This is a genomic window from Chelatococcus sp. KU-N122 (assembly GCF_055391085.1).
This window is the reverse complement of sequence record NZ_AP043981.1, coordinates 7831757-7944782: the sequence shown is the minus strand read 5'-3', so window position 1 is coordinate 7944782 and position 113026 is coordinate 7831757. Positions and strand designations below refer to the sequence as shown.

Sequence of the window (113026 nt, the reverse complement as noted above, 5' to 3'; positions counted from 1 at the left end):
GATGCCCGCAGCGGCAGCGGCAGCGGCAGCGGCGACCGGCGCAAGGCGTTTCGCGCCGCCGTGCTTGCCGCCATGGCCGATACGCTGGAGGCGGCCATTCCCACGCTCACGCGGACGAAGGCCGAGGCCATGGCGTTCGTGCTGCTGCACATCCTCAAGGGGCTGACGCGCATCGAGGAGGAGGAGCCGGCCGTGCGCCCGCGGCTCATGGGCGAACTCACGGAGCTGATCGGCGTCTACCTCGCGTCGGCCCAGCGCGTGGCTGCGGAATAGCTCTCGGGCGCAAACCGTGCAGGAGCCGGTGGAGCCGCATCGCGGGAAGCGATACCCCACTCTCTGACATGATGCGCTCAGACGAGGTGGCGGCGTGCGTTTCCTGACCCTGAGGTATTTCAATGAAGTGGCCAAGCTGGGCTCGATCCGCAAGGCGGCGGACCGGCTGCACGTGGCGCCGTCCGCCGTCAGCCGGCAGATCGCCCAGCTCGAGCACGAGCTCGACGTCGTCCTGTTCGAGCGCTCCAAGCTGGGGGTCCAGCCGACCGCGGCCGGCGTCGTCCTGGCTCGCCAGACGCATCGCATCTTTCGGGATCTCGACCGCGCCCGCACCTCCATCGACGATCTGCGCGGGCTGCGCCGCGGCGAGGTCAGCGTCTGGGTGATCGAGGGCTTCGTGTCGGGGCTGTTGCCGGAGATTATCGCGCAGTTCAACGCACGTTATCCCGGCGTGTCGTTCAAGATCGTCACGGCCTCGACGGACCGGATCGTCGAGGCCTTGCTGGAGGACGAGGCCGATATCGGTATCGCCTTCAACGCGCCGCCGCGGGCGGAAATCCAGGTGATCGCCGAATACGCAGAGCCGATCTACTGCCTGGTGTCGTCCGCGCATGCCTTCGCAGGGCGGTCGCACGTGACGTTCGCCGACATCTGCAGCCAGCCGCTGGCCATGTCGGACCACAGCTTCGTCCTGCGGCAGATCTTCGAGCGGGCCGTCGCCAAGCGGCGGCTGGCGCCCAACATCATCGTCACCACCAATTCGCTGGAGCTGACCCAGCGCATGGCGGCGACGGGGCGGGCGGTCGCCTTCATGCCGGCCTTGACGGTGATCAAGGAGCTGGGCTCGGGCGCCCTCGTCGCCATCCCGATCGCGGAGCCGGAATTCGAGGTGGCGCGGTCCAGCATCAGCGTCCACCGCGACCGGCCGCTGCCACACGCGGCCGGCGAATTCCTGAAGCAGCTCACCAAGGAGATCAAAGGCTTGTCGCCGCCGCCGCGCGCGACGAACGATCCCCGGACGGGTTCGACTTGAACCGGACGTGTTGCCTTTTCGGCATTCCGTCATGACCAATTCTGAACTTTTAACAACGCCTGCCCATCCGTAGCCTCCCTTCATCAAATGCAAGGAGAGGTGAATGGCGGACCGCCACGAGACGCAGTTTCCCAAGCCGGCCCTGGCTTCGGCCAGTCGACGGACCGTGCTGCTTGGCGCCGGCGCGGCGGGTGTGGCGATGGCCCTCGGCCGGATGGGCAGTGCCTCGGCCGAGGGCGCCAAGGTGGTGAAGATTTCCGAGGCCATCCACCTCGGCATCTACGCCTCGATCTACGCGGCCAAGCAGGGTGGCTTCTTCTCCAGGCATGGCCTCGACGTCACCATCGCCTCGGCCGGCGGCATCGCCGCGGCGGTGCCGGTCGTGCTCTCCGGCAACGCCTCGTTTGCGGTCACCGGCACCGGCATGTCGGTCAACGCCGCCAATGAAGGCGCCAAGGTCGTCAACGTCGCCAAGATCGTCGGCGGCATGGCCATGTGGGCGGTGGCCAAGCCCGGCACCAAGGTCGCCGGCGTCGAGGATTTCAAGGGCAAGACCATCGCGACCCTGAAGTTCCCGTCATCGACGATGCAGGTGCCGACCTATGTCCTCAAGAAGAACGGCCTGACCCCGGAGACGGCCGGCGTGAAGTTCCTGCAGCTGCCGCAGGGCGCGCAGGCCCAGGCGGTGCTCGATGGGCGCGCCGATTTCGCCTCGATGTTCGAATGGGACGTGAGCATCGCCAAGGCGCAGTTCGGCCTGGAGCCGGTGCTGTCGCTCGGCGATTTCATCGAGCCGGCGGCCTTCACCTCGACCATCGCCACCCGCGCTCTGGTGGACAAGGACCCGGGACTGATCCAGGCCTATTGCGACGCCTTGGCCGAGACCCAGGCGGCGTTGCACACCGACCGCGAGCTGTTCGTCTCGTCGGCGCTGAAGGAGTTCCCGCAGCTCACCGAGGCGGTCATCCGCTCGGCGGCGGAGAACCTGCTCGTGCGCTCCAAGGCGATCCCCAAGAGTCCGACCCTCTCCAAGCAGGAATGGGATGCGGACCTCGCCTTCGAGCTCGACGGCGGCTCCATCAAGCAGGCCCGGCCGTACGAGGAGATGGTCGACAACAGCTTCGCCGAGAAGGCGGTGGCCAAGCTCGGCAAATCGGGCTGAGCCCTGACCGTTCGCAGGCCGGCGCGTCGCGGTGCAGTCGTCGTGGCGCCTGATCGGCCTCAGCAGAAATGGGCGGACCCGAACGCGGTTGCTGTTCGCAAATGCCAGCCAAGACCTTTTGAATACTTGCAGGAGTTCCGAATCCGTCGACGGGCGAACTTGGACGTTCTGCTGAGGGAGCGCAACCCATGTCGTTGAACCTGCCTGCCCGCCCGGAGGCGGTCGGCTTCGAGCTCAGCCGATCCGCCTTGATCGTCGTCGACATGCAGAACGGCTATTGCTCGCCGGGCGGCTACTTTTCGCATCTGGGCGTCGATCTTGCGCCGACCGAACAAGTGATCCCGATCATCCGCCGGCTCGTCGACACCGTGCGCGGCGCCGGCGTGCAGGTGGTCTGGCTGCAGAACGGCTGGGATCCTGCGCTCAAGGAGGCCGGTGGGGCGGGCTCCGTCAACCAGCGCAAGGGCAATTCGCTCAAGCTCATGCGCAACCGGCCGGAGCTGGCCGGCAAGCTCCTGACCAAGGGCGGCTGGGACTATCAACTCGTCGACGGCCTTACGCCGGAGGATGCCGACATCGTCGTGCCCAAGCCGCGCTACAGCGGCTTTGCCGGAACGGCGCTGGACAGCATCCTGCGCAGCCGCGGTATCGACACGCTGCTCGTCTGCGGCGTCGCCACCAACGTCTGCGTGGAGTCGACCATCCGCGACGCCTTCTTCAAGGAGTTCTTCCCTGTCCTGGTCCGCGACGCCTGCTACCAGGCCGGGCCGGACTTCATCCAGCAGGCGACGATCTACAACGTCGAGCAGTTCTTCGGCTGGACCGCCACGGTCGACGATATCGCCGCCGCCTGCAGGCCGGACCTCGCCGCCTAAACCAGCCCAGTCCTTCCCGACAGGAGACGTTGCCTTGCCGTTCGAGACGATCATCCCGCCCGGATCGCCGCCGCCGCTCGCTCCCTACAGCCCCGGCACCAAGGCCGGCGGCTTCATCTACGTGTCCGGCACGCTCGCCATCGGCCCGGACGGCAACGCCGTCGGCCCGGGCGACGCGACGGCGCAGACCCGGTTCGTCCTCGATACCATCAAGTCGGTGGTCGAGGCCGGCGGCGGCACGCTGGCGGATGTGGTCTTCAACCAGATCTTTCTGAAAGATCTCGCCGACTACGCGGCGATGAACGCAGTCTACAAGGAGTACTTTCCGACCAATCCGCCGGCCCGCTACTGTATCAAGGCAGACATGGTCCGGCCCGAGTTCCTGGTCGAGATCGCCACCACGGCCTATGTCGGAGGCTGACATGTCCTCGACCGACGCGATGGCGCCGCCGGCGCCGCGGGCGGCGAAGGCCGCCGTGGCCAAGCCGAAGCGCAAGGCCTCCCTGCGCGGCCGCATCCTGGCCTACCAACTCGTCCTGCTGGTGGCCTTCCTCGGCCTGTGGGAGATCGCCATCCGGGCGGAGTGGATCCCGGTCTACCTCTATGGCCAGCCCTCCGGCATCTGGCGCGAACTGGTCAAGGGGCTGACCAGCGGATCGCTGCTGCGCGACAGCTGGGTCACCGCCCAGGAGACGGTGATCGGCTTCCTGATCGGCAGCATCCTGGGGTCGGCGGCGGGCCTGCTGCTGTGGCTGTCGCCGACCGCGGCCGGCGTGCTGCGGCCGGTGCTGGTGGCCCTCAACGGCCTTCCCAAGATCGCTCTGGCGCCGTTGATCATCGTCTGGTTCGGCATCGGCATCGAATCGAAGATCGCGGTCGCGGCGATCATCACCTTCATCGTTGCCATGATCACCAGTGCTGCCGGCGCCCGGGAAGTGGACACCGACTACGTGCGCATGCTGAAGGCGCTCGGCGCCAGCCGCCTGCAGATATTCCGCATGGTCATCCTGCCCGGCTCGCTGCCGTGGATCGCCTCGGCGTTCCGGCTGAACATCGGCTTCGCCATGATCGGCGCCGTCGTCGGCGAGTATATCTCCGCCGAATCGGGGCTTGGATACTACGTCTATTATTCCGGAACTCTGTACAACCTCAATGCGGTCTGGGGCGGCATCTTTGCGCTCATGATCCTCGCCCTGGTGCTCGACTTCATCGTCGGGCAGGTCGAGCGCCGCATGACATGGCGATAGGGAGGAGCGTCATGCCGCTGGCCAAGCTTCCGGACATCGACATCCACTACGACATCATGGGCGTGGGCGAGCCGGTGCTGCTGGTGGCGGGCCTCGGCGGCGCTGCCTCCTACTGGGCGCCCAACGTGCCCGCCTTCGCCGAGCGCCATCAGGTGGTGCTGCACGACCATCGTGGCACCGCCAAGAGCACGCGCTGGGAGGGCCGCTACTCGGTCGAGCTGATGGCCGACGACCTGCTGCGCCTGATGGACGCCATCGGCATCAACAAGGCGCATCTCGTCGGCCATTCGACCGGCGGCGCCATCGGCCAGGTGCTGGGGGCCATCGCCCCGGATCGCATCGCCAGCCTGGTGCTCTACGCCACCTGGGCCGTGCGCGATCCGCACATGGCGCGCTGCCTGGAGATGCGCCGCCGTGTCGGCCACGCCATGGGCACGGCCGAATACCACCGCACTACGCCGCTGTTCCTCTATCCGCCCTATTACATCCGGGACAACGAGGCCGCGCTCGATGCGGAGATTGCCGCGAGCATCGCCAATTCGACGACGCAGGCGATCATCGACGCCCGCATCACCGGCATCCTCGCCTTCGACGGCATGCCGTACTACGACCGCATCCGTTGCCCGACGATGGTGCTGGTGACCGAGGACGACCTGCTGACGCCGCCCTACGCGTCGGACACGATCGCCGAGCGGATCGACGGTTCGGAGCTGGTGAAGCTGCCGCGCGGCGGCCACGCGCTGTCCCGCTCGGAGCCTCCCCTGTTCAATCGTCTGGTGCTCGATTTCCTGGCGAGAAACGCCATGGCGAAGGAGGCTGTCCATGAGCGGGCCTGAAACCGAAATCGTCCTCCGCGCCCAGGGCGTGGGCATGACCTTCGAGGCCGAGTCCGACGCGCCGGTCAACGCCATCGCCGACATCGGCTTCGAGCTCGGCAAGGGCGAGGTCGTCGCCATCGTCGGCCCGTCCGGCTGCGGCAAGACCACGCTGTTCAATATCATCGCCGGCCTGCTCGAGCCGACGCGCGGCACCATCCACGTCAACGGCAAGCCGGTCACCAGCGCCACCGGCCACGTCGGCTACATGCTGCAGAAGGACCTTCTGCTGCCGTGGCGGACGGTGCTCGACAACGTCATCATCGGCCTCCAGATCCGCAAGGTGCCGCGCAAGCAGGCCGAGCGCGTCGCCCGCGAACTGATCGAGGCCTACGGCCTGAAGGGCTTCGAGGACAGCCGCCCGTCGGCGCTCTCCGGCGGCATGCGCCAGCGCGTCGCCTTCATGCGGACGCTGGCCTTCAGCCCGGATGTCATCCTGCTCGACGAGCCGTTCTCGGCGCTCGACAGCCAGACCCGTCTGATCCTGCAAGCCGACATGGCCCGCATCATCCGCGAGCGCCATTGCAGCGTGGTGCTGGTGACGCACGACGTGGGCGAGGCCATCACCATGGCCGACCGCATCGTCGTCATCACCAGCCGGCCGGGCCGCGTGAAGTCGATCCACCACGTCGGCATCCCGTCCGAGCTGCGCCACCCACTGAAGATCCGCCAGCAGCAGCGCTTCAACGCCCTGTACGAGACCATCTGGGCCGAGCTCGGCATCGAGCTGGCGGCCTGAGGGGGGAAGCCCTGCGCGCGACCGTCGCCGAAAACGTCGCCGTCGCGCTCAGCCCCTGGGAGCGGCCCCGGCCGGCGCACACATTCGCCCCCGTCCCGAAGCTCTGGCCCCACGTCGCGTAGCGCTCGTCGAGCAGATCCGGCACGTTGGGCACCCGGTTTCTCGGCGTGGCGCCGGTGCTCCGTCGCCATGGATTCCTGCCCGTTGATCGTCCGCCCGTGGAACACCGCGCGGCAAGCTGCGGCGTGCATGCAGAAGGCATGGCTCCCGCATGAACGGAAGCGGCGCGCGGTGGTGCGGCCCCTGCATCCGGATCGGCGGACGCGCGTATGGATGGCTGACGGTCGACTGGACGCTTGCAAGTATCTTACGTCTGCCCGGCCCAAGCGCAAGCGCATACTTTGCAGGTCAGTGTAGAGAAATATGGAGTGTATTTTACTCGGCGGATCGAGGAGATGAGGCGGATATGCAGGAGATTGAGCGTTGCAATCAGTACAGAACGTTATCACGCCGCGAGGCCTGCCGATCGCTGAGGATATGGCTCGGCCATTTGAATCATTAAAAATAGCTCGAGATCTACTCAGAACGGGGCCGACGGCGTCGTTGGCAACACTCGATCCAAGCGGCTATCCCTACAGTACGGTGACCAATATTGCTGTCGAACCGAGCGGCACGCCGTATTTTTTCGTCGCAGGCCTTGCGCTGCACGCCCGCAATATCGCGGTGGACAACAGGGTTTCACTGACGCTTTTCGCACCCGGCAAATCCGATGTGCTAACGAAGCCTCGCCTGACGCTCGTTGGCTGTGCTGTGCGAATTGCGGATCGTGAGCTCGATCGCGCCAAGGATCGGTATGCGGCTCGCTTTCCCAAGGCAAAGCTTTATCTCTCCTTGCCGGATGCGCTGCTTTACCGCCTGCTGATCGAAGATCTGCAATTCAATGGCGGGCCGGCCAGGAACGCGGTGACGGACGTCACGCCGGAAACGCTCCGCACGGATCTGTCGGGCGCGGAGGCGCTGGTCGACGCTGAAGACGCCCTGGTCGACCGCTTGAATTCGACGGCCGGCCTCCCGGCTCGGCTCGCGACCCGGGCAGGCGCCGGAGCCGGCAACTGGGCCGTCTGCGGCATCGATCCGGATGGTATCGACTTGACGTGCACGCATTCGAACGCGCGCTTCTGGTTCGAAGCGCGTCTGACGACCCCGCAGGACCTGCGCGATGTCGTCCATGCTGCCGCGACAGAATAGGGGCCCCTTCTCTCTTGGAACGGTACATCCGAGCCGCCCGTGAGCGCCTGAAGCCCACTCAAATCCGGCTGTCCGCAGCCGCTCGTCAGCGGCATCCTCCAGCCGGAGCGAACAGTGAAGGGAACGAGCGTGGATCGGAATTGGCGAGCGGACTTCGAAACGGCGATGGGCGAGGCGTTCGCGGAGGCGGTCTGCCCGCCCATACCGTTCGCCCTCGCCTCACCCCACGAATGCTGCGAGGTCATTTGGGAGGTCGTGGGCGCCGACGTCACGCCGAACGCCCTGGCCGCTCTTTCGGGCGCGGAACTCGCTGGCCTGGCCGCCCGGTTCGGCAGCTATTTTGAAGCGCAGCCGCCGTCGCTTGCACAGGTGAAGGAAGCGATTGCGCGGACTCTGGCCCGATGGCCTGCGGCATCTGGATGAGGAAGGCGTTGACCGGCGCAATGTCGGCAGTGCGCACGCCGGCGCGGCAGGCCCATCTGGGACCATGATTCTTTGAGCGCGACGGGTGGTCGGGGCAAGCGCGGCCAAGACGTGATGGAGGCGGAAAGCCTTTATCTTCAACGTCATGGCCGGGCTTGACGCGACCGTCCATCCACTCGAGTGACCGGATCAGCCCCGGGCCAGCAGGCGCTCGATGGCTTCCGCGGCCCAGGCCAGGTTCTGGTCGATGCGGCCGCGCAGGTGGTCGAGATCGACGCCCTCCGCGCTCTTCTTGCCCTCCCTGTAGCGGGCGTAGACGCCGTGAACGATCGCCGCGGTCTTCCACCGGTTGAAACCGGCATAATAGTCGAGCCGGGACAGGTCCCGCCCGGTGCGTTCGGCATAGCGCGCGGCCAGCTCGCGGCGCAGCGGGAAGCCGGGCACGGCGGTCGCGCTATCCGGGACGACCGGGAAGCCCTGCTCGGGATCGGGCCAGGTGTTGAGCGCGTAGGCGAGATCGGCCAGCGGATCGCCGAGCGTGGAGATCTCCCAGTCGACCACCGCGGCGATGGTGTGCTCCGGACCGGTCAGGCAGTTGTGCAGGCCGTAGTCGCCGTGCACGACGCGGGCCGGTCCCTGGTCGGGCAGGTTCTCGAGGAAGAACTTCTGCAGCGTATGCGCCCTTGGATCGTCGTACTTGGCAGGCGCGACGGAGGCCGTCCACGACTGGTACCAGGTCTTGAGCTGGCGACCGACATAGCTGTCGCGCTTGCCGAGGTCGCCGAGACCGACCGTGTCTGGATCGAGCGCGTGCAGATCGGCCAGCACGTCGATGAACGAATGGGCGAGCTTGACCCGCTGGCCCTCGGGCACGAGACGGTCGGTGTCCTCGGCGGTGTAGAGCGGCCGGCCGTCGACATGACTCATGACGTAGAAGTGGGCGCCGGTGACGCTCTTGTCGTCGCAGAAGGCGATCGCCCGGGGCACCGGCACCGGCGTCGGCCCGAGCGCGGTGATCAGCTTCCACTCGCGGCCCATGTCGTGCGCCTTGGGCAGCAGCTCGCCAAGCGGCGGCCGGCGGATCACCGCCTTGCGGCCGTTCCTGTCCTCGATCATGTAGCTGAGATTGGAATGGCCGCCGGGCAGGCGCGTCCACGCGAACGGCGGCTCGAGCTCGCTGGTTTGGCGCGTCAGCCACGCGGTGACCGCCTGCGTATCAAAGCCGGGCGTTGCCCCGCCCTCGGTCTGCTCGGCGCTCGTCATTGCGTCCTCCCGGCCGGTTTATCGTATTGCAGCGTTCCACATCGCAAATGGAGCGGGAGCCGTCGAGTCCCGGTCGTCCTTAGCCGCGGCGGTTGAACAACGGGTTGGGAACCCGCGGCTGGGCCGCCGCTCCGCCGGCCGTGCGCTGCGTCACCAGGTGGTCGATCGGCTGCAGGATCTTGCCGGCCGCGATCAGCACCGCGTCCGGCGAGTACGCCTGCGTGAATTCGTAGCCCGCGGCCTTGGCCTGGCGGATGAAGCCGTCGAGCTTGGCGATGGGCTGCTCGGCCACGCCGCCGGGGTTCATGGCGATGTCGTGCAGCACCATGGTGGTCCATTCGCGGGTCGCCATGTCGGCGAGCGCACGCTTGTCCCAGTCACCGCCCTCCCAGTCCCGCGGCACCGAGTTGTACAGCACGCAGGTGTAGCCGCCGGCGAGGAAGGCCTCGACGTCGACGGGCTTGAACACGCGGCTGTCGAGCACGCCGCCGTAGCAATAGGGCCGCACCAGCAGGGCCGGATCGGCGAGGTCGCCGAGCTGGGCGAAGGTCGGCGCCACCTCGAACTCCACCGCATCGTCCCGGTCCACGTCGCCGAACGAATAGGCGTGGTAGTAGGTGTGGTTGCCGATGCGGTGGCCCTCGCTCTTGGCCCGCCGCAAGGCGGCGTGCGCCTCGGGCTTCAGCCTCAGATTGCTGCCGATGGCGAAGAACGTGGCCTTGATGCCGTGGGCGGCGAGCACGTCCAGCACGTGATGGGTGAACGGCGGCTCCGGGCCATTGTCGAAGGTCAGCGTCAGGCGCTTCATCGGGCTCTCCTCCGTGAATGGGCGCCCCGGGTGGCCGTGATGGCTCCGGGGCGTCTCGTTGCTTCAGGCGGCGGCCGCAGCTGCCGGCTCAGTCGCCGGCGGTGATGACTTCGCCGGTGGGCTTCCAGGTGGTGCCTTCGAAACGCGACAGCTGCATGCTCTTGATCGGCGGCGAGCCGTTGTCCGGGCTGGTCGCCGCCTTGATTCCGGGCAGCAGCATGCCGGGCGTGAAGTTGAGGTTGCGCGCCTGCTTCATGATGTTCTCCCGGGAGAGGTCGTCGCCGCACTGCTCCAGCACTTTCACCAGCCCCTGGGCGGCGATATAGCCGTAGGCGGCCCAGGAGTCCTTGTCGTCGACGGTGGGCGCGTACTTCTTCAGCAAGGCGAGATAGGCCTGATAATCCGGATCGTTCTGCCAGCGGCTGTCGCTCGGATCCTTCAGGATGAAGGCCGAGATCAGCCCTTGCGACTTCTCCAGCCCGGCGGGTGCGAGCGTGCCGGCCACGGTGTTGGTGTTGGTGCTGATGACGTGCAGCGGCTTCCAGCCGATCTCGTAGACCTTGCGGATCGCCTGGGCACCGAACTTGGGCGTGGCGTGGGTGAACAGCACGTCGGCACCCGACGCCTGCAGCGTCAGGATCTGGGAATCGACGGTCGCGTCGCTCACCTGGTAGCTCGCCTCAGCCACGATCATGCGCTTGGCGTTGTCGGCGCCGAGCCCGGCCTTGAAGCCGCGCAGGTAGTCGCGACCGGAATCGTCGTTCTGGTAGAGAATGGCGATCTTGCCGTTCGGCCGCTCCTTGAGCACGTACTTGGCGTAGATCTTGGCCTCGGACTCGTAGTCGGGCAGCCAGCCGATGGTCCAGGGGTAGGTCTTGAACTCGGTCCAGATCGTCGCGCCGGTGGACACGAACAGCTGCGGCACCTTCTTGTTGTTCAGATATTTGTGGACGGCGAGATTAGTCGGCGTGCCGACGCTGCCGAACACGGCCAGGACCTCGTCCTGCTCCACGAGGCGACGGGTCTGCTCCACCGTCTTCGGCGGCGAGTAGGCGTCATCAAGGCTGATGAACTTGACCTTGCGCCCGTTGATGCCGCCCTTGTCGTTGATCATGTCGATATAGGCCGCCTCGACCCGGCCGATGACGCCGTAGGCGGAGGCAGGGCCGCTGTAGGGCATGGTCTGGCCGATCTTGATCTCGCTCGGCGTTCCCTGGGCGTTGGCTGCGGCGGGCAGGCCCAGCACGGCGGCCAGGCCGGCCGCGCAAATCATCTGTCTCATCGTTTCCTTCCTCTGCTTGACTGTCCGCCGGCCCGCGCTCGCACCCCGGCGCGGCCTGACGTCAGGACGTCCTCACCTTTGTTTTTTCGCGCTCGCGCAGCTCGCGGCGCAGGATCTTGCCGGTGGTGGTCATCGGCATAGCGTCGATGAACTCGATCTCGCGCGGATACTCGTGCTTTGCCAGACGGCTGCGCACGGTCTTGCGGATGTCGTCGGCAAGCTCCGCACTCGGGGCGTGGCCGGGCGCCAGGATGACGAAGGCCTTGATCGTCTCGGTGCGCACCGGATCCGGCACACCGATGGCCGCAGCCATCACCACGGCAGGATGGCGCACCAGTGCGTCCTCGATCTCGCCCGGCCCGATGCGGTAGCCGGAGCTGGTGATCACGTCGTCGCCGCGGCCCTGGTACCAGAAGTAGCCGTCGTCATCCATGGTCGCCATGTCGCCGGTGATCATCCAGTCGCCGGCGTATTTCTCCGCCGTCGCCTCCGGTCGTTTCCAGTATTCGAGGAACATGGCTGGGTGGCCGCGACGGAAGGCGAGGTTGCCCGTCGTGCCCGGCGGCAGCTCCTCGCCGGCGTCGTCGACGATGGCCGCTGCCTGGCCCGGCACGGCCTTGCCCAGCGACCCCAGCCTGGGCGGCAGCACCTGCCAGCAATTGCCCATGGCCATGTTGCACTCGGTCTGGCCGAAGCCCTCGTTGATGTTGATGCCGAGGGTGCCGTTGGCCCACTCGAGCAGGTCCTTGCCGACCGCCTCGGAGCCCGACACGACGGCGCGGAGCTTGACGTCGCGCAGGTGGGCGGAGCCCGACTGGCGCATCAGCTTGAGCATGGTCGGCGTCAGCATCGCCGTGCGGACCTGGTGCTTGGCGATCATCCGCAGCGCCTCGTCGGCATCGAAGCTCGATGCGCGCCACGTCAGCACCGGCACGCCCGCGTACCAGCCGGGCATGAGGATGTTCATGAGGCCCGCCAGCCATGACCAGTCGGCGGGCGACCAGGTGATGTCGCCGGGCTGGGGAAAGAAGTCGAGCATGAACTCCACGCCCGGCATATGGCCTATGAGCACCCGATGGCCGTGCAGCGTGCCCTTCGGCAGCCCGGTCGTGCCGGACGTGTAGCTGATGAAGGCGGGCGTGTCGGGCGTGAGGGAGAGCGTGTCGAACCGGTCCGACGCCCGCTCGGCGCTGCCCCAGAGCGACTGCGCCCCGACGTCGTCGCCGTCGATCAGGAACACCGCCGCGAGACCCGGCGCCTGATCGCGGATTTCGGCGATCTTGGCGTAGTTCTCGCGGTTGGTGATGACGACCTTGGCGCCTGCGTCGTTGAGCCGGTAGAGCAGCGCATCCGCTCCGAACAGGATCGAGGTCGGGATCGACACGATCCCGGACTTCCAGCAGGCGAGGTGGGCGATGGCGGTCGCCGGGTCCTGGCCGAGCAGGATCATGACGCGCTCGCCCTGGCCGACGCCGACGTGGCGCAGCAGGTTGGCGATGCGGTTGGCGGCGCGCTGCACGGCGAGGAAGGTGTAGGTCTCGACCGTGCCGTCCGCCTGCTCATGGATGAGGGCGACGCCGTCGGGTGTCGCCGCCACGTGGCGATCGCTCACGTCGTGGGCGATGTTGTAGGCGGCGGGAATGCGCCAGCGGAACGCCGCGCACATCTCCTCGTAGGTCTGCTTGCGTTCGATCAGCATGGGAGATCTCGTCCGATCTGGCCGCGTGTGCCGGTCCCGACGCCGGGGCGGGCAACGGCCGGCCGATACGCTGGCCACGTCAGGAAAGGGGCGCCGGCCCCGCGGTCGCGCCGCCGGCCGGCGGGTCCCTCAGGACAGGGTGAGCCCGCCATCCACCGTGATGGTCTGGCCGCAGACGTAGGCGGCATAGGGTGAGGCCAGGAACAGGGCGGCGCCCGCCATGTCCTCCGGCGTGCCCATGCGGGCCATGGGGATCGCCGCCAGCGTTGCCTCGAGCCGCTTGGGGTTCTCCGTGGTGACCTTGGTGAGCTTGGTGTCGACCAGTCCGGGGGCGATGCCGTTGACCCGGATCCGGTCCCCGGCCCACGCAGCCGCCAGGCTCTTGGTCAGGCTGATGGCGCCCGCCTTCGAGGCGGCGTAGGCGGGATTGCCCAGGTTGGCGCGAGTGCCCGAGATCGAGCTGATGACGATCAGGCTGCCGTGCGCCTCCTGCAACAGGGGCTTGAACTTGACGGCGCAGGCCATGACGCTGTCCAGGTTGACGCCGATCACCCGGTCCCACCCCGGCGGCTCGAACTCGCCGCGCCGGTAGACCACCGTGCCCTGGCTCAGCACCAGCACGTCCAGCCGCCGGAACGCCGGCTGGCACTTGGCAATCGCCTCGCGGTCGCCGACGTCCACCTGCTGATAGTGCAGTCCTTCGAGGTCGCTGCCGTCCTCGGGCCGGTAGTCAGCGGCCGAGGAGCGCGTGCCCCAGACGTGAACGTCCGCCCCATGCGCGCGGAACTGCTGGGCGATGCCGTTGCCGATGCCGCTGGAGCCGCCGACCACCAGCACCGTGCGCCCCTGAAAATCAAAACCGCTCAACGCGCCATTCCCTCCGTCACCCTGATCCGACTTGGATCCGACTTGGCGGTCCCGCCCCTTTGACCGGCGGAGCCGATCTGTTAAGGGCGCTGGGAGCCGCCTGTCTCTCTTATCCAGGTGGCCTAACAATGGGCCGGAGCGGCGTCAAGTTGGCAAAGATGAACGAGCGGGTGCCGAAAGGCGCACGGGAGCAGATCAAGCAGACGGCCTGCCGGCTGTTCGCGCGCCACGGCATCGACGGCGTCACCGTGCGCGAGATCGTTGCCGCCTCCGGGCAGAAGAATCACGGCTCGCTCACCTACTACTTCGGCTCGAAGGAGGCCCTGGTTCGCGAGATCGTCGCCGATGGGGCCCGCGTCATCGACGAGCGGCGCAACGCCCAGCTCGACGCGCTGGAGGCGGCGGGCGGGCCCCGCACGATCCGCGAGGTCGTCGAGGCGCTGGTCATTCCCTCCATCAACCTGCCGGAGGAGCTGGGTGGCGACGAGCAGAGCTACACACGCTTCATCGCCCTGCTGTCGCTCACCCACCGCGACATGTTCATCGCCGCCCTGGAGGGGCGGCTGAACTCGGGCTACCTCAGATGCCTGCAGCACCTGCGGCGACTGCTGGCGGACATGCCCGAGCGCACCCGGAACCGGCGCATGGTCTTCCTGGAGGCTTATCTCAACAGCGTGCTGTCGCTGCGCGAGTGGGCGCTCGCCGGGCCGGCGAAGCGCTACCACATGTGGCTCGACGAGACCGCCATCCCTGACGTGGTCGAAACCATCGTTGCCATGCTCACGGCGGAGCAGCCGTGACGGCGGTCGTCCTGCGCCGCGTCCCGTTCGGCCGTTCTTATCCGATCGGATAAGAGTGGGCAGAAAACTCGCACTAGGCCGACCTCAGATCGCCTCCGCGCCGAGCGCCGTGCGCCAATGGGCGAGCCGCTCCTTCAGGATGCGATCGCGCACGTAGGCGATGGCTTCGTCCTCGATCCGCTCGACGTCTTCCATGACGAAGCTGTCGGGACCGTGCCGATGCCATGCGGCCTGCAACGCGTGGTGGCGATGGCTGCCGTGGCGCAGCGTGAACCACAGGCGGTTCTGCGCCGTGCTCAGATCGGGCGTGCGCCCCACCCATCGCTCGCCTGTGGCCGTACAGCGCACGGCAAAAATGCCGGGCGCCGCCTTGCGCTCCTTGTAAGCCGCGATGGCGGCCTTCCTTGCTTCACCTTGCATGGCATGTGGTCCTGCCGCTGACGTCTCGGAGTGACGAGGGGCCATGAATATCAACCGGGTTAAATTTGGCAATAGTTGTACCCGGGTAAATCTAACCGTGCGGAGAATGCGCGCCCTATTCGTCGCGAGGCGCGCGGCGATTATGACGGCCTCTCTCTCCATGATTTTCAGCGATAACCCGCCGCCTGCAGCTCGAAGAGCTCCGAATAGCGGCCGGACTGGGCGATGAGCTCGTCGTGCGTGCCGGCTGCTTCGACGCGGCCGTTGGCAAGGACGAGGATGCGGTCGGCCATGCGGACGCTGGAGAAGCGGTGGGAGATGAGGATCGCCGTCTTGCCCTGGCTGAGCTCCTTGAAGCGCCGGAACACCTCGAACTCGGAGCGGGCATCGAGTGCCGCCGTCGGCTCGTCGAGGATCAGCACCGCCGCCTCGCGCATGTAGGCGCGGGCGATGGCGATCTTCTGCCACTCGCCGCCGGACAGCTCGACGCCGTTCTTGAAGCGCTTGCCGATCATCTGATCGTAGCCGCTTGGGAGCCTGGCGATCACCTCGTCGGCCTGGCTGCGCGCTGCGGCGCGGGCGACGCGGTCGCGGTCGGCGCGCGAGGCGATGCGGCCGACGGCGATGTTGTCGGCGGCGGTGAGGCTGTAGCGGACGAAATCCTGGAAGATGACGCCGATGTTGGCGCGCAGCGCCTCCAGGTCGTAGGCACGCAGGTCGTGGCCGTCGAGCAGGATGCGGCCTTCGTCGGGGTCGTAGAGGCGTGCGATCAGCTTCACCAGGGTGGTCTTGCCGGCGCCGTTCTCGCCGACGAGCGCAACAACCTCGCCGGCATCGAGCGCGAAGCTCATATGGCGCACCGCCCAGCGCTCGGCGCCCGGATAGCGGAAGCCGACGTCCTCGAACACGAAACCCTGGCGGATGGGCTGCGGGAACGGCTGCGGGTTTGGCGGCGACAGGATCTCGGGCCTGACCTCGTAGAACGAGAACAGGTCGTTGAGGTAGAGCGCCTGGCTCGCCGTGGCGGAGAAACTCGACAGCAGCCCTTCGAACAGGGTGCGCAGGCGCCGGAACGAGCCGGAGAGGAACGTCAGGTCGCCGACCGAGAACGTGCCGGTCAGCGTGCGCCAGGCAATGTAGGCGTAGGCGAGATAGTAGCCGACGCTGCCGAGCGCGGCGAACAGGCCGCCCCAGCCCGCCCGGCGCACCGCGAGCCGGCGGTTGGCGGCATAGAAATCGGCGGCGAGCTTCCGGTAGCGGTCGATGAGGAAGCCGCTGAGGCCGAAGATCTTGACTTCCTTGGCGGTTTCGACGCTGGCGGCGGTCTGGCGGACGTAGTCGAGCTCGCGCCGCTCCGGCGTGCGCCCATAGTCGAGCGAATAGCTCTGGGCGTTGAAGTGCGCCTCCGCCAGAAAGGCAGGCAGCAGCGCCACCAGCAGCAGCACGACGAGCCAGGGCGAATAGAGCAGCAGCCCGCCGGCAAAGCTCGCCACGCTCACCAGGTCCTGCGCCTGGCTGAACAGGAGCGTCATGAGCGACATGCGCCCGCTGGTCTGGCGCCGGGCGCGCTCGAGCTGGTCCTGGAAATCTGCGTCCTCGAAATCCTCCAGGTCGAGGGTTGCCGCGTGCTCCATCAGGCGCACGCTGGAGGCGTTGGTCACGCGCTCGGCGAGCAGGCTGTCGATGAGCGAGACCAGGCGCCCGAGAACGTCCGCCAGCACTGCGACCGCAAATTCGGCGGCCAGCAACAGCCCGAGCCGATCGAGGCGGCCGCTCGCCAGCCATTCGCCGAAGGTTGCCGGCCGGTCCGGCATCTGCACCAGCGCCACGATGCCGTCGATGATCAGCTTGCCGATGAACAGGGTCGCCACCGGCAAGAGCGCCCGCACCAGCCGCAGCCCGAGCGAGGCGGCCGTGAGCGCCGGGCTGGTGCGCCAGACCATCGCCAGAAAGGGGCCGAGGTTGCGGAGCGCGCCGACCCGCTCCTTGAAGGATCGGATGGCCGGCGGCGGCGTCCGAAACGATCCCTGGCGTGGTGCGGTCATGCTCAGCCGTCTTAGGCTCGCAAATGCGGCGCCAAGGTGGACGGCGGCGGCTTGGCCGCGCCGCAGCGCCGTGCCGGCGGCCTCAGCTGCGCAGGCCCGGCGCCTCCTGGCCGGTGCGGGCCACGTACTCCGTATAGCCGCCGCCATAGTGGCGGACGCCGTCGGATGTCAGCTCCAGCACCCGGTTCGACAGCGCCGCGAGGAAGTGGCGGTCGTGGGAGACGAACAGCATCGAGCCGTCGTACTGCGACAGCGCCGCGATGAGCATCTCCTTGGTCGCCATGTCCAGGTGGTTGGTGGGCTCGTCCAGCACGAGGAAGTTGGGCGGGTTGTAGAGCATCTTCGCCATCACCAGCCGGGCCTTCTCGCCGCCCGACAGCACCCGGCAGCGCTTTTCCACGTCGTCGCCGGAGAAGCCGAAGCAGCCGGCCAGCGCCCGCAGCGAGCCTTGCCCGGCCTGCGGAAAGGCGTCCTCCAGGGACTCGAAGACCGTATGCTCGCCGTCGAGCTGCTCCATGGCATGCTGCGCGAAGTAGCCCATCCTGACAGTGCTGCTCACGGCCACGGTGCCGTGGTCGGGCTCGGCTGAGCCGGTCACCAGCTTCAGCAGCGTGGACTTGCCGGCGCCGTTGATGCCCATGACGCACCAGCGCTCCTTGCGGCGCACCAGGAAGTCCAGCCCCTCGTAGATGCGCCGGCTGCCGTAGCTCTTGTGCACGTTCTTCAGGCTGACGACGTCCTCGCCGGAGCGTGGCGCCGGCGGGAACTCGAACAGGATCGTCTGACGGCGCTTGGGCGGCTCGACCCGGTCGATCTTGTCGAGCTTCTTGATGCGGCTTTGCACCTGCGCGGCATGGGAGGCACGCGCCTTGAAGCGCTCGATGAACTTGATCTCCTTGGCGAGCATCGCCTGCTGACGCTCGAACTGGGCCTGCTGCTGCTTTTCGTTGAGCGCGCGCTGCTGCTCATAGAATTCATAGTCGCCCGCGTACGCCGTCAACGCGCCGGCGTCGATCTCCACCACCTTGGTGACGATGCGGTTCATGAACTCGCGGTCGTGCGAGGTCATCAGCAGCGCGCCGTCATAGGTCTTGAGGAAGTCCTCCAGCCAGATCAGGCTCTCCAGATCCAGGTGGTTGCTCGGCTCGTCCAGCAGCATGGCGTCGGGACGCATGAGCAGGATGCGGGCCAGCGCCACGCGCATCTTCCACCCGCCCGACAGGGCCCCCGTGTCGCCGTCCATCATCTCTTGGCTGAAGCTCAGTCCGGCCAGGACCTCGCGGGCCCGCCCCTCCAGGGCGTAGCCGTCCAGCTCCTCGAAGCGCCCTTGCACCTCGCCGTAGCGTGCCACGATCTCGTCGATCTCGTCCGCCCGGTCGGGATCGGCCATGGCTGCTTCCAGCTCCTTCAGCTCGCTCGCCACGGCGCTGACCGGGCCGGCGCCATCCATCACCTCGGCCACGGCGCTGCGGCCCGCCATGTCGCCCACGTCCTGGCTGAAGTAGCCGATGGTCACGCCCCGATCGACGGACACCTGGCCCTCGTCCGGATGCTCCTGTCCCGTGATCATGCGGAACAGCGTGGTCTTGCCGCTGCCGTTGGGACCGACGAGGCCGATCTTCTCCCCTCTCTGAAGCGCCGCAGACGCTTCGATGAACAGGATCTGATGGCCGTTCTGCTTGCTGATGTTCTCGAGACGAATCATGGGCTCACGATGTCAGGGCGAGGTGCGGCGCCCTTATGGCACAGGGCTGCGATCGCCGCGCTAGTGTGGCGGATCCGAAATTCGCACCACCTCGGGGCAGCGCTGGGAGCGAATTTCGGATTCCCAAGCCACACTAGCAACTCTATGATTCTAGTGTGGTTTAATGGATCTGAAGGTCCTGAACGCTGATGCCACGTGGGGGCAGGAACTTCAGATCCACCACACTAACGTCGGTTTGATGCAGTGGCACAGATGTGGCTCGTGATCGACGTCGCCGCGCCCCTGACCGCTTCCACGAGCTCGGTCTCAGGCAAAGCCGGCGGGCTATCCTGCCTGAAAACGATGACGATGCTTCCGATCACTGAAGCGTCTTCGTCGAAAACCGGCGCCGCTACGCCGACGACGTCGTCGTCGAGCTCGCCACGGGAAATATAGTAGCCGTCTTTCCTGTTTTTCTGCAGCGCGGCATTGAACGATGGCCAATCCTTGCCGATCCGGTCGCGATGCGGATCGCCTTCGCCGAGTTCGAACACGCGCCGCCGGCCACGCCGATCCATGGCGGCGAGGACGACGCGGGCCTCGGAGCCGCGAAAGAGCGGCACGGTCCGGCCGGGAGGGTAGTTGAGCTCGGCGTGTTTCGACGTCAGGAGCGAGGCCACGTTGACGACCCTGACGTCGTAGAGGCGCCCGAGCAGGATGTCGCATCCGGTCTTCTCGGAGAGGCACCGCATCGGCGCCTTTGCTGCCACGAGGAGCGGATCATACCGGGCGATGATGAACTCGAGCTCGATCATCTTCGGCCCCGGCATGAACTTTCCTGCGACGCGGGACAGCAACCCGGCTTCGTGCATCTCACGCAGGTAGCGGTAGGCCGTGGCGCGGCTGAGGCCCAAGGCCTCCTCGGCGTCGCCGAGCTCGATCTGCGGGCGCTCGTCGCTGAACAGGTTGAGGATACCTGAAATGCGCCGCACGACCGAGGTTTCGCGCGCGGTCTTGCGCTTGGGCGCCATGGCTTGGTCCGACGTGGAGGGGAGGAACGCGCACAGGTGCCATCGTTCATCGTCGAATGCAACAGACCGCTGAAGACCGCTGATCGCCGCGCTCCGCGTTGCTTCGCGTCGCGGCGCCGATCGGCGAGATCGAAGCCGTGGGAACACCGGGGGCGCGGTTGACCTCGCTCGGCGCCCGACGATCAGGAGCCTGCGCCAGCGGGCGACAAATTCCTTGACGCGCGCTGTCGATCGATACTACATAATTTGCATTATTTGATAAAAATGTCGAATTGAGGCGAGGGGATGAGGCTCGGAAGACGCTCAGGACGGCCTGCCAAATCACGACGTCGTCCCCGTTGGCGCTGGCACGCCGCGGCTCACGAACAGCATCTGCTGGCCTTTGGTTGCATCTGCGCTGAGCGCCCGGCCGAGGCCACGCGGCGATGGCGCGAAGGGCGAACAGGAGGAGGCCATTAGATCGGCCCCTTCAAGGTCAAAGATCTTGATCGTTTCGCCATTCGATCATCCAATGGCGCAGAAATGATCCTAATATTCTTGAGACTGCGGCGCTTCTTTTGCGATCGGATGACCTCATAATCGCAAACCGTTCCAGCGTTGCATCGATCCATCGCTGCCTTTATTTGGAGCCAAAGCCATGAGCCATGCGTTCGTGGACTATCCCTTCAGGGCGAAGACTTATGAAGCGCAACTGCCGGCGCTCGACCATGGCAAAGAGCGCGAACGCAAGCAGGTGGTGATCGTCGGGGGCGGCCCCGTCGGCCTGTGCGCAGCGCTGGGATTGGCCAACCACGGCATCCCCTCGGTGCTGATCGAAGCCGACAATTCGGTGTGCTTCGGCAGCCGCGCCATCTGCATCTCGCGTCGGAGCCAGGAGATCATCGAGCGCCTGGGCGCCTTGAAGAGCTTTGCCGAGAAGGGGCTGCCCTGGACCGAGGGGCGCAGCTACTACCGCGATGCCGAGGTGCTGCATTTCAGGATGCAGCACGACCAGAACCAGAAGCTGCCGCCGATGCTGAACATCGAGCAGTTCTATATCGAGCAGTTTCTGCTGGACGAGGCCGAGCGGCGGGCCGATCTCATCGACATCCGCTGGGCCACGCGTCTGACGGCGGCCCAGCCGGGCCAAGACGGTGCCACGCTCGCGCTCAGCACTGAAAAGGGCGGCTATGTCATGGACACGGACTGGCTGGTGGCCGCCGACGGGGGGCGCAGCCTGGTGCGCGAACAGATGGGGCTCGAGCTCAAGGGGGCGAGCTACGAGGGGCGATATGTCATCGTCGACATCGCACTCGAGAGCGATTTGCCCACCGAGCGTCTCGCCTGGTTCGATCCGCCGTCCAACCCCGGCTCGTCGATCCTGATGCACCGTCAGCCCGACGGCGTTTGGCGCGTCGATTACCAGATCGGCGAGGATGAGGACGCGGAGGAGGCGGTCAAGCCGGAGAATGTGATCCCGCGCGTGCAGAGCCACCTGGACATGATCGGACAGAAGGGCAGGTGGGCGCCGATCTGGATCACCATGTACAAGGCCCATGCCTTGACGCTCGACGCGTATCGCCACGGGCGCGTGATGTTCATCGGCGACGCAGCGCATCTGGTGCCGATCTTCGGCGTGCGCGGCGCCAACTCCGGCATCGACGATGCCGACAACCTCGCCTGGAAGCTGGCCTGCGTGATCAGGGGCTGGGCGACGGACCGCCTACTCGACAGCTTCTCCGAGGAGCGTGTCTTCGCAACCCGGGAGAACCTGAGCTTCGGGACCAAGAGCACTGAGTTCATGGCGCCGCCCTCTTTCGCCTACGAGCTCATGAGGCGCGCCGTTCTCACGCTTGCGCGCGACCATGCGGACGTGCGCTCGCTCATCAATCCGCGGCAGTCGGCGACCATCACCTACGGTACCTCATCCCTCAACCACCCCGACGCGGACGAGGTCTCGTTCGTCGGCGGGCCCGTGCCCGGAGCGGTGCTGGCCGAATGCCCGCTGGACATCAGCAAGCCGGGCGGAGTGTCGAAGGGCTATCTGACCGATCTGATCGGGCCGACGTTCACGTTGCTGGTCTTCACCCAGGGCGCCGCCCCGCCCGCCGGCGTCGAACGCGTGAAGGCCGATATGGCGGCCCGCCGCATCCCGTACCGGACGGTCGTCGTGAGCGCCCGCGCGGCTGGCGATGGCGAGGCCGACGCCTGGGACGAGGCCGGGCGCCTGTTTGCCCTGTACGGAGCGGCCGAGGGGACCTGCTACCTCGTCCGTCCCGACGGGCATGTCGTGGGACGCTGGCACGGCATCGATCCCTCTCGCATCGCCCTGGCGGTCGCAAACGTCCTCGACGGCAAACCGGAGCGCGCGGCATGAAGGCCGAAGACCTCGATCTCGCCTATACCGAGCTCTGCCAGACGATGACCGAGCTCGGGAGGGAGCAGACGGAGCTGTTCCTGGCGCGCTTCGCGCTGTTGTCGATCGTCTCCATGGGGGATCTCGACAGGGCGCGGAAATTGATAGCGCAAGCAGCCGCGATCGACGCACCTGCCGCCGGCGGTGCCGATCAGCGCCGTTGACCTGCCGAAGGGCCCGGTGAGCCTGCCGCCATTCGGGCTTGGACCTATTTCGCCGAGGGCCCGGCCTTGGCCCCACGCCGCCGCGGCCCGTCGCCGCTGGACGGCCTGCGGGCCTGTTCGGCCGGATCGCCGGCGTCCACGCCTCGCGGGCGACGCTGGCGATTGCCGGCCGATCCTCCTGGAGGCGCGCCTCCTTCATTCGGCTTCTCGCCGGCCGAGCCGAGGATCCGATCAAGCGCGCCGTTGAGCGCCTCGAGGTGTTCTCCCAGGAGCGCTTCGAGGCTGCGTTGATACGCGATCGCAATCGGCACCAGACGGGCCATCAGGGCCTGGCCCTTCGGCGTCAGGGAGAGCGCGACGAGGCGGCCGTCGCCCGGGTGCGGCCCCTTCTGGACCAGTCCGACCTCTTCCAGGCGTACGGCCGCGCGGCTGACCTTGGACTTCTCCATCGACACGCGCCGCTCGATGTCGCGGACGGATACGGAGCCGGCAGAGGCGAGATGGGCCAGGACCCGCCACTGCGGCGTGCTGATGTCTGCATGCGTGTGGTAGCAACTCGCCAGACCGCGGCTGAGCACGTTGGCTGCCTCGGCGACCCGATAAGGCAGGAAGCCGCTCAGATCGAATTCCGGGACAGTGCCCGGACCTTGAGGGTCGGATGTCATGCTTCCCCGTCTTCGCCTCGGACGCCCCGCGCCGTCTTCGAGCATGCTTGAACGATGGTTTCATTGCAATCGCAACAAAAATCCTTGACATCGTTGCATATGCAATGAACCGTGGTTCGGACGCGACCCTTCCCAGGAGTGACACATGAACCAGGTTGCTCAGCCGCACGGTATGATCCGCGCTGTCGACACGCAGGGAACCCACGCCGGCTATATGCCGGGGTTCGGCAACGATTTCGAAACCGAGGCACTCCCCGGCGCCCTCCCTCAGGGGCAGAACAGCCCGCAGAAATGCAACTACGGGCTCTATGCGGAGCAGCTCTCGGGCACCGCGTTCACCGCGCCGCGTGGTCAGAACGAGCGGACCTGGTGCTATCGAATCCGTCCCTCGGTCAAGCACACCGGCCGCTTCCGAAAGATCGATCTTCCTTATTGGCAGACGGCACCGAATATCGACGACGACGTCATCTCTCTTGGTCAGTATCGGTGGGACCCTGTTGCCGTCGGGGACGCGCCGTTGACCTGGCTGACGGGCATGCGCACGATGACGACGGCCGGCGACGTCAACACGCAGACCGGCATGGCGTCGCACATCTATCTCGTCACGCAATCGATGCAGGACGAGTATTTCTATTCCGCGGACAGCGAGCTTCTGATCGTCCCGCAGGAAGGCCGGCTGCGCTTCTGCACGGAGCTCGGGATCATCGATATCGAGCCCAAGGAGATCGCCATCATTCCCCGCGGTCTCGTCTATCGCGTCGAGGTGCCGGAGGGGCCGGCGCGCGGCTTCGTCTGCGAGAACTACGGCCAGAAGTTCGATTTGCCGAACCGGGGTCCGATCGGCGCGAACTGCCTTGCCAACTCGCGCGACTTCAAATGTCCCGTGGCGGCGTTCGAGGACCGTGACGCCCGCTCGCGCGTGGTCATCAAGTGGTGTGGGCAGTTCCACGAGACGTGGATCGATCACTCTCCGCTCGATGTGGTCGCCTGGCACGGCAATTATTGTGCGTACAAGTATGACCTGAGAACGTATTCACCGGTCGGCGCCGTGCTTTTCGATCATCCCGATCCGTCGATCTTCACCGTATTGACGGCGCCGTCGGGTCAGGAAGGAACGGCCAATATAGACTTCGTGCTGTTCCGGGAGCGGTGGATGGTCGCCGAGCATACGTTCCGGCCGCCATGGTATCACAAGAACATCATGTCGGAGCTGATGGGCAATATCTATGGCGTCTACGATGCCAAGCCGCAGGGCTTCGTCCCGGGCGGGATGAGCCTGCACAACTGCATGCTGCCGCACGGGCCGGACCGCAAGGCCTTCGAGCACGCGTCCAACGAGGCGATGTCGCCGGCATTCCAGGACAACACCATGTCCTTCATGTTCGAGACACGCTTTCCTCAGCACCTGACCAGGTTCGCGGCCACCGAGGCTCCGCTGCAGGACGACTACATCGACTGCTGGGACAGCCTCGCCAAGACGTTCGACGGCCAACCGGGATGCAAGGCATGAGGTTGAAGAGCTGGTTGTCATCCGCCAACGGCGATACGGATTTTCCCATCCAGAATCTGCCGTACGGCGTGTTCGACGATGGTCGCGGCCCGCGGATGGGCGTGGCCATCGGCGACGCCATCCTGGATGTCCGCAACATCGAGCACGGGCTCGACGAGGCGCTGTTCGCCGAGCCGGCCTGGAACGCGGTGATGGCTGCCGGGCCGGGCGCCTGGGCAGGGCTGCGGGCGCGGCTGACGGAGCTGATGTCCGATGAGCGTCACCGCCCCGCCGTCGAGCCTCACCTGCTCCCGATGCGCGGCGCGGATCTGCTGATGCCGCTGCGTGTCAGCGAATACACCGACTTCTACGCCAGCAAGAACCATGCATTCAACGTCGGCAGCATGTTCCGCGGGCCGGAGAACGCCCTTCCTCCCAACTGGCTGTCGGTGCCCATCGGCTATAACGGACGGGCGTCCTCCGTCGTCGTCTCCGGCACGCCGGTCACGCGTCCCTGGGGCCAGCTGAAGGGGCCTCAGGAGGATCTCCCGCACTTCGCTCCGTCGGCGCGCTTCGACATCGAGCTGGAGCTCGGTGCCATTGTCGGGCTGCCGTCCGACGGCATGGTCTCCGTCGCCCAGGCCGATACGATGATCTTCGGCTACGTGCTGCTGAACGACTGGTCGGCGCGCGATATCCAGGCCTGGGAGTATGTGCCGCTCGGCCCGTTCCAGTCCAAGGCCACCGCCACGACGATCAGCCCGTGGATCGTGCCGAAGGCCGCGCTCGAGCGGTTCCGGGCGCACGGCCCTGACCGAGAGCGACCGCTTCTGCCCTATCTTCGCGAGCCCGGACCGATGCTCTACGACATCGCGCTCGAGATCGGGCTGCGTCCCGCGGGCGAGGAGGAGGCCGTGATCGCGCGCACCAATGCGCGCGAGCTCTACTATTCGGCCGCCCAGCAGCTGGCGCACCACACGACGTCCGGCTGCTCGATGCGCGTGGGTGATCTGCTCGGCTCCGGGACGATATCCGGCGCTGCGAAGGACAGCTGCGGCTCGCTGCTAGAGCTGACGTGGGGAGGCGCGGAGCCGCTGGTTCTGCCGTCGCAGACGACGCGCCGTTTCCTCGACGACGGCGATACCGTGACGCTGCGCGGCGCGGCCCTCGGCGACGGCTACAGGATCGGCTTCGGCGAATGCGTAGGCCAGCTGCGGGCGGCGAGCCCATTGCCCGAGTGGGCGCGCGAGTAGACGGCCCGGCCTAGTCGGCCCCCCACGCAGGTCCGCCAGGAGCCGTGGCGGCGAGAAGGGTTGGCCGTCTACCCGGGCCGTCGTGTCTCGGCGCCGACGGCCCCGGCGAGCGCCGGCATCGTGAGAGGTGCCTCGAAAGCCCTGGTCGAGAGCGAGCGCGCGATGCCGAGGCTCGTGACCTCGGCGATCTGCGCGCCGGTCCACTCGCCCTCCGGCCTATACCAGTGGGTGGTCCAGTAGAGGATCCCGACGATGTTGAGCGACATCAGCTTGGCGTCGCACGGCACGATGCTGCCGTCGGCCATGCCGTCGCGGATCTGTTGACGCAGGTCCCGCTGGAGCCAGCGGCGGCGCTTGAGGATCTCCGCCTCCTGAGCCGGCGGCAGCACGCCCTCCTCGAGGGCGATGATCGTCGCCGCTACCGACTCGGTCACGGCCCGCACGTAGTTGCGCGCGATGAGGCGCACCCGGTCGAGCCCGTCGCGCCCTTCGGCGACGGCCGCGCGATGTCCGGCTTCGGCCACCTCCAGTGAGCGCAGTTGCAGGCGATAGAGCAACTCGCTCTTGTCCTGCACGTAGTTGTAGAGATTGGCCTTGGTGATCCCCAGTTCCGAGGCGAGATCGGCCAGCGACGTGCCGTGGAAGCCGTGCAGGCGAAACCAGTGGGCGGCCGTCTCGAGCAGGACCTCCTCCTTCATGAGCCGCAGCTCGGCCCGGCTTTGTGGCCGGGCGCCCCAGGGCGCCTTCTTTGCGGACGTCGTGCGCCGCGGCGGACGCTCCCCGGCTCGCGGAGCGGCGGAAGAGGGGGCTCGTCGTCGAATCGCCATCTGATCTGATCCCGGGTTGACCGCTGGGCGCCCCGGCGGCTCGGAGCCGCCACGTTATATCCGATTGTACATGCGGCGCGCCAATCCGCGCCTGCGTCCGCCGCATCGTCCCACCGCGCCAGCTCGGCGCGGCGCACGATCGCATTTCGGAATGACCTTTCGGAGGCCTGCGATCGTCGTCCGATCACGCCGTGGGATCCGGGCATAATCGGGGTTTGAGAGCCGGCGTTCTCCGTCTTCGCCTTCTCCTTGCATGATAATAGCGATCGTTCGGTATTTATAATAAACGATCGGTCATCTAGACATCCGATCGATAATCATATACCCAGATGCGCAAGACGGCGCCGACGGCAGTGCGCCGCCAGAACGTCCGGCGCCCGCCGGCCTGTTCGAGATCTGCTGAGCGCTGGGGAGGCCGCCGCCCATGATGATCCGTACACCCGGCCTTTCGACGCTGGGCGACCTCTACGTGCGTTCTACGCAGTGGCGCGGACGGGAGGAGCTGTTCGTGGACGCGCGGGAGCGCATGAGCGGCGAGGCGGCGCTCGACGCCTCCCGCCGCGTGGCGGCCGCCTGCGCGCGCCTCGGAGCCGGACCGGGCGAGGTCGTCGCTTGCCTCTGTCTCTCCTCAGCGCGTCATGCAGCGGCCTGGTTCGGTGTGACGCTGTCGGGGCGGATCGCGTGCAACTTGCACGCACGCGAGACCGCGCCCGCGATCGGCCAGGTCCTCGCCTGGCTCGATGCGAAAGTGTTGATCTACGACGCCGAGCTGGCGCCTCTCGCAGAAGCGGCGATCGCGGCTTCGGGCCTCGCGCCGCGGCGCCTGTGCCTTGGCGCGGACGAGGCGGCGGACGCGAGCTACGATGCCGTGCGCGCGGCCGAGGAGCCGTGGGACGTCGCGCCGGAACCGGTGAGCCCGGACGCCGTCGCCGCCATCATCCTGTCCTCGGGCACGACGGCCAAGCCCAAGGGGATCACCCACACGCACCGCTCGTTGCTGGAGGGCGCCAAGGGCGGCCAGGTCGTCTTCGGGCCGGTGACGCCGCACACGACGGCGCTGCTCTACATGCAGCCTTCCTTCGCCGCCTGGGCCATCGTCAGCCTGCCCGTCGTGGCGGGCAAAGGGCGTATCGTGTTCGGCGGCCAGTTCCATCCGCGCGACCTTCTGGAGACGTGCCAGCGCGAGCGCGGCACCATCATTCCGCTCGTGCCCACCATGTGGCGGATGGTGTTCGCCGAGGATCACGAGGCCTACGATCTGTCCTCGCTGTCGCTCGTGACCATCTCCGGCGAAGCCCCGGCGCAGAGCGACGTGGAGCGCCTGCAGCATTCCTTCTGCCGCAACATCTCCTGCCAGTACCAGTCGAGCGAGGCGTTCGTCGGCTCGGCGGTGTTCGCAACGACGCCGGATCTCGTCGCGCGCGGCAAGCTCGGCTCCTCGGGGCGGCCCGGGGTGGGCGTCGACGTGAAGATCATCGATCCCGCCGGCTCCTTCGATGACAAGCTGGCGACGGGCGAGGTGGGCGAGATCGCCATCTCGGGCCCATCCCTCGCGGCCGGGTACTGGCGCGATCCCGAGCTGACGGGCCAGCGCTTCAGCGGCGGCTGGTGGCGCAGCGGCGATCTCGGGCGCATCGATGCGGACGGCTACCTCTGGGTCGTCGGCCGCACCGACAACGTCATCAATAGCGGCGGCATCAAGGTATCGGCCGAGGAGATCGAGGGCGCCCTCATGCGCCATCCGCGCATCCGCCAATGCGCCGTGGTGGGGCAGCCGGACGAGCGGTTCGGCCGCCGCGTGGAAGCCTTCTGTGTGGTGGATGGCGAGCCGGTTACGACGGAGGAGCTCGACGTCTTCCTGCGCACGGCCTGCGCGCTCGCCGGGTTCAAGGTGCCGAGGAGGTTCCATTTCCTCGACAAGCTACCCACCGGCCCCACCGGCAAGGTGCTGCGCCGGGCCTTGCGCGCCGACGAGCGCTGAACGTCCGCTCCCGCCTCGAAGAGACCACCCATGTCCGTTCTTCCACGATCCCTGTTCGGCGAAGAGCACGCGCGCTTCCGCGAGGTCGTGCGGCGCTTCTGCGAGGCCCGTGTCGCTCTGGAGCACGCCCGCTGGGAGGCGGATCATCGGGTCCCGCGTGAGGTGTGGGCCGAGGCCGGGGCGCTGGGCATGCTGTGCGCCTGGGTGCCGGAGGCCTACGGCGGGATCGGGACCGACATCCGCTTCGACGTCATCGTCAGCGAGGAGCTCGGCCGGCTCGGCGCCACCGGTCCCGGATTTCCGCTGCACTCGCTGATCGTGGCCCCCTACATCGTCGATTTCGGCACGGAGCAGATCAAGCGCCGCCTGCTGCCGGAAATGGTGGCGGGCACCAAGATCGGCGCGATTGCCATGACCGAGCCGTCGGCTGGCAGCGACCTCGCCGCGATCCGCACCAGGGCCGTGCGCGATGGTCAGGGCTGGCTCATCAACGGGCAAAAGACCTTCATCACCAACGGCGTGAATGCGGACGTGGCGGTCGTCGCATGCGTCACCGAACCCACCCGCGGGGCCAAGGGCATCTCCCTCTTCGTCGTCGAGACCTCGGCTCCCGGCTTCTCGCGCGGCGCGCCGCTGCGCAAGATCGGCCAGCAAGCGCAGGATACCGCCGAGCTGTTCTTCGACAATGTTCACGTTCCGGCTGAAAACCTTCTCGGCGGCGAGAACGAAGGCTTCTTCTACATGATGAAGGAACTCGCCCAGGAGCGGCTGCTCGTGTCGATCCAGTGCCAGAGCCGGGCGGAGGCGGCGTTCGAGCAGACACTCGCCTACGTGAGCGAGCGCCGGGCGTTCGGCCAGCGCATCCTCGACTTCCAGAACACGCGTTTCGTTCTTGCCGATCTCAAGGCCCAGCTCATGGCCAGCCGCGCCTTCTGCGACCGGCTGATCGAGCTGCGGCTCGGGGATGGGCTGGGGGCGGCGGACGCGGCGGCCGGCAAGCTCTGGCACGCCGAGCTGCTCGGCCGCGTCACCGACGCCTGCCTGCAGCTCCACGGCGGCTACGGCTACATGGCCGAGTATCCGATCGCCCGGGCCTACGTCGATGCCCGGATCGAGCGGATCTACGGCGGCACGTCCGAGATCATGAAAGAAGTGGTGAGTCGCGCGCTCATCGTAGAGTAGTTGTTTTAAAATACAGGAGGAAATGTTCGTGCGGTATCGAAAGATATTGATGCGCGCGGGAGCTGCCTGGTGCCTGCTGGCAGGACCGGGGCTCGCCGCCGACCAAGGCCCGGTGAAGATCGGGGTGCTCACCGACTTGTCGTCGGTCTATGCCGACGCCTCCGGACCCGGCTCGGTGGAGGCCGCCCGCCTCGCCATCGAGGATGCCGGCGTGGTGCTCGGGCGGAAGGTCGAGCTGGTCGCCGCCGACCACCAGCATAAGCCCGACGTCGGCTCCGCCATCGCGCGCCGCTGGTTCGACGTGGACGGTGTCGACATGATCACCGACGTGCCGAACTCGGCGGTGGGGTTCGCGGTGTCGGAGATCGCCAGCCAGGCGAAAAAGCCCGCCCTGCTCGTCGGCTCGCTCAGCGCCGAGCTCACCGGCGCCAAATGTACGCCGTTCACCGCGGCCTGGAGCATGGACACCTACTCCCAGGCGAAGGTGCTGGGGTCGGTCGTCGTGCAGCGGGGCGGCGACAGCTGGTACTTCCTCGGCGCCGACTACGCCTTCGGCCGCGCGCTCGCCCGCGATGCGACGGAGAGCATCAAGGCGAACGGCGGCACGGTGCTGGGCACGACCTTCGCGCCGCTCAACACCTCCGACTTCTCGTCCTTTCTGCTCAAGGCCCAGCAGTCGGGCGCCAAGGTGATCGGTCTTGCCAACGCCGCGGCCGACACCACCAACGCGCTGAAGCAGGCCGACGAGTTCGGCATCCGGCAGGGCGGCCAGAAGCTGGCGACATTCGTCATCTTTCCCACCGACGTGAAGAGCCTCGGTCTCAAGGCAGCGGGCGGGCTGCTGTTGGCATCCCCCTACTATTGGGATCTCGACGAGGAGAGCCGCGCCTTCGCCAAGCGGTTCGCCGCGCGCATGGGGCGTCCGCCGACAGAAGGGCAGGCGGCCGTCTACAGCGCCGTCGCCCACTACCTCAAGGCGGTGAAGGCTGCCGGCACGACGGACGGCCCGACCGTCATGGCCAAGATGCGCGAGCTGCCCGTGAACGATTTCATGACCAAAGACGGGCGTTTGCGTCCCGACGGGCGGCTGCTGCGGGAGATGCACTTGTTCGAGGTGAAGTCCCCGGCCCAGTCCAGCGGCGAATGGGACCTCTACCAACTGGTCAAGACGGTGCCCGGGGAGGCGGCTTTCCGACCCATGGCCGAGGGCGGTTGCCCGCTGGTCTCGGGATCGCCCGACAAGGGCTGACGGGACGCGTCGAGGTGGGCCGTCGCCGCCGGGCGTCCCGGAACGCGTGCCGGTCCACGCACACCCCGCCGAATGGTGTTGGGCGCAGCCCAACATCGCGGTCCAAGGAACATCCGCATGGGCTCCGAGCCGTTGCAGCAAAACCCAGATCAGCGCCTGATCGGCCTGTTTCGGGCGGGGGGAGGCAAGCCTGTCGCCGTGACCTCGAACCCTCTCGCCGCGGCCCTCGCAGCCCAGATCCGAGCCGCCGATCGCGGCTCCGGCGTGGTCCTGGAGTTCACCCCCGGCCCGGCCTTCCTGCAAGGCGGCAACGTGCTGCAGGGCGGCATCGTCTCCGCCATGCTGGACTTCGCCATGGCCTTCGCCGTGCTGGCCGACCTGCCGGACGGCGACGATTGCACCACGGCAAGCCTCACCGTATCGTTCCTGCGGGCCGCTCACCCGTGCACGTTCCGCGCCGCCGGGACGGTCGAACGTCGCGGACGCAGCCTCGCCTTCGCCCGCGCGGCGCTGCACGGACGCGACGACGAGCTGGTCGCGACCGCATCCTCGACCCTTGCGGTCCGGCGCAGCATCTGATCCTGCCGCGAGAGATGCAGCCGATCCACACGCGCCCGTCGCGGCTCTCTTCCAGTCCATCGTGAAGCGCTCTGGGCAGTAGGGCCGCATTCGGCTAAGCCAGCCCGCTCGGCGCGATCGCGCCACACCACCGCCGGCGGAAAAGGTTGCACCGTGATTCCCTGGGTCCAGCTCGACACCGCGACAATGCCCGGCGGCGGCGAGCTGCGACTGAAGCGGCGCGGCGGCGAGTTCTCCATCATGTCCGGGGCGATCGAGCTGATGAACAGTCGCGTCAGCGGTTCCGAGCAGGCGCTCGCCACCGTCGCCTGTGACCGCATCCGCGACCGCACCCGGCCGCAGCTGCTGATCGGCGGCCTCGGCATGGGCTTCACCCTGCGCGCTGCCCTCGGCGCCGGCCTGCCGGCTGCGAGCCGCATCACCGTCGCCGAGCTGGTGCCTGCCGTGGTCGATTGGGCGCGGGGGCCGCTGGCCGAGGTCTTCGGCGACAGCCTGAGCGATCCGCGCGTCGACATTCGCGTCGGCGATGTGGGTGACTTGATCCGCGGCGGTCGCGCGGCATGGGACGCCATCCTGCTCGATGTCGACAACGGCCCCGAGGGCCTCACCCGCCAAGCCAACGACGGGCTCTACGATGTGGCCGGGCTCGGGGCTGCCAAGCGGGCGCTCCGGCCGGGCGGCATCCTGGCCGTCTGGTCGTCGGGGCCCGACCGCGGTTTCACCCAGCGCCTGCGCAAGGTGGGCTTCGCCGTCGAGGAGTTGAGGGCGCGCGCCGTGCACGGGGGAGGGGGTGCGCGGCACGTCATCTGGGTGGCGACGGCCGGTAGCCCCCATCCACGGCCGCCGGCGCCAGCCCGGCGGCCCTGACGAAGCCGGAGCGCGGCGTCCTTCGCCAAGATGCGCCAGGGGGCTGACGGGCGCCGAATTGGCAAAGCCCGGTGCATATCGGGCGATCGGATGATTGCATCCGATTGGGAAATGCTCGCGCCGATCCCCATCTAAAGAGGAGCAACGGAGGGCGCCCGAGCGTGCTCCATCGGCCGGTGCATCGTCCTGTCCTGTCGCTGGCGGCCGTCCAGAGGGGCGCCCGCAGCGTAGCGCGGCTGAGCGCGCTGGTGCTTGTCGCCCTCGGGCTGTCTGTGAGCCCGCCGCGCGCGGCTCACGCCCAGGCGGGCGGCGCGCCAGCGGCGCGCGTGGCACTGGTCGTCGACCTGGAAGGGGCCATCGGCCCGGCCTCCACCGAATACCTGCGGCACGCCCTCGCCACCGCCGCTGCGCGTGGGGCAACGGTCGTGGTGCTGCGCCTGGATACGCCGGGCGGACTCGTCTCAAGCATGCGCGACATGGTGCGCGACATCATCGCCTCTCCGATCCCGGTCATCGGCTATGTCGCGCCCAGCGGGGCGAGGGCGGCGAGCGCCGGCACCTACATCCTCTATGCCTGCCACCTGGCGGCCATGGCGCCGGGCACCAATCTGGGCGCCGCCACGCCGATTCAGCTCGGCGGCGGCAAGGAGGATAAGGGCGGCGAGCCATCGGCGGATGCCGCGACGGCAAAGGCCGTGAACGATGCCGCAGCCTTCATCCGCGGCCTGGCGGAGCTGCGTGGCCGTAATGCGGACTGGGCCGAGGAGGCGGTGCGCCGTGCCTCCAGCCTGTCCGCCAGCGCGGCACTGGACCGCCACGTCATCGAGATCGTGGCCAACGACGTCGGCGACCTCCTGGCCAAGGCCCAGGGGCGGCGCGTGGATGTCAACGGCCAGACGGTCGCGCTCGATACCGCGGGCCTCGCCCAGGTGGTCGAGCGGCCGGGTTGGCGGGCGACGCTGCTCGGCATCATCACCGATCCGAACGTGGCCTACATCCTGCTGCTCGTCGGCGTCTACGGCATCATCGTCGAATTCATGAGCCCCGGCGTCGTCGCCCCGGGCGTGGTGGGCTCCATCGCCATCCTAGTGGCGCTCTTCGCCTTCAACCTCTTGCCGATCAACTATGCAGGGCTGGGCCTGCTCCTGCTCGGCATCGCCCTGATGGTGATGGAAGCCCTGGCACCTTCCTTCATTCTCGGTGCCGGCGGCATCGCCGCTTTCGCGCTGGGCTCGCTGCTGCTGTTCGACCAGACGTCCGGGGTCGCCCTGTCACTGCCGGTGGTCGTGGCCGCGACGGTGATGACCGTCGCGCTGTTCGCGGTGATGCTGGCGGCCGTGGTCCGCGCCCACCGGCGTCGGCCGGTGTCGGGCAGCGAGGCCATGATCGGCGAGCCCGGCACCGTGCTCAGCTGGGCAGGCCGGCGCGGCGAGGTGCGCGTCCACGGCGAGCGCTGGCAGGCCCGCGCCGTGGCGTCCGTACCCCTTGCCCCGGGCCTGCCCGTGCGCGTGACGGGCCGCGACCGCCTGGTCCTCCTCGTCGCGCCCGACGACCGCCTGAAGACCGACGGAGATCGATCATGAGCCTCGCTTTGCTGCCTCTCGTGCTTGTCATCTTCATTATCCTCGCCATCGTGCTGACGAGCATCCGCATCCTGCGGGAATACGAGCGGGGTGTCGTCTTCACCCTCGGCCGCTTCTCCGGCGTGAAGGGGCCCGGCCTCGTCGTCCTCGTGCCCTTCGTCCAGCAACTGGTGCGGGTGCAGCTGCGCATGATTGTCCTCGACGTGCCGCCGCAGGACGTGATCTCGCGCGACAACGTCTCGGTGAAGGTGAATGCCGTCCTCTATTTTCGCGTCATCGAGCCCGACAAGGCGGTGATCCAGGTGGAGGACTACATGGTGGCGACCAGCCAGCTCGCGCAGACCACGCTGCGTTCGGTGCTCGGCAAGCACGACCTCGATGACATGCTGTCCGAGCGCGACAAGCTCAACGCCGACCTCCAGGAGATCCTCGACAACCAGACCGACGCCTGGGGCATCAAAGTGGCGAACGTGGAGATCAAACGCGTCGATATCGACGAGAGCATGGTGCGCGCCATCGCCCGCCAGGCGGAGGCGGAGCGCAACCGGCGCGCTCGCATCATCAACGCCGAGGGCGAGCATCAGGCCGCCGAGCGCCTGGTGGACGCGGCGTCGACCCTGGCCAGGCTGCCACAGGCCATGCAGCTACGCTATCTCTCGACACTCTACGACATCGCTGGCGACAAGAACTCGACCATCGTCTTCCCCATGCCCGTGGAGTTCCTGCGGGGCTTTCTGAGCGCGCCCGAGCGTGACGGCGCCGCGTCGGCTCCGGCAGCGCAGAGGCCCAGCGCGAGCACCGGCAAGCCCGACGAGGCTGCGTAACCGATTGGCGCGCGGCGGGTCGGCATTGCGAGCGGGGGCGCCCCGTGTTTTCCTGATGCGGGGAGAACTGGGAGTTCGACATGACCAGTGACGCCGGCTTTGTCGGGAGCATTCCTCAATACTACGATCAAGGCCTTGGGCCGGTGCTGTTCGTCGACTACGCCGACGATATGGCGCAGTGCGTTGCGGCCTACCAGCCGGCGCGCGTGCTCGAGACCGCGGCCGGCACCGGCATCGTCACCCGCCGCCTGCGCGATGTCCTGCCGGCTGACGTTCACCTGACGGCAACCGATCTCAACGCGCCGATGCTCGATGTCGCGCGTACGAAGTTCCGGCCGGATGAGCAGATCGACCTTCAGCCAGCCGATGCGACGGCGCTGCCCTTCGCCGATGGCAGCTTCGACGTGGTCGTCTGCCAATTTGGCGTGATGTTCTTTCCCGACAAGGACAAGTCCTATCGAGAAGCCTACCGTGTCCTGGCCGCTGGCGGCCACTATCTGCTGAGCGTCTGGGACGCCCATCGCCACAACCCCTACGGCCGCATCGCGCACGAGGTCGTGGCTCGCGTCTTCCCGGAGGATCCGCCCCAGTTCTACCGGGTGCCCTTCTCCTGCCACCAGATCGATCCGATCAAGGAAGCCTTGATCGAGGCAGGCTTCTCCGAGATCAGCGTCGTCGTGCTCAGACGGGAGAAGGAGGTGCCCGACGTGGCGGCCTTTGCCCGCGCAGGCGTCTACGGCAACCCGCTCATCGACCAGATCCGGGCGCGCGGCAGCGTCGATCCCGAACGCGTCGTCGACGCCCTTGCACAGGAACTGCGCGGCGAATTGGGCAATCCCGCCCGCGTGCCGCTGCAGACGATCCTGTTCTCGGCAAGAAGGCCGCTGTGACGTCAGCGGTGGCTGAAGAAGAATTTGAGGCACATAAAGTATTCAGACGTGGGGTCTCAGCTAATCACAGCCACTTCTTCCAGCGAAAGAGGAAGTAGGGGGCGATGGCCGCGACCACCATCATGCAGAGCGCCAGGGGATAGCCGAAGTGCCAGTCCAGCTCCGGCATGACCTTGAAGTTCATGCCGTAGACCGAGGCGATCAGGGTCGGTGGCATGAACACCACCGCCATGACCGAGAACAGCTTGATGATGTTGTTCTGCTCGATGTTGACGAGGCCGAGCGTCGCATCGAGCAGGAATTGGATCTTGTTGGTCTGGAAGGAGGCGTGCTCCTCGAGCGACTGCAGGTCGCGCAGGGTGCTGCGCACCTGCTCGCGCAGCTCCTTCGACACGCGGTTGGCGCGATACGCCACCGAGAGCGATAGCAGCACCCGCTCGATCGACAGCAGGCTTTCCTTGCTCTTGGAGATCAGGTCGCCGTAGCGGCCGAGCTTCTGGAGCAGTTGCTCGTATTCGGCGTTGCGCTTGCCGGGATCGGCCTTGTGCTCGAAGACCGTCCTGGAGATGTGGTCGATATCCTCGGCCACCTGCTGCAGCACCTCGGCGGCCCGGTCGATGATGGTGTCCATCAGCCCGGCCATGACCTCCTCCGCCGTCAGGCCGCAGCCGTTGGGCTTGGAAGCGCGATTGGCGAACATCTCGAAGGCCTTGGGCTCGCCGTAACGGACCGTGACGGCGACGCTGTCCTTGAGGATGAAGGTGACGCTGGTGAGCACCGGGTCGCGGTCGACCTTGTAGAGCAGGCGCGTCGTCATGAAGCGCGCCCCGTCCTCGGCGTAGATGAGCTCGGACGGCTCGATGTAGTCGGTGTCCTCGCGCGTCGGCACCGAGATCTTGAGGTGCTGCTCCACCAGCCGGTCCTCGTCGCGCGTCGGCTCGAGCATGTCGATCCAGAGGACGTCCGCAGGGATCGCCTCACCCGGGCCGAGCGTGTGCTGTTCGAGGCACGGGGCCCCCTCGCGGGTCGTGCCCGGCCGGTGAATCACGATCATGGGAGGCCTCCTCGCGGCTGCTTATGCGACCCGGCGACGTCGCCCGCATGACAGCTTTTGTTGTTCGCCGTCAACGACATGAATGGTCGCGCCGGCAGCCCCCGGGTGCGGGCGCGATCGTCTCGGACGGGAGTTCTAGAGTGCTTCACGACCGGGTGGAACCACCCGGCCGGAGAGACGCGATCCAGATTCAAGGAGTTGGAGAATTCCGACCCGATCAGATGTGTCCATCTGATCGGGACATGCTCTGGAGCGCTTTGCGATTGGGTGAACCCACCCAATCGCGAAAAAGCGCTCCAGATTCAAAAGACTATGAGCATTTCTCTGCCATTGGATGATCCCATCCAATGGCGAAATGCTCTAGCCGGCCAGGGCGACCGGGGCGGCCTGCACGGACTGGGCGCCTCCGAGCACCGCCTGTTCCAGGCCGGAGGCGGCCGGGGCGAGGTTCTCGGCGAAGAAGCGCGTCAGCGCGATGCGCCCGGCATGGGCGGGGTTGGCGTCGCCGCCGGCCATCGCCTCGTGCGCCGCGAGCGCCGAGGCGGTCAGCGCGCTCAGGCCCTCGGCCAGGCCGAACAGGCGCAGGTAGGGCGCCGCCCCCGCCAGCGCGTCATCGGGCGCGTTGCCGGCGAGTGCCTTCAGCATGTAGGCCGTGGCCCGGTCGAGCGATTCCGCCGCTTCGCGCAGGCGCGCCGCGGTGGTGCCGAGGGCGTCGGCGCGCGCGTTCATGGCGCGGGCGGCGGTGATGCGCATATCGGCGATGGCGGCGCGCACGGTCTCGCCGCCGGCGACCGGCAGCTTGCGGGCGACCAGGTCGATGGCCTGGATGCCGTTTGTGCCCTCGTAGATCGGGGCGATGCGCGCGTCGCGCAGGTGCTGGGCGGCGCCTGTCTCCTCGATGAAGCCCATGCCGCCGTGGATCTGCACGCCGAGGGAGGCCACCTCGACGCCGATATCGGTGGAGAACGCCTTGGCCACCGGGGTCAGCAGCGAGGCATGGGCGTGGGCCGCCGCCCGCGTCGCCGGATCGGGGCCGAGATGGGCGCCGTCGAGCGCCGCGGCGGTGCGGTAGCAGATGGCGCGGGCCGCCGCGGTCAGCGCCTTCATGGTCATCAGCATGCGCTGCACGTCGGGGTGGGCGATGATCGGGCTCATGGCGTCGGCGGCGCCGGCGGCCCGTCCCTGGCGGCGCTCCTGCGCATAGGCCAGCGCCTGCTGGAAGGCCCGTTCGGCGATCGCCACACCCTGGATGCCGACGGAGAGACGCGCGTTGTTCATCATGGTGAACATGCAGGCGAGGCCGCGATTCTCCTCGCCGATCAGGAAGCCGACGGCGCCGCCGTCATCGCCGAAGGCCATGACGCAGGTGGGCGAGGCGTGCACGCCGAGCTTGTGCTCGATCGAGGCGCAGCGCACGTCGTTGCGGGCGCCGAGCGACCCGTCGGCGTTGACCAGGAACTTGGGCACCAGGAAGAGCGAGATGCCGCGCGTGCCGGGCGGTGCGTCGGGCAGCCGGGCGAGCACGAGATGGACGATGTTGTCCGTCATGTCGTGCTCGCCGTAGGTGATGAAGATCTTCTGGCCGGTGATGCGGTAGCTGCCGTCGCCGACGGGCACCGCCCGGCTCCTCAGGGCCGACAGGTCGGAGCCGGCCTGCGGCTCGGTGAGATTCATGGTGCCGGTCCAGGTGCCGGCGACCAGCTTCTCCAGATAGATCCGCTTGAGCTCGGGCGAGGCGTGGGCGGCGAGCGCCTCGATGGCGCCGCTGGTGAGCAGGGGCGCCAGCGAGAACGCCATGCAGGCGGAGTTCCACATCTCGGCGCAGGCCACCTGCACCAGCATGGGCAGCCCCTGGCCGCCCCATTCCGGCGGTCCGGCGACGGCGTTCCAGCCCGCGGCCGCCCAGTCGGTGTAGGCTTCCTTCCAGCCGGGGGCGGTGGTCACCTCGCCGGCGGTGAAGGTGGCGCCGTGGCTGTCGCCCACCCGGTTCAGCGGCGCCAGTCGCTCGCCGGCGAAGCGGCCCGCTTCGTCCAGCACCTGCTCGATCAGGTCGGCGCCGAGCTCGCCGTAGAGACCGTGCGCCTGGGCGGCATCGAAGCCGGCGGCGTGGCGGATGGTGTCGATCATGTCCCGGACGGGAGCGCGGTAGGTCATGGCGTGCCTCAGCTCGGCAAATCAGCGCGTGGTTTGACGGACGATGTCCGCCGATCTAGAGCCAACTCGGCGCCAAAGGAAACAACGTTGTCGTCGGGGCGGTCCCGACGCGGGTGGCGCGGGCCCATGGTGCGTTCGCAACGATTGCCAGCAACGGCGGAAGGGATCGAGCGTGCCGCCGGACTCATCCGCGGCGGCGGGCTCGTGGCTTTCCCGACCGAGACGGTCTACGGCCTGGGCGCCGATGCGGGCGACGCGCGCGCCGTCGCGGCGCTCTACGCGGCCAAGGGCCGGCCGTCTTTCAACCCCCTCATCGCCCATGTCCCGACCATCGCGGCGGCCGAGCGCCTCGGGCGCTTGGGTGGAGCCGCGCGGGCGCTGGCCGAACGCTTCTGGCCCGGTCCGCTGACGCTCGTCGTCCCACGGCGCACGACGGATGAGGTGTGCGATCTCGCCACCGCCGGCCTCGACACCGTGGCGCTGCGCGTGCCGGCGCATCCGCTGGCGCTGGCCTTGCTCGAGGCCGCCGGCCGGCCGGTGGTGGCGCCGTCGGCCAACCGGTCCGGCCACGTCAGCCCGACCACGGCGAGCCATGTGCTCGACGACCTCGGCGGCCGTATCGACGCGGTCCTGGACGGCGGCGCGACGCCGATCGGAGTCGAATCGAGCATCGTGCTGGTGGACGGCGACGATGCTGTGCTGCTGCGGCCGGGCGGCCTGGCCCGCGCCGAGCTCGAGGCGGCGTTGGGCCGCAGGCTGGGGGAACTGAGCGGGGCCGGCACCGACCGGCCGCAGAGCCCCGGCCTGCTCGCCTCCCACTATGCGCCCCAGGCGCGGGTGCGGCTTGCGGCGACCGAGGTGAGGGCGGGCGAGGCGGCGCTGCTGTTCGGTGGCTTTGAGCCGGCCGGCCTGGAGCGGGCAGCGGCGATCGTCAACCTGAGCCCGGCCGGCGACACCCATGAGGCCGCCGCCGCGCTGTTCGGCGCCCTGCGGCGCCTCGACGCTTCCGGTGTTGCGGGCATCGCCGTGGCGCCGGTGCCCGACGACGGCCTCGGCGAGGCCATCAACGACCGGCTGCGCCGCGCCGCCGCACCACGACCCTGAATCGACGGCGGACGCCTAGAGCAGTCTCCTTCGAGCTCGCTCGTCCTCTTCCTCGGCTTCGCCTGACGCGGACGTGGCCGAGCCGGGCCCGGCCACGTTCGCGCGGGCCAAATCGGACCTCAGCCGGCGAGCTTGGCGGCGATCTGCGCCACGTGCCGGCCCTGGAACCTGGCACCTTCCAGCTCCACCGCCGAGGGCTGGCGGCTGCCGTCGGCGCCGGCGATGGTGGTGGCGCCGTAGGGCGAGCCGCCCTTGATCTCGTCCAGGCCCATCTGGCCGGCAAAGGCATAAGGCAGGCCGACGACCACCATGCCCTGATGCAGCAGCACCGTATGGAACGACAGGGTGGTCGATTCCTGGCCGCCGTGCTGGGTGGCGCTGGAGGTGAAGACGGAACCCACCTTGCCGACCAGCTTGCCCTGGGCCCAGAGGCCGCCGGTCTGGTCGAGGAAGCTCTTCATCTGCGAGGCCATGTTGCCGAAGCGGGTCGGCGTGCCGAAGATGATGGCGTCGTAGCCGGGCAACTCGTCGACGGTGGCGACGGGGGCGGCCTGCTCGAGCTTGAAATGCGCGGCCTTGGCGGCCTCCTCGGGAACCGTTTCCGGCACGCGCTTGACGACGGCTTCGCCGCCGGCGGAGCGGACGCCTTCGGCGACGGCCTGGGCCATCGTCTCAATGTGGCCGTAGGACGAGTAGTAGAGAACGAGAACCTTTGCCATCGACGGAACCTTCCAGCTTGGGCGCGCCGGCGCGGAAGCGTGGGCGCAGGCGGCGACGGCGGGAGAATGGGCACCTCGCCGCCGCAAGGGAAGGTCGATGATCGCAACCGTTCGATTGCAAAATTGCAAGCTGTGGGCTTAGTGGACGGATGGGCGGGGCGAGCCTCGCACCTCCATCACCCTGTGACGGTTGGGTAACGATGACCGCGGAAACGATCCTCAGGCCGCCGCCCCGCCTCGGCGCGCACGGCCTGGCCCTCGACGATTTCCGGCTGGTGCGGGCGGTCGCCACGGCCAAGGGCCTGGCGGGTGCGGCGGCCGAGCTCGGCGTCAACCATTCCACCGCGTTCCGCCGCCTGGGCCAGCTCGAGCAGACGCTGGGCTGCACGCTGTTCGAGCGCCATCGCACCGGTTACGAGCTCACCCAGGCGGGCGAGGAGATGGTGCAGATCGCGGTGCGCATGGAGGAGGACGCGGCCGCCTTCGTCCGTAAGGTCGAAGGCAAGTCGCTGTCGCCCTCGGGCGAGCTGCGTGTCGCCACCAACGACGGGCTGATGATGATGCCCCTGACGCCGATCTTCGCGGCGTTCAGCAAACGCTATCCGCTGATCCGGCTCGACGTGGTGCTGGGCAACGCCCCGCTCAACCTGTCGCGTCGCGACGCCGACGTCGCCATCCGCGCCACCGAGCGACCGCCGGATACCCTGGTCGGGCGGCGCATCGCCTCCATCGCCTGGGCCGTCTATGGGCGGCGCGAGGACTTTGCCGGCGTCGCCCCTGACGACCCGGCACGCTTCGCGGGGCGCGCCTGGGTCGGCCTCGGCGAGGACCTCGCCGCCATCAAGCCGGCGCGCTTCGTGCGCGAGCAGGTCGCGGCCGATCAGGTCATCTATCGCGTCAATGCTGTCGCGGGCCTGGTCGACGCCGTCGTGCACGGCATCGGCATCGGCCCGCTGCCTTGCGTCGCCGGGGATAGCAATCCGGCGCTGCTGCGGCTGACCGAGCCGCAGCAGGATCTATCCGGCACGCTCTGGCTGCTCACCCACCCGGATCTGCGCCAGGCGGCCCGCGTGCGCGCGTTCATGGACTTCGCGGGCAATGAGCTGGTGCGGCTACGGCCGTTGCTGGAGGGCGCGATGCCGCAAATCGGCTGACTACGTCCGGCGCGCGGCGTCCGCGCTGAAGCCACCGGCGCCGAAATGCGCGATCTGGAGCAGGCCGCCGGCGATCGCCAGGTTCTTCAGGAAGTGGATCGTCTGGTTCTGGTCGCCGAATTTGGCGTGGAAGCCGAGAGCCGCAGCGATGCTGAACACGGCCAGCACTAGGGCCGCCCAGCGCGCCTGATAGCCGACAAGCAACAGCAGGCCGCCGCCGAGCTCGACGATGACGGCGACCCAGTAGGCCAGCGTCGGCAGCGGCAGGCCGGCGGCGCTGATGTAGGCCTGGGCGCCCGCCGGCCCCAGCAGCTTGTTGATGCCGCTCATGATGAAGATGATGGCGATCAGGAGCCGGCCGAGGGCTGGCAGGTAGCGTGTGGCGTCGGTCAAGATGCGTGTCCCCAAATGGCGATGGCGGTAGCGCTCGACGAGGCTCACGCCTCGGCCGCCGCAGCAAAAGGAAGCTGCGTCGATCATGATCTGAAGGCAATGTGCAAGTTCGCAAGCCCGATCATATCCGAATGCAAGCTGATAGCCATTTGATTCGGTGAATCGCAACTGAACAGAAAAACTGTCCTAGTCGCACTTGGACGAGCATCATCCAAGTGCGAAATGTTCCATTTTTAAAAATCTGAAGCGCTTCTCTTGCGGCTGGGTGAGTCAACCCAATCACGAAGCGATTCAGGCGCTGCAAATCTTGCCTGGATTTTTTCTTATTTGTCGTGCCGCGACCGCTTCGGACGCGATCGCGGCCAGGATACGCCCGGCCGCGATCGGTGAAACCTGTCAGCCGACCGTCACGACCAGGCGTCCGCGCACCTTGCCGGCGAGGATGTCGGCCGCCGCCTGCGGCACCTCGTCGAGGCTGATGGTGTGCGTCAACTGCGCCAGCTTGGCCTTGTCGAGCTCGGCTGCCAGCCGGGTCCAGGCCTCCTGCCGGATCGGCTTCGGGCACATGACGCTGTCGATGCCGAGCAGGGCCACGCCGCGCAGGATGAAGGGCGCCACCGAGGCGGGCAGGTCCATGCCCCCGGCCAGGCCGCAGGCTGCGACGGCGCCGCGGTACTTGGTCATGGCGAGGACGTTGGCCAGGGTCTGCGAGCCGACCGAATCGACGCCGGCAGCCCAGCGTTCCTTGCCGAGCGGGCGCCCGGGGGCGGCAAGCTCGGCCCGCTCGATGATCTCGGCGGCGCCGAGGCCCTTCAGATAGTCAGCCTCGGCGGGGCGGCCGGTCGAGGCGATGACGTGCCAGCCCGCCCTGGCGAGCAGCGTTACCGCCACGGAGCCGACGCCGCCGGCCGCGCCCGTTACCACCACCGGGCCGTCGGCGGGCTTGAGGCCGTGGCTCTCGAGCGCCATCACCGACAGCATGGCGGTGTAGCCGGCGGTGCCGATGGCCATGGCTTCGGCCGCCGTCAGCCCCTCCGGCAGCGCGATCAGCCAGTCGCCCTTGACGCGGGCGACCTCGGCATAGCCGCCCAGATGCGTTTCGCCCACGCCCCAGCCGTTGAGGACGACGCTTCGGCCGACCGGAAAGTCCGGGTTCGACGAGGCCTCCACGACGCCGGCGAAATCGATGCCGGGGATCATCGGAAAGCGGCGCACCACCGGCGACTTGCCGCTCAGCGCCAGCCCGTCCTTGTAGTTCACCGTCGAGTGCGTGACGCGGACGGTGACGTCGCCGTCCATCAACTCCGCCTCGTCGAACTGCTCGAAGCCCGAGCTCTGGCCGCTGTCGGTCTTGCGGACGACGAGTGCCTTGAACGTGCCCATGGGTGCCTCCTGTGATTGCCGATCGGTGTGGGCGAGAAAACTTGGAGCATAGCCGATCGCGCCATGCTCCAATGGGCGCGTCGTTGCAAAGCGGCCGCCTCAGCTCAGCTGGTGGGCAAGGGCGTTGCGGACCGGCGCCGGTGAAATCGACATGACGCCGGTGAACGGGTCGCTCATCTCGACGATCAGGAACATGGCGGTGGCGATGGACAGCGCGCACATGGCCAGGGCTGCGAGCGCGAGTGCGTTGCGCGGTGCGAACAGCCCGAAGCTGGCGAAGATCAGGCTGATCCAGACGGTCAGCGCGGCGACGAGCAGCGGCGTGACGCTGCTGCTGTTGCCGACGATGACCTTCCAGCGCATGGCCACCAGATTGCGGTAGAGCTGCACCACCTCGGCCTTGAGATCCCTGCCGTCCTGGGTCGCAGGCTGGATCTGGTAGATCTCGTCCTCGACCCGCTGCAGCAGGCCCGCCGATTTCGGGTCTTCCACCACGATCCGGTTGGGATCGTCGGGCCAGGTGTCCTCGAGGGCCTGGCGTGTGTAGGTGACGAGGTTATCGCGCGCCGCCTGGCCGAGCGGCCCGAAGTGGCGCAGTGAGGCGTCGAGCATGATGACGTAGGTGGAGAACTGGCGGATGCTCTGGTCGGTCTCGTCGAACGACGTCTTCACCGACGAGATCAACAGGCCCAGGATCAGTGACGTCATCGCCGCGACCACGCCGACGCCGAGCTTCACCACGTCGCGCGTCTCGGACGACAGGTGGCGCTCGGGGAGCCTGGGGCTGAACGCCATGGCGAGCAGGGCGCTGCCCAGCACGCAAACGAAGATGGCGGCCGCTACGGCATAGGCGTTCATCGCTGGCGGATGATCCCGGAAAGTGGACGCCGCGTTCCGACCCGCGAATCCGTGCTCAGGTCTGCCCCGGCCTCAGCTTGTAGAAGATGTGTCGGCCGATGACATCCATCTTCTTGAGCTTGTTGGCCCATCGCGGGCGCACGTAGTCGGCGTGGTAGTGCGTGGCGCCGCCCACGTCGGCCAGGTAGGTGGTGCCGTCCAGGACCGCCTGGGCGATGCGCACCGCCGTCTGCCACGATTCGCGATCGTTGGTGACCAGCCGCTTGCCTTCACAGGCGAAGGAGAATTGGCAGGCGTTGTGCCGGTGGCGGTTCTGGTAGACCACGCCGCAGACCGTGGTGGGATAGAGGCCGCTCTTGACCCGGTTCAGCACGACCTGGGCGACCGCCGCCTGACCCGTCTCCGGCTCGCTGCGCGCTTCGAAGTAGATCGCCTCGGCCAGGCAGCGCTGCTCGCGCGCGACGCGGTCCGGGCCGATCAGGCTGGCGTAGTTGGGCCGGTCGGCGTCCGTCCTGAGGGCGACCGAGACACCGCGGCCGGCCGACAGCGCGACGGGCGCGGCAGCGATCGCCATGGGCGTCTCCGCCGGCACCGGCGTCGCCGAAGACAAGGCCACGGCGCGCGGCACGGCGGGCGTGGCGCCGTCGAGCGCGCCGGGCGGGCGCCGCGGGTCGATGGTGCCGTCGCTGCCGACCGCGCCCGGCGAGGGGGCGGCGGGCAGCTCCTGCTCCATGGACTGGCCGGAATCGCTGGCCCACGGCTCGAAGGCGGTCATGGTTTCGAGCGGCGGCAGCTCCAGCGATCCCTGCATCAGCACGGTCGGCGGCAAGGTCCGCTCGTCGCGCATGAGCACCAGGCGTCCGGCGTCGTGCGGCGTGGCGGCGGCCAGGGCGGCGGTCTGGATGCCGCGGCGGCTCAGGCTGGGCCTCAGGGCGACGATCGGGTCGCCTTTGCCCGTGCGGATCACCTCGGGAAAGGTCGGGGTCCGCGCCTGGCGCGCGTCGCGCTTGAGATCGTCCCGCGGCGGCGTGCCCAAGGCTTCCGGGTCGGGCGGCAAGGGATCGTCGACGGCGAGACGCGCCAGCTGCAGGCGCGCGCCCTCGGGCAGGCCGAGCGTGGCCGCGGCCAGGCCGGGCGCGTCGGGGATCAGCGACCCCATGTCGAGGAGGGCAGCCTTGACCGGCGTGGGGCCGGCACTGAAGCCCGCGTCGAGCGCCGGGCCGGCGGACGCCGTGAACGAGACGACGAGGCCGGCCGCGAGCGCCCATGGCACCGTGGTGGCCAGCGCCCATCCCATCGCCGTACGACGCATACGCAACTTCACGACGCCGTCCATCCACCCCGACGGGTCGACGCTGCATTGCACTTCGGCAACGCTCAAGCGCCGTTCCCAAACTGCTGGAGTTATCGTCGGTCAGCGTTGAGAAAGCGTAAAATCGGTCGCGGACGGCTGTGCCGGACCGGAACGCGAAGGCTATGCCGGAACGTGTCCCGATCAGACGAAGTCATCTGATCGCAGAAAAATGCTCCCGCTCTTTGAGCAGGAGCGCTTCTTCTGCGATCGAGGCGATGCCGCCGCATCGCGCGCCGGGTGGGAGCGCCCGTGGCGTCGTGCCGGTTCGCGCCCGGCCACGACGGCGGCGGCGTGGCGCCTCAGCCGGACTTGCGGCTGAGGGCGGCCTGGGCCGCGGCAAGGCGCGCGATCGGCACCCGGTAGGGGGAGCAGGAGACGTAGTCGAGGCCGGCCTCCTCGCAGAACGCCACCGAGGCTGGATCGCCGCCATGCTCGCCGCAGATGCCGACCTTGAGGCCGGGGCGGGTGGCGCGCCCACGCTCCGTGCCGAGCTTGACCAGTTCGCCGACACCGTCGCGGTCGATGGTGACGAAGGGGTCGGTGGGGAGCAGCCCGCCGGCGGTGTAGATGCCGAGGAAGGAGGCCGCATCGTCGCGACTGATGCCGAGCGTCGTCTGCGTCAGGTCGTTGGTGCCGAACGAGAAGAATTCGGCGCTCTCGGCGATCTCGCCCGCCCGCAGCGCGGCGCGGGGCAGCTCGATCATCGTTCCCACCTGGTAGGCGATGGTCGCCTGGCGCTCGGCCCCGACGGCCTTGGCCATGGCGTCGATACGCTGCTTCACCAGATCGAGCTCCGCCTTGGTCATGACCAGGGGAACCATGATCTCCGGCGTGACCGGCACGCCGGTCGCCGCTGCGGCGTCGAGCGCCGCCTCGAAGATGGCGCGCGCCTGCATCTCGGCGATCTCGGGATAGGCGACCGCGAGGCGACAGCCGCGGAAGCCGAGCATGGGGTTGACCTCATGCAGCTCCTGGGCACGGCGCTTGAGCTTGTCGACCGAAGCGCCGATCGCCGCCGCCACCTCGGCGATCTCCTCGTCGGTCTGCGGCAGGAACTCGTGCAGCGGCGGGTCGAGCAGGCGGATGGTCACCGGCAGGCCGCCCATCAGGGTGAACAGCTCGACGAAGTCCGAGCGCTGCATGGGCAGCAGCTTGGCGAGGGCGGCACGGCGGCCGTCGGTGGAATCGGCCAGGATCATCTCGCGCACGGCGAGGATCCGGGTCGCATCGAAGAACATGTGCTCGGTGCGGCACAGCCCGATGCCTTCGGCGCCGAAGTTGCGTGCGGTCTTGGCGTCGCGCGGCGTATCGGCGTTGGTGCGCACCTTCATGCGCCGGGCGGCGTCCGCCCAGCCCATCAACGTCGCGAACTCGCCCGACAGCTCCGGCTCGACCATGGGCACGGCACCGAGCAGGACCTGTCCGTTGGAGCCGTCGAGGGTGATGACGTCGCCCTTGCCGAGCGTGGTTCCCGCAGCGCTCAGCGTCTGTGCCTTGTAATCGACGCGGATGCTGCCGGCCCCGGAGACGCAGGGTTTGCCCATGCCGCGGGCGACGACGGCTGCGTGCGAGGTCATCCCGCCGCGGGTGGTGAGGATGCCCTCGGCCGCATGCATGCCGTGGATGTCCTCCGGGCTCGTCTCGACGCGCACCAGGATGACCTTGCGGCCGGCCTTGCGCGCCTCCTCGGCGTCTTCCGAGGAGAACACGATCTGGCCGCAGGCCGCGCCGGGCGAGGCCGGCAGGCCCGAGGCGAGGATCTTGCGCTCGGCCTTCGGGTCGAGGGTCGGATGCAGCAGCTGATCGAGCGCCTGCGGCTCGACGCGCATCACCGCTTCCTCGTGGCTGAGCAGGCCTTCATTGGCGAGATCCACGGCGATGCGCAGGGCCGCCTTGGCGGTGCGCTTGCCGTTGCGGGTCTGCAGCATCCACAGCTTCCCGTCCTCGACGGTGAACTCCATGTCCTGCATGTCGCGGTAGTGCGTCTCCAGCACGCCGTAGATGCGCACCAACTCGGCGTAGACCACCGGCATCGCCGCCTCCATGGAGGGGCGGTCGGAGCCCGCGGCGATACGCGCCTTCTCGGTGATGTTCTGCGGCGTGCGGATGCCCGCCACCACGTCCTCGCCCTGGGCGTTGATGAGGAACTCGCCGTAGAGCTCCCTGGCGCCGGTGGACGGATCGCGGGTGAAGGCGACGCCCGTGGCCGAGGTGTCGCCGCGGTTGCCGAACACCATGGCCTGGACGTTGACGGCGGTGCCCCAGCTCGCCGGGATGCCGTGCAGCTCGCGGTATTTCTGTGCCCGGGCGTTCATCCACGAGCCGAAGACGGCGCCCATCGCGCCCCACAGCTGCTCGTGCGGATCCTGCGGGAACGGCTTGCCCAGGGCCTTCTCGACGATCTCCTTGTAGCGGGAGACCAAGTCCATCCAATCGCTGCCCGAGAGCTCGGTGTCCAGGGTGTAGCCCCGGCGATCCTTGTGCAGCTCGAGCGCTTCCTCGAATTCGTGGTGCTCCACGCCTAGCACCACATCGGAATACATGGTGATGAAGCGCCTGTAGCTGTCCCAGGCAAAGCGCTGATCGCCGGTGACGCGCGCCACGGTTTCGACCGTGACGTCGTTGAGGCCGAGGTTGAGCACCGTGTCCATCATGCCCGGCATGGACGCGCGGGCGCCCGAGCGCACCGACACGAGCAGGGGATTGTCCCGGTCACCGAAGGCCTTGCCGGTGATGCGTCCGACCTCGGCGAGCGCGGCGGCGACCTGCTGCTCGAGCTCCGGCGGATAGCTCCGGCCGTGGTCGTAGAAATAGGTGCAGACCTCGGTGGAGACGGTGAAGCCCGGTGGCACCGGGAGGCCCAGATTGGCCATCTCCGCGAGATTTGCGCCTTTGCCGCCGAGGAGGTTTTTCATGGCGGCTTCGCCTTCGGCGCGTCCGTCGCCGAAGGAATAGACCCACTTGGTCATGCTTGGCACCGTACTTGGCTCCCCATCAGGGGGAGCGGACAACAGCCGAGCCTTGACCGATCGCGCGCCAAAACGCAATGGCGCGCGCCGCCGCGCCCCCCACGGGGACGGGCGCATGGTCGAGGCCGGCATTCGGCACGGGCGCAAGCGCCCGCGAGTGATGGTCAGATCCGCAGCAGCGGCCCGATCCGGTCGCCGAACAGCCCGTAGAGGCCGATCAGGATCAGGTAGAGCGCCACGATGACGTTGAGCAGGCGTGGCATCAGCAGGATGAGGACGCCGGCGATCAGGGCGATCAACGGCTGCAAGGTCACGCGCAGGTTCATGGGAGGGTCTCCGGGAGTGAGCCGGGTCGGCGCCGCGGGAGCGCGCCTGCGGGCTCGATGAGCAGATCGCGGGGGGCGGCCATGCCGATCGCTCAGAAGCGCCGGCCGAGAAACAGGCCGATGATGACGGCCGCGAGCGTCGCGTTGGCCAGCGTCTTGCGTGAGACGAGGGGTGAGCTTCGGCTGCCGGTCGCGGCGCCGGCGACCTTCTCGCCGATGCCACGGGCCTGCTCGCCGACCGCACGAGCGGCCTGGAAAGCTTGGGCGGCGGCGCTGTTGGCCGTGGTTCCGACCCGATTGGGCTGCGGCCGGTCGCGGGCGAAGGCGACGGCGAGCGCGACGACGGTGACGATCAGGGCCACGCCAGCCACCGCCAGATGGCCGACCAGCGGTCCCTGCCCCCATTGATAGGCAACGGCGACGAACAGGGCGCTGAGCAGCGCGACGAGCAGGATGATGGTGCCGGTGAGCGCGATCGCCAGCCCCACCAGCGTGCGGATGGCGCGCCGGCGCAGTGAGGCCAATTCGCCCGCGACGGCCGCGAGCAGGGAGCCCAGCATCAACGGCCCCGGGACATCATGCCGACGATCAGTCCGACCCCCAGCGCGGCGAGCACCGTGCCGAGCGGGTTGCGGCGAACGGTCGCCTCGACGTCGCTGGCGAAGTCGCCCGCGTGCGCTTTGGCCGAGCCGGCGATGTCGGCGCCGGCCGAATAGGCGTCGTTCGCCGTCGCATAGACGCTGTCCTTGACCGAGCGGACACCCTCGGTGACGCGCGAGGCCGCCGCGGCGCCGCGTTCGCCGGCGATGCCGGCCACCGTCTCGCTCAGCCGGGAGAGATCGTCGCGCAGCCTCTGGAGATCGGCGGAAATGTCGCTGCTCGCCGCGTTGAGGCTGGCGCCGATCTCGTCGGCACCCTTGCGCAGATCGGCTTTGGCCTTGCTGGCCTCGTTCGCAATCGTCTCGCCGACGCTCGGTGTGCCGGGAGAGGTGGGATCGTTGGCGGCCATGAAGAGGGTCTCCTTCCCGCGGCGGGGATGCTGGGTGGGCAGGGCAAGGGCGGCTTCGGCTTGCCGGTTCGGCGGATCTCGCTTGACGCCTGGCTGGCGGCGATCGGCCGCGCCCGCGCTCGTTCATCAAACGCACCGACCTTAGTCTGGTTCCTCGCGCACGGCCAAGGCGACGTTTCGCGCCCGTTCAAAAGCGAAGCCGATTGCGACTCCGGCGAGCGAAGCTCGAGCTCGAACGATATATCTTGCGATATAGTCGGTCGTGGTATATCTTACGATACATCAGAAGGAGGATATCCGATGTTCGGATCACATGGATGCGGCCGCCGTGGCGGCCCTTGGAACGATGAGCCCCACCGCCAGGAGTTCGGCGGCTGGGGCGGTGGCCCCGGCCGCGGCAGCCGCGGTTTCGGCGGACGTGGCGGGCGTGGCTTCGGCGGCCCCGGCGGCGGCGATTTCATGCGGATCGGCCGCATGCTGGCCCACGGCGACCTGCGGGTGCTGGCGCTGGCGCTCATCGCCGAGCAGCCCCGTCACGGCTACGAGATCATCAAGCTGATCGAGGAGAAAACGGCCGGCTGGTACAGCCCGAGCCCCGGCACGGTCTATCCGACGCTCACCTATCTGGAGGACGCCGGCTACATCGAAGCCACCAGCGAGGGCAGCCGCAAGCTGTTCACCATCACCGCTGAAGGCCGTGCCTATCTCGAGCAGAATCGCGCCTTTGCCGACCAGATCCTGACCAAGCTCGATCAGCTCGGCGAAAAGATTGGCCGCATGCGCCGCATGTTCGGCTGGGGCGACGAGCGCGGCGAGCACGGACCGCCGCCCCTGGTCAAAGCCGCCTTCACCAATCTGCGGGAGGTGGTGGCCCAGCGGCTGGAGAACGATCCGAACGCCGAGGCCAAGGTCGTCGAGGTGCTGGCCCGCGCCGCGGGCGAGCTGAAGCAGGGCTGAGGCCGTTACCGGGCGGCGCGAGCCCGATGCCGAGATCCGGCTGCGGCAGATGTCGTGGCCGGGCCCGCCCGGGCGTCTTTACCGTATCTGCGCTCCGGGGCGGAGCGCTCAACTGGAGGATTGAGCATGCGCTATGTTGCCGTTCTCGCCGCCGGGCCGAACGCCGTTCCCGGCCGCCCGGTGCACGAGCAGGACCCGGCCATCATGCACGCGCATCTGAAGCACATGCGCCGGCACTACGAGGACGGTTCGGTCCTGTTCGGCGGCCCGTTCCGCTCGAGCTTCGGCGGCGTCGTGCTGATCGAGGCGGGCGACCTCGCCGGCGCCCGCGCCATCATCGAAGCCGATCCTGCGGTCGCCGGCGGCATCATCGCCTTCGATCTGCACGGTGTGCGGCCTTATTTCGACGCCATCGCCGGCGAGGCATGGGAGCCGCGGGGTCGCGACGCGGTCGAGGCCTCGTTACGGACGCCGGCTCCGCACGTGCGGCCCGCATAGCCTGCGCGGCCCTCGGTGAGCGCTCGCGTCCGGCACGGCGTCGTGCCGCGATGCAGGCCAAGGCCCGCTGCTGGCGGGCGGACGGCTGGCCGGATCTGGCTCGGTCCTGACGGCAGGGCAGAGGTTCCAGCACGCCTCTTGCATGCATCCTGACCCGTTTGCCGGAGCAGGGCGCCGCACGAGGCTCAGCCGTGGATTTTGATCTCATCTTCCGCAACGCCTGCCTGGGCGACGGCGGGCCTGCACGCGATCTCGGCATCCGCGGCGGACGGATCGTCGCCGTCGCCCCCGGTCTCCTGGGCGATGCTCCGGCGGAGGATCTCGGCGGCCGTCTGGTCGTTCCCGGCTTCGTCGAGACCCATATCCACCTCGACAAATCATGCCTCCTGGGCCGCTGCACCTGCGAGCAGGGCACGTTGGACGAGGCGGTGGCCGCGGTCGCCGCGGCCAAGCGCGGGTTCACCGAAGAGGACGTCTACGCGCGCGGCGCGACGACGCTGCGCAAGTCCATCGTCCAGGGCACCATGCGCATGCGCACGCACGTGGAGGTCGATCCGCGCATCGGGCTCACCAGCCTGCGGGCGATCAAGCGGCTGAAGCGGGATTTCGCCTGGGCGATCGGCATCGAGATCTGCGTGTTTCCGCAGGAAGGCCTGCTCGACGACCCCGGCTGCGACGCGGTGATGGTCGAGGCGCTCGAGAGCGGCGCCGATGTCGTCGGCGGCGCGCCCTACATGGACAGGGATTCGCACGGCCAGATCGCCCGGATCTTCGAGCTGTCCCAGCGCTTCGGGGTGGATATCGACCTCCATCTGGATTTCGGTCTCGATCCGGCGCACCTCGACGTCGAGGAGGTGTGCCGGCAGACCGACGCCGCCGGCTGGGGTGGCCGCGTCGCCGTCGGGCACGTGACCAAGTTCTCGTCGCTGCCGCCGGAGCGCTTCGAAGCCGTGGCGAGAATGCTGGCCAACTCCGGCGTGGCCGTGACCGTGCTGCCGTCCACCGACCTGTTCCTCACCGGGCGCGACCACGACCGCGACATTCCGCGCGGCGTGACGCCCGCTCACCGCTTCCTGGCTCACGGCGTGAACTGCTCGCTCGCCTCCAACAACGTCCTCAATCCGTTCACGCCGTTCGGCGATTGCTCGCTGCTGCGCATGGCCAATCTCTACGCCAACGTTGCCCACGTCGGGACGCCGGCCGGCATGGCGGCCTGTTTGGACATGGTGACGTCCCGACCGGCGCGCCTCCTCAATCTCGACGACTACGGCATCGCCCCGGGCCTGCCTGCGGATTTCGTCGTGCTCGATTGCGACACGCCCGCGAACGCAGTGGCGGAGATCGCCCAGCCGCTGCTCGGCGTGAAGGCCGGGCAGCGCACCTTCACGCGGCCGCGGGCCGAGATCCACGAGCCGCAATAAGGAGCGGACAGGGCTGCTCCGATGCCGTGAAGCTCGAGCGCTTCCGTCGTGACCGGTGAGGCCGCCTGGTTACGACGCCCCCTCGGCGCCGACGACTTTGTTCCGTCCGGCTCCCTTCGCCCGGTAGAGCGCATCATCCGCTGTCTTGAGCAGGCTCTCGATCGTGGTGCCGGACGGGCTTGCCAGATGGGCCAATCCGACACTCACCGTGAACCGAAGCATCTGGCCGTTCGGAAGAGGAGAGTGGAGATCCTCGATCCGTGATCGGAGGCGCTCGGCTACGTCCGCGGCTTCTTCGCCGCTTGTCTGCGGCAGGAGGATCGCGAACTCCTCGCCGCCGATGCGGCCGAACAGATCCTGCTTCCGCAGCGTACCGGCAACGACCGCCGCGAATCCGACGAGCGCCGTGTCGCCGGCCGCATGACCGTAGGTGTCGTTGATGCGCTTGAAGTGGTCGATGTCGAGCAGCACAACCGCCAGAGGATCGGCGGCCGTCGCGATGAGCGCTTCGGCGCGCGTCACGAAGGCCGCGCGGGCGAGGACTCCCGTGAGCGCGTCGTAGGTCGCGCGGTGCGCGAGCTTCCTCATGAGCTCCGCCCTCGCCGTATTGATGCTGGCGACCGTGAGCGGGCCGAGGGTGAGGAGCATGATGCCGAGGCGGTCCGACATGGTCGTCTCGTCAATCTGAGCGACGTGCTGCCCGGCAAGCCCCAGCGACACCGTGATCAGGTTCCAGATGCTGACCAGCATCGCCAGGAGGACGGCGGGAAACAGAGGATAGGCGAGCGCGCACCACAGGAGCGCCGGCGACGGCAGGGCGAGCGCGCCGACGCCGCCGACGAAGAAGCCGATGAACAGGGAAACTGTGAGAGCAGCCACCGGCGCGGCCTTGGCGATGGCGATGCGTTCATCCCCGGCCCGTTGCCGACGCAGCGACAGTGAGAAGCGGCCTTCGGGTGCGGCGAGGATGACCGGCAGGACGATGATGCCGTTGACGAGCTCGGTCGTGAACCAGAACGCGGCGCCGGAGAGGAGATCCCGACCGAAGAAGACGGGAGCCGCTCCCGCCCCGACCACCGCCGCGGCCCCGGAGGCACACGCGAGAATCCCGAGGAGATAGCCGACCGAGAGTGGCCGCCGCATCGCGCGGTCGTCGGCGCCGAGGCGGCCGAATAGGAGCACGCCGGTGACGACGCCGGCGAGATTGGCCGCGGTCAGCCACGCGGTCAGCGCGAGGGTCCCGCCCGTCGAGAGGTCGGCGGTGAAGTAGCCGACGGTGGCGGCGATCCAGCCGGCCGCCGACGCGAGCCGCGGAAAGCGGACGAAGAGGCCGAGGAGGATGGCATTCGCAGGCCAGAACGCGGCAAGAAATCCGAGAGGCCGCGTGAGAATTCCGATGAGACACGCCGTGAGAGCCACTGCGAAGACGATCGTCGCGACCATGAACTCGCGACGCCAGCCCTGAAGCCCTCCTCCCTTCATGCGGTCCGTCTCCCGCCGACGCGTGATGCGCGCTTTTCCGCGACAGTGCCGCTGTTGGACATCGAGGTCTAGAGCATCGGACCCAAAGGGGGCCGCCAGCTTTGGGAAAACCCGATACCAAAAATAAAGAAAGGAGCCAGGTCGGCAGCTCCGATTCCGTCGTAGCGCCCCCCGCACCGACGTACGATGCCCTGAGCATTCGGCGCTTGCGACGGCGCATGTCCAGCCTGACGGAGACAGGCGCTCGAGCAGCGCGCCGTGGCGCGCTGGCGTTCTTGGCCCTCAAGTCTATCGCCAAGATGATCGAAGCAAAGCCGATGGCGTTGCTGCTCGATGCCCTCGCTGCCGAAGCAAGACTGAACACGGCACGATGGCGGCATTTGCCTGGAACAGCACGCGCCCGCAGGCGCCGTGGCCGGCGCCGCGGGTGCTCAACTATCGTGGACGCGCCGTCAGGGGCAGCGTCCACGATGTCGTCGTTGCGGGTACGGGTGTCGACATCGTCCCGCGTCTTGTCTCGACCGAGCGCAAAGCAAGCTTCGCCTGTGGCATTCGCAGCGGCAATGCCGGCCCCGGGCCGCCGGCTATGTCCTCTGCTTGTAGTACGTGTCCTTCTTGATCACCTTGTCGCCTTGGAACTCCCAGAGATCGCAGCCGAGCGTGTCGATGGCCGTGCCGTCGGGGGCGGTGCCGCGCACGCGCCACTCGGTCAGCCCCTTGTCGCCCATGAGCCAGCTCCGGGCTTCGGTCCATTGCAGGTCGGGCGAGGCAGCGAACCGCTTTGTCAGCGCCGCCTTGATCGCCTCCGGCCCCTTCAGGGTCGAGCCCGCCGGCTCGGGGCCCGCGGCGGCGAGCATGACGCCGTCCTCGGCGAAGAACGAGGCGACGGCCTCGGGCTGATGGTCGTTGAAGGCGGCCAGCAACTGGTTCAGGCGCTCCAGGGTCATGGATTGGGACACGGTCGTTTCTCCTTGTTGGGGCTTACGCGAGGACGAGCGCGGCGCACTTGCCGAAGAACGGGCTGTCCGGCTGGGCCAGCACGTTGAGCTCGTCGAAATGGTCGCTGTCCGGCACCGCGTAGCGCTCGATGGCGCGGCTCGCCGACGCGAAGGCGGCGACGTAGATGTCCGACTGGCGATGGAACTCCGCCGTCTCCGCGCCGCCGCAGACGACGAGCTGCGGCGCGTCCGTGCGTGGCGGATGGTTCATCGGGCTTTCGCGCTCGGCCTCCGCCGCGTCCATCCCCACCGCATCGTTGATGGAGGTGAAGCGCAGCGGCTCGAGCGCGTTGAGCGGCGAGATCGGCACGCCCGCCTTGATCAGGTCGCCCGGGATGTCGCCGGCCCATGTGGTCCAGTCGGTGCCCATCAGCATGCTGGTGATGTGGCCGCCGGCGGAATGTCCCATGACCGTCAGACGATCACGCGACACGCCGACCGTCGCCGCGTTGCGCCAGATCCAGACGAGCGCCTGACGGGCCTGCGCGCTGATGGCGGTGATGCTGACGGCCGGACAGAGGTCGTAGCCGGCCATGATCACCGAGATGCCGTTGGCCACGAACGGCTCGGCCAGGAAGCTGTAGACGGACTTGTCGCCGCGCTGCCAGTAGCCGCCGTGGAAGTACACCAGGGTCGGCGCGGTCGGCCCGGCCGGGAAGACGTCGAGCTTCTGCTTCGGCCCCGGCCCGTAGGAGAGGTCCAGCCGGCTCTCCAGGCGCTCGCGGGCCTGGAGGCTGCGCGCCACCCAGTCGGGGACGACGGCGGTCTCGTAGTCCGGCCGGCCTGCTCTCAGATTGTACTGCAGCTCGATTTCATCTCGCGTATATTGACCGTAGACCTTCATCAACCAACTCTTGCCTTGTTCTGATATCGGCTGCGCGAGCGCGGGGCGCGAGCCCGGCCTTATTTCTTCAGCAGCGGGCAGCGGGACTGCGACAGGGGCGGGAAGGCCTCCTCGCCGGGGATCGTCCTGAGCACGTCGTAGTAATCCCACGGGCCCTTGGACTCGCCGGGGCTCTTGACGCGCACCAGATAGAGATCGTGCACCATGAGGCCGTCCTCGCGGATCTTGCCGTTGCGGGCGAAGAAATCGTTGATCGGCATCTCCTTCATCGTCTTCATCACCGTGGCGGTGTCGTCGCTGCCGGCGGCCTTGATCGCGTTGAGGTAATGCATGGTGCTGGAGTAGACGCCGGCCTGGGACATGTTCGGCATCTTGCCCATGCGCTCCTTGTAACGCTTGGCAAAAGCGCGGGTCTCGTCATTCAGGTCCCAGTAGAAGCCGGTGGTGAACTGCATGCCCTGCGCCGCTTCGAGCCCGAGCGCATCGATCTCGTTGATATAGACCAGGAGGCCGGCGAGCTTCTGCTGGCCTTGCCCCATGCCGAACTCCTTCGCCTGCTTGATGGCATTGGAGGTGTCGGCGCCTGCGGTGGCGAAGGCGATGACGTCCGCATTGGCGCCCTGGGCCTGGAGCAGGAACGACGAGTAGTCCATGGCGTTGATCGGCACCTTCACCGAGCCGACGACCTTGCCGCCGGCCGCCACGACGGTCTTGGCGGTCTCGCGTTCGAAATCATGGCCGAAGGCGTAGTCGACGGTGACGAAGTACCAGGACTTGCCGCCGCTCTTGACCAGCGCCGTGCCGGTCGAGCGGGCGAGGGCATCGGTATCGTAGACGTAGTGGATGGTGTTGGCGTTGCAGGCCTCGTTGGTGAAGCGCGGCGAGCCGGAGATGTTGATCACGACGATCTTGTTCTTGTCCTTGGCGATGTCGCTGACGGCGAGGCCGGCCGAGGACATGTTGATGTCCATGATCGCGTCGACGCCGTCCTTGTCGAACCATTGGCGCGCGATGGCGCTGGCGATGTCGACCTTGTTCTGCATGTCGGCGAAGACGACTTCGATCTTCTTGCCCAGGACCTGGCCGCCGAAGTCCTCGACGGCCATCTGCGCGGCGGTGACGCTGCCCTTGCCGGCGACGTCGGAATAGTTGCCGGACATGTCCATGAGCATGCCGATCTTGACCGTATCGCTCGGCTGCGCCGCGACCGGCGCCGCTGTCGCGAGCGCCAGGGCGGTACACAGCAATGGGATGGCTCTCGCTTTCATGGTCTGCCCGCTCCTCTCGTGTGGTCTCGTGCCGTCCGCACCCACCGGAATGTTCCGTTAATCGAAACTTGTCTCGATTTATGGAAATATCCTCTCGACGCCCGGCGCTCCTGTCAACCGGGGCGGCCGCGACAAACTGGCCTTCGATGCGCATTTGTGCGACGAGGCCGGTCATGGGGCAGCGCCTGCCGCGAAGTCGGTCAAACGCCGATGGCAGGTCGTCATTCGGGCGCCTCGCGGCCGGGCGGGAACACGCCGGCCGCGCCGCAGCGGCCCGGCTTCAAAGCGTTGCGGCATGTCGCAATCGGACGACCGCGTCCCCTCGCGGCATGCATCGGCGGCTGGACAATCCGGCCGCCAGGGGCGATTGGGAGCGATGAGCGCGCCGAAGACTCCCGACGGACCCGGGCTGGACGAGCAGGGCCGGCACGCGCCCCTGGAGCGCTACTTCCGCATTCTGGAGGTGCTGGCCCTGAGCGGCGACGGCCTGACGCTGATGGAGCTCGCCCGCATGCTCATGCTGCCCAAGGCGACGGTGCACCGGCTGCTGACGACGATGCAGAGGTCGGAGCTGGTGGCGCTGTCCAACGAGGGGCGGGGCCGCTACGTGCTGGCGCAGCGGGTCCGCCGCCTGGCCTACCTCGGTATCGACAGCAACGCCGTGGCGTCGCTGTCGGACGCGCTGCTGCGTGATTTCAGCGCCAGCATCGGCGAGACTTGCTACATCGGCCGCCTCGAGGACGTCACCGTGCGCTCGATCGCTATCGCCTCGCCGGAGACGCCGTGGCGCGGCTACGTGCTGCCGGGCAAGATCCTCCAGCCCTATGCCACCGCCAGCGGCAAGGCGATCATGGCCTTCCAGCCGGACGAGGTGATCGAGCGCGGGCTCGACGCCGGCATCGAGCCGCTGACGCCGTGGACCAAGACGGACCGCCGGCTGATCCGCGAGGAATACGCCGAGATCCGGCGGACGCGCTTTGCCACGTGCATCCGCGAGGTCGAAGCCGAGCTGGCCGCATTCGCGGTGCCGATCGAGATTCCGCCCAACGGTGTGCAGTACAGCGTCGGTGTTCTCGGGCCCTATACGCGTATCGCCAAGCTGATCGAAGCAAAGCCGCGCGAACGGCTCGATGCTCTGGGCCAGGCGATCGGCGCCATCATCACGCGCCTGGGATCGCAATAGGCCCTAAAGCGCTTCGCGATTGGGTGGACGCATCCAATCGCAAAAAAGCGCTCCAGATTCAAAAGACTATGAGTCTCTCTCCGCCATTGGATGGGGTCATCCAATGGCGAAATGCTCTAGTGTGGTGGCGTGATGCGCGCGTCATGCCCTCGTCAGTCGCACACCCGCTGGCGCACCAGCCGGCAGCCGCAGGCGTCGTAGACGGCGACTGTGCGCCAGTGGCAGCGGCCGTAGACCGGCTGCGCGTAGACGACTCGGCCGCGGTTGGCCTCGGCCGCCATGGCGCCGAGCATCATGCCGCCGACCACGCCCGCAGCGATCGCGCCGGCCGGGGCGCCGCCCCAGTAGCGATAGCCGGCGGAGGCCTGCGACAGCGGCGCCGCGGCAATGGCTCCGGCCAAGGCGGCCAGCGCCAGCGGACGGCGGATGAAGCGGGTGCGGGAAATCATGGTCGACATGGTCGTAGCGTCCCTGGTTGCCTCGGCGCCGCTGCATTTGTCTTGCGGCTGAAAGTAACCATGCGCGTTTACCTCGATAGCCGATGTGCAAACTCGCACGCGAGGTTTCAGGTCAGGCATTCGCCCTTCGCCGCGCCGGCAGGGATCCAGATGGCCGAATGCTCGTCACCGAAGGCGCGGGCGTCGCCGCGCAGGACGCAGATGGCGACCCAGGCGCAGACGATCGCATCGAGCCTGTCCTCATAGGCCTTGAAGTCGATGGCGCGGGCATCGGCGGCCAGGGGCGTCAGCGCGTCCGCGACCCCTGCTATCCGCTTGTCCAGGGCACGCACGATATCGAGCCACTGCTCGCGGAGAGCCTGCTTCCGCTCCGTCGGAGCCAACTCCGGCCAATACTTGGAAATCCTCGACAACTTGTAGGGCAACCGCATCCGGGAGCCCGCCAGCTCGACCAGCGCCGGATGCGGATAGACCTCGATCACCCCCCGTGTCGTGGGTGTCCCCGTGTGCAGTGGATAGCCGGACTGCTCGAAACCCAGCCGCAGATCGTCGCTCAGGCGGCCCGGCCGCAGGGCGCTGGGCGAGTGGGTTGCGCATCGGCGCGCGCCATAGGCGGCCGACACCGCATTGTCCGAGGCGCGGCGACCGACGATCGGGCCGCGTGCCAACGGCATGTCGACGGCGACGAGATCGACAGGTCGTCCGCACAGGATCGCGGCGGCGTCGAGCAGCTTGGCCGGATCCGGTCGCGATCCGACGGGGCGTGCCTCCGCCGATCGACCGTCCTGGGCCAAGGCCTCGAAATGTCGGTAGGAGCCAGCTACGGCAACGAGGCGCCAGCCCTGTGCGTCCTCCGCGACAACCGCCACGCCGCTTGGATTGGTGATGGTCCAAGCGGCGTCGATGCCCAAGACGGCCTGCATCTTCCGATCCGCGCTGTGAGAGGACGAACGTACGCTCGCGCACGCTACGGTGGTCGCAGCACCTCGATCAAGCGCGCCGTTGCCTTGGCCCCGAACCAGCATCGACGGGCGCAGCGAAGCGATCGCCGTGCACCTGCGGCTACAGGCGGGGTCCTTCGGGGGAGGGCGCCTCGTCGCGCGCCTCGGACCTGGCGCCGTTCCGGCTGGCCAGCAGGGCAGGCTGGAACAGAGTGGCGGCGGCCATGGTGGTCAGCAGCGCGAGCGCCATCAGCTTGCCCATGCTCGAGGTGCCGGGGTGGTGCGACAGCCACAGGCTGCCGAACGCCGTGGCCGTGGTGCAGGCGCTGAAGAAGACGGCGCGTGTCAGGCTCGACTGCAGGAAGTTCGTCTCACCGGCCCGCCACGCCATCACGTAATAGATCTTGAAGGCGACGCCGACGCCGAGCAGCAGCGGCAGGGCGATGATGTTGGCGAAGTTCAGCTGCAGGTCGATCGCCGCGCAGATCTCCAGGGTGACGATGAGCGCCACCAACAACGGTACCAGCGTCAGCGCCACATCCAGCCAGCGCCGCAAGGTGACATAGAGGATGAGCGCGATCGAGACGACGGAGAACACGCCGGCCTGGATGAAGGCCTTCACGATCGTCGCGGCGGCCTCGGTGACGAGCACCGGCATGCCGGTGGCGTTGGGCGCGACCGCCCGGACCGCGTCGGCGAAGTGGCGCAGCGTCGCTTCGTCGTTGCCATCGCCGCTGGGCGCCACCTCGACCCGTGCCTTGCCGTCCGCGGTGACCCAGTCGCTCTTGAGCGTGGGCGGCAGCGAGGCGAGATCGACGCGCGCGGCAGAGAGCAGGTTCCTCAGCTGGGCAAGCGTGGCCGTGAGCGGGGCGACCAGGGCCTGTTCAGCCGCCGCCCGCGCGGCGGGCGGCCCCTTGGCCAGCGCTTCGAGCAGCCCGGCGAGGCGCCGAGCCTGTGCGGCTGCGGGCTCGGGCTGCTGACCGGCGACGTCGTGGAGCTCGCGCGCCGTGTCGGTAAGGGCGGCCTCGGTCTCCTGCGCCGTCGGCGGCTTGGCCGCGCTCGGATCGAGCATGCCCTGAAGCGCCGATCGTGCCTCGCCGATGGCGGCGAGCTTCTCGTCCTGCTGCTCGGGGACGAAGCTCTCCAGCGTCACCACTCGCGCCACCTCGGGCAGCTTGCGCAGCCGTTCGGCGAGTGCGGCCGCGTCCTTCAGGTTGTCCGTCAGGATGTCGATGGTGTTGGGGCTCGTCTGCGGGTCGCGCAGCAGGTCGAGCAGGGTCGACACGGCCTCCGTGCTCTTGGAGCGCAGGTCCAGGGGGTTGGAGTCGAAGCGCAGCTGCCAGAGCAGCGGCAGGGCAAGCACGGTGAGGCCGAGCGTCACCCCGACCACCCAGTTGCCGCGCCTGTTGAGGAAGCGATCGACGGGTGCCAGCGCGGGGTAGCCGACCGCTTCCGGTTCGCCCGGCGGCCGAAACAGCACGATCAGTGCCGGCAGCAGCGTCACCGTGGTCGCAAACGCGATGATCATGCCGGTTCCGGCGATCAGGCCGAGCTCCGACAAGCCGCGGTAGGCGGTCGGCAGGAACGAGTAGAAGGCCGCGGCGATCGACGCGGCCGCCAGCAGCAGCGGCCCGGCGACGATGCGGGCCGTCGACAGCAGCGCCCGCTGCAGGTCGCTCTCTTCGTGCCGCTCGGCCCGGTAGCGGACGCTGAACTGGATGCCGAAGTCGACGCCGATGCCGATGAACAGCACCGCGAAGGCGACCGAGATCAGGTTGAGCGCCCCGACCAGCCACAGACCGGCGGCGGCGGTGAGCACGAGGCCCACCGCCAGGTTGAGCACGACGGCGGCGATGATGCCCCATTGCCGCAGTGCCAGCCACAGCAGCAGCACCACGATGACGACGGTGGCGGCCGTGTTGAACTCTGCCCCCTCCGCCACGGTGGCGAATTCCTCGTCGGACAGGGCGACGGGCCCCGTCAGCCGGACCGTCACCCCCTGCGCGGGCGTGAGGTTCAGCTTGCCGATCGTGTCGCGGATCACGCGGGTGGCCTTGCCGCCGGGCTCCAGGTCGTCGAAATCCAGCACCGGCTGGATGTTCACGAAGCGCCGGAGCTCTGCTTTCGACGGCGGCTGGCCGCCGCCGATCAGCCGCCGCCACGAGAACGCCCCGTCCTTGCCCTGCGACAATCGCTCCAGGGCGTCGGCGATCGCCGTCATCGAGGGTTCGAGGTCGCTCAGCTTGGCCATGCCGAAGCTCACGCCCTGCAGCCCCTGCGACAACGTGCCGAGAATGCCGCGCAGGGAAGGGTCGGCGGCGAGGGGCGCGAGCAGCGGCTCGGACCCCTTGAGCTCGGCCATGTCGTGGCGCACCCGCTCGAGGTCGAGGAACAGGGCGCCGTTCTTGGCGAAGAACGGGCCGCCGTCGGGGCGGCGGATGCTGCGGATGAGGTCGGTGCGCGGGGAGAGGGCTGCGACCAGCGCGTCCGCGGCTGCCTCCGCCTTCTCCGGGGTCGCGGCGTCGATGACGGCGATGAGCTGGCCGGTGCGCTGCGGAAAGGCCCGGTCGAGCGCGATCTCCTGCTGGCGCCAGGGCAGCGAGGCCGACAGCAGCTTGTCGCTGTCGGTATCGATGGCGAAGTTGCGGGCAACGTAGAGCCCGCCCAGGAGCGTCACGGCGAGGAAGCCGAGAACGACGAGCCATGGATGGCGGCCGGACACACGCACGGCCTGCATGATGGCGGCGGTCATCGTGGGAGCATTACCGTCGCTGCGGGCATGAAGGGAGCGCTTCTATCGCCTTCCCGGGCGGTCCGGTCAACGTACGGCCGCGCGGCGCGGTGCGCCGCAGGCCGCTCGGCGCGGCCGGAATCCTCTCGGGAGGACTTGCCGGCAAGTGGCTTTCGGCGCCATCGGCGAGGTACGCCCGCCCCCGAGGCGATCGCGCGCGAGCGCCGTCCGGGCGCAAATCGCCGCAGCTTCCCCCAGGGCAGGTGCGAGGACTGCCCGTCGAGACCCGATGGCCGATGCGGCGCGGCGCGCCTTCGGGCGACCGGACGGGGGGCGAAATCCGAGACGGCGAGCGCGCCACGATCCTTGCTTTCGGTCGCGCGGATGTGCTGATCAGGCCGCATGGTGTCGTCGTCCGTTCTCGTCACTGGCGCCTCTGGCTTTCTCGGCTCGGCCATCGCCGCCGCGCTGAGGGCGCAGGGCCATGATCTGCGGGTGCTGGTGCGCCGTTCGAGCCCGCGCACCAACATCGAACCGGCCGACACGCTCTGCGAAGGCGATCTGCGTGACCGCGCCTCGGTCGCCGCGGCGCTCGCGGGGGTGCGCTTCCTGTTCCATGCGGCCGCGGACTACCGCCTCTGGGCGCGCGATCCGCAGGAGATCGTGCACAACAATGTGGAGGGCACGCGGCTCATCATGGAGGAGGCGCTGAAGGCCGGGGTCGAGCGGATCGTCTACACCAGCAGCGTGGCCACGCTGAAGCTGACGGACGGCGCTGCGGCCACGGAGGCGCAGCCGCTTGCCGAGCATGAAGCGATCGGCGCCTACAAGCGCAGCAAGGTCGCGGCCGAGCGTCTGGTCGAGGCCATGGTCCGGGACGGGCTGCCGGCGGTGATCGTCAATCCCTCGACGCCCGTCGGGCCGCGCGACATCAAGCCGACCCCCACGGGGCGCGTGATCGTCGAGGCGGCGGCCGGGCGCATGCCGGGCTTCGTCGATACCGGGCTCAATCTGGCTCACGTGGACGACATCGCCGCCGGCCACCTGGCGGCGCTCGCGCACGGCCGCATCGGCGAGCGCTACATCCTCGGCGGCGAGAACGTCTTCCTCGGCGACATGCTGGCGGACATCGCGCGCCTGGTCGGGCGCAAGCCGCCGACGCTCAGGATCCCGCGCGTCGCCGTCTATCCCATCGCCTATGGTGCGGAGCTCGTCGCCCGGCTGCGCGGCGTGGAGCCGTTCGTGACGGTCGATGGCTTGCGCATGGCGCGCCACCACATGTTCTTCGACGACGCCAAGGCACGGCGCGAGCTCGGCTACGTCTCGCGGCCGTATCGCGAGGGACTGGCGGACGCGGTGGTCTGGTTCCGCGCGCACGGCTATCTGCCATGACGCTCCTGGTGCTTGCCATCATCGCGGCCGCGATCTGGGCCTACCTTCTCGTCGGCCACGGTGGCTTCTGGCGCTGTAGCGAACGCGATGACCGCGCCGCCGCCGCGCCCGCCGGGGTGGGCTCCTGGCCGGACGTGGTCGCGATCGTGCCGGCGCGCGACGAGGCCGAGGTGATCGGGCGCTGCGTCGCCTCGCTCGTGCGGCAGGACTATCCCGGACGGCTGTCCGTCGTGCTCGTCGACGATCAGAGCACGGATGGCACGGCCCGCATCGCAGCCGATGCAGCAGCGGCGGCCGCCGCGGCGGACCGCCTGCATATCGTCGATGGCAGCGAGCCGCCGCGCGGCTGGACGGGCAAGCTGTGGGCCATGCGCCAGGGCGTGGCGCATCTGGACGCCCAGGCCTCGTCGGTCCCGCTGGTGCTGTTCACCGATGCCGACATCGCCTATGCGCCGCACGTGCTGCGGCGGCTCGTCGGCATCGCCTCGGCCAGAGCCACGGTGCTGACCTCGCTGATGGTGAAGCTGCGCTGCGCCAGCGCCGCCGAGCGCTGGCTGGTGCCGGCCTTCGTCTTCTTCTTCCAGATGCTCTATCCGTTCCCCTGGGTGAACGACCCGCGCCGGCGCACCGCAGCCGCGGCCGGCGGCTGCATGCTGGTGCGGCGCGACGTCCTGGCCGCGGCGGGCAGCCTCGATAGGGTGCGCGACGCGCTCATCGACGATTGCGCCCTCGGCGGGCTGATGAAGCGGCAGGGCCCGATCTGGCTCGGCGTGACGGAGGACGTGCACAGCCTGCGCGCCTACCCGCGCTTCGCCGATATCCGGCGGATGGTCGCGCGTTCGGCCTATGCCGAGCTGCGCTACTCGCCGCTGCGCCTCGCCGGCGCCGTCGCCGGCATGATCGTGACCTATCTTGCGCCGCCGCTGCTGGCGGTGCTGGCCCACGGCCCAGCACAAGCCATCGGCGCGCTGGCCTGGGCCTTGATGGCCCTGTCGTTCGTGCCGACGCTGCGCCTCTACGGCCGGCCGCCGATCGGCGCCCTGGCCTTGCCGGCCATCGCCGCCGTCTATACCGCATTCACGCTGGATTCGGCCCTGCAATACGTCCGCGGCCGCGGTGGCCACTGGAAAGGCCGTTTCCAGGCGAAGGCTTCGCCCGGCGGGACGAGGAGCGCATGACGACGGCAGCCGACACGCTCTCCGGCAAGACGCACAACGACGAGAACTTTCCCGTCGCGTCCTGGCTGATGAGCGCCCGCAACCGCGGGCCGATCCTCGCCTTCTACCGCTTCGTGCGGGCGGCGGACGACGTCGCCGACCATGCGGCCCTGGCGCCCGAGCGCAAGCTGGCGCTGCTCGACGGCCTGGGCGCGGCGCTCACCGGCGACGGACCGGCCGATCCGCAGGCGGAGCCGCTGCGGCACGCCCTGCGCGAGCGGGGGCTCTCGGCGCGCCATGCGCTCGATCTGCTCGACGCCTTCCGGCTCGACGTCCGCAAGAACCGCTATGCCGACTGGGATGAATTGATCGGCTACTGCCGGCTCTCGGCCATGCCCGTCGGCCGCTTCGTGCTCGACGTGCACGGGGAGGACGAGGCGACATGGGCCGCCTCGGACACGCTGTGTGCTGCCTTGCAGATCATCAATCACCTGCAGGATTGCGGCCCCGACTACCGCGACCTCGACCGCGTCTATCTGCCCCAGGATGTGCTCGCCGCCCACGGCGCCGGGCTGGAGATGCTCGCGGCTCCGCGCGCCGCGCCGCCGCTGCTTGCGGCCATCGGCGAATTGGCGCGGCGCACCTCGGGGCTCATCGCCCAGAGCAAGTCGTTGCTGCCGCAGATCCGCGACCTCAGGCTGTCGCTCGAGATCGGGGCGATCCACAACCTCGCCCGCCATCTCGCCTCCGGACTGGAGCGCCGTGACCCCCTGAGCGAGCCCGTGCACCTGGGCAAGGCAGGCTTCGCGCTGGTCGGCGGTGTCGGCGTCCTGCAAGGGCTGCTGGCGCAAGTGGGGCGCACCGTTGCCGGAGGAGCGGAGCGGCGATCATGACCGACGAAACGGCGGCGTCCGCGTCCGGCAGCTCCTTTTACCTCGCCATGCGCATCCTGCCGCCGGAGCAGCGCGAGGGGATGTACGCGGTCTACGGCTTCTGCCGGGCCGTCGACGATATTGCCGACGGCGCCGGCACGTCGGCCGAGCGCCTGGCCGGGCTCGACCGCTGGCAGGCCGATATCGCCGCCATGTTCGACGGCCACGCGCCCGCCCATCTCGGCGTGCTCGCCGCGACCACCCGTCGCTTCGGGCTGCAGCAGAAGGATTTCGTCGCCGTCATCGACGGTATGATGATGGATGCCGAGCGCGATATCCGCGCGCCGGATTGGGCCACGCTCGACCTCTACTGCGACCGCGTCGCCAGCGCGGTCGGGCGGCTCTCGGTCCGCATCTTCGGCCTCGGCGAGAGCACCGGCGAAGCGCTCGCCCACCATCTCGGCCGCGCGCTCCAGCTCACCAACATCCTGCGCGACATCGACGAAGACGCGGCGATCGGGCGCCTCTATCTGCCGCGCGAAGCCCTCGTGGCAGCGGGCATCACCATCGATGAGCCGCTCGCCGTGGCCGCCGACCCGCGGCTGCCGGCCGTCTGCGCCGAGGTGGCGGCCCGCGCCCGCCACCACTACGACAAGGTGCAGCCGATCTTCGCGGCCGGCCCGCGCCGCGCCATGCGGGCGCCGCGGCTGATGGCCGCCGCCTACGGCTCCATCCTCGATCGCATGGTCGCCGCCGGCTTTGCGGCGCCGCGCCCGCGGGTGCGCACCAGCCGTTGGCGTGTGCTCGGCGCCTATCTCATGCATGGCATCGTCTGATGCGTCGGGGAGCCGAGACGACGCTGCGGCGCAAGCGCCGGCCGGCCGAAGGCGCGCCATGACCGGCCGTACCGTGCACGTGGTCGGTGCCGGCCTCGCCGGCCTCAGCGCCGCCGTGCGGCTGATGGACGACGGCTGCCGCGTCGTCCTGCATGAAGCGGCGCCGGCGGCCGGCGGGCGCTGCCGCTCGTATCACGACCAGGCGCTGGGTCTCCTGATCGACAACGGCAACCACCTGCTGCTGTCCGGCAACGGCACGGTGCTCGACTATCTCGGCCGTATCGGCGCCGGCGACAGCCTGCGCGGGCCGGCCGCGGCGGTCTTCGACTTCGCCGACGTCGCGAGCGGGGAGCGCTGGCAGCTGCGCCCCAACGACGGGCGCGTACCGTGGTGGCTGCTCGACCCGTCGCGCCGCGTGCCGGGGACCCGTGTGCGCGACTACCTGGCTCCGCTCGGCGTGCTGCGTGCGCCGGCTGAGGCGACCGTCGGCGAGGCCATGCGCTGCTCCGGGCCGCTCTACGAGCGGCTCTGGCGGCCGGTGCTGCTCGCGGCGCTGAACATCGATCCGAAGGACGGCGCGGCGACGCTCGCGGCGAGCATCCTGCGCGAGACGCTGGGCGCCGGCGGCCGCGCCTGCCGCCCGCTGGTCGCAGCCAAGGGGCTTTCGGCGAGCTTCATCGACCCGGCGCTTGCCTTCATCGCGGCGCGCGGCGGGACGATCAGCTTCGGTGACCGCCTGCGGCGTATCGGCTTCGACGGCGACCGCGCCGCGACCCTCGATTTCGCCCTCACCGGCGCCGTGGCGCTGGCGCCAGGCGATGCCGTGGTGCTCGCCGTGCCACCTGGGGCGGCCAACGAGCTGCTGCCCGGGATCGAGGTGCCCGACGCGTTCTGCGCCATCGTCAATGCCCATTTCCGCATCGCGCCGCCGGTGGGCCAGACGACGGTGCTCGGCGTGGTGAACGGCCTCACGGAATGGCTGTTCGCCTATCCGGAGCATCTGTCGGTGACGATCAGCGGCGCCGATCGGCTGCTCGAGGTGCCCCGCGAGGCGCTCGCGGCCGATATCTGGCGGGAGGTCGCCGCCTTGACCTGTCTGTCGGATGAGCTGCCGCCTTGGCAGATCGTGCGCGAGAAGCGCGCCACCTTCGCGGCGACGCCGGCCCAGAACGCCAGGCGGCCCCAGGCGCTGACGCGCTGGACCAACATCGTCCTTGCCGGTGACTGGACGCAGACCGGCCTGCCGGCCACCATCGAAGGCGCGGTGCGATCGGGCTATAAGGCGGCTTCGATCATGTCACGATGAACGGTGGGGGCGCCACGGTTTCACGTGCTCGGGGAGCCATTGTGAATATTGCTTTCGACCATGCGCACGGTGCCCTCACGCCGGACGGGCTGGAGCGCCACATCGGCCGGGCCACGGAGGCGCTCGTCGCGCTTCAGCGGGAGGACGGCCATTGGTGCTTCGAGCTGGAGGCGGACGCCACCATCCCGGCCGAATACGTGCTGTTGCGCCATTTCCGCGGCGAGCCGGACGACCTCGAGCTCGAGCGGCTGATCGGCGTCTACCTCAGGCGCGTGCAGGGTGAGCACGGCGGCTGGCCCCTGGTCCATGCCGGCCCGTTCGACATGAGCGCCAGCGTCAAGGCCTATTTCGCCCTGAAGATGATCGGCGACGACGTCGATGCCCCGCACATGCGCCGGGCCCGGGAGGCGATCCTGGCCAACGGCGGCGCCGGCCGCAGCAACGTGTTCACCCGCTTCCTGCTGGCGCTCTTCGGCATCGTCCCGTGGAGCGCGACGCCGACCATGCCGGTGGAGATCATGCTCCTGCCGCGCTGGTTCCCCTTCCACCTCGACAAGGTGTCGTATTGGGCCCGCACCGTGCTGGTGCCCTTGCTCGTGCTGCAGGCGCTCAAGCCGAAGCCGGTCAACCGGCGCGGCGTCGGCGTGGCCGAGCTGTTCGCGGTGCCGCCGGAGCAGGTGCGCGACTGGCCGGGCGGCGCGCACCAGGCCTGGGGCTGGGTGAAGCTCTTCGGCGGCATCGACCGCGTGCTGAAGCTGGCCGAGCCGCACATGCCGGCGCTGCCGCGCCAGCGCGCCATCGCGGCTGCCGTCGCCTTCGTCACCGAGCGACTCAACGGCGAGGACGGGCTGGGCGCCATCTACCCGGCGATGGCCAATGCCGTCCTGATGTTCGACGCGCTCGGCTATCCGGCCGATCATCCGGATCTCGTCGCTGCGCGCCGCTCGATCGAGCACCTGCTCGTCATCGGCAAGGACGAGGCGTATTGCCAGCCCTGCCTGTCCCCGGTCTGGGATACGGCGCTGGCGTCGCACGCCCTGCTCGAGGTCGGCGATGCGGACGCCGCCGCCCGGGCCGGCGCCGGCCTCGCCTGGCTGAAGCCGCGCCAGGTGCTCGACGTCAAGGGCGACTGGGCGGTGCGGCGTCCCGACGTGCGACCGGGAGGCTGGGCGTTCCAATACGCCAACCCCCATTATCCCGACCTCGACGACACCGCGGTGGTGGTGATGGCCATGGACCGCGCCGCGCGCGAGAGCACGGGGAGCGCCACCGGCGAGGAGGCCGAGGCGATCGCAAGGGCGCGCGAGTGGATCGAGGGGCTGCAGAGCAGCGACGGGGCTTTTGGCGCCTTCGATGCCGACAACAGCTACCACTATCTCAACAATATTCCCTTCGCCGACCACGGTGCCCTGCTCGATCCGCCCACCGCCGACGTCACCGCGCGCTGCATCTCGATGCTCGCCCAGCTCGGCGAGACGCGTGACACCAGCCCCGTGCTGGCGCGCGCAATCGACGCGTTGCTGGCCGTGCAGGAAAAGAACGGCAGCTGGTTCGGCCGCTGGGGCATGAACTACGTCTATGGGACGTGGTCGGCGCTCTGCGCCTTGGGGGCGGCGGGTCACGATCTGGGATCTCCGCCGGTGAGCCGGGCTGTCGCCTGGCTGGAGAGCGTCCAGAACGCCGACGGCGGCTGGGGGAGGATGGCGAGAGCTACAAGCTCGCCTACGCGGGCTATGAAGGCGCGCCCTCCACCGCCTCACAGACCGCCTGGGCGGTCCTCGGCCTCATGGCCGCCGGCGCCGGGGACCATGAGTCGGTCGCGCGCGGCATCGCCTATCTCGCCGCGACACAGGGCGAGGACGGCTTCTGGGACGAGCCGTTCCATACGGCGACGGGCTTTCCGCGCGTGTTCTACCTGCGCTACCACGGCTATTCGAAGTTCTTTCCGCTGTGGGCCATGGCGCGCTACCGCAACCTCAGGCGCGGCAACAGCCTGGCCCCGCAGTACGGCATGTGACCGGCAGGGCCCCGCCATGAGCGGACGGGCGCCGCCGTCGCTGTTGGTCGTCTGCGGGCTCGCCCGCGAGGCCCGCATCGTCGCGGGCGAGGGCACGCAGGTCCTCTGCGGCGACGCGCCGACGCTGCGGGCCGGGCTCGACGCGGTGTCGGGACACCCGGATCTAGTGGTCAGCTTCGGGCTGTGCGGCGGCCTCGACCCCAATCTGAGGAGTGGCGATGTCGTGGTCGGCACCACGGTCGTCGCGGCAGAGGCCACGCTGGCGTTCGACGCGGCCCTTGGGCAGGAGCTCGTCCAACGCCTGACGGCGGCTGGCATGCGGGCGTGGACGGGAACCGTCGCCGCTGTCGAGGCGCCGGTCCTCACGCGCCAGGACAAGGCTGCCCTCGCCAACGCCACCGGTGCGATTGCGGTGGACATGGAGAGCCTGATCGCGGCCCGCTTCGCCGCCGAACAGGGTCTGCCCTTCGCCGTGCTGAGGGCGGTGAGCGATCCGGCCGACCGGAACCTGCCGCCCTTGGTCCTGAAAGCCACCAAAGCGGACGGCAGCCTCGACCTGAAGGCCGTGACGGCGGCGGTTCTCGGCTCTCCTGCTCAGATCCCGGGGCTGGTGGCCGCGGGGCGCGACAGCGCCGCGGCCTTCGCGGCGCTAGGCCGCGTTCGCCGCCTTCCTGGCCTTTTCCTCGGCCTCAGCCTTGCGGATCTCTGAGAGCTTCTGGGTCACGTTGCGCTGGAAGACGAACTCGGCCGGGCGCTGCCTGTCGAGCGCGATCTCCGGCGCCATCGGCCCCTCGGTGCGCACGCCGCGCATGGCGACGGCGAGCGCCTTCCAGGGCTTGGCCACGGTGTCGCGCACGGCGGAGGCTTCGAAGCCGCTGTGGACCATGCAGTCGGCGCACTTCTCGTAGTTGCCGACGCCGTAGGCGTCCCAGTCGGTCTCCTCCATCAGCTCCTTGAATGTCGCCGCGTAGCCCTCGCCGAGCAGATAGCACGGGCGCTGCCAGCCGAAGATGGTGCGCGTCGGGTTGCCCCAGGGCGTGCAGTGGTACGTCTGGTTGCCGGCCAGGAAGTCGAGGAACATCCCGGACTGGTTGAAGGCCCATTTGCGGCCGCCGTCGCCGCGCCGGAAGATGCCGCGGAACAGCTCCTTGGTGGCGGAGCGGTTGAGGAAGTGCTTCTGGTCGGGGGCGCGCTCGTAGGCGTAGCCCGGCGACACCGTGATGCCGTCGACGCCGAGCGCCGTCACCGTATCGAAGAAGGCGGCGACGCGGGCGCCGTCGGCGTCGTTGAAGAAGGTGCAGTTGATGGTGACGCGGAAGCCCTTGGCCTTGGCCAGCTTGAGCGCCGCCACGGCGCGGTCGTAGACGCCGGTCTGGCAGACCGACTTGTCGTGCATCTCCTGGTCGCCGTCGAGGTGGATCGACCAGGTGAAGTAGGGGCTCGGCTTGTACTGGTCGATCTTCTTCTCGAGCAGCAGCGCGTTGGTGCAGACGATGGCGAACTTGCGCCGCGCGATGACGCCCTCGACGATCTTCGGCAGCTCCTTGTGCAGGAGCGGCTCGCCGCCGGCCATGACGACCACCGGGGCGCCGCATTCGTCGACCGAATCCAGCGCGTCCTTCACCGAGATACGCTTGTTGAGGATGGCATCGGGATAGTCGATCTTGCCGCAGCCCGCGCATGCGAGATTGCAGCGGAACAGGGGCTCCAGCATCAGGACGAGCGGATAGCGCTTGCGCCCCGAAAGGTGCTGGCGGGCGACGTAGGCGCCGACCCTGACGATCTGTCTCAGCGGAATGCCCAAGAGGCGCTCCTTCGGCTGGTGAACGGGATGCCGCCGCGACGCGTGCGGCGGATCAAGGCACGATGTCGACGACCGCTAGGAAACGTCAATTCGATCGCCAATGTGGCGACGCTTCATATCCACCGCTAGAGCATTTCCCGACCAGATGAAATCGTCTGATCCGCCGGCAATGCTCCAAGCCTTTGAATAGGAGCGCTTCTGTCCGATCGGGTGGTCTTGCCCGATCGGTAGGCGCTCTAGGCCGCGTTCGAGTTGGCGCGCGCGGCCAGCTTCGCCGGCAGGCGGAAGCTGATCGTCTCCTTCGGTCCGTCGAGGACCGACAGCTCCGCCGGCTTGATCCGCATCAGCGTGCGCACGACGTCGTCGACCAGGACCTCGGGAGCCGAGGCGCCGGCCGTGACGCCCACGACCTGCGCATCCTTGACCCAGGCCGGATCGATCTCGCCACCGTCGGCGACGAGATAGCTCGGCAGGCCGGCCTCTTCGCCGATCTCGCGCAGGCGGTTGGAATTCGAGCTGTTGCGCGCGCCGACCACGATGATGACGTCCGCGGCGCGCGACAGTTCGCGCACGGCGCTCTGCCGGTTCTGCGTCGCGTAGCAGATGTCCCGGGTATCCGGGCCCTCGATGTCGCTGAAGCGCCGCTGCAGGGCGGCGATGATGCCGCGCGTATCGTCGACGCTGAGCGTCGTCTGCGTCACGTAGGCGACCGGCGTATCGGCGGCGATGGCCAGCTTGGCCACATCCGCTTCGCTCTCGACGAGGTGCAACTCGCCGTCGATCTGGCCAAGCGTACCCTCGACCTCGGGATGCCCGGCATGGCCGATGAAGATCAGCGTGCGGCCCTGGGCGACGTAGTGCCGTCCCTGATTGTGGACCTTCGTCACCAGCGGGCAGGTGGCATCGATGGTCGGCAGCCCACGCTCGCGCGCCTCGTCCTCGACCTTGCGGGACACGCCGTGCGCGCTGAAGATCGTCACCGCGCCGGCTGGAACCTCGCTCAGCTCCTCGACGAAGCGGGCACCCTTGGCCTTCAGCGACTCGACCACGTGGCGGTTGTGAACGATCTCATGGCGCACGTAGACAGGCGTGCCGTACTTCTCGAGCGCACGCTCCACCACATCGATGGCGCGTACGACGCCGGCACAAAATCCACGTGGTTGGGCGAGAATGATCTTCATCGTCGATGACCAGATCCTGACGTGCGACCGCCGCTCCATATTCGACAGCAGCATTCTCGGCCCGTCGACGGCGAAGCGGTCTCTTCGCTCCAACTTAGGCAGGAATGCGCCGCGGGCATATAGGTTGCGTCCTCAATTCGGCAGGCTGTCGCCGTAACCACACAGCTGGGCGCCGGAACGGCGTAGCGCCTCGGCGACGCGCGGGGACAGCAGCGCCGCCAGTTCCTCGTCGTGGCGGTAACCAGGTGCCGCTCCGGCGAAGCCGTCGTTCGTGGCGGGATGGGTGTAGATCTCGGTGAGGCCCGCAGGCAGCCGCGCGATCAGGCTGGCCATGCGCGCCTCCGTCATCGCGCCGGACCATGCCAGCCCCAGGACGCGATCGGCGGCGGTCAGGCCCGTGCTGCGCACGCGGGCTCGCATCAGGGCAGCCCAGGGCGCGGCGATACGCGTCGCCAGCCCGCGCCGGAGCGGCTCGACCGCCGCGAGCAACCGCGGCGGCTCACTGGGCACGCGCAGTGCCTTCATGCCGTAGTCGCGGCCGATGGCGAGGATGGCGCCGAGCACGGTGGGGTGAAGGTGGAAGTGCTGGTGGGCGTCGACGTGGTCGAGGACGAGCCCGGTGGCGCGGAAGGCCTCAAACTGGGCGCGGATCTCCTTGCCGACCTGACGCTGCACGGCCGGCCGGCTGAAGATGGCGAAGCCATAGGCCGCAAGGTCGGTGCGCAGCCGCCCGGAGGCATCGGTGAGGCCGGGAAGGTCGGCCGCGGGCAGCAGCGGCCAGTCTTCCACCAGGGTGAGGTGCAAGCCGACGCGCAGACCGGGCAGGCGGCGCGCCATCTCCACGGCGGCCGCGGCAGCCGGGGCGGCGACCATCAGACTCGCGGCGCTCAGCACGCCGTGCCGGTGCGCCTGCTCGACGGCCTCGTTCACCTCGGCCGCCAGCCCGAAATCGTCGGCGGTGACGATGAGGCGCTTCAAGCGGCGACGTCGGCCCGGCTGCGCAGGAAGCGCCAGAATTCGACGCCTTCTCGCAGGCGCCGCTTCATCATCTCCGGGCTGCGCACCATCTCGCCGACGATCGAGGCGATCTTGGGTGCCCGGAAATAGAAGCTTTTGTAGAAATCCTCCACCGAATGGAAGATCTCGGAGTGGCTGAGGTGCGGGTAGTGGAGCGGCGCGATCTGGACGCCGTCGGCGTTCACCAGCTCGGCATTGGCATCGTCGAGCCAGCCGTTCTCCAGCGCCTGCTTGTAGAGGAACGTGCCCGGGTAGGGCGCGGCCAGCGAGACCTGGATGGTGTGCGGATTGATCTCCTTGGCGAAGGCGATGGTCTCACGGATGGTCTCGGTCGTTTCGCCCGGCAGGCCCAGGATGAACGTGCCGTGGATGACGATGCCGAGCTCGTGGCAATCCTTGGTGAAGCGCTTGGCCACGTCGACCAGCATGCCCTTCTTGATGTTGTGCAGGATCTGCTGATTGCCGCTCTCATAGCCGACCAGCAGCAGCCGCAGGCCGTTGTCGCGCAGCACCTTCAGCGTCTCGCGCGGCACGTTGGCCTTGGCGTTGCAGGACCAGGTGACGCCGAGCTTGCCGAGCTCCCTCGCGATCGCCTCGGCCCGCGGCAGGTCGTCCGTGAAGGTGTCGTCGTCGAAGAAGAACTCCCTGACCTGCGGGAAGGCGGCCTTGGCCCAGCGGATCTCGTCGATCACGTGGCCGACGCTGCGGGTGCGGTAGCGGTGGCCGCCGACGGTCTGCGGCCACAGGCAGAAGGTGCAGCGCGATTTGCAGCCTCGCCCCGTGTAGAACGAGATGTAGGGGTGCTTGAGATAGCCGATGAAATAGTTCTCGATCTTGAGGTCGCGCTTGTAGACCGGCGTCACGAACGGCAGCTGATCCATGTCGTGGACCACCGGCCGCTCCTCGTTGTGGACGATCAGGCCGTCCCGATTGCGCCAGGATAGCCCCTTGATCGACGCCAGGTCGCGGCCGTCGGCCACGTCCTTGATGGTGAAATCGAACTCGTTGCGGGCGACGAAGTCGACCGCCGGCGCGGCCTTGAGGCTCTTGTCGGCCTCGACGGCGACCTTGGCGCCGATGAGCCCCGCCTTGAGCCCGGGGTTCACCGCCTTGAGCGCCTCGATGGTCTTCACGTCGCTGTCGAAGGACGGGGTGGACGTGTGCAGCACCACGAGGTCGTAGTCGCGCGCCTGCTTGGCCACGGCGTCCAGGCTGACCTTGTGCGGCGGCGCGTCGATCAGCTTCGATCCCTCGACCAGAGCCGCCGGCTGGGCGAGCCAGGTGGGATACCAGAACGACGCGATTTCGCGCTTGGCCTGATATCGGGAGCCGGCGCCACCGTCGAAGCCGTCGAAGGACGGCGCTTGCAGGAAAAGGGTCCGCATCACTCGTGTCTCCCGGCTCGCCGCAGGCTGCCGTCAGGGCGGAGTTGGTAGCTCTGCCCCCGCCAAGTCAAGGCCCGGCCGCAGAAGCTCCAGGCAAACACGCCGAAGGACAGAACGTCGCGGGCCGGAACCAGCCAGAGCGACGGCGCATCGGCATTGAAGCGGCGGGCCAGCACCAGCAATAGCATCATACGGGCGCCAATGGCGCCGATGGCCAGCGCCGCGCCGCCCGCCCACGCCCCTGTCGCCATTGCGAGCAGGGCCCAGCCGAGCGGATGGGTGACCAGCGATCCGAGGTGGCCGCCGGGATCGATGAGCCGGATGGTACGGGCCCACCGTATCTCGTGCCGCCACAGATCCCCGAGCGATGTTTCGGCGCAGCTGTGGCGCACGGCGAGCTCCGGCACCGCAACCCGCAGTCCCTGGGCGTGCAGGGCCGCGCCGACGGCATAGTCGTCGGCAAGCTGGTCGGCGAGGGCCCCGAAGCCGCCGATCGATGCGAGCTGCGCGCGGCTCAACGCGATCGTCGAGCCGAAGCACGGCCGTGCCAGGCTGGTCGTCAGGCCGACCAGGACGTTCGGCAGGAAATGCCCGTCGATGGCAAGGGCCGACAGGCGCGACCAGACTCCGGCGGCCGCGACGCCGCGATAGAGGCAGGTGACCGCGCCGACGCCGGGCTCCGCCAGCGCCGCGGTCACGCGGGTCAGATAGTCCGGAGCAACGCCGATGTCGCTGTCGGCGAGGACGAGGCAGTCGTGCCGCGCCAGCGGCAGCATGTTGATGAGGTTGCCGACCTTGCGGTTGGCCCCGTGCTGCGTCGGATCGACGACGAGGCGGATGTCGGCACGCGGAAAGGCGCCGCGCAGCCGCTCGACGATCGGGATGGCGCCGTCGTCGGGCGCCTGCACGCCGCAGACGATCTGGACCGGGGCCGAATAGCTCTGGGCGCAGAAGGAGGAGAGGTTCTCGAACAGGCCCGGCTCGGCGCCGTGCAGCGGCTTCAGGATGGTGACCGCGGGTGCCGACCAGCCCGCCGGCGGCGCAGCATCTGGCTGCCGTGCCGTCGCCGCTGCATACAGGGCATACAGCAGATAGACGCAGCCGGCCGCAGCCAGCAGGAGGAAGGCGGACGAGATCACGGGCTGCCGCTTTGGCCCACGGCGCGTCGCAGGCGCAGGTTCTGGCCCTCGACGAACTGCCAGCCGAGAAGACCGGGCACGCCGAGGACGACATCCGGGACGCGCTTCACCAACGACAGCGCCAGCGCTGCCTCGGCCGGCACGCCGAACAGGGCGCAGAGCGCGATCAGCGCGCCTTCCTGGGCACCGAGCGCTCCGGGGATGGCGAAGGCCGCCGCCCTGACCGCCTGCATGAGGCTCTCGATGACCAGCGCTTCGGTCCATCCGGCCGGATAGCCCATGACCGTCAGCACCACCCACACCTCCAGCACGCCGACGAACCAGCCGGAGAGATGGACGGCGGCTGCCGTCCACAGCGACCGGCGGTCGGCGTAGATCGCCGCGAACCAGTCGTAGAGCGCATCGACCGCACCGATGGAGAGCCATTCGCGGTCGCCGGCCAGCCGGGTGAGGGCTGCCTTGACGAGCCGCTGACCGGCGCCGCGCTGGAGCACGAAGAAGCCGGCGAGCGCCAGGGCGGCGCCCGCGACCGCCAGTCCGACGGTCCAGGCCAGCGTGCCGCCGACCCCCAGGGCAACCAGGGCGGCGATGCCGGCCAGGGCGAACACGATCTGGGTGGCCGCCTGCACGAGCACATCGACGATGATGCTCGCCGCCGCGAGCGAGGCCCGCGTTCCCCGCAGCACCAGCACGCGCGCACCGATCACGTCGCCGCCGACCTGGCTCATCGGCAGCAGCGCATTGGCACTCTCCCGGATGACGCGGACCAGGATGCAGCTCAGCGCCGATGGCCGTGCGGCGTGCGGAAACAGGAAGTGCCAGCCGACGCCGGCGATCACGATGGCGACGGTGCGCAGCAGGAGGACGGCGAGCACGGCCCAGCCGGCCGCCTGGACGGCGCTGAACACGGGCCCTGCGCCTTCCATGACGATGAGGCCGACGATCGCGCACGCACCGGCGATCCAACCCAGTCGGAGGACTGTCTTCATCGCGACGGTGATGGAGCCGACCCGGCCTCGCCCTTACGCGCCGGGTCGAGCCACTTCTCCATGTAGATGCGCTCGCCCTCCGCCATGCCGATGGCTTCGTAGAAGCGCACCACCTGGCGATTGTCGGCGCGCACGAGCAGGTTGAGCTTCCAGATGCCGCGCGCCTTGAGCCAGGCTTCGGCGCCGGCCATCAGGGCGCGGCCGAGACCTGCGCGGCGGCGATCCGGATCGACCGCCACGTAATAGACCGTGCCGCGGTGCCCGTCGTGGCCGACCATCACGGCGGCGGCGATGGGCTGCGGGCCGCCCGGGCCGTCGGCGGCGAGCACCAGCACCTCGCCGTGGCCGCTCTCCTGGCAGAAGGCGATGTCGGCGAACGGGTCGTTCCACGGCCGCAACAGGCCGGCGGCCTGCCACACGGCGACGACTGCCTCCTCCTCGCCCGGCCGCATCGGCCGGATCGTCGCCGCTTCGCCGACGTCGGACGTGTCGGTCGAGCTCACAGCACCGCCCCCGGGTTGAGCAGCCCCTGCGGGTCGAGCGCGCGCTTGAGCGTGCGCATCAGGTCGAGGGCCACCGGATCCTTGACGCCCGGCAGCAGGTGGCGCTTCAGGCGGCCGATGCCGTGCTCGGCGGAGATCGAGCCGCCGTGGTTGACGACGATGGCGTGCACGATGTCGTTCATGGCGTCCCAGCGGGCAATGAAGGCGTCCTTGTCGGCGCCCTCCGGCTGGCTGACGTTGAAGTGGATGTTGCCGTCGCCCATGTGGCCGAAGGGCACCGGCCGACAACCGGGCATGAAGCCGCGCACGGCCTCCGAGGCCTCGGCGATGAAATCCGGGACCTGCGCCACCGGCACCGACACGTCGTGCTTGATCGAGCCGCCCTCGTACCGCTGCGCATCGGAGAGGCCTTCGCGCAGCGTCCACAGGGCCGTGCGCTGGTCGAGCGATGCGGCGAGCGTGGCATCGGTGACCTGGCCGGCCTCGATGGCGCTGCCCAGCAGGTTCTCCAGCACCTCGTCGGTGCCGCTCTCCTGGGACGATGACAGCTCGATCAGCACGTACCAGGGCGAAGGGTTCGCAAGCGGGTCGCGCGTCCCCGGCTGATGGCGCGTGACGAAGTCGATGCCGATGCGCGGGATCAGCTCGAAGGTGGTCAGCGCCTGGCCGGCCTGCGCCTTGGCCAGCATCAACAGGTCCAGCGCCGCCTTGGGCGAGGGCACCGCGGCCATGGCCGTGGCGCGAGCACGCGGCTTGGGGAACAGCTTGAGCACCGCCGCAGTGACGATGCCGAGCGTGCCCTCCGAGCCGATGAACAGGTCCTTGAGATCGTAGCCGGTGTTGTCCTTGCGCAGCTTGTTGAGCCCGTGCCAGACGCGGCCGTCGGCCAGCACCACCTCGAGCCCCAGCACCAGCTCGCGCGTGTTGCCGTAGGCGATCACCGCCGTGCCGCCGGCGTTGGCAGCGATGTTGCCGCCGATGGTGCAGGAGCCTTCCGAGGCGAGCGACAGCGGAAACAGCCGGTCGACGCCATCAGCTACCTCCTGCGCCTTGAGCAGGGTGATGCCGGCCTCGAGCGTCATGGTGTCGGTCAGCGGGTCGACCTCGCGCACCTTGTCCATGCGGGTCAGCGAGACGACGACGGCGTCGATGTCGCCGGCCGGAATCTGGCCGCCGACCAGGCCGGTGTTGCCGCCCTGGGGCACGACGGCAAGCCGCGCCTCGCGCGCGAGCTTGACGACGGCCGCCACCTGATCCGTCGAACCGGGTTTCAGGATGGCGCGCGCCACGCCCTGGTAGAGGTCGCGGGCCTCCTTGAGATGGGGCGCCATGTCGCTCGGGTCGGTCACCACGTGATGGTCGCCGACGATGGCGGCAAAACGGGAGAGAAGCGTCTCGGGGGCGATATGCTGGTTCATCTCTTCGCCTTTTCGCGCGCGAACACGCCGACGATCTCGATATGGGCCGAATAGCGGAACTGGTCCACCGGGACGATGCGGCGCGGGACGAAGCCAGCGGCTGTCAGAATCGCTGCGTCGCGGGCGAAGCTCGCCGCGTCGCACGACACGGCGACGGCGAGCGCGAGGCTGGAGGCGGCCATCTGGCGGGCGAGCGCCTCCGCTCCGGCGCGGGGCGGATCGAAGACGATGGCGTCGAAGCGGTCGATCTCGGGCGGCAGCAGCGGACGGCGGTGCAGGTCGCGCTGCTCGAGCGTGATCGGCTTCAGCCCCGACGCGCCGCGCCTGGCCCGGTCGAGAGCGGCAAGCGCCGCCGGGTCGATCTCGACGGCGTGCACATCGGCGTGCTCGGCGAGACGGAGCGCGAACGGGCCGCAGCCGCAGAAGCAGTCGGCGACGCGCAGGGTCCGGTTCCGGCCCTTGCCGGTGCCCATGCCCATACCTTTGCCCTTGCCTTTGGCCTCGGCGACACCGTCGAGGACGAGATCGGCGAGGATGCGCTCGCCCGCTTCCGTCGCCTGCAGGAAGCCGCCGGGCGGCGGCACGACCGCGGCACGGCCCATGGCGAGCTGCGGCGGCCGCCGCTCGACCAGGATGTCGTCGTGCAGGGCCAGCCGGGCGAGGTCGAGCCGCTCCGCCGCTTCGACCAGGCTGAGGCGCGCCGCATCGATCTGCTTGCCCAGGGCTTTCTGGCCGAGGCCGCGAATATCCACGTCGAGGCCGGTGAGCGTCGCGGTCACCAGCAGGTCGAGCGGCTTGTCGAAGCGGGCGAGCAACTGCGCCAGCTGCCGGGCCACCTCAGGGGCGCGCGCCAGCGCGGGCGTCAGCACCGGGCAATGGTCGATGGCGATGAGGTCATGGCTGCGCGGTGCCATGAAGCCGACGCTGGCCCGGCCGCCGTTCGCTCGTCCATGCAGGATGACGCGGCGGCGGCCGCTGCCGCCCGCGTCGACCAGCGGCGCGAGCGGGGCGTCGATGCCGGCACGGGCGAGGGCGGTGGCCAGCGCCGCGGTCTTCCAGCGTGCATAGAGCGGCGCCGCCATGTGCTGGGCCGTGCAGCCGCCGCAGCGGTCGAAATAGGTGCAGACCGGCGTCGCCCGTTCGGGCGACGGCCGCAGGATGGCGAGGAGGCGGCCGCGGTCGCCGGCGACGTCGACCGAAACGACCTCGCCCGGGAGGGCGCCTTCGATGTAGATCGTCCCGCCGGCGGCCATGGCGACGCCGTCGCCGCGGCCACCGAGATCGGCGATGGTGAGCTCAGCGGCCATGCGTGGGCTCCTGCCGGTCGGCGGCGATGAGGTATTCGACATTGCCGTCGCCGCCGGTAATGGGTGAGGGCACGATGCCGCGCGCCGCGAAGCCCGTTTGCGCGAAGGCCGCCTCGATGTCGCGGCGGACGGCATCATGAACGCCGGCGTCGCGCACCAGCCCCTTGCGCACATGCTCCCGCCCGGCCTCGAACTGCGGCTTGATCAGCGCGACCAGCCGCGCCCCGGGTGCGCAGAGCGCCGGCACGACCGGCAGCACCAGCTTGAGCGAGATGAAGCTCACATCGACGACGGCGAGGTCGACAGGCCCGCCCAGCAGGGCGGGGGTGACGGTGCGCGCATCGCAGCCCTCATAGGCCACGAGGCGTGGATCGGCGGCCAGGCGCGGATGCAGCTGGCCGTGGCCGACGTCGACGGCGTGGACCCGGGCGGCACCGCGGGCCAGCAGCACGTCGCTGAAGCCGCCGGTCGAGGCGCCCAGGTCCAGGCAGACCAGGCCAGCGGGGTCGATGGCGAAATGGTCGAGCGCCGCTGCAAGCTTGACGCCGCCGCGCGATACCCAGGGATAGGGCGCGGCCGCTTCGATCGACGCCGCCGCGTCGATGAGCTCGGCGGGCCGCGCCACCGGCTGACCGCCAGCCCGCACGAGGCCTGCGGCAATGGCCTCCTGGGCCTTGGCGCGACTCGGGAAGAGGCCGCGGGCCACGAGCAGCTGATCGGCGCGTTGACGGGTCATGGGCGGGACGACATGGAAAGGTTAGGCAGGCAGGGCCGGCTCTACGTCCGTTCGAGATAGATCGCGCCCCTTGAACAACAGAGGCGCCTCGAGCGCCATGGCCAGCGCATAGGCCGCGCAATCGCCGAGGTTGAGCCGGGCAGGGTGGCCGGAGCCGCGGCCGAAGCGCCGGTAGGCGGAAAACGCGAGCTCGCTTTGCCGTGCATCGAAATCGGCGGCGGCGATCGCCAGGCCATCGATGAGCTCGGCCAGGTCGTCCGTCAGCGTCGGCTCCGCCGAGCGCCACAAGACCGTTCGGGCCTCGAACAGATTGAAGGCGGAGATCGTCAAACGCGAGGCCGAGAGCAGCACATCCTGCAGCCGCGCCGCCTCGTCCTCCTTCAGCAGAATGGCCACCAGCGCGGAGGAGGCGACGACAACCGTCACGGCTCGTCCTCGCGCGGCTCCCACAGGTCGTCGAAGTCCTTCTTGCCGATCGCGACAGGCCTGCCGGCAAGCTTGCGCGCCACGTTGTCCTGCACGCGGCCGAGCAGCTGCCGCTTGCGCGCGACCTCGAGCGCCCGCTCGGCCCGGGCCTGGGCAAGCCGCAGCTCCAGCGCCTTGCGCACGGCCTCGGTGATGGTGTCGCCGGTCAGCTCCGCGACCTCGCGAGCGAGCCGCTCGGTCTCGGCCGACTTGATGTTAAGCGCCATTCGTCTTTGTCTTCCTCTTCCTGCGTAGGAAGATAGTTATCCGAGGAAGACGAACCAACCTGCCCGCTGACACAGCCGTCTCCCGGGACCCCTCCGAATCGGCCCGCGGTCGGGCTCGGCGCGGGCCTCAGGGATAGATACACATCAAATATAGCCGCTTCTGTGGGACTCGCCTCACATGGCGTCGAAGTCGCGCTCGGTGAAAATGCCCAGAGGGCCAGGGCGGCGATCGTTTTCCTGCATGTGACGCAGCTGCGCCATCTTGGCAGCCACCCGGGCGTTGTGGGCGGCGCGTGCCTGCTCCAGGCGGGTCTCGAGCGATTTGCGGACCGCTTCGGAGACCGTCTCGCCGGTGAGCTCGGCGACTTCCAACGCAAGGCGCTCGGTCGTTACCGAGTTGATGTGGAGAGCCATCTTGTCTTCCTCCCTCAGCACAGGGAGATAGAGCGATCGGGAAGAAGTCGCAACCTCTGCTATGGTCAAATTCTAGTCAGGCGCGGCGGGCAGCGACTTCCTGGCCAAGGGCCGCGAACACCGTCGTGACGATGCCGGCCGCGTCCAGGCCGGCGGCCGCGTACATGCGCTCGGGCTTGTCGTGCTCCTGGTAGATGTCGGGCAGCACCATGGGGCGGATCTTGAGGCCGCGGTCGAGGGCGCCGCGTTCGGCCAGGAGCTGAAGCACGTAGGAGCCGAAGCCGCCGACCGAGCCCTCCTCGATGGTGACCAGCACCTCGTGCTCGGCGGCGAGGCGCAGCACCAGATCGGCGTCGAGGGGCTTGGCGAAGCGCGCGTCGGCGACCGTGGTCGACAGTCCACGCGCTTCCAGGTCCTCGGCCGCCGCGATGCATTCGGCGAGCCGGGTGCCGAGCGACAGCAGCGCGATGCGGGTGCCTTCACGGACGACCCGGCCCTTGCCAATGGCGAGCGGCACGCCTTGTGCCGGCATCTCGACGCCGACGCCTTCGCCGCGTGGATAGCGGAAGGCGATGGGACCATCGTCATGGGCCGCGGCGGTGGCGATCATGTGGACGAGCTCGGCTTCGTCGCTCGCCGCCATCACCACCATGTTGGGCAGGCAGCCGAGATAGGCGACGTCGAAGGCGCCCGCGTGCGTCGCCCCGTCGGCGCCGACCAGTCCCGCTCGGTCGAGGGCGAAGCGCACCGGCAGCTTCTGGATGGAAACGTCGTGCACCACCTGGTCGTAAGCGCGCTGCAGGAACGTGGAGTAGATGGCGCAGAACGGCTTGTACCCTTCTGCCGCGAGGCCGGCAGCGAAGGTCACGGCGTGCTGTTCGGCGATGCCGACGTCGAAGGTGCGCGTCGGGAACTCCGCCCCGAACAGATCGAGCCCGGTCCCCGAGGGCATGGCGGCGGTGACGGCAACGATGCGATCGTCGCGGCGAGCCTCGGCGATCAGGCCGTCGGCGAAGACGCGCGTATAGCTCGGCGCATTGGCCTTGGGCTTGGCCTGCGCCCCGGTGACCACGTCGAAGCTGACGACGCCATGGTACTTGTCGGCGGATTGCTCCGCCGGCCCATAGCCCTTGCCCTTCTGGGTGACGACGTGGATCAGGACGGGCCCGGCTTCCGAGTCGCGCACGTTCTTCAGCACGGGCAGCAGGTGATCGAGATTGTGGCCGTCGATCGGCCCGACGTAAAAGAAGCCGAGTTCCTCGAACAGCGTGCCGCCGGTGAGCATCCCGCGCGCGAACTCCTCGGCCCGCTGCGCCTTCTCGTAGAGGAACGACGGCATGCGCCGCGCGAGCTGTTTGCCGATCTCGCGGATCGAGCGGTAGGTGCCGCCGGAGACGAGGCGGGCCAGATAGGCCGACATGGCGCCGACCGGCGGCGCGATCGACATGTCGTTGTCGTTGAGCACGACGACCAGCCGTTCGCCCCGGGCGCCGGCGTTGTTCATGGCCTCGTAGGCCATGCCGGCGGACATGGCGCCGTCGCCGATGACGCAGACGACGTTGCGCTTCTCGCCCTTGAGGTCCCGCGCCACCGCCATGCCGAGGCCGGCGGAGATCGACGTGGACGAGTGGGCCGCGCCGAACGGGTCGTAGACGCTTTCCGACCGCCGGGTAAAGCCCGACAGGCCACCGCCCTGGCGCAGGGTGCGGATCCGGTCGCGCCGCCCGGTGAGGATCTTGTGCGGATAGGCCTGATGGCCGACGTCCCAGACCAGCCGGTCGTGCGGCGTGTCGAAGACATAGTGGAGCGCGACGGTGAGCTCGACGACGCCGAGCCCGGCGCCGAGGTGGCCGCCGGTGACCGAAACGGCATCGATGGTCTCGGCCCTGAGCTCGGCGGCCAAGCGGCCGAGATCCGCTTCCGGCAGGCGGCGCAGATCGGCGGGGACGTGGATGGTATCGAGGAGGGGGGTCTCGACCGGCAAGTTCAAACCCTTACGCACGCGCCGCACTGGACTAGGTCGGGCGACCTGGCGGCAAAGACCTGTTCGGCAGACCTCAACAACGCGTCCGCTTTGGGGCAGCGCGGCCTAAGGACATAGGCCTTCCGGCGGCGAGCGTCAAAAAACATGTCCATATCGATGGTCGCACCCGGTCAGTCCGGCGAGTCGAGCGGCTCGACCCCCTTGGGTTTGCCGTCGTTGCCCAGCGAGATCTTCTCGATGCGCGCCTCGGCGTTGCGAAGCAAGGTCTCGCAATGGCTCTTCAGGGCCTCGCCACGCTCGTAGATGGCAATGGATTCCTCGAGGTCGACCCGGCCCTCCTCGAGGCGCTTCACGATGGCTTCGAGCTCGGCCATCGCCGCCTCGAAGCTGAGCGTGGCGATTGCGGGGGGCGGGGTGCCCGTCATCGTCGTGTCCTCTCGTGCGCCGCGAGGCGAGGCTTATGGCGCCCTGCTCCGCCTCATGCAAGCTCGGGCGTGTCGCTGGGCGGGTCCGAGCGGGGCGGCGGGCGGCGGAGCAGCAGCTTCTGATAGGCGAGCCCGATGCCGACGAGCACGATGCCGAGGCCGATGAACGACAGCGCCCGCAGCATGCCCTCGAGGTTGGCGAGATCGATCAGGAACACCTTCAGCACGGCGGCGGTGACGTAGATGGCCGAAAGCAGGCGGGCGAAGCGGATGTCGCGCGCCAGGCCGACGGCGAGTGCCAGCACCCCGATGGCCAGCAGCACCAGCGAATAGGCCCACAACTCGGCGGAGCCGGTCGGACGCGCCAGGTCGATGTCCGGGCCCTGGAACAGCCGGCGCACTTCGGCGATCATATAGATGAACTGCAGGACGAGGGCCGCGCAGAGCGCCGCCCGCGCCCACCCCGCCGGCCGGACGGTGCGAAGCACCACGGCGAGCGCGGCGGCCGCCAGCGCCGGCAGCAGATAGCCCGGCAGCAGCGTGTTGAGAATGGCGCCACCCGCCACGGGGCCGCCGCCGGTCAGGGGATTGACCGTCGCGAGCAGCTGCTCGACGGCGATCGTCAGGGCCACGATCCCGGCCGCGAGCGCGCCGTAGCGGCGGACAGGCTCGCTGCCTGTGCGGTCGACGCGCAGAAGCGTCGCGGCGAAGGCGAGGGCCGCGGCCACCACCGTGCCGGCCTCGGCCAGGCCCCAGGTGCGGGCCAGGGGATTGCCGCCGTTGAACGCATGGCGCAGCTCGAAGAACACCAGCCCGAAGCTGAACAGGATGGCCAGGCCCTCGCACAGCGAGACGACGAGGTCGCGGCCGCGCTCGGCGAGCAGCCGCGCCGAGAGACCGAAGGCCAGCGCCGGCACGCCGTAGCCCCACAGCAGCCAGTTGACGATCGGGGTGGTGCCGAGCCGGCCGCCGACCAGCACCGGGTCCCAGATCAGCCGGGCGAGCACCAGGCAGCCCAGCGCGCCGACGGCGTAGCGCAGCGCCGGGATCTCCGCCCGCCGCGCGATCCAGGCGGCGGCGAGCGCGGTCACCGCGAACGACACGGTGAGCGTGCCCTGGGCGAACATGAAGGTGAGGCCGAGCGACAGCGCGCCGACGGCGCCGGCGGCGCTGGCGCCGAGGGCGAATGCCAGCGTCGGCGCCCCCTCCGCCTCCCGCTTGAGAACGCCGGCCGCGAGCGCCAGCAGCAGCGCCAGAATGCCGGCCACGGCGGCAAACGGGACGCTGGTGTCGAACGCCGCGACCCGCCAATAGCTGATGACGAGCAGCAGCATGGGTCCGCTCGTCATGGCGGCGACGTAGGGGGCGGCGGTCCGCAGGGTGAGCGCGCGGCCCAGGCGCAACCGCCAGAACGGGCCGGCCAGCAGCGCCAGGCCGAGGCCGGCGGCGAAGGCCAGGTAGAGACCGATGGCAGCGGGCAGTTGCGCCGGCGCCGCGGCGCTCGGCAGCACGGCCGACGGATCGCGCTTCGCCAGCTCCGTCACCGGCCACAGCGCCAGGGTGGCGGCGCCCATGCCGGCCGCGAGCAGGGCGGCGGGCGAGACGGCGGCGAACCGCAGGGCGAGCGCCAGTTGCATGAGCGCCAGCAGGCCCACCACGGCGGCGCGGGCGCCGCCCCCGGCGCTCAGCTCGGCGGCGAGCACGCCGAGGATCGCCAGCGCCGCCAGGATCGGCAGCGCGAAGCGGTCGAGCCGGGCGTCGGCGTCGGCATCGCCGCGGTGCGGATCGGCCACCAGGAACAGCCCGGCCAGGGCCGTCTGCGACACCATGAAGGCGACCACCGCGCCAAGGCCGGAGGAACTGGAGATGAGGATCAGCAAGAGGCCCCAGAGCGACGCCCCGACCGCGGCCGCCAGGGCCAGCCAGCGCCAGAGGCGCACGCGGGCGAGAGCGTAGGCGGCGCCCACCAGGAAGGCGAGGTAGAGCACCAACGGCCACGGCCGAGGATCGTCGGAGGCGACCAGGAGGGGCGTGGCCAGGGCGCCGACGAGGCCGAGGGCCGCCAGCGCCGGTCCGTGCAGGGCCGAGGCGAACATGGTGGCGACGGCGATGGCACCGAGCAGGATGAAGGCAGCGGCGGGGCCGATGAAGCCGTAGAGCGCGTAGGCACCGTAGGCGCTGGCGAAGGCGGCGATGGTGCCGGCCGCGGTCAGCACGCCCGGCACATAGGCGCTCGCCAGGCCGGGCAGGGCCAGACCGGGCTCGCGCCGGCGGAACCACTCGCCGGCGGCGAGCAGCGCGGCAGCGAACAGGGAGGCGCAGACGATGCGCGCTGCGGGCCCGAAATAGCCCTGCTCGATCGAGTAGCGGACCATGAGCACAGCGCCCAGCGCCAACGCCACGCCGCCCACCCACACCGCCCAGCGGCTGCCGAGGCGGTCCTCGAACGCGCCGCTCCTCGGCTCGGCCGCACCGGCGCGCGGTGGCTGGGCTGGTAGGTCGGCAGCCGGCGGCCGCGGCAGGTGAGGGGAAGGCCGGGCCGCGCGCTGCTCGGGCCCGTCTGCCGCAGCAGCAGGACGCGCGTGCTCCGGCACGTCGGTTGCAGCGGGCGGTTCCGGAGGCGGAGTTTCGGCCGGCCGAATTTCGACGGCAGCGGGGCTTGGCGCAGGTGCGGCCGCGGGCGGCACGGGGCTCGGCGCCCGCCGCTCGATGAGTGCCAGGCGCTCCTCGAGATGGCGCACCTGCCGGCGCAGGTTGATGACCATGATGATCGCCGCGAGCCCCAGGAAGGGCAGGGCCAGCACCAGCAGGCCGAGAAGAATGTACTCCATCGTCAACTCACTGGAGCGTCGCGGTCCATGTCGTGCGAGCCGCCGCTCCAACCTCCCTGCGATTGCCCCGGCTGATTCGGCAAGCCGCCGGCGCCACGGGTCAGCCTACTCCGTCATGTGAACGTCACACGCATCGATGTTGCGGGCAAAGCGGACGGGGGGACGTGTCGCGCCGCACCTGATCCGGGCGGCTGCTCAGGCGAACGGCAGCTCGAACGGCTCGCCTTCGAAGGCGTAGGAGCCGCGGCCGATGGCAGCGACGGCGTCGACCATGCGGCCGCGGCGCTCGAGCAGGATGTCGGCGGCTGCGATCAGGGCTGCGTTGGGCGTCGCGGTCGGCGATGCCTCGCGCAGCCGCTGGGCCAGCTCGGTCTCGTCGATGGCGGGCGCAAGTGCGCAGGCGGTGATGTAGGCGGCTGCGGTCGAGCGGCTCACCCCGGCATAGCAGTGGATCAGCAGTGGTCGGGCGCGGTCCCAGCGGCGTACGAAGCCGAGCAGCGCCTCGACGTGCGCGGCACCGGGCAGCACGTGGCCCGGCTGCGCCGAGACGATGTCGCTGACCGCCAGGTTCAGATGGCAGTCCGCCGCGATCGCCGCCGGCCGCGCCACCGCGACGCCGCCGGCGCTGAGCAGCGTCACCAGGTGGCTGGCGCCGAGCAGCGCCGCCGTCTCGGGGACGCGCGAGAGAGGGCAGACGTGCAGGGTCGGCATGATCTCTACACCTCCGTGACAACCGCCTCGAAGCGGGCGAGGAACGCCGCTTTGGCGGTATCGGCCTCCCAGGGCACGAGCATGGAATCGAGCCTGCGCGGCAGTGGGTCCGGCCGGCCGAAGACCTTGAGCGCCTCGTCGCGGGTGAAGCCGGCGAGACGCGTGGCTTCCAGATAGGCCGACACCCGGTCGGCGCGCTTCAGCACGCGGCGGATCGGCTCGGGCGTCTCGGGCGGCAGCCCGAAGCGCAGATGAACGGCCGTCAGCAGCCGGGCCTCGATCGTCTTGTAGTCGTCGCCCAGCACGGCCTTGAACGGCGAGATCATGTCACCGATGACGTACTCCGGGGCATCGTGCAACAGCACCATGAGCTTGGCGCGCGCCGGCAGCTCCGGCTCCAGCGCGCAGGCAATGGCGTCGACGAGCAGCGAATGCTGGGCGACCGAAAAGATCGCGGCGCCCACGGTCTGGCCGTTCCAGCGGGCGACCCGGGCGAGGCCGTGGGCGATGTCCTCGATCTCGATGTCGAGCGGCGAGGGATCGATCAGGTCAAGCCGGCGACCGGACAGCATGCGCTGCCAGGCCCGCGGCGGTGCCGAGCGGGCAGCCATCAGCCGACGCTACCGCTTCTTCGCCAGCGCCGCACAGTCCGCGTGGCGGCAGCAGCCGACGAGATGGTCGTTGACCATGCCCACAGCCTGCATGAAGGCGTAGGTGATCGTGGGGCCGCAGAAGGTGAAGCCGCGGGCCTTCAGCTCCTTGGACATGGCCTTCGACGCCGGGCTGTCCACCGGGATCTGGCTGCGGGCCGTGAAGGCGTTCTGCTGCGGTGCCCCGTCGAGGAAGTCCCACAGGAAGCGCGAGAAGCTGTCCGTCTCCTGGATGGCGAGATAGGATTTGGCGCTCTTGATCGTGCCCTCGATCTTGGCGCGGTTGCGCACGATGCCGGCGTCGCCCATCAGCCGCGCCACGTCGTCGTTGCCGAAGCGGGCGATCGCCTCCGGCTCGAAGCCGGCGAAGGCGTGGCGGAAGTTGTCGCGCTTGCGCAGGATGGTGATCCACGACAGACCGGCTTGGAAGCCGTCGAGGATGAGCTTCTCGAACAGCGCCCGGTCGTCGTACTCCGGCACGCCCCATTCGGTGTCGTGATAGGTGACATAGAGCGGATCGCTGCCGGGCCAGAAGCAGCGTTGCTGGCCATCCTCATGGAGAATCAGGTCGTCGGGCACCGGGCGGTCTCTCGGGGTTTGCGTCGCGAATCGGCAGGGGGGCAAGTCCCGCCGCCGCGCCGAGGGTAGCGTCATGCCGGTCGGGCGTCGCCATGACCAGAGCTCGAACGGGTCCGGCCCGGACACATCAGGAGGGTTGAGCCTCCGCCTGCCGCCGCTGCGGGAACGGGAACGTCGCCCATGCCGGCTTCTCGATCTCGACCGGCACGCCCGCCACCGTGATCGGCCGCCCGTCGGCCAATGCGTCTCCCAGCCGGTCCAGCCGGACGAGGGCGAGCCCATGCGGGCCGGCGGCCGAGACGAGCGTTCCCAGGCGCGTGTCGCCGGCAACGATGTCGCCGCCTGCCGTGACGGGCTCGGCGTCGAAGCGCACGGCGACGATGCGGGTGCGCGCCGTGCCCCGGTGCTGCATGCGCGACACCACCTCCTGGCCGACGTAGCAGCCCTTGGTGAAGTCGACGCCGCCGAGCTGGTCCATGTCGGCCTCGTGCGGGAACGCGTCGGCAAAGGCGTAGTCCCTGCCGCCTTCCGGTATGCCGAGGGCGATCCGGTGGGCGTGGTAGGTGTCGGCCTCGGCCGTGCCGAGGGCGGCGATGGCCTGGCGCTCGCCGATGGCGCGCCAGCCCAGCGCCGCCAGTCGCGGATCCTGAAAGACCAATTCCGCCACCGATTGCGCCCCTTGGGCCGACGCCTCGTCGCCCCAGGCGGCTGCCACGGCGAGCGCGGGCGAGCGGTCGGCCACCGTCACCTTGGCGCGCAGCTTGTAGAAACCCAGCCGCTTGGCGAGCTCAGCCGTCTTGTCGGCGGCGACGTCGAAGAGGTAGCGGGGCCCGTCGTGCGAGGGAGCAGCGGCGACCAGGAAATCGAAGAGTATCTTGCCTTGCGGCGCCAGCAGCGCGCCGAGGCTCGCCTGGCCCGGCGCCAGCGCGTCGATGTTGCAGGTCAGCAGGCCCTGCAGGAAGGTGGTGGCATCGGCGCCGGCGACCTCGATGACGCCGCGGTCGGCAAGGTGGGTGATGGGCATCGGCTGCGGCTCCCCGTCGGCATGAGCGCCCGGCGCATGTGACATAAGCCCAGGCGCGGCATCTTTAAACTGCGTGGGGCGACGCCCGCGAGCGGGCGCCGATGCGCACGGCAGTGCGCCCGCCGGTCCGCGCGCCCCACAGCGCCAGCCGCGCGACGCGCCGGGTCAGCGCCAGGAGCAGCAGCACGGCGAGCCATGCGTAAGCCAACGCCCCGGCCACCCAGCCGGCGAGCGCCAGCACGCCGGACGTCAGGACGATGGCCCCCCGGCCGAGGACCTTGAGCACGGCCCTGGTGCCTGTTCCATGGCGCTCGGCCAGGCGGGCGACCCGCCGCAGCTCGGTCGCATTGCGTGCGACCCCGAGCGCCTCCGAGGTGGCCCGCAGGCCGGCGCGGCGGCCGATCAGCGTCACGTCGGTGGCGACGCCGCGCAGGGCGCCGAGCGACGCCGGCCGGACCACGGCGCGCGCCGCCGTTCGCGCCGCCGCCAGATCCAGGCTCGCAACCGATCTGACCGCCGCCTTGGCGGCCTGCGAATCGACGGCCGCGTGGACGATGCGTCCGAGATCGGCGGCCAGCGGCTTGGCCAGCCGGCCGCCTTTCGCCGCCGCCTTGAGGGTCGAGACCCCGCTGCGGGCCGGCAGGGCCGCCCCGATCGACGCGACGGTCGCCCCGGAAATGGCAAGGCCGACGGCGGCAAGGCCCACCACGAGACGGTCCGGCTCCTCGCCGTTGGCGACCTTCCGCCCCTCGTGAATGAGGTCGCGCACATCGCCGACGCCCGAGAGATCGGCGGCGACGGTGCCGGCCAGGCCGGCGCCGGAGGTGCTCTGGCCTAGGATGGCCCCCTCGTAGAAGTCCACCGCCATGCGCTTGGCGGCTGCCGCGGTGCTGATCGCGGCGAGATAGCGTTCCTGGAGCGCGGCGGGCACGGCCAGGCCTTGCGCCTCGGCCAGGGCCATGAAGCTACCGGCGAGATCGACGTCGTCGGCGTCGAGGGCGCCTTGCAGCTCGGCTTGCAGCCGATCGGCGGTCAGCGCCGCCGAAAGCCCGCGCCCGGCCAGGGCGGCGGGGTCGTCCTGCGCCGCGAGCCAGCCCCACGCGTCGAGCGCGCGTGGCAGCAGCAGCCAGCCGGCCGCGATGAACGCGGCAACGAGCGGCAGGATCGCCAGCCGTCCATAGCGTGCCATGGGACGATCAGGCCGCATCAGACGACAGCGGAGCCGGCGGCCGGTCGTCTGCGCGCGCCGGCGATACGCACGGCGCGCCGATCTCGATGACGCTGCGAGCGACCAGCTGGGGTCGTGGGCATCGCGCTCTCCGCTCTGCGGCCGGTTGCGTGGCCGCTATACCTGACATAATCCCGCGCTAACTGTGTTTAAACCGCCGCGGCAACTGCTTCCTCCGCCGCGACAACGAAGGGCGTCTCCGATGGCCGAGGCCTACGATCTGGTTCTGAGCGGCGGCACGGTGGTCAACCACGACGGCGAGGGCACGCGCGACTTGGCCATCAGGGGCGGCGCCATCGCCCATATCGGGCCGGTCGACGCCACGCGCGCCGCCCGCATCATCGACTGCACCGGCCTCACCATCCTGCCCGGCGTCATCGACACCCAGGTGCATTTCCGCGAGCCGGGGCTCGACCACAAGGAAGACCTGGAGACGGGCTCGCGCGGCGCCGTGCTCGGCGGTGTCACCGCGGTGTTCGAGATGCCCAACACCGAGCCGCAGACCACGAGCGCCGAGGCCCTGGCCGACAAGGTGGCGCGCGGCCGCCATCGCATGCATTGTGACTTCGCCTTCTGGGTCGGCGGCACCCGCGACAACATCGATGCCATTCCGGAGCTGGAGCGGCTCCCCGGCTCGGCCGGCATCAAGGTGTTCATGGGCTCCTCCACCGGCTCGCTGCTGCTGGAGGACGACGAGGGCGTCGCCGCGGTGCTCAACCGGACGCGCCGGCGCGCCGCCTTCCACTCCGAGGACGAGGAATTGCTACGCCAGCGCAAAGACCTGCGCGTCGCGGGCGATCCGTCGAGCCATCCGGTCTGGCGCTCGGCCGAGGTCGCGCTGCGCTGCACCGAGCGGCTGGTGCGCATCGCGCGGGAGGCAGGGGCGGCGATCCACGTGCTGCACATCTCCACCGCCGACGAGATGCGCTTTCTGGCTGCCCACAAGGACATCGCCTCGGTCGAGGTCACGCCGCACCACCTGACGCTGGCCGGACCCGAGGCCTACCAGCGGCTCGGCACCTATGCGCAGATGAACCCGCCCGTGCGCGACGTGCACCATCGCGACGGCATCTGGGAGGGCGTGGCGCAGGGCGTCGCCGACATCCTGGGCTCCGACCATGCCCCGCATACCCGCGCGGAAAAGGACAAGCCGTATCCGGCCTCGCCCTCGGGCATGACCGGGGTGCAGACCCTGGTGCCGATCATGCTGGATCACGTGAACGCCGGCCGGCTGACCCTGCAACGCTTCGTCGACATGACCAGCGCTGGGCCCGCGCGCCTGTTCGGCATTGCCGGCAAGGGGCGGATCGCGGTCGGCTACGACGCCGACCTCACCATCGTCGACATGAAGCGCCGCAGCGTCATCACCAACGACTGGATCGCCTCGCGCGCCGGCTGGACGCCGTACCACGAGAAGGCGGTGACGGGCTGGCCGGTCGGCACCCTGGTGCGTGGCCAGCTCGTGGTGTGGGACGGCGAGCTGGTGACGCCCGCGCAGGGTGAGCCGGTGCGGTTCCTGCAGGCGCTGTGAGGAGCGCCGCCGGCTACTTGACGATGACCTTGGCGCCGACCGAGACGCGGTTGTAGAGGTCGATGACGTCGATGTTGCTCATGCGGATGCAGCCCGACGAAACCGCCCGGCCGATCTTCTCCGGCTCGTTGGTGCCGTGGATGCGGTAGAGCGTGTCCTTGTTGCCCTGGAACAGATACAGCGCCCGGGCACCGAGCGGGTTGCCGGGGCCGCCTGCGGTCTTCCGCACGTGCGGCCAGCGGGCGATCATCTCGGCCGGCGGGTTCCAGTCGGGCCACTCGGCCTTGCGCTGCATCGTGGCGGTGCCCGTCCAGCCATAGGCCTCGTCGCCGACGGCCACGCCGTAGCGGATCATCTTGCGGTTTGGCAGGACGTAGAACAGCAATCGCCGCTTGGTGTCGACCACGATGGTGCCGGGGGCCTCGCCGGTCTCGTCGTCGGTCAGGTAGCGGGCGAACTGGGGGTCCAGCTCCGCCTTGGGGACCATCGACATCCACTGGACGTCACGTTCGCCGACCGCCGGATCGGGGACGGACGCGAAACAGCCGCCCAGGGCCAATGCCATGGCAAGAACGGCCAGCTGTCGAGCTGCGCGTATCACGGAATCCCTTTGCCCCCGCCCGCTTAGACCGCGGAATCCCCATGAGGCATAGCGCGCTGGCCAAGGGGGAACAACATCGGCGGCGCGAGGCCGATGCACTCGGTGTGCATGTGATGCGGCGCCATCACACTTTTCGCAGGGAGCGGACACGGCGTGCGCCGGGATGGCGAAGGCCCGCCGCCGGTCGGCGCCTGCCAATCGCTTGTTTGGTGCTTGCGGCCGGGCGCCAGGACGATAGGCTGTGCAACCGTAAGAAGAGCGAGCTGCAAGAAGAGCGCCGCGACCGCCGAGCGAGTCGCCGGCGCGACGCAAAGGGAGGGATGTCTTTCGATGGGTACGATTGGGAAGCTCGTGGCCGGCGTTGTCGTCGTCCTGTGGTCGGTGCAGGCGGCGCAGGCCCAGAAGACCTACGGGCCGGGCGCGAGCGACAGCGAGATCAAGATCGGCCAGACGATGCCCTACAGCGGTCCGGCCTCCGCCTACGGCACGCAGGGACGGGCTGAGGTCGCCTATTTCGCCATGCTCAACGCGCAGGGCGGCATCAATGGCCGCAAGGTGACCCTCATCTCGCTGGACGACGCCTACAGCCCGCCCAAGACGGTGGAGCAGACCCGCAAGCTGGTCGAGTCCGACAACGTGCTGGCGCTTGTCAATACGATCGGCACGGCGACCAACGCGGCAGTGCAGAAGTACCTGAACATCAACAAGGTGCCGCAGCTTCTCGTGTCCTCCGGCGCGGCCAAGTGGAACGATCCGAAAAGCTTCCCGTGGACCACGCCCGGCGTCTGGTCGTATCCGTACGAGGGCAAGGTCTACGGCCGGCAGGTCGTCAAGACGAACCCGAACGCGAAGATCGCCATCCTGTCGCAGAACGACGACGCGGGCCGCGACTATGTGCGCGGCTTCAAGGAGGGGCTGGGCGACGCCGTCAGGAACGTCGTGAAGGAGGCGACCTACGAGGTCACCGATCCGACGATCGATTCGCAGATCCTGCAGCTCAAGGGCTCGGGAGCAGACACGCTCTTCGTGATGGCGACGCCGAAATTCGGCGCGCAGGCCATCCGCAAGGTCGCCGAGCTCGGCTGGAAGCCGGCGTTCTACATCTCGTCGGTGGCCGCGTCGCGGTCGCAGACGCTGGTGCCGGCGGGCCTGGACAACGCCAAGGGGTTGATCACCGCCACCGTGCTCAAGGAGGCGAGCGATCCGAGCTGGGCGAACGACCCCGGCATGCTGGCCTACAAGGCGTTCATGCAGGAGTGGTACAAGGACGGCGATCCGCTGAACAGCGGCAACGTGTTCGGCTACACGATCGCGCAGATCACCGCCCACATCCTGAAGAGCGCGGGCGACGACCTGACGCGCGACAACGTGCTGAAGCAGGCGACCAACATCCAGGGTCTGTCGCTGCCGCTGCTGCTGCCCGGCGTGACGCTGAACGTCTCGCCGACCAACTACGCCACCTACGATACGTTCCGCCTGCAGCAGTTCGACGGCGAGCGCTGGGTCGTCTTTGGCGATCCCATCAAGGTCGAATAGGCGGCGCCTGCCGCTGGCGGGGGCGGCGCGGCTGCGCATGGACATCGGCGCCAGCCGTTGTAACAGTTCCGGCTTTCGGCCCGGGGGAGCGCCTGCGGGCCGACAGTCACACCGAGGCTCCTGTGACCACGCTGTATCTGACGCACCCCGCCTGCCTGGATCACGAAACCCCCCTCGGCCATCCGGAATGCGCCGACCGGCTGCGTGCCGTCGAGCGCGCCCTGGAGCAGGAGAAGTTCGCGCTGCTGCTGCGCGAGCAGGCGCCGCTCGGCAGCCGCGAGGCCATTCACCGGGTGCATCCCGAGCGCTACGTCGACGCCATCGAGCAGGCGACACCGCGCTCCGGCATCGTCCACATCGACGGCGATACGTCCCTGTCGCCCGGCAGCTTCGAGGCGGCGTTGCGGGGGGTCGGCGCCGCGGTCAAGGCCACGGATGAGGTGATGGGCGGGACGGTCGGCAACGCCTTCTGTGCCGTGCGCCCGCCGGGGCACCACGCCGAGCGCGCCCAGGCAATGGGCTTCTGCTTCTTCAACAGCGTGGCCATCGCCGCCCGTCACGCCCGCGCCGTGCACGGCGCCGGCCGCGTCGCCATCGTCGATTGGGACGTGCACCACGGCAACGGCACGCAGGACATCTTCTGGTCCGATCCGGACGTGCTGTATTGCTCGACCCACGAGATGCCGCTCTATCCGGGCACCGGCGCCATGTCCGAGCAGGGCGAGCACAACACCATCGTCAACGTGCCGCTGCCGGCCGGCACCAACAGCCGCAGCTTCCGCGAGGCGTTCGACTTCGCCATCCTGCCGCGCATCGAGGCGTTCAAGGCTGATCTGATCATCATCTCGGCGGGCTTCGACGCGCACTGGCGCGATCCCCTGGCCAACCTCAACCTCACCGAGACGGACTTTGCCTGGGCCACCATGCGGCTGATGGCGATCGCCGACAGTCAGTGCAAGGGCCGCATCGTCTCGATGCTGGAAGGCGGCTACGACCTCGATGCCCTGGCCAAGTCGGCCGCCGCTCACGTCGAGGCGCTGTTGGGGGGATAAGCGCGGTCGGCGGGCCGCGGTCAGCGCTTGGCGCCCGACCGGCGCGGCGAGCGGCGAGCGGGCGGCGCCACCTCGATGTCCGGCTCGGCGGCCGACGCACCCTCGGGCGTCGACGCTGCGAGTTCCAGCGCCGGCTTGGCGATATCGGCCTGCTTCAACAGCGTGCGCAGATGGGCGGCAGCGGCCGCTCCCTTGACGGCGCCGCGCCACATCTCGTTGACGGCCTTCTCGTGCAGCGAGATGGCTTCCGGCGCCGACGTGATCATGGCGACGCCGAGCCGCACGTTGGGCTGCTCACCCAGTCGGAAGGGGCTGACGGTGAGCATCTTCCGATCGGCCATGCGGAAGATCTGGAAGCCCGTATGGGGCAGCGATTCGGTGACGAGGCCGATCTGGACGCCGATCGTCTCCTCCTCGATCACGTCGGCGAAGTGGGCGATCTCCGCATGGGCGAGCGCCCGCCGCTCCTCCAGCTCCCGGCCGGTGATGGACGAGGTGCCGACGAAGCCGCTCTGCAGCAGGCGGTTCAGCTCCCGCGCCGAGATCAGGTTGAGGATGCCCGGTTGGCGCCGCTTGTAGTTGCGCTTGCGCTGCGTCAGAATCTCCAGGATCTGGTCGACCTGGGCGACGGCCTTGGAGCGCTCCTGCAGGTCCGGCGGCAGGCTCTCCTTCAGCATGACCTCCAGGATCGAGATGAACTTGTCGGAGGCGAGCAGGAAGGAGATCGGCCCGGCGAGCACCATGATGTGCTCCGCGGTCTCCTCGAACTGGCGGATGCGCTCGAAATAGCTCACCGCGGACGGCATGTATTCGATGCCGACGCCGAGCAGCGTCGGCATGGACACCTGAAGCAGTTCCGACAGCTTCTCCAAGGTCTCGATCTTGGCCAGCTCACCCTTCTCGAAGCGGTAGAGCGCCGTGCGGGAGATGCCGACCCGCTTGGCCACCTCATCTGCGCTCAAGCCGGAGCCAATGCGGAAAGCACGAAGTCTGTCGGCGATTTCCTGGTACCGGATAGCCAAAACGAGCACCCTATCGGTCGTGAGATCCGCGACCTTCGCGGACCGTTCGATTCGTTTCAAGCGGCCTTGCGGCCGGGTCGGAGCAGCCTCGGCGGTCAGCCGGCATCGGCGACCTTGCTTGCGGGCACCAGGACGATGCGCCCGGCTGCCTGCCTGTCACGGATGCGCACGAGCGCATCGGCGGCTGCGTTCAATGGCATGACCGACGTCGGCGGCGGCGTCAGCTTGCCGTCCTCGAACAGCGTGAAAATCTCGTCGTAGCACTGGCGCATCAGCTCGGGCGTGCGCACGCGGTAGTCGCTCACCTGCAGCCCGCTGACCTCGATGTTCTTCACCAGGAGGTAGTTGACCTTGACCGACGGGATCTGGCCTGCGGCGAAGCCGACGACGACCAGCCGTCCGCGCCAGGCCAGCGCCCGCACCGCGGCCGCGAAGAAGCGGTCGCCCAGGGGATCGATGACGACGTCGGCACCGCGGCCGCCGGTGGCCGCGTGCACCTGCGCGCGCAGCCCGTCGTGCAGATCCTCGACCGAGAGGTCGATGATCGCATCGGCGCCCGCTGCGCGCGCGGTGTCCGACTTCTGCGACGTCGATACGCCTGCCAGCACGCGCGCGCCGAACGCCGTGGCGAGTTGGACGGCGGCGATGCCGACGCTGCCGGTGGCGCCGAGCACCAGCACCGTCTCCCCCTCGCGCAGGCGTCCCCGCTCCCGCAGTGCGAACCACGCGGTGTCGAAGGCAAGCGCCATGGCGGCGGCGTCGACGAAGGACATGGAGGGCGGCAGCCGATAGGCGAGCGCCGCCGGGGCCACCGCCCGTTCGGCATAGCCGCCCTTTTCCGCGCCCGTGAGCACGCGGTCGCCGACCGACAGGCCGTGCACGTTGCGGCCGAGCTTGAGCACGGTGCCCGCCGGGAGCTTGCCGGGCGTGAACGGGCGCGGCGGCAGGAACTGGTAGGTGCCGCCGATGACGAGGAGATCGACGAAGTTCGCGCCGACGGCGCCGACCTCGATCAGGATCTCGTCGTCCCCCGGCTCCGGCGACGCGACAGCCTCGATCGTCAGGTCTTCGGGCGGGCCGAATGCGTGGACGACGGCGGCGTGCATGCTGGCGGCGGTCGCCGGGGCAGGGGCGTTCATGCCGATACCTCGTCGCTTGGCCGCCAGCGCACCGGCCGGGGTGTCAGCGCGCCCGCCTCGATCTGGGCGGCGATCTCGCGTTTGAGGATCTTGCCGCTGGCGGTGAGCGGAATGTCGTCCACCTGAACGAAGTACTCGGGCATGTCGAAGCGCGACAGGCCCGCCTGGTCGAGGTGCGCGAGCAGCTCGGCGGCCTCAAGCGCCCGGCCGGGCCGGAGGGAGACGGCGATGCACACCTTCTCGCCGAGCCGCGCGTCCGCCACCGGCAGCGCGGCGGCCCGCGCGACCGCGGGATGGTGCATGGCGAGGTTCTCGATCCGCGCCGGATAGATGTTGTGCCCGCCGCGGATGATGAGGTCCTTCTTGCGGCCGGTAATCTGGAGATAGCCGGCCGCGTCGACGAAGCCGAGATCTCCGGTCATGAACCAGCCCGAGCGGTTGAACGCCTCGTCGTTGATCGCCTGGTCGTCGAAATAGCCCAGCATCAGGCTGGCGCCGCGGCCGCCGATCTGGCCGACGTCACCGACAGGCACCTCCTGGTCGGGGTTGTCCTTTGCCCAGATCCTGATCTCGTAACCGTCGCAGGCGCGCCCCGAGGTCTGGACGATGCGCTCGGGCGCGTCGTCGACGCGCGTGTAGTGGTGCGAGCCGGCTTCCGTCATGCCGTAGCCGCTCTGCGGCACCACGCCGTGGCGCAGCAGGTCCGCCACCACCTCGCGCGGCGCTGACGCGCCGGAGATGCGAAACCCCTTGACTACGCCCGGAGATGAGATGCCGCGGTCCTTCATCTCGGCGAGGAGGTCGATGGCGTGCGTCGGCACGCCCACGACGAAGGTGGCCCCCACCTCGACGATGCGGTCGAGCGTGCTGGCGCCGCGCGGCTGATCGTGGACGACCACCTCGCCGCCGGCAGCGATCGCCATGATCAGCGAGCCGATGCCCAGGTTATGGCTGAGCGGGCTCATGGTATAGATGACGCTGGACGGCCCGAAGCCCCAGTCGGTGATCATGCTGTGGGCGCCGGCCAGCAGCGTGTTGTCGCTGTGCATGACGCCCTTGGGCCGGCCGGTCGTGCCGGAGGTGAACGCCAGATAGACGACGATGTTGGGGTCCGCGTTCGGCGCCCCGGCATCCGCGTCGCCGGCGGGGAGGCCGCTTGGCGCCGCGGCGCCGGAGGGGGCGAGCTCGTACACGCGCTTCAGGGTGTCGATCTCGCCTAGCCGACCGGAGATGTCATGGCGCCCGGCGTCGGCGCCATAGCCGCGCTCGCCGACGAAGGCCGCCGCCCGCATGCGCCGCAGGAGCTCGATCACCTCGCCCGTGGTGTGGTCACGGTGCAGCGAGGGGCAGCAGATGAAGCCGTTGCGCGAGCAGGCGAGGAGGGCGACCGCCACCTCGTTGCGCGACGGCAGCCAGACGGCGACGCGATGTCCGCGCCGCAGCCCGGCCGCCGCCAGATCGGCGGCTAAGGCATCGGCGCGGGCGACGAGCTCGCCGTAGGATAGGCCGCCCGAGCGATCGCGGATCGCGACCCGGCTAGGGTTGCGGGCGGCCTGCGCTTTGGCCAGCGCATAGATCGTGTCATCGCGCCAGTGACCCGACGCGTAGGCTTCGACGAGCCGCGAATGGGACAGCAACGTCAGCACGCTGTTCGTCATCTGCTTGCCTGATCCCCCATGAGGGCCTCCAGAACCTTGCGATCGGCACCCGCTCCAGCGCTCGTCCGCGAGAGCGGGGCCGCTTACGCGCGAAACAGCCTCGCCAGGCTCGCCCACGCAGCCTTCAGGAGCAGCGAGAAGCCGCCGATCGGTTTGGCTGCGGCGGGGTTGGCCGCGGCGGGCTGGACCGTCGACGCCGTGGCCGCGCTTCGATCCACGTCGGCCGGCGCCGCGTCGACGATCGACGCGGACCGGGCGGCCTGGGTCTGGCTGATCTGCTGCTCCAGATTGGCCGCAAACTGCCCGATGAGCTGAGCCGCGATCGCCTGGATCACGCCGGCTCCGCGCCCGTACTGGGCGACGGCCCCGGTGAGGTTGAGATCGGTATCGATCAGCACCTTCGAGCCTATCGGCACCGGCTCGAGGCGAAAGTTCACCGTCGCGCCGGCCGATCCCCGGCCCTTGGCGTCCATGCCCTGGGCCTTCACCCGGGCGGTGTGCGCCGCATCATCCCGCGCCTCGAACCGCGCGGTGCCGACGAAGCCGAGCACGACCGGGCCCATGCGGAGCGACACCTTGCCCTTGTAGGTGTCGGCATCGACGACCTGGGTCAGTTCGGCGCCCGGCATGCACGGCGCCATGCTCGGAATATCGAGCAGCGTCGCCCAGGCCTGATCGGGAGGAAGTGGCACATCGAAGCTGTTGGAGAACTGCAAGGCTAGTTGTCCTGTCCTGTCGCTCGGGCCGCATGATCCGCTGTGCCGTCCATCGCCCAGGCCGCCGTGCGCAGCAGCCGCGCGTCGTCGTGCCGCCGACCGACGAGCTGGATGCCGAGCGGCAGGCCCGAGGCACCCGTCGCCAGCGGCAGGCTGATGGCCGGCAGGTGCAGGATGGTCCACAGCTCCTGGAAGGAGGTGTCGCCCGTGGACGCCAGCCCCTCCGGCGCCACGCCGCTGGCGGCCGGGGTCAGCAGCGCATCGGCGTCGCCCATGGCCGCCGCCAGCACCAGCCGCCCCTGTTCGGCGGTGTCCAGGGCAGCCAGATAGGCGTCGAAAGGCTGCGCCCAGCCGTTCTCCAGCACCTTGGCCAACTGCGGGCTGATGCGGTCGCGATGGTTCGCCCACTCCCAGCCCAGAGCGCGCGCGCGCTCATAATTGTTGATCACGGTACGGGCCGCGCTCAGCTCGCTCAGGCCGTCAGGCCAGGCGAGCTCGTCGACGACGGCGCCGCGGGCGCGGAACGCCGCCGCCGTGGCCTCGACCGCCGCTTGCATCTCCGGCGTCGCACGCGGCCAGTGATGGGTGCGGGCCAGCGCGAAGCGGGGCGGCTTGTCGGCCGCGCGAAGCGTGGCGGCGGGCCGGCCGACGAGAACCCGCCAGAAGAGATCGACGTCGGCCACCGTCCGGGCGATGACGCCGATCGTATCGAGGCTCTCGGCCGCCAGCTTGAGACCCGCGCGGTTGACCGTACCGAAGCTCGGCTTGAAGCCGACGGCCCCGCAGAAGGCGGCCGGCCGCAGGATGGAGCCGCCGGTCTGCGTGCCCACGGCGAGGGGCACCATGAAATCGGCGACCGCGGCGGCGGAGCCGCTGGACGAGCCGCCCGGCGTCCGGGATGCATCGAGGGGATGGGTGGTGGCCCCGGGCGTGATACCGGCGAACTCGGCCGTGACCGTCTTGCCGAGGATCACCGCGCCCGCCGCCCTCGCGGCCGCGACGCAGGCGGCGTCCGCCGACGGACGGCAGCCGTCGTAGATCGGCGAGCCCATGCCTGACGGCATGCCGTCGACATCGACCACGTCCTTGACGGCCAGTGGCACGCCGTGCAGCGGGCCCTTCGGTGCCTGCGCATCGCGGGCCTTCGCCTCCCGCATGGCGGCCTGGCGATCGAGATGAGCCCACGCCCGCACGCTGGGCTCGCGCGTGGCGATGCGTTCGAGGCAGGCATCGACCAAATCCTCCGACGTCAGCCGGCCCGCCGCAATGCAATGCGCCGCTTCGGTGGCGGATAGTCGGTTGGCTGCCTGGGTCTGTTCCTGTCGCATCGCGTCGGTCTGAGGGGCAAAGCCGAAAATGTGTAATAAAAAAGGATATCGTCGCAATTTTAGAACGATGCAAGCGCTTTTTTTGCTACCTATGCGTTCAATTGCCCTGACGGCAGGCGAGTCAAAGTCGGTATCATCGGCGCATTAGCGGTGATTTCCAGCCATTTGACGCGTCATGAAAGCGCCGATGGTGGTTCCATTCGCTGATATGCAAATTTTGCAATTTGTCCAAAATTTGGTTCATGATGCTAGCGGCGATCGACGCCGCGGCCTCTCGCGCACACCGGTAGCGCCCCCGAAGGACGGCTTCATGCAGCTCAAGCACCACGACCGCTACGACTACTCCCCCATCTGCGACCGTCCCGATTTCAGCTGGCCGGATGGCCGGAGGCTGGCGTTCTACGTGGCGCTGAACGTGGAGAACTTCAGCTTCGGCGAAGGGCTCGGGCACACGCCGACCGCGCTCGGGCCGCCGCCGGACGTGCGCAATTTCGGCTGGCGCGACTACGGCCTGCGGGTCGGCATCTGGCGTATCTTCGACCTGATGGACGAGCTGGGGCTGCCCATGTGCCACCTGCTCAATGCCTCGGTGTGCGAGCGCATGCCGCAGATCCCGGCGCGTATTCGCGCCCGCGGTGACGAGGTGGTCGGCCACGGCTACACGAACTCGGAGCGCCAGTCGGAGATGGACGAGGCGACCGAGGCGGCGATGATTCGCAGCGCCGCCGACGTGCTCGAAAAGCATTGTGGCCAAAGGCCTTACGGCTGGATGGGGCCGTGGATCGCCGAGACCATGGTGACCCCTGACCTGCTCCAGGAAGCGGGCTACACCTACGTGATGGACTGGCCGGCGGATGATCAGCCCTTCTGGATGAGGACGCGCAACGGCAGGATCCTCGCGGTGCCCTATCCGATCGAGATCAACGACAGCCCGACCATGCTGAGCCGCTGCCAGCCGGCGACCGACTTCAGCCGCATGATCGTCGATCAGTTTGAGGAGATGGTGCGGCTATCGGAGCGACAGTCGCTGGTCTTCGGGCTGTCCCTGCACACCTTCGTCGCCGGCCAGCCTTTCCGTCTCAGGCAGATCGCGCAGGCTCTGCGCCAGGTGATGGAAAGCCCCCACTTCCAGAACGTCTGGGTGACGACGCCCGGCCAAATCGCGCGTTATTCCGCCGGCCTCCCGGCGGGCGTTGTGTCTTAGGCCGGACGCGCCTGCCCAAAGAGTGGGCGTGTGAAGCGGGCTTGTCCTGGTGGATCGCAGTCCTCCACCCGCTTCCGCCCTGGCTGGGCCGCTGCCTCGAAAGCGGGCGTGGCGCCCAAAAATTGCGATTGTCCGCTTATTTGGTCAATCTGATTTAAAAAAATATCGTTAAATATCATTATGTTATGAATGATTCTGGGATCAATGCAAAAAACTGTCCTAAAAAGTTGACACGTTAGGGCTGGTCTGCAACGCTGATTGTCGACGGTGCGAGCACGCGCGTGGAGCTTTGAATGCCGGTTCGGGGTCAGGTGGTGTCGCAGGCGTATGGACGGGGCGTCATCCGGCCGGATGGTCGAGGGCGCCTGTCGGGCTCCTGGGGGGCCGAGCGGCAAGTCCGGCCGTGGCCCCGTGCGACCGGCTCGCGCCGCCGCATCGCCCCGACGCAGGCGCTCTGACCATGCCCGGCTTCGAGCTCGTCGAACCCAGGTGCCTCGACGAGGCCCTGCAGCTGCTGGACCAGGACGACCCATCCGTCCGGCCGATCGGCGGCGGCACGGCGCTCATGCTGATGATGAAAGCGCAGCTCTTCGCGCCGGTCCGGCTGGTGAGCCTCCGTCATGTCGAGCCCTGCCTCCGCGGCATCTCGCTCAGCGACGACGGGTCGTTTTTCCGTATCGGCGCCACGACCACCTTCGCCGAGCTGGAGCACGCGCCGGCCATCGCCGAACGGCTGCCGGTGATCGTCCAGACCATGAGGACGCTGGCGAACGTCCGCGTCCGCAACGTCGCCACCGTCGGTGGCAACCTGGCGCACGGCGATCCCCACCTCGATCTGCCGCCGGTGTGGGTGGCGCTGGGCGCGGAGGTCGCAATCGTTGGCCCCGGCGGCGCCCGGACGGTCCCCGTCGATGAGATTTTCGTCGGCTATTACGAAACCACCATCGCCGACGGCGAACTGATCACCGAGCTGCGGGTACCGGTGCGGTCGAGCTGGCGCTCGACCTACGTCAAGGTGACGACGCGCGCGGCCCACGACTGGCCGGCGCTCGGCATCGCCGTCTCCGCCAAGTTCGACGGCCGGCGCATCGAGGACATCAAGGCCGTGCTCAGCGCAGCACTCGATCGGCCGACCCGGCTTGCCGCGGCAGAGGGCGTGCTGCGCGGCGCCGAGATCGATGCGGCCGTGCTGAGCCGCGCGGGCGAGGCGGCCGCCGACGAAGCGGACATCGAGACCGACAACCGCGGCTCCGCCGCCTACAAGCGCCAGCTGCTGCGGGTGCATCTGGCGCGCGCCGTCGCGTCGCTCGCCGGGGGGCACTGACGATGAACGCGGTTCCGGTCAGTCACAACATCGGTCGTTCGGTGCCGCGCCTGGAGGCCAAGGAGAAGGTCACCGGCCGCGCCGAATACGTCCATCATCTGACGCTGCCGCGCATGCTGCACGGCAAGATCTTCCGCAGCACGGTGCCTCACGCACGCATCAAGTCGATCGACACCTCGGCCGCCGAGGCGCTCGAGGGCGTGTTCCAGGTCGTCACCATCGACGACATCCGTACCGTCATTCCCCATCCCTATTACGGTCCCGCCTTTCACGATCAGCCGATCCTGGCCGATGGGAAGGTCCGCTTTGCGGGCGAGCCCGTCGCCGTGGTGCTCGCCACTGACAAGCGGGTCGCCGAGGCGGCGCTGGGACTGATCACCGCGGACTACGAGGAGCTGCCGGCCGTCTTCGACGAGGTGGAGGCGATGACCTCCGACGTCTGCGTCCACGACGAGCTGAAACCGGCTGCGACCTTTCCCGACCTCAAGCACCTCAAGGGCCGGCGCGGCACCAATGTGGCGCTCGACTACAAGCTCAGGCGGGGCGACGTGGAGCAGGGCTTCGCGGCCGCCGACCACGTCTTCTCCCATACGTTCCGGTGCCAGCAGGTCATGCATACGCCGATGGAGCCGTTCGTCTCCGTCGCCGACGTGGCCGACGGACGGGTGACGCTCCATACGGCATCGCAAGGCCCGTCCTTCGTGCGCATCGAGATCGCGCGCCTGCTCGGCCTGCCCGAGAACCGCGTGCGCGTGAAGGTGCCGCATCTGGGCGGCGGCTTCGGTGGCAAGCTCTACATCAAGCTCGAAGCTCTGGTCACGGCATTGTCGCTGCTGGTCGGGCGGCCAGTGAAGATCTCGCTCACCATGGAAGAGCAGTTTTTCATGGTGACGCGCCACCCCTGTACCTTCAACATCAAGAGCGGCGTGACCAGGGACGGCAAGATCATCGCCCGTCACTGCGAGGTGATCTGGAACGGCGGCGCCTACGCCGACATCGGTCCACGCGTCACCCAGAAGGCGGGGTTCACCTCCGCCGGCCCCTACGACATCGACAACGTCCGCATCGAATCCTACGCGGTCTACACCAACCGCCCGCCGGCCGGCGCCCTGCGCGGCTTCGGCGCGCCGCAGACCGCCTGGGCCTACGAATGCCACATGGACCTCATCGCCGAGGCGCTCGGCATCGACACGCTGGAGCTGCGGCGCCGCAACCTCCTGCGTGAGGGGCGCCCGCAGGCCTCCGGGACCGTCGTCAGGGACGCGCAGCTGGAGAAGGTGCTGGATCGTGTGGCCGAGCGGCTCGGCTGGGGGCTCCCGTTCGACAAGGGCACGGGCACCATCCGCCGCGGGCGGGGCCTGGCCGTCGGCTTCAAGGGCATCACGGCGCCCACTACCTCCGTCGCCATCGTCAACGTCTACGGCGACGGCAGCTGCGGGCTCTACATCGGCACCGTCGACATGGGGCAGGGCTCCGACACCGTGATGGCCCAGATCGCGGCCGAGGTGCTGAACCTGGAGGCGTCGGCGATCCGCGTCATCCATCCAGACACCGACGTGACGCCCTACGACATGGGGACGCTCGGCTCCCGCTCGACATTCCACATGGGCACGGCCGTGCGTCTCGCCGCAACCGACGCCAGGCGCAAGATCGCGGAGCTGGCCGCCGAGCTCGGCCTGCCCGAGCAGAGCAACGTGCCGGTGAGCGAGCTGTTCCGCCGCAAGTACGGCATGCAGGCTGGCAACATCATCGGGGTCGGCAGCTTCATCCCGGACTACGAGAAGCCGGACACCGAAACCGGCCAGTCCCCCAAGGCGACACCGTTCTGGGGTGTGGGCGCCGCAGGCGCGGAGGTCGAGGTCGACACCGAGACCGGCCACTTCAGGATCGCCAAGCTGATCAACGTCGTCGACGTCGGCACCGCGCTCAACCCCAAGGCGGTGCAGACCCAGATCTCCGGCGCCGCCATCATGCAGCTCGGCTTCACCACGACGGAGAACATGGTCTTCCGCGATGGCCAGCTCACCAACGGCTCGCTGGCAGACTACAAGATCCCCGGTCTGCTCGACATGCCGACGTCGTTCATCAACGAATACGTCGAGGCCTATCAGTCCGACGGCCCCTTCGGCGCCAAGGGCGCGGGCGAAAGCAGCACGATCGCGCTCTCGCCGGCGATCGGCAACGCCATCGCCGACGCCATCGGCGTGCGGCTCATGGACCTGCCCCTGACGCCGGAGACGATCTTCCGCGCCCTCCAGGAGGCGAAGGGCACACCACTGGCAGGAGACGGCGCTTGACCGAGCCCCGCACCATCCGCTTCACGCTCAACGGCCGCCGTGTCTCGACGCAGGTGCTGCCGCAGGAAAGCGTCGTCGAGATGCTGACCCAGCGCTTCGACCTCACCGGCGCGCGCGAGAGCTGCGGCCAGGGCCTCTGCGGCTGTTGCACCGTCTACGTCGATGCCAAGCCCGTCTCGGGCTGCCTGCACCTGGCCTGGTTCGTCGACGGCGCCGAGGTGGAAACCATCGAGGGGCTGGCCCGGGGCGATGTGCTCGACCCGGTGCAGGAGGCCTTCATCGAGGCCGGCGCGTTCCAGTGCGGCTTCTGCACCCCGGGCTTCATCATGATGGTGCGCAAGTTGCTCGAGGCCCATCCGAGCCCGAGCGACGAGGAGATCCGCCACTACCTCGCCGGCAACCTCTGTCGGTGCTCGGCCTATCCCGAGATCATGGACGCGGTGCGCATCGCCGCGGCCAAGCGGGCCGGCGCCGCCGCTTCCGGCATGGTGGCGGCCCGATGAGCGCGAGCGTGGCCAAGCCGCCCCTCCTGGCGGTCTCCGGGCTCACCGCCGGCTACGGTGACGTCCAGGTGCTGTGGGGCATCGACCTGCAGGTGCCCGAGGGCGAGATCGTCTCCATCGTCGGGCCGAACGGCACGGGGAAGACCACGCTGCTGCTCGCCATCTCCGGCCTGGTGCGGGCACGGTCCGGCAGCATCGCCTTTGCCGGGCAGGAGATCACCGGCGAGAGCGCCGACCGCATCGTCCGCCGCGGGCTCATCCACGTCCCGGAAGGGCGGCGGCTGTTCCCGACGTTGAGCGTGCGCGACAACCTCCTGCTCGGCGCCTACACGCGCAGCGACGGCCACGAGGCCGTCGCCCGCGACCTCGACTTCGTCTTCTCGATCTTCCCGATCCTCAGGGAGCGCGCCAACCAGACCGCGACCACCATGTCCGGCGGCGAGCAGCAGATGTGCGCCATCGGCCGCGGCATCATGGCGGCGCCCAAGCTGCTGCTCATCGACGAGCTGTCGCTCGGCCTGGCGCCCAAGGCGGTGGAGCTCCTCGCCGACAGCCTGCTCCGGATCCGCGACCGCGGCATCTCCATCCTGCTCGTCGAGCAGGACGTGATGACGGCCTTCGAGATCGCCAGCACCGGCTACGTGATCGAATCCGGCCGCGTGCGCATGTCCGGCGACACGCAGGTTCTCATGCAGGATCCGGCGGTCCAGTCCGCCTACATGGGCCTGTGATGTCGGGCCCGAACGAGAGCAGGCAGGACGTCATGAGTGCCTCGTCCGACAAGAAGGGCATCGGTGGCTCGATCCGCCGGCTCGAGGACGAGCGGCTGCTCGCCGGGCGCAGCACCTTCATCGCCGACATTGCGCCGGCGGGCGTGTGGGAGGTGGCCTTCCTGCGCAGCCCGGTCGCTCACGCCCACATCGTCGGCGTCGAGAAGCCCGAAGGCCTGCACGACCGCGTGTTCCTCTACGACGAGCTGGGCGACATCCTGCCCATTCGCGCCGACAGCCAGGCGCCCAAGTTCCGCCGCTCCGACTATCCGGCCATCGCCAGGGACAAGGTCCGCTTCGTCGGCGAGCCGGTGGCCATCTGCATCGGCCGCAGCCGCAGCGAGGCCGAGGACGTCGCCCAGCAGGTGTTCGTCGAGTACGACGAGCTCAAGCCCGTCACCGACCTCTCCCAGTCGAGCGATCCGTCCTTCCCGCCGATCCATCCCGGCTGGAACGAGAACGTCTTCCTGGAGAGCGAGATCGACACCGGCGACATCGCCGCCGCCCGGGCTCAGGCTGCCGTCACCATCACCCGGCGCTACCGCATGAACCGGCAGGCGATCGTTTCGCTCGAGGGGCGGGGCGTCGTCACCTACCGGGACGAGCGCACCGGCGAGCTGGTCGTCTACAGCTCGACGCAGTTCCCGCACGTCATCCGCACTGCGCTCGCCCATTGCCTCGGCATGAAGGAGCGCGAGCTCAGGGTGGTGGCGCCCGAGGTCGGCGGCAGCTTCGGCGTCAAGAACAACCTGAACCCGGAGGAGCTGGCGCTCGCGGCCCTGACGCGCCGGACCGGGATGGCGCTGCGCTGGATCGAGGACCGCCGCGAGCACCTGATCGCCTCCGCCCACGCCCGCGAGCACCAGTACGAGGTGACCGTCCATGCCGACCGCGAGGGCCGCGTGCTCGGCCTGGAGGCGACTATCGAGGTCGACGTCGGCGCCTATTCGGTCTGGCCGTGGACCGCACCGATGGAGGCGGGCATGGCCGTCGGCTTCCTGCCGGGCCCCTACGCGATTCACAATTATCGGGCCGTGGCGCGCACCTGCGCCAGCAACAAGTCGCCTCTCGGTCCCTATCGCGGTGTGGGCCGGCCCGGCGCCTGCTTCGCCATCGAGCGCACCATGGAGGAGCTCGCCGCCCATCTGCGGCTGGACCCGATCGAGATCCGGGCTCGCAACTACGTCCGTCCCGACCAGTTCCCCTGGCGATCGGCCGGCGGCAAGACCTATGACAGCGGCACCTACGAGGCGAGCGCCCGGTCCGCCGCGGCGCTGATCCGCCCGGAGCGCGTCGCGGCTCTGCGGGAGCGCTACGCGGGCAGCGATCTCGCGATCGGCGTGGGCTACGCCACCTACCTGGAGCAGACGGCGCACGGCACGGCCGAGTGGGTGCAGCGCGGCCTGCCGGTGGTCTTCGGTTACGAGCAGGCCGCCGTGCAGATGACGCCCGACGGCATGCTGATCATCGACGTGCCGATCCAGAACCACGGCCAGGGGCTGGAGACGACGCTGGCCCAGGTCGCCCATGAGGAGATCGGCATCGATCCGGCCCAGGTGGTCGTGCGCCACGGCGACACCAGCCAGGCGCCCTACGGCATGGGCACCTTCGCCTCCCGCTCCATGGTCATGTCGGGGGGCGCCGTCGGCCGCGCCTGCGAGCAGCTCGGCGTCAAGCTCAAGCGCATCGGCGCCCACCTGCTGCAGGTCGCCGGCGAGGACGTGCAGCTTGCGGACGGCCATGTCTGCACCGCCGGCGGGGCGCGCGTCTCGCTGCACGAGATCGCCGTCGCGGCGTTCCTGCGGCCCGAGCGGCTGCCGGACGATGTCGAGCCCGGACTGTCGCTGGTCGCCTCCTACCGCACGTCGAAGGATACCGGCGCCTGGTCCTACGGCACGCACGCCGCGCTCGTCGCCGTGGACACGGGCACGGGGGTGGTGTCACTCGTCGACTACGCCATCGCCCACGATTGCGGGACCATCGTCAATTACATGATCGTCGACGGCCAGATGATGGGCGGGCTGGCCCAGGGCATCGGCACGGCGCTCTACGAGGAGATGCCCTACAGCCCCGAGGGGCAGCCGCTCGCCTCCACGTTCATGGACTATATCGTGCCCGGCGCGACGGAGATCCCGCCGACGCGCATCGAGCACCTGTCGACGCCGTCGCCGATCACCCGCTACGGCATCAAGGGCATGGGCGAGGGTGGCGCCATCGCGCCGCCGGCCGCCATCTGCAATGCGGTGAACGACGCGCTGCGGCCGCTCGGGGTCGCCGTCAACGAGACACCGATGACGCCGGACCGCGTCATCCGCGCCCTGATGCAGGCGGGCGAGGCAGGAGGGCGCGCATGAAGCCGTCGTCCTTCACCTACGTGAGCCCGACCAGCGTCGCCGACGTGGTGGCGCAGCTGGTCGACGGCGGCATGGACGCCAAGGTGATCGCCGGCGGCCAGTCGCTGATGCCGATGCTCAATCTGCGCATCGTGGCGGCCGACCGCCTGATCGGCCTCGGCCGGATCGAAGCCCTGCGCGCCGTCTCCGAAAGCGCCGGCGAGGTGCGCCTCGGCGCCTGCATCACCCACGAGGAGATCCAGCACGGCCGCGTTCCCGACCCGTCCAACGGCTTGATGCCGGCCGTCGCCGCGCGCATCGCCTACCAGGCCGTGCGCAATCGCGGCACCATCGGCGGCAGCCTGGCGCTGGCCGATCCGTCCGCCGACTGGGTGACGACCATGGCGGCGCTGGGCGCCACCATCGAGTGGGAGGGGCCGGCCGGGCCGCAGAGCTGCGGCGCCGACGCCTTCGTCTCCGCGGCCTACATGACGCGGCTCGATTTCGCCGACCTGCTCACCGCCATCCGCATTCCGCGCCTGCATGCCGAGGCGCGCTGGGGCACCTACAAGCTGTGCCGCAAGACCGGCGAGTTCGCCCACGCCATGGCCATGGTGATCCGCTCGCCGGGCCGGACGCGCGCCTTCCTCGGCGCCACCCACGGCGCGCCCATCCGCCTGCCGGCCGTGGAGGGCGTGCTCGCCGGGCTCGGCACCTGGGAGGCGTCCCACGCGCGGGTGCTGGGCGATGCGTTCGACGCCGATATCGCCGCCAGTGGTCGCGAGTTGACGGACACCCATGCCTGGCAATCGCGCACCTGCCTGGTGCGCGCCACGCAGAGGAGCTTCGGCATCGAGCCGGCGGGAGTCGAGGGCGCGTGATGCAGACGGTCGAACTCACCATCAACGGCAAGGCCGTCAGCGCCACCATCGAGGCGCGCACCACGCTGGCCGATTTCCTGCGCCAGAACGCTGACGCCCGCTCCGTGCATCTGGGATGCGAGCACGGCGTGTGCGGCGCCTGCACCATCGTCATCGACGGCAAGATCGCCCGCTCGTGCATCGCGCTGGCCGTGGCGCTGGAGGGGACCGAGATCTGGACCCTGGAGGGGCTCATCGCCGATCCGGCCATCCGCCAGCTCAAGCAGAGCTTTCACGAGTGCCACGGCCTGCAGTGCGGCTACTGCACGCCCGGGATGCTCATCACGGCCCGGGACATCATCGCCCGGCACGGCCGGCTCGACGAGCGGGCCCTGCGCGAGGCACTCGCCGGCAACATCTGCCGCTGCACCGGCTACGCCGGCATCGTCAAGGCCATCCGCCATGCCGCCGAACACCTGAGCGACCGACAAGAAGAGGCGGCTGCCTGAACGGCCGCATGCGCGTCAGCACGACGCTCCGTCAACAGTCGAACGAGGGGACAAGATGCGCAGAAC

103 protein-coding genes and 1 pseudogene (2 of these 104 cut by a window edge) are annotated in these 113026 nt (G+C 69.0%); 48 read left to right on the top strand and 56 right to left on the bottom strand.

The annotated features are described in order from the left end of the window. From ACZ5PO_RS35860 to ACZ5PO_RS35815, 10 genes are all read left to right on the top strand, one after another. A protein-coding gene (locus tag ACZ5PO_RS35860; protein ID WP_464187515.1) for a TetR/AcrR family transcriptional regulator crosses the window boundary here: on the top strand, positions 1–273 show its 3' end. Its footprint begins 357 nt before the window's first position; only the last 273 of its 630 coding nucleotides appear in the window; the start codon falls outside the window, past its left edge; the stop codon is at positions 271–273. Positions 274–367: 94 nt separating this feature from the next. Next, positions 368–1306 (top strand): LysR family transcriptional regulator, encoded by a 939-nt coding sequence (locus tag ACZ5PO_RS35855; protein WP_464187514.1) that lies wholly within the window; start codon positions 368–370, stop codon positions 1304–1306. Positions 1307–1409: 103 nt separating this feature from the next. Continuing rightward, a complete protein-coding gene (locus tag ACZ5PO_RS35850; protein ID WP_464187513.1) occupies positions 1410–2468 on the top strand; it encodes an ABC transporter substrate-binding protein in 1059 nt (352 codons plus the stop codon). A 188-nt stretch (positions 2469–2656) separates the two neighbouring features. Next, positions 2657–3343: an isochorismatase family protein gene (locus ACZ5PO_RS35845; protein ID WP_464187511.1), complete on the top strand. Its 687-nt coding sequence runs from the start codon at positions 2657–2659 to the stop codon at positions 3341–3343. Between the two features lie 34 nt (positions 3344–3377). After that, entirely contained in the window at positions 3378–3764 is a 387-nt protein-coding gene (gene rutC / locus ACZ5PO_RS35840) for a pyrimidine utilization protein C (protein ID WP_464187510.1), read from the top strand. A 1-nt stretch (position 3765) separates the two neighbouring features. After that, on the top strand, positions 3766–4590 hold the full coding sequence (locus tag ACZ5PO_RS35835; RefSeq protein ID WP_464187509.1) for an ABC transporter permease: 825 nt from the start codon (positions 3766–3768) through the stop codon (positions 4588–4590). 11 nt (positions 4591–4601) lie between these two features. Further along, a complete protein-coding gene (locus ACZ5PO_RS35830; RefSeq protein ID WP_464187507.1) occupies positions 4602–5426 on the top strand; it encodes an alpha/beta fold hydrolase in 825 nt (274 codons plus the stop codon). Further along, entirely contained in the window at positions 5413–6204 is a 792-nt protein-coding gene (locus tag ACZ5PO_RS35825) for an ABC transporter ATP-binding protein (protein WP_464187506.1), read from the top strand. Before ACZ5PO_RS35830 ends, ACZ5PO_RS35825 begins: the two co-directional genes overlap by 14 nt. A gap of 483 nt (positions 6205–6687) precedes the next feature. Beyond that, entirely contained in the window at positions 6688–7452 is a 765-nt protein-coding gene (locus tag ACZ5PO_RS35820; RefSeq protein WP_464187505.1) for a HugZ family pyridoxamine 5'-phosphate oxidase, read from the top strand. A gap of 114 nt (positions 7453–7566) precedes the next feature. Next, on the top strand, positions 7567–7875 hold the full coding sequence (locus ACZ5PO_RS35815) for a hypothetical protein (RefSeq protein WP_464187503.1): 309 nt from the start codon (positions 7567–7569) through the stop codon (positions 7873–7875). Positions 7876–8064: 189 nt separating this feature from the next. Here the strand turns inward: ACZ5PO_RS35815 and ACZ5PO_RS35810 are convergent, their stop codons facing one another. The 5 genes from ACZ5PO_RS35810 to ACZ5PO_RS35790 form a co-directional block, all read right to left on the bottom strand. Beyond that, positions 8065–9138 carry a phosphotransferase family protein gene (locus tag ACZ5PO_RS35810; RefSeq protein WP_464187502.1) on the bottom strand — a complete coding sequence of 358 codons (1074 nt, stop codon included), beginning with the start codon at positions 9136–9138 and terminating at the stop codon, positions 8065–8067. Positions 9139–9217: 79 nt separating this feature from the next. Next, on the bottom strand, positions 9218–9946 hold the full coding sequence (locus ACZ5PO_RS35805) for a polysaccharide deacetylase family protein (protein ID WP_464187501.1): 729 nt from the start codon (positions 9944–9946) through the stop codon (positions 9218–9220). A gap of 88 nt (positions 9947–10034) precedes the next feature. Continuing rightward, positions 10035–11228, bottom strand: coding sequence for an ABC transporter substrate-binding protein (locus tag ACZ5PO_RS35800; RefSeq protein ID WP_464187500.1), 1194 nt, complete (start codon positions 11226–11228; stop codon positions 10035–10037). A 61-nt stretch (positions 11229–11289) separates the two neighbouring features. Further along, positions 11290–12927, bottom strand: coding sequence for an AMP-binding protein (locus ACZ5PO_RS35795; protein ID WP_464187499.1), 1638 nt, complete (start codon positions 12925–12927; stop codon positions 11290–11292). A 129-nt stretch (positions 12928–13056) separates the two neighbouring features. Continuing rightward, positions 13057–13794 (bottom strand): SDR family NAD(P)-dependent oxidoreductase, encoded by a 738-nt coding sequence (locus ACZ5PO_RS35790; RefSeq protein ID WP_464187498.1) that lies wholly within the window; start codon positions 13792–13794, stop codon positions 13057–13059. Positions 13795–13952: 158 nt separating this feature from the next. Here ACZ5PO_RS35790 and ACZ5PO_RS35785 point away from each other — a divergent pair, with 158 nt between their 5' ends. After that, a complete protein-coding gene (locus tag ACZ5PO_RS35785) occupies positions 13953–14594 on the top strand; it encodes a TetR/AcrR family transcriptional regulator (RefSeq protein ID WP_464197166.1) in 642 nt (213 codons plus the stop codon). Between the two features lie 84 nt (positions 14595–14678). Here the strand turns inward: ACZ5PO_RS35785 and ACZ5PO_RS35780 are convergent, their stop codons facing one another. The 4 genes from ACZ5PO_RS35780 to ACZ5PO_RS35765 form a co-directional block, all read right to left on the bottom strand. Next, complete coding sequence (locus tag ACZ5PO_RS35780) at positions 14679–15014, bottom strand: GIY-YIG nuclease family protein (protein ID WP_464187497.1); 336 nt, start codon at positions 15012–15014, stop codon at positions 14679–14681. Between the two features lie 167 nt (positions 15015–15181). Then, on the bottom strand, positions 15182–17059 hold the full coding sequence (locus ACZ5PO_RS35775) for an ABC transporter ATP-binding protein (RefSeq protein WP_464187496.1): 1878 nt from the start codon (positions 17057–17059) through the stop codon (positions 15182–15184). An 82-nt stretch (positions 17060–17141) separates the two neighbouring features. Next, a complete protein-coding gene (abc-f, locus tag ACZ5PO_RS35770; protein WP_464187495.1) occupies positions 17142–18764 on the bottom strand; it encodes a ribosomal protection-like ABC-F family protein in 1623 nt (540 codons plus the stop codon). A 224-nt stretch (positions 18765–18988) separates the two neighbouring features. Beyond that, a complete protein-coding gene (locus ACZ5PO_RS35765) occupies positions 18989–19774 on the bottom strand; it encodes an IclR family transcriptional regulator (protein ID WP_464187494.1) in 786 nt (261 codons plus the stop codon). A gap of 637 nt (positions 19775–20411) precedes the next feature. On the opposite strand from ACZ5PO_RS35765, the gene ACZ5PO_RS35760 reads away from it, so the two are divergent. Continuing rightward, a complete protein-coding gene (locus tag ACZ5PO_RS35760) occupies positions 20412–22130 on the top strand; it encodes an FAD-dependent monooxygenase (protein ID WP_464187493.1) in 1719 nt (572 codons plus the stop codon). After that, positions 22127–22333, top strand: coding sequence for a hypothetical protein (locus ACZ5PO_RS35755; RefSeq protein WP_464187492.1), 207 nt, complete (start codon positions 22127–22129; stop codon positions 22331–22333). Before ACZ5PO_RS35760 ends, ACZ5PO_RS35755 begins: the two co-directional genes overlap by 4 nt. Before the next feature lie 44 nt (positions 22334–22377). Here ACZ5PO_RS35755 and ACZ5PO_RS35750 read toward each other — a convergent pair whose 3' ends face one another. Beyond that, positions 22378–22998, bottom strand: coding sequence for a MarR family winged helix-turn-helix transcriptional regulator (locus ACZ5PO_RS35750; protein ID WP_464187490.1), 621 nt, complete (start codon positions 22996–22998; stop codon positions 22378–22380). A gap of 145 nt (positions 22999–23143) precedes the next feature. On the opposite strand from ACZ5PO_RS35750, the gene hmgA reads away from it, so the two are divergent. Then, entirely contained in the window at positions 23144–24508 is a 1365-nt protein-coding gene (hmgA, locus tag ACZ5PO_RS35745) for a homogentisate 1,2-dioxygenase (protein ID WP_464187489.1), read from the top strand. Beyond that, a complete protein-coding gene (gene fahA / locus ACZ5PO_RS35740; RefSeq protein WP_464187488.1) occupies positions 24496–25740 on the top strand; it encodes a fumarylacetoacetase in 1245 nt (414 codons plus the stop codon). The genes hmgA and fahA overlap by 13 nt, the downstream gene beginning before the upstream one ends. A gap of 68 nt (positions 25741–25808) precedes the next feature. Here the strand turns inward: fahA and ACZ5PO_RS35735 are convergent, their stop codons facing one another. Then, positions 25809–26438 carry a TetR/AcrR family transcriptional regulator gene (locus tag ACZ5PO_RS35735; protein WP_464187487.1) on the bottom strand — a complete coding sequence of 210 codons (630 nt, stop codon included), beginning with the start codon at positions 26436–26438 and terminating at the stop codon, positions 25809–25811. Positions 26439–26991: 553 nt separating this feature from the next. On the opposite strand from ACZ5PO_RS35735, the gene ACZ5PO_RS35730 reads away from it, so the two are divergent. The 8 genes from ACZ5PO_RS35730 to ACZ5PO_RS35695 all read left to right on the top strand — a co-directional run bounded on the left by ACZ5PO_RS35730 (position 26992) and on the right by ACZ5PO_RS35695 (position 35722). Continuing rightward, complete coding sequence (locus ACZ5PO_RS35730) at positions 26992–28548, top strand: class I adenylate-forming enzyme family protein (protein ID WP_464187486.1); 1557 nt, start codon at positions 26992–26994, stop codon at positions 28546–28548. 30 nt (positions 28549–28578) lie between these two features. Continuing rightward, positions 28579–29730: an acyl-CoA dehydrogenase family protein gene (locus ACZ5PO_RS35725; RefSeq protein WP_464187485.1), complete on the top strand. Its 1152-nt coding sequence runs from the start codon at positions 28579–28581 to the stop codon at positions 29728–29730. A gap of 49 nt (positions 29731–29779) precedes the next feature. Then, entirely contained in the window at positions 29780–30979 is a 1200-nt protein-coding gene (locus ACZ5PO_RS35720) for an ABC transporter substrate-binding protein (protein WP_464187483.1), read from the top strand. 198 nt (positions 30980–31177) lie between these two features. Next, entirely contained in the window at positions 31178–31558 is a 381-nt protein-coding gene (locus tag ACZ5PO_RS35715) for a PaaI family thioesterase (protein WP_464187482.1), read from the top strand. Between the two features lie 153 nt (positions 31559–31711). After that, the gene (locus ACZ5PO_RS35710) at positions 31712–32425 is read left to right on the top strand and encodes a spermidine synthase (protein ID WP_464187481.1); all 714 of its coding nucleotides are present in this window, start codon (positions 31712–31714) and stop codon (positions 32423–32425) included. A 161-nt stretch (positions 32426–32586) separates the two neighbouring features. Further along, complete coding sequence (locus ACZ5PO_RS35705; protein ID WP_464187479.1) at positions 32587–34008, top strand: NfeD family protein; 1422 nt, start codon at positions 32587–32589, stop codon at positions 34006–34008. Beyond that, positions 34005–34832: a slipin family protein gene (locus ACZ5PO_RS35700; protein ID WP_464187478.1), complete on the top strand. Its 828-nt coding sequence runs from the start codon at positions 34005–34007 to the stop codon at positions 34830–34832. Before ACZ5PO_RS35705 ends, ACZ5PO_RS35700 begins: the two co-directional genes overlap by 4 nt. 80 nt (positions 34833–34912) lie before the next feature. Continuing rightward, the gene (locus ACZ5PO_RS35695; protein ID WP_464187477.1) at positions 34913–35722 is read left to right on the top strand and encodes a class I SAM-dependent methyltransferase; all 810 of its coding nucleotides are present in this window, start codon (positions 34913–34915) and stop codon (positions 35720–35722) included. Between the two features lie 64 nt (positions 35723–35786). On the opposite strand, the gene corA is transcribed toward ACZ5PO_RS35695, so the two are convergent. Both corA and ACZ5PO_RS35685 read right to left on the bottom strand, forming a co-directional pair. After that, complete coding sequence (gene corA / locus ACZ5PO_RS35690; RefSeq protein ID WP_464187476.1) at positions 35787–36776, bottom strand: magnesium/cobalt transporter CorA; 990 nt, start codon at positions 36774–36776, stop codon at positions 35787–35789. A gap of 360 nt (positions 36777–37136) precedes the next feature. Further along, the gene (locus tag ACZ5PO_RS35685; protein ID WP_464187475.1) at positions 37137–38930 is read right to left on the bottom strand and encodes an acyl-CoA dehydrogenase; all 1794 of its coding nucleotides are present in this window, start codon (positions 38928–38930) and stop codon (positions 37137–37139) included. Between the two features lie 126 nt (positions 38931–39056). On the opposite strand from ACZ5PO_RS35685, the gene ACZ5PO_RS35680 reads away from it, so the two are divergent. Further along, positions 39057–40034, top strand: coding sequence for an L-threonylcarbamoyladenylate synthase (locus tag ACZ5PO_RS35680; protein ID WP_464187474.1), 978 nt, complete (start codon positions 39057–39059; stop codon positions 40032–40034). Between the two features lie 119 nt (positions 40035–40153). Here ACZ5PO_RS35680 and wrbA read toward each other — a convergent pair whose 3' ends face one another. Further along, a complete protein-coding gene (gene wrbA / locus ACZ5PO_RS35675; RefSeq protein ID WP_464187473.1) occupies positions 40154–40753 on the bottom strand; it encodes an NAD(P)H:quinone oxidoreductase in 600 nt (199 codons plus the stop codon). 200 nt (positions 40754–40953) lie between these two features. On the opposite strand from wrbA, the gene ACZ5PO_RS35670 reads away from it, so the two are divergent. Continuing rightward, positions 40954–41907, top strand: a complete 954-nt coding sequence (locus ACZ5PO_RS35670; protein ID WP_464187472.1) for a LysR family transcriptional regulator — start codon at positions 40954–40956, stop codon at positions 41905–41907. Here the strand turns inward: ACZ5PO_RS35670 and ACZ5PO_RS35665 are convergent, their stop codons facing one another. The 8 genes from ACZ5PO_RS35665 to ACZ5PO_RS35630 form a co-directional block, all read right to left on the bottom strand. Continuing rightward, the gene (locus tag ACZ5PO_RS35665; RefSeq protein ID WP_464197164.1) at positions 41908–42237 is read right to left on the bottom strand and encodes a DoxX family protein; all 330 of its coding nucleotides are present in this window, start codon (positions 42235–42237) and stop codon (positions 41908–41910) included. A 459-nt stretch (positions 42238–42696) separates the two neighbouring features. Next, complete coding sequence (gene acuI / locus ACZ5PO_RS35660; protein WP_464187471.1) at positions 42697–43683, bottom strand: acrylyl-CoA reductase (NADPH); 987 nt, start codon at positions 43681–43683, stop codon at positions 42697–42699. Between the two features lie 99 nt (positions 43684–43782). Then, positions 43783–44541 carry a bestrophin-like domain gene (locus ACZ5PO_RS35655; protein ID WP_464187470.1) on the bottom strand — a complete coding sequence of 253 codons (759 nt, stop codon included), beginning with the start codon at positions 44539–44541 and terminating at the stop codon, positions 43783–43785. A 55-nt stretch (positions 44542–44596) separates the two neighbouring features. Beyond that, on the bottom strand, positions 44597–45922 hold the full coding sequence (locus ACZ5PO_RS35650) for a cell wall hydrolase (protein WP_464187469.1): 1326 nt from the start codon (positions 45920–45922) through the stop codon (positions 44597–44599). Between the two features lie 272 nt (positions 45923–46194). Beyond that, positions 46195–48864, bottom strand: coding sequence for a pyruvate, phosphate dikinase (gene ppdK / locus ACZ5PO_RS35645; RefSeq protein ID WP_464187468.1), 2670 nt, complete (start codon positions 48862–48864; stop codon positions 46195–46197). A gap of 164 nt (positions 48865–49028) precedes the next feature. Next, positions 49029–49190 (bottom strand): DUF3096 domain-containing protein, encoded by a 162-nt coding sequence (locus ACZ5PO_RS35640; RefSeq protein WP_464187467.1) that lies wholly within the window; start codon positions 49188–49190, stop codon positions 49029–49031. 92 nt (positions 49191–49282) lie between these two features. Further along, positions 49283–49750, bottom strand: coding sequence for a hypothetical protein (locus tag ACZ5PO_RS35635; protein ID WP_464187466.1), 468 nt, complete (start codon positions 49748–49750; stop codon positions 49283–49285). Then, the gene (locus tag ACZ5PO_RS35630; protein WP_464187464.1) at positions 49750–50199 is read right to left on the bottom strand and encodes an ElaB/YgaM/YqjD family protein; all 450 of its coding nucleotides are present in this window, start codon (positions 50197–50199) and stop codon (positions 49750–49752) included. Before ACZ5PO_RS35630 ends, ACZ5PO_RS35635 begins: the two co-directional genes overlap by 1 nt. Positions 50200–50499: 300 nt before the next feature. Here ACZ5PO_RS35630 and ACZ5PO_RS35625 point away from each other — a divergent pair, with 300 nt between their 5' ends. The 3 genes from ACZ5PO_RS35625 (at position 50500) to ACZ5PO_RS35615 (ending at position 53075) form a co-directional block, all read left to right on the top strand. Continuing rightward, positions 50500–51156: a PadR family transcriptional regulator gene (locus tag ACZ5PO_RS35625; RefSeq protein WP_464187463.1), complete on the top strand. Its 657-nt coding sequence runs from the start codon at positions 50500–50502 to the stop codon at positions 51154–51156. Between the two features lie 126 nt (positions 51157–51282). Further along, a complete protein-coding gene (locus ACZ5PO_RS35620; RefSeq protein WP_464187462.1) occupies positions 51283–51654 on the top strand; it encodes a YciI family protein in 372 nt (123 codons plus the stop codon). A gap of 191 nt (positions 51655–51845) precedes the next feature. After that, complete coding sequence (locus ACZ5PO_RS35615) at positions 51846–53075, top strand: amidohydrolase family protein (protein ID WP_464187461.1); 1230 nt, start codon at positions 51846–51848, stop codon at positions 53073–53075. Positions 53076–53144: 69 nt separating this feature from the next. Here ACZ5PO_RS35615 and ACZ5PO_RS35610 read toward each other — a convergent pair whose 3' ends face one another. The 4 genes from ACZ5PO_RS35610 to ACZ5PO_RS35595 all read right to left on the bottom strand — a co-directional run bounded on the left by ACZ5PO_RS35610 (position 53145) and on the right by ACZ5PO_RS35595 (position 57667). Next, positions 53145–54557, bottom strand: a complete 1413-nt coding sequence (locus ACZ5PO_RS35610; protein WP_464187460.1) for a GGDEF domain-containing protein — start codon at positions 54555–54557, stop codon at positions 53145–53147. A 584-nt stretch (positions 54558–55141) separates the two neighbouring features. Next, entirely contained in the window at positions 55142–55516 is a 375-nt protein-coding gene (locus tag ACZ5PO_RS35605) for a nuclear transport factor 2 family protein (protein WP_464187459.1), read from the bottom strand. A 22-nt stretch (positions 55517–55538) separates the two neighbouring features. Continuing rightward, positions 55539–56399, bottom strand: coding sequence for an alpha/beta hydrolase (locus tag ACZ5PO_RS35600; RefSeq protein WP_464187458.1), 861 nt, complete (start codon positions 56397–56399; stop codon positions 55539–55541). A gap of 59 nt (positions 56400–56458) precedes the next feature. Beyond that, positions 56459–57667, bottom strand: coding sequence for an ABC transporter substrate-binding protein (locus tag ACZ5PO_RS35595; RefSeq protein ID WP_464187457.1), 1209 nt, complete (start codon positions 57665–57667; stop codon positions 56459–56461). Between the two features lie 376 nt (positions 57668–58043). Here ACZ5PO_RS35595 and ACZ5PO_RS35590 point away from each other — a divergent pair, with 376 nt between their 5' ends. Beyond that, positions 58044–58850, top strand: coding sequence for an IclR family transcriptional regulator (locus ACZ5PO_RS35590; protein WP_464187455.1), 807 nt, complete (start codon positions 58044–58046; stop codon positions 58848–58850). Positions 58851–59002: 152 nt separating this feature from the next. On the opposite strand, the gene ACZ5PO_RS35585 is transcribed toward ACZ5PO_RS35590, so the two are convergent. The 3 genes from ACZ5PO_RS35585 to hpnN form a co-directional block, all read right to left on the bottom strand. Beyond that, entirely contained in the window at positions 59003–59308 is a 306-nt protein-coding gene (locus ACZ5PO_RS35585; RefSeq protein ID WP_464187454.1) for a hypothetical protein, read from the bottom strand. A 107-nt stretch (positions 59309–59415) separates the two neighbouring features. Next, positions 59416–60231, bottom strand: a complete 816-nt coding sequence (locus tag ACZ5PO_RS35580; RefSeq protein WP_464187453.1) for a DUF429 domain-containing protein — start codon at positions 60229–60231, stop codon at positions 59416–59418. 139 nt (positions 60232–60370) lie between these two features. After that, on the bottom strand, positions 60371–63001 hold the full coding sequence (gene hpnN / locus ACZ5PO_RS35575) for a hopanoid transporter HpnN (RefSeq protein ID WP_464187452.1): 2631 nt from the start codon (positions 62999–63001) through the stop codon (positions 60371–60373). 381 nt (positions 63002–63382) lie between these two features. On the opposite strand from hpnN, the gene hpnA reads away from it, so the two are divergent. The 7 genes and pseudogenes from hpnA to ACZ5PO_RS35540 all read left to right on the top strand — a co-directional run bounded on the left by hpnA (position 63383) and on the right by ACZ5PO_RS35540 (position 71269). Further along, on the top strand, positions 63383–64372 hold the full coding sequence (hpnA, locus tag ACZ5PO_RS35570; RefSeq protein ID WP_464187451.1) for a hopanoid-associated sugar epimerase: 990 nt from the start codon (positions 63383–63385) through the stop codon (positions 64370–64372). Beyond that, the gene (locus ACZ5PO_RS35565; RefSeq protein WP_464187450.1) at positions 64369–65550 is read left to right on the top strand and encodes a glycosyltransferase; all 1182 of its coding nucleotides are present in this window, start codon (positions 64369–64371) and stop codon (positions 65548–65550) included. The genes hpnA and ACZ5PO_RS35565 overlap by 4 nt, the downstream gene beginning before the upstream one ends. Then, the gene (gene hpnC / locus ACZ5PO_RS35560) at positions 65547–66422 is read left to right on the top strand and encodes a squalene synthase HpnC (RefSeq protein ID WP_464187449.1); all 876 of its coding nucleotides are present in this window, start codon (positions 65547–65549) and stop codon (positions 66420–66422) included. Before ACZ5PO_RS35565 ends, hpnC begins: the two co-directional genes overlap by 4 nt. Then, positions 66419–67237 (top strand): presqualene diphosphate synthase HpnD, encoded by an 819-nt coding sequence (gene hpnD, locus ACZ5PO_RS35555; protein WP_464187448.1) that lies wholly within the window; start codon positions 66419–66421, stop codon positions 67235–67237. Before hpnC ends, hpnD begins: the two co-directional genes overlap by 4 nt. 58 nt (positions 67238–67295) lie before the next feature. Further along, positions 67296–68543, top strand: a complete 1248-nt coding sequence (hpnE, locus tag ACZ5PO_RS35550) for a hydroxysqualene dehydroxylase HpnE (RefSeq protein ID WP_464187446.1) — start codon at positions 67296–67298, stop codon at positions 68541–68543. Next, a pseudogene (gene shc / locus ACZ5PO_RS35545) lies at positions 68540–70458 on the top strand (squalene--hopene cyclase); the annotation flags it as partial. The gene hpnE and the pseudogene shc, both read left to right, overlap by 4 nt. After that, the gene (locus tag ACZ5PO_RS35540; protein ID WP_464187445.1) at positions 70352–71269 is read left to right on the top strand and encodes a phosphorylase family protein; all 918 of its coding nucleotides are present in this window, start codon (positions 70352–70354) and stop codon (positions 71267–71269) included. The pseudogene shc and the gene ACZ5PO_RS35540, both read left to right, overlap by 107 nt. Here ACZ5PO_RS35540 and hpnH read toward each other — a convergent pair. The 21 genes from hpnH to ACZ5PO_RS35435 all read right to left on the bottom strand — a co-directional run bounded on the left by hpnH (position 71210) and on the right by ACZ5PO_RS35435 (position 92538). Next, positions 71210–72364: an adenosyl-hopene transferase HpnH gene (gene hpnH, locus ACZ5PO_RS35535; RefSeq protein ID WP_464187444.1), complete on the bottom strand. Its 1155-nt coding sequence runs from the start codon at positions 72362–72364 to the stop codon at positions 71210–71212. The genes ACZ5PO_RS35540 and hpnH overlap by 60 nt on opposite strands. A gap of 236 nt (positions 72365–72600) precedes the next feature. After that, on the bottom strand, positions 72601–73545 hold the full coding sequence (ispH, locus tag ACZ5PO_RS35530) for a 4-hydroxy-3-methylbut-2-enyl diphosphate reductase (protein ID WP_464187443.1): 945 nt from the start codon (positions 73543–73545) through the stop codon (positions 72601–72603). Positions 73546–73677: 132 nt separating this feature from the next. Beyond that, positions 73678–74523 carry a hopanoid biosynthesis-associated protein HpnK gene (hpnK, locus tag ACZ5PO_RS35525; RefSeq protein ID WP_464187442.1) on the bottom strand — a complete coding sequence of 282 codons (846 nt, stop codon included), beginning with the start codon at positions 74521–74523 and terminating at the stop codon, positions 73678–73680. Further along, positions 74520–75947, bottom strand: coding sequence for a hopanoid biosynthesis associated radical SAM protein HpnJ (gene hpnJ / locus ACZ5PO_RS35520; protein WP_464197162.1), 1428 nt, complete (start codon positions 75945–75947; stop codon positions 74520–74522). Before hpnJ ends, hpnK begins: the two co-directional genes overlap by 4 nt. Then, positions 75947–77086: a bacteriohopanetetrol glucosamine biosynthesis glycosyltransferase HpnI gene (gene hpnI, locus ACZ5PO_RS35515; protein WP_464187441.1), complete on the bottom strand. Its 1140-nt coding sequence runs from the start codon at positions 77084–77086 to the stop codon at positions 75947–75949. Before hpnI ends, hpnJ begins: the two co-directional genes overlap by 1 nt. Then, on the bottom strand, positions 77083–78075 hold the full coding sequence (locus ACZ5PO_RS35510; RefSeq protein WP_464187440.1) for a flippase-like domain-containing protein: 993 nt from the start codon (positions 78073–78075) through the stop codon (positions 77083–77085). The genes hpnI and ACZ5PO_RS35510 overlap by 4 nt, the downstream gene beginning before the upstream one ends. Then, positions 78072–78578, bottom strand: coding sequence for a GNAT family acetyltransferase (locus ACZ5PO_RS35505; RefSeq protein WP_464187439.1), 507 nt, complete (start codon positions 78576–78578; stop codon positions 78072–78074). Before ACZ5PO_RS35505 ends, ACZ5PO_RS35510 begins: the two co-directional genes overlap by 4 nt. Continuing rightward, on the bottom strand, positions 78575–79996 hold the full coding sequence (locus tag ACZ5PO_RS35500) for an FAD-binding oxidoreductase (RefSeq protein WP_464187438.1): 1422 nt from the start codon (positions 79994–79996) through the stop codon (positions 78575–78577). Before ACZ5PO_RS35500 ends, ACZ5PO_RS35505 begins: the two co-directional genes overlap by 4 nt. Beyond that, positions 79993–81303: a class I SAM-dependent RNA methyltransferase gene (locus ACZ5PO_RS35495; protein ID WP_464187437.1), complete on the bottom strand. Its 1311-nt coding sequence runs from the start codon at positions 81301–81303 to the stop codon at positions 79993–79995. The genes ACZ5PO_RS35500 and ACZ5PO_RS35495 overlap by 4 nt, the downstream gene beginning before the upstream one ends. After that, a complete protein-coding gene (locus ACZ5PO_RS35490; RefSeq protein ID WP_464187436.1) occupies positions 81293–82039 on the bottom strand; it encodes a TlyA family RNA methyltransferase in 747 nt (248 codons plus the stop codon). Before ACZ5PO_RS35490 ends, ACZ5PO_RS35495 begins: the two co-directional genes overlap by 11 nt. Positions 82040–82060: 21 nt before the next feature. Next, a complete protein-coding gene (locus ACZ5PO_RS35485; RefSeq protein ID WP_464187435.1) occupies positions 82061–82465 on the bottom strand; it encodes a type II toxin-antitoxin system VapC family toxin in 405 nt (134 codons plus the stop codon). After that, positions 82462–82731, bottom strand: a complete 270-nt coding sequence (locus ACZ5PO_RS35480; RefSeq protein ID WP_464187434.1) for a type II toxin-antitoxin system VapB family antitoxin — start codon at positions 82729–82731, stop codon at positions 82462–82464. The genes ACZ5PO_RS35485 and ACZ5PO_RS35480 overlap by 4 nt, the downstream gene beginning before the upstream one ends. 174 nt (positions 82732–82905) lie before the next feature. Next, a complete protein-coding gene (locus ACZ5PO_RS35475) occupies positions 82906–83145 on the bottom strand; it encodes a type II toxin-antitoxin system VapB family antitoxin (RefSeq protein WP_464187433.1) in 240 nt (79 codons plus the stop codon). A 76-nt stretch (positions 83146–83221) separates the two neighbouring features. Beyond that, complete coding sequence (dxs, locus tag ACZ5PO_RS35470) at positions 83222–85129, bottom strand: 1-deoxy-D-xylulose-5-phosphate synthase (RefSeq protein WP_464187432.1); 1908 nt, start codon at positions 85127–85129, stop codon at positions 83222–83224. A gap of 170 nt (positions 85130–85299) precedes the next feature. Further along, the gene (locus ACZ5PO_RS35465; RefSeq protein ID WP_464187431.1) at positions 85300–85554 is read right to left on the bottom strand and encodes an exodeoxyribonuclease VII small subunit; all 255 of its coding nucleotides are present in this window, start codon (positions 85552–85554) and stop codon (positions 85300–85302) included. 53 nt (positions 85555–85607) lie between these two features. After that, entirely contained in the window at positions 85608–88385 is a 2778-nt protein-coding gene (locus ACZ5PO_RS35460) for a DUF2339 domain-containing protein (protein WP_464187430.1), read from the bottom strand. Between the two features lie 195 nt (positions 88386–88580). Then, positions 88581–89096 carry a tyrosine phosphatase family protein gene (locus tag ACZ5PO_RS35455; RefSeq protein ID WP_464187429.1) on the bottom strand — a complete coding sequence of 172 codons (516 nt, stop codon included), beginning with the start codon at positions 89094–89096 and terminating at the stop codon, positions 88581–88583. Positions 89097–89101: 5 nt separating this feature from the next. Continuing rightward, positions 89102–89707, bottom strand: coding sequence for a YfbR-like 5'-deoxynucleotidase (locus ACZ5PO_RS35450; protein ID WP_464187428.1), 606 nt, complete (start codon positions 89705–89707; stop codon positions 89102–89104). Positions 89708–89716: 9 nt separating this feature from the next. After that, on the bottom strand, positions 89717–90325 hold the full coding sequence (locus tag ACZ5PO_RS35445; protein WP_464187427.1) for a DNA-3-methyladenine glycosylase I: 609 nt from the start codon (positions 90323–90325) through the stop codon (positions 89717–89719). 127 nt (positions 90326–90452) lie between these two features. Further along, positions 90453–91349 carry a CAF17-like 4Fe-4S cluster assembly/insertion protein YgfZ gene (gene ygfZ, locus ACZ5PO_RS35440; protein WP_464187426.1) on the bottom strand — a complete coding sequence of 299 codons (897 nt, stop codon included), beginning with the start codon at positions 91347–91349 and terminating at the stop codon, positions 90453–90455. 64 nt (positions 91350–91413) lie between these two features. Continuing rightward, the gene (locus ACZ5PO_RS35435; protein ID WP_464187425.1) at positions 91414–92538 is read right to left on the bottom strand and encodes a hypothetical protein; all 1125 of its coding nucleotides are present in this window, start codon (positions 92536–92538) and stop codon (positions 91414–91416) included. 241 nt (positions 92539–92779) lie between these two features. Here ACZ5PO_RS35435 and ACZ5PO_RS35430 point away from each other — a divergent pair, with 241 nt between their 5' ends. Next, positions 92780–94108: a dihydroorotase gene (locus ACZ5PO_RS35430; RefSeq protein ID WP_464187424.1), complete on the top strand. Its 1329-nt coding sequence runs from the start codon at positions 92780–92782 to the stop codon at positions 94106–94108. Positions 94109–94121: 13 nt separating this feature from the next. On the opposite strand, the gene ACZ5PO_RS35425 is transcribed toward ACZ5PO_RS35430, so the two are convergent. After that, positions 94122–94673 (bottom strand): L,D-transpeptidase, encoded by a 552-nt coding sequence (locus tag ACZ5PO_RS35425; RefSeq protein ID WP_464187423.1) that lies wholly within the window; start codon positions 94671–94673, stop codon positions 94122–94124. A 366-nt stretch (positions 94674–95039) separates the two neighbouring features. Between ACZ5PO_RS35425 and ACZ5PO_RS35420 the strand changes: the two genes are divergently transcribed. Beyond that, positions 95040–96245 (top strand): ABC transporter substrate-binding protein, encoded by a 1206-nt coding sequence (locus tag ACZ5PO_RS35420; protein ID WP_464187422.1) that lies wholly within the window; start codon positions 95040–95042, stop codon positions 96243–96245. A gap of 122 nt (positions 96246–96367) precedes the next feature. Next, entirely contained in the window at positions 96368–97297 is a 930-nt protein-coding gene (locus tag ACZ5PO_RS35415) for a histone deacetylase family protein (protein ID WP_464187421.1), read from the top strand. A 20-nt stretch (positions 97298–97317) separates the two neighbouring features. Here ACZ5PO_RS35415 and ACZ5PO_RS35410 read toward each other — a convergent pair whose 3' ends face one another. From ACZ5PO_RS35410 to ACZ5PO_RS35390, 5 genes are all read right to left on the bottom strand, one after another. After that, a complete protein-coding gene (locus ACZ5PO_RS35410; RefSeq protein ID WP_464187420.1) occupies positions 97318–98328 on the bottom strand; it encodes a helix-turn-helix domain-containing protein in 1011 nt (336 codons plus the stop codon). A gap of 86 nt (positions 98329–98414) precedes the next feature. After that, positions 98415–99458: an NADPH:quinone oxidoreductase family protein gene (locus tag ACZ5PO_RS35405; RefSeq protein WP_464187419.1), complete on the bottom strand. Its 1044-nt coding sequence runs from the start codon at positions 99456–99458 to the stop codon at positions 98415–98417. Then, the gene (locus ACZ5PO_RS35400; protein WP_464187418.1) at positions 99455–101116 is read right to left on the bottom strand and encodes a class I adenylate-forming enzyme family protein; all 1662 of its coding nucleotides are present in this window, start codon (positions 101114–101116) and stop codon (positions 99455–99457) included. The genes ACZ5PO_RS35405 and ACZ5PO_RS35400 overlap by 4 nt, the downstream gene beginning before the upstream one ends. An 83-nt stretch (positions 101117–101199) precedes the next feature. Next, entirely contained in the window at positions 101200–101832 is a 633-nt protein-coding gene (locus ACZ5PO_RS35395) for an SRPBCC family protein (RefSeq protein WP_464187417.1), read from the bottom strand. 2 nt (positions 101833–101834) lie between these two features. Continuing rightward, positions 101835–103160, bottom strand: coding sequence for an amidase (locus ACZ5PO_RS35390; protein ID WP_464187416.1), 1326 nt, complete (start codon positions 103158–103160; stop codon positions 101835–101837). Between the two features lie 175 nt (positions 103161–103335). Here ACZ5PO_RS35390 and ACZ5PO_RS35385 point away from each other — a divergent pair, with 175 nt between their 5' ends. The 9 genes from ACZ5PO_RS35385 to ACZ5PO_RS35345 all read left to right on the top strand — a co-directional run. After that, positions 103336–104364: a polysaccharide deacetylase family protein gene (locus ACZ5PO_RS35385; RefSeq protein ID WP_464187415.1), complete on the top strand. Its 1029-nt coding sequence runs from the start codon at positions 103336–103338 to the stop codon at positions 104362–104364. Positions 104365–104824: 460 nt separating this feature from the next. Next, positions 104825–105688: an FAD binding domain-containing protein gene (locus tag ACZ5PO_RS35380; RefSeq protein WP_464187414.1), complete on the top strand. Its 864-nt coding sequence runs from the start codon at positions 104825–104827 to the stop codon at positions 105686–105688. A 2-nt stretch (positions 105689–105690) separates the two neighbouring features. After that, positions 105691–107985, top strand: coding sequence for a xanthine dehydrogenase family protein molybdopterin-binding subunit (locus ACZ5PO_RS35375; RefSeq protein ID WP_464187412.1), 2295 nt, complete (start codon positions 105691–105693; stop codon positions 107983–107985). Continuing rightward, the gene (locus ACZ5PO_RS35370) at positions 107982–108488 is read left to right on the top strand and encodes a (2Fe-2S)-binding protein (RefSeq protein ID WP_464187411.1); all 507 of its coding nucleotides are present in this window, start codon (positions 107982–107984) and stop codon (positions 108486–108488) included. The genes ACZ5PO_RS35375 and ACZ5PO_RS35370 overlap by 4 nt, the downstream gene beginning before the upstream one ends. Then, positions 108485–109219: an ABC transporter ATP-binding protein gene (locus tag ACZ5PO_RS35365; protein WP_464187410.1), complete on the top strand. Its 735-nt coding sequence runs from the start codon at positions 108485–108487 to the stop codon at positions 109217–109219. The genes ACZ5PO_RS35370 and ACZ5PO_RS35365 overlap by 4 nt, the downstream gene beginning before the upstream one ends. Before the next feature lie 32 nt (positions 109220–109251). Then, the gene (locus tag ACZ5PO_RS35360; RefSeq protein WP_464187408.1) at positions 109252–111612 is read left to right on the top strand and encodes a xanthine dehydrogenase family protein molybdopterin-binding subunit; all 2361 of its coding nucleotides are present in this window, start codon (positions 109252–109254) and stop codon (positions 111610–111612) included. Further along, complete coding sequence (locus ACZ5PO_RS35355; RefSeq protein ID WP_464187407.1) at positions 111609–112472, top strand: FAD binding domain-containing protein; 864 nt, start codon at positions 111609–111611, stop codon at positions 112470–112472. Before ACZ5PO_RS35360 ends, ACZ5PO_RS35355 begins: the two co-directional genes overlap by 4 nt. Continuing rightward, complete coding sequence (locus ACZ5PO_RS35350) at positions 112472–112960, top strand: (2Fe-2S)-binding protein (RefSeq protein ID WP_464187406.1); 489 nt, start codon at positions 112472–112474, stop codon at positions 112958–112960. The genes ACZ5PO_RS35355 and ACZ5PO_RS35350 overlap by 1 nt, the downstream gene beginning before the upstream one ends. Before the next feature lie 55 nt (positions 112961–113015). After that, positions 113016–113026: the 5' portion of an amino acid ABC transporter substrate-binding protein gene (locus ACZ5PO_RS35345; protein ID WP_464187405.1), read on the top strand. The gene runs 1189 nt beyond the window's last position; only the first 11 of its 1200 coding nucleotides appear in the window; the start codon lies at positions 113016–113018; its stop codon lies off the right edge, out of view.

Bases quoted from the DNA above. Each gene is read 5' to 3' on its own strand.
- ACZ5PO_RS35850 (WP_464187513.1), top strand. From the start codon at position 1,410: ATGGCGGACCGCCACGAGACGCAGTTTCCCAAGCCGGCCCTGGCTTCG.
- ACZ5PO_RS35845 (WP_464187511.1), top strand. From the start codon at position 2,657: ATGTCGTTGAACCTGCCTGCCCGCCCGGAGGCGGTCGGCTTCGAGCTC.
- ACZ5PO_RS35835 (WP_464187509.1), top strand. From the start codon at position 3,766: ATGTCCTCGACCGACGCGATGGCGCCGCCGGCGCCGCGGGCGGCGAAG.
- ACZ5PO_RS35830 (WP_464187507.1), top strand. From the start codon at position 4,602: ATGCCGCTGGCCAAGCTTCCGGACATCGACATCCACTACGACATCATG.
- ACZ5PO_RS35825 (WP_464187506.1), top strand. From the start codon at position 5,413: ATGAGCGGGCCTGAAACCGAAATCGTCCTCCGCGCCCAGGGCGTGGGC.
- ACZ5PO_RS35810 (WP_464187502.1), bottom strand. From the start codon at position 9,138: ATGACGAGCGCCGAGCAGACCGAGGGCGGGGCAACGCCCGGCTTTGAT.
- ACZ5PO_RS35805 (WP_464187501.1), bottom strand. From the start codon at position 9,946: ATGAAGCGCCTGACGCTGACCTTCGACAATGGCCCGGAGCCGCCGTTC.
- ACZ5PO_RS35800 (WP_464187500.1), bottom strand. From the start codon at position 11,228: ATGAGACAGATGATTTGCGCGGCCGGCCTGGCCGCCGTGCTGGGCCTG.
- ACZ5PO_RS35795 (WP_464187499.1), bottom strand. From the start codon at position 12,927: ATGCTGATCGAACGCAAGCAGACCTACGAGGAGATGTGCGCGGCGTTC.
- ACZ5PO_RS35785 (WP_464197166.1), top strand. From the start codon at position 13,953: ATGAACGAGCGGGTGCCGAAAGGCGCACGGGAGCAGATCAAGCAGACG.
- ACZ5PO_RS35780 (WP_464187497.1), bottom strand. From the start codon at position 15,014: ATGCAAGGTGAAGCAAGGAAGGCCGCCATCGCGGCTTACAAGGAGCGC.
- ACZ5PO_RS35775 (WP_464187496.1), bottom strand. From the start codon at position 17,059: ATGACCGCACCACGCCAGGGATCGTTTCGGACGCCGCCGCCGGCCATC.
- abc-f (WP_464187495.1), bottom strand. From the start codon at position 18,764: ATGATTCGTCTCGAGAACATCAGCAAGCAGAACGGCCATCAGATCCTG.
- ACZ5PO_RS35765 (WP_464187494.1), bottom strand. From the start codon at position 19,774: ATGGCGCCCAAGCGCAAGACCGCGCGCGAAACCTCGGTCGTGCGGCGC.
- ACZ5PO_RS35760 (WP_464187493.1), top strand. From the start codon at position 20,412: ATGAGCCATGCGTTCGTGGACTATCCCTTCAGGGCGAAGACTTATGAA.
- ACZ5PO_RS35755 (WP_464187492.1), top strand. From the start codon at position 22,127: ATGAAGGCCGAAGACCTCGATCTCGCCTATACCGAGCTCTGCCAGACG.
- ACZ5PO_RS35750 (WP_464187490.1), bottom strand. From the start codon at position 22,998: ATGACATCCGACCCTCAAGGTCCGGGCACTGTCCCGGAATTCGATCTG.
- hmgA (WP_464187489.1), top strand. From the start codon at position 23,144: ATGAACCAGGTTGCTCAGCCGCACGGTATGATCCGCGCTGTCGACACG.
- fahA (WP_464187488.1), top strand. From the start codon at position 24,496: ATGCAAGGCATGAGGTTGAAGAGCTGGTTGTCATCCGCCAACGGCGAT.
- ACZ5PO_RS35735 (WP_464187487.1), bottom strand. From the start codon at position 26,438: ATGAAGGAGGAGGTCCTGCTCGAGACGGCCGCCCACTGGTTTCGCCTG.
- ACZ5PO_RS35730 (WP_464187486.1), top strand. From the start codon at position 26,992: ATGATGATCCGTACACCCGGCCTTTCGACGCTGGGCGACCTCTACGTG.
- ACZ5PO_RS35725 (WP_464187485.1), top strand. From the start codon at position 28,579: ATGTCCGTTCTTCCACGATCCCTGTTCGGCGAAGAGCACGCGCGCTTC.
- ACZ5PO_RS35720 (WP_464187483.1), top strand. From the start codon at position 29,780: ATGCGCGCGGGAGCTGCCTGGTGCCTGCTGGCAGGACCGGGGCTCGCC.
- ACZ5PO_RS35700 (WP_464187478.1), top strand. From the start codon at position 34,005: ATGAGCCTCGCTTTGCTGCCTCTCGTGCTTGTCATCTTCATTATCCTC.
- ACZ5PO_RS35695 (WP_464187477.1), top strand. From the start codon at position 34,913: ATGACCAGTGACGCCGGCTTTGTCGGGAGCATTCCTCAATACTACGAT.
- corA (WP_464187476.1), bottom strand. From the start codon at position 36,776: ATGATCGTGATTCACCGGCCGGGCACGACCCGCGAGGGGGCCCCGTGC.
- ACZ5PO_RS35685 (WP_464187475.1), bottom strand. From the start codon at position 38,930: ATGACCTACCGCGCTCCCGTCCGGGACATGATCGACACCATCCGCCAC.
- ACZ5PO_RS35680 (WP_464187474.1), top strand. From the start codon at position 39,057: ATGGTGCGTTCGCAACGATTGCCAGCAACGGCGGAAGGGATCGAGCGT.
- wrbA (WP_464187473.1), bottom strand. From the start codon at position 40,753: ATGGCAAAGGTTCTCGTTCTCTACTACTCGTCCTACGGCCACATTGAG.
- ACZ5PO_RS35670 (WP_464187472.1), top strand. From the start codon at position 40,954: ATGACCGCGGAAACGATCCTCAGGCCGCCGCCCCGCCTCGGCGCGCAC.
- ACZ5PO_RS35665 (WP_464197164.1), bottom strand. From the start codon at position 42,237: ATGAGCGGCATCAACAAGCTGCTGGGGCCGGCGGGCGCCCAGGCCTAC.
- acuI (WP_464187471.1), bottom strand. From the start codon at position 43,683: ATGGGCACGTTCAAGGCACTCGTCGTCCGCAAGACCGACAGCGGCCAG.
- ACZ5PO_RS35655 (WP_464187470.1), bottom strand. From the start codon at position 44,541: ATGAACGCCTATGCCGTAGCGGCCGCCATCTTCGTTTGCGTGCTGGGC.
- ppdK (WP_464187468.1), bottom strand. From the start codon at position 48,864: ATGACCAAGTGGGTCTATTCCTTCGGCGACGGACGCGCCGAAGGCGAA.
- ACZ5PO_RS35640 (WP_464187467.1), bottom strand. From the start codon at position 49,190: ATGAACCTGCGCGTGACCTTGCAGCCGTTGATCGCCCTGATCGCCGGC.
- ACZ5PO_RS35635 (WP_464187466.1), bottom strand. From the start codon at position 49,750: ATGCTGGGCTCCCTGCTCGCGGCCGTCGCGGGCGAATTGGCCTCACTG.
- ACZ5PO_RS35630 (WP_464187464.1), bottom strand. From the start codon at position 50,199: ATGGCCGCCAACGATCCCACCTCTCCCGGCACACCGAGCGTCGGCGAG.
- ACZ5PO_RS35625 (WP_464187463.1), top strand. From the start codon at position 50,500: ATGTTCGGATCACATGGATGCGGCCGCCGTGGCGGCCCTTGGAACGAT.
- ACZ5PO_RS35620 (WP_464187462.1), top strand. From the start codon at position 51,283: ATGCGCTATGTTGCCGTTCTCGCCGCCGGGCCGAACGCCGTTCCCGGC.
- ACZ5PO_RS35610 (WP_464187460.1), bottom strand. From the start codon at position 54,557: ATGAAGGGAGGAGGGCTTCAGGGCTGGCGTCGCGAGTTCATGGTCGCG.
- ACZ5PO_RS35600 (WP_464187458.1), bottom strand. From the start codon at position 56,399: ATGAAGGTCTACGGTCAATATACGCGAGATGAAATCGAGCTGCAGTAC.
- ACZ5PO_RS35595 (WP_464187457.1), bottom strand. From the start codon at position 57,667: ATGAAAGCGAGAGCCATCCCATTGCTGTGTACCGCCCTGGCGCTCGCG.
- ACZ5PO_RS35590 (WP_464187455.1), top strand. From the start codon at position 58,044: ATGAGCGCGCCGAAGACTCCCGACGGACCCGGGCTGGACGAGCAGGGC.
- ACZ5PO_RS35585 (WP_464187454.1), bottom strand. From the start codon at position 59,308: ATGTCGACCATGATTTCCCGCACCCGCTTCATCCGCCGTCCGCTGGCG.
- ACZ5PO_RS35580 (WP_464187453.1), bottom strand. From the start codon at position 60,231: ATGCAGGCCGTCTTGGGCATCGACGCCGCTTGGACCATCACCAATCCA.
- hpnN (WP_464187452.1), bottom strand. From the start codon at position 63,001: ATGACCGCCGCCATCATGCAGGCCGTGCGTGTGTCCGGCCGCCATCCA.
- hpnA (WP_464187451.1), top strand. From the start codon at position 63,383: ATGGTGTCGTCGTCCGTTCTCGTCACTGGCGCCTCTGGCTTTCTCGGC.
- ACZ5PO_RS35565 (WP_464187450.1), top strand. From the start codon at position 64,369: ATGACGCTCCTGGTGCTTGCCATCATCGCGGCCGCGATCTGGGCCTAC.
- hpnC (WP_464187449.1), top strand. From the start codon at position 65,547: ATGACGACGGCAGCCGACACGCTCTCCGGCAAGACGCACAACGACGAG.
- hpnD (WP_464187448.1), top strand. From the start codon at position 66,419: ATGACCGACGAAACGGCGGCGTCCGCGTCCGGCAGCTCCTTTTACCTC.
- hpnE (WP_464187446.1), top strand. From the start codon at position 67,296: ATGACCGGCCGTACCGTGCACGTGGTCGGTGCCGGCCTCGCCGGCCTC.
- ACZ5PO_RS35540 (WP_464187445.1), top strand. From the start codon at position 70,352: ATGAGTCGGTCGCGCGCGGCATCGCCTATCTCGCCGCGACACAGGGCG.
- ispH (WP_464187443.1), bottom strand. From the start codon at position 73,545: ATGAAGATCATTCTCGCCCAACCACGTGGATTTTGTGCCGGCGTCGTA.
- hpnJ (WP_464197162.1), bottom strand. From the start codon at position 75,947: ATGCGGACCCTTTTCCTGCAAGCGCCGTCCTTCGACGGCTTCGACGGT.
- ACZ5PO_RS35510 (WP_464187440.1), bottom strand. From the start codon at position 78,075: ATGAAGACAGTCCTCCGACTGGGTTGGATCGCCGGTGCGTGCGCGATC.
- ACZ5PO_RS35500 (WP_464187438.1), bottom strand. From the start codon at position 79,996: ATGAACCAGCATATCGCCCCCGAGACGCTTCTCTCCCGTTTTGCCGCC.
- ACZ5PO_RS35495 (WP_464187437.1), bottom strand. From the start codon at position 81,303: ATGGCCGCTGAGCTCACCATCGCCGATCTCGGTGGCCGCGGCGACGGC.
- ACZ5PO_RS35490 (WP_464187436.1), bottom strand. From the start codon at position 82,039: ATGACCCGTCAACGCGCCGATCAGCTGCTCGTGGCCCGCGGCCTCTTC.
- ACZ5PO_RS35480 (WP_464187434.1), bottom strand. From the start codon at position 82,731: ATGGCGCTTAACATCAAGTCGGCCGAGACCGAGCGGCTCGCTCGCGAG.
- ACZ5PO_RS35475 (WP_464187433.1), bottom strand. From the start codon at position 83,145: ATGGCTCTCCACATCAACTCGGTAACGACCGAGCGCCTTGCGTTGGAA.
- ACZ5PO_RS35465 (WP_464187431.1), bottom strand. From the start codon at position 85,554: ATGACGGGCACCCCGCCCCCCGCAATCGCCACGCTCAGCTTCGAGGCG.
- ACZ5PO_RS35460 (WP_464187430.1), bottom strand. From the start codon at position 88,385: ATGGAGTACATTCTTCTCGGCCTGCTGGTGCTGGCCCTGCCCTTCCTG.
- ACZ5PO_RS35455 (WP_464187429.1), bottom strand. From the start codon at position 89,096: ATGCCGACCCTGCACGTCTGCCCTCTCTCGCGCGTCCCCGAGACGGCG.
- ACZ5PO_RS35450 (WP_464187428.1), bottom strand. From the start codon at position 89,707: ATGGCTGCCCGCTCGGCACCGCCGCGGGCCTGGCAGCGCATGCTGTCC.
- ygfZ (WP_464187426.1), bottom strand. From the start codon at position 91,349: ATGCCCATCACCCACCTTGCCGACCGCGGCGTCATCGAGGTCGCCGGC.
- ACZ5PO_RS35435 (WP_464187425.1), bottom strand. From the start codon at position 92,538: ATGGCACGCTATGGACGGCTGGCGATCCTGCCGCTCGTTGCCGCGTTC.
- ACZ5PO_RS35430 (WP_464187424.1), top strand. From the start codon at position 92,780: ATGGCCGAGGCCTACGATCTGGTTCTGAGCGGCGGCACGGTGGTCAAC.
- ACZ5PO_RS35425 (WP_464187423.1), bottom strand. From the start codon at position 94,673: ATGGCATTGGCCCTGGGCGGCTGTTTCGCGTCCGTCCCCGATCCGGCG.
- ACZ5PO_RS35420 (WP_464187422.1), top strand. From the start codon at position 95,040: ATGGGTACGATTGGGAAGCTCGTGGCCGGCGTTGTCGTCGTCCTGTGG.
- ACZ5PO_RS35405 (WP_464187419.1), bottom strand. From the start codon at position 99,458: ATGAACGCCCCTGCCCCGGCGACCGCCGCCAGCATGCACGCCGCCGTC.
- ACZ5PO_RS35400 (WP_464187418.1), bottom strand. From the start codon at position 101,116: ATGACGAACAGCGTGCTGACGTTGCTGTCCCATTCGCGGCTCGTCGAA.
- ACZ5PO_RS35390 (WP_464187416.1), bottom strand. From the start codon at position 103,160: ATGCGACAGGAACAGACCCAGGCAGCCAACCGACTATCCGCCACCGAA.
- ACZ5PO_RS35385 (WP_464187415.1), top strand. From the start codon at position 103,336: ATGAAAGCGCCGATGGTGGTTCCATTCGCTGATATGCAAATTTTGCAA.
- ACZ5PO_RS35380 (WP_464187414.1), top strand. From the start codon at position 104,825: ATGCCCGGCTTCGAGCTCGTCGAACCCAGGTGCCTCGACGAGGCCCTG.
- ACZ5PO_RS35375 (WP_464187412.1), top strand. From the start codon at position 105,691: ATGAACGCGGTTCCGGTCAGTCACAACATCGGTCGTTCGGTGCCGCGC.
- ACZ5PO_RS35365 (WP_464187410.1), top strand. From the start codon at position 108,485: ATGAGCGCGAGCGTGGCCAAGCCGCCCCTCCTGGCGGTCTCCGGGCTC.
- ACZ5PO_RS35360 (WP_464187408.1), top strand. From the start codon at position 109,252: ATGAGTGCCTCGTCCGACAAGAAGGGCATCGGTGGCTCGATCCGCCGG.
- ACZ5PO_RS35355 (WP_464187407.1), top strand. From the start codon at position 111,609: ATGAAGCCGTCGTCCTTCACCTACGTGAGCCCGACCAGCGTCGCCGAC.
- ACZ5PO_RS35350 (WP_464187406.1), top strand. From the start codon at position 112,472: ATGCAGACGGTCGAACTCACCATCAACGGCAAGGCCGTCAGCGCCACC.